This is a genomic window from Streptomyces sp. PL-25 (assembly GCF_058344915.1).
In genome coordinates this window covers 7,236,764-7,352,106 of the sequence record NZ_CP136997.1, presented here as the reverse complement: position 1 = coordinate 7,352,106, position 115,343 = coordinate 7,236,764, and the positions used below count along the sequence as shown (strand labels likewise).

The following is a 115,343-nucleotide window of genomic DNA, read 5'->3' as shown; positions in this document are numbered from 1 at the left end:
GCTCCGGCCGGGGCTCAGAGGTTGATCATGTGTCCGGCGATGCCCTCGACGGCTTCCTTCATCGCCTCCGACAGCGTCGGGTGGGCGAAGACGTTGCGGGCGACCTCGTCGGCGGTCAGGTCCCACATCTGGGCGAGCGTCAGCGCGGGCAGCAGTTCGGTCACTTCGGGACCGATCATGTGGGCGCCCAGGATCTCGTTGTGCCGGGCGTCCGCCACGATCTTGACGAAGCCGACGCCCTCGGCCATGCCGCGGGCCTTGCCGTTGGCGGAGAACGGGAACTGCGCGACCTTGACGTCGTGGCCCAGCTCGCGGGCCTGCGCCTCCGAGTAGCCGAACGAGGCGATCTGCGGCTGGCAGAAGGTCGCCCGCGGGATCATCGCGAAGTCGATCTCCTGCGTCTCGGCCCCGGCGATGGTCTCGGCCGCGACGACGCCCATGGCCTCGGCGGTGTGGGCCAGCATCAGCTTGCCGGTCACGTCGCCGATGGCGTAGACGCCCTGCACATTGGTGCGTCCGCGGGCGTCGACCGCGACGGCACCGCGCTCGGTGAGCTGCACCCCGGCCGCCTCCAGGCCGTAGCCCTCCACGCGCGGCGCGAAGCCGAACGCGGCGAGCATCCGGTCCGCCTCCAGCACGCGCGACTCGCCGCCGGCGGCCGGGCTGACCGTCACCCGTACGCCGGAGCCGGTGTCCTCCACCGAGTCCACCTTGGTGGAGAGCAGGACCTCGACGCCCAGCTTGCGGTAGTGCCGCAGCAGTTCCTTGGAGACATCGGCGTCCTCGGTGGGCACCATGCGGTCGAGGAACTCGACGATGGTCACCTCGACGCCGAAGTTGCGCAGCACATAGGCGAACTCGACGCCGATCGCGCCGGAGCCGCCGATGACGACGGAGCGCGGCAGCTCCTCGTCCAGGATCTGCTCCTCGTAGGTGACCACGTTGGCGCTCTTGCGCATCCCTGGCAGCATCCTGACCTGCGCGCCGGTGGCGATGATCAGGTTGTCGCAGCTGTACGAGGCCGTCGTGCCGTCGGCGCTCCTGACGTCCACCGACTTGGGACCGGTGAGCGTGCCCCACCCGTCGATCTCGGTGATCTTGTTCTTCTTCATCAGGTAGTGCACGCCCTTGGCGCTGGCCTCGGCCACGGAGCGGCTGCGCCGGTGGGTGACGCCGAAGTCCATGGTGGCGTCGCCGCTGATGCCGAAGGTCTTCTTCTCCTGCGTGAGGATGTGGGCGATCTCGGCGTTGCGCAGCAGCGCCTTCGACGGGATGCATCCCACGTTCAGGCAGACACCGCCCCAGTACTTCTCTTCGACGACCGCCACTGACTTGCCGAGCTGGGCTGCGCGGATGGCGGCGACGTATCCACCGGGGCCTGCGCCGAGGACGAGGACATCAAAGTGCGTCATGCGCGTCAGCCTAGTACCCCGCGGGGGCCGCCCGATCTCACGCCCGGCGAGGCCCGCGCCACATCGGCCGGAGGGGGCGCGGAGCACCGGGCGGGGCCGCGCGGGGGCGGTCAGGGGGACGGCGCCCCGCCCGGGACCGGGGCCTCGTCCGGGGCGCGGTCCTCCTCGCCGACGAGGGCGAGCACCCCGGCCACGATCAGTGCGACGCCGAGCAGTTGGGGCAACAGCCACCATCCGGCGCGTACGTGTTCCTCGTAGACCAGCACGCCGAGCAGGAAGCTCACGGTGGCGTCGCCGAGGGTCAGGGCGGGCTGGGAGGCGACCAGGGGGCCGCCCTGGAGGGCGTGTTGCAGCAGGAGCACGGCGGCCAGTCCGCACGCGCCGAAGGCGTAGGTCTGCCACGCGGTGAGGAATCCGCCGAGGCCGCTCTCCGCGAGGAGGTGGACGGACGTCTTCATCAGACCGGCCGTCAGCGCGAAGCAGACTGCCGTGGCCGTGCCGAGGCAGGCGGCGCGGAGCCCGCCGGGCGGTCTGCGGGTCCCCGCGGCGGCCAGGACGGCCACGGCGGCGGCGCAGGCCGCCAGGACGGGCAGCCAGCGGTCGATGGCCACATGGGTGCGGTTGCCCGCCGGGGCGGCGCACAGCAGCGCCACCGCGAGTCCGGCGACGACGACGGTCAGCTTCAGCAGCAGCACGCCGGACGGGCGGCGGCGGTGCGCGAGCGCGGCGAGGACCAGGGTGAGGGGCAGTTCCAGCACGAACAGCGGCTGCACCAGCGAGAGCGGGCCGGTCGCCAGCGCGAGGGCCTGGCACACCCCGGCGGCGACGACGGCGAGCACCCCGGCGAGCCAGACGGGCCGGTGCAGCAGGCCGAGCAGCAGGCGCGGTCCGGGTCCGGCCGACCGGGGCACGGTCAGCGCGGCCCGGCGCTGCAGGACGGTGGCGGTCGCGTTGCCGGCCGCGGCGAGCAGCGCGAAGAGCACGGGCAGGACGAGTCCCATGGGAGCATCCTTCGCGCATCCGCGGCCACGGGCATCCCGACAACGCGGCGATACGCCGATCGCCCCACCAATGTGGGCAATTGCGGCACCATCGGCCTTTTCCGCGACAAGACAGTTCCCGCTTTTTGGATTTGCCGTTTCTTTGCATGACCATATGGTTTCCGCGCTTCTCCGGACGGCGATGATCGCAGCAGCGTTCCACCTACGGGAAACATATGACTCGGAGGCTGCGGGGTGACGTCGGACATCGTGGACCAGGTCTCGGGACATCCACCACGGGCGGACCGGCCGGCACCCCCCTTCGACCCCGTCGCCCTTCTCACGCCTTTCACGCAGGGGCGCGCCACCGGCGGCCGCGCGTGGCGGATCACCCGCGACGACCTGTGGTGCCAGGCGGAACCGGTCGGCGGAGAGCTTCCCGGACAAGGCTGGAAAATCCATGTGTCGGCCACACCGGCCGGTGCCGCGGAAATCCTCCGGAAAGTCGCCGGAATCCTGATCCCGCTCGACATCGCTTTCAAGGTCGCGGCTTCCGCAGAACGGGTCCGCGAATTGGTTTCCCGGCAATACGACCGGGCTTCGGCGGGGAAATTCATCACCGTCTATCCGGACGGCGGGCGTGACCTCGCCGCGCTGGCGGCCGAGCTGCACGAGGCGACCGCCCGCCTGCCCGGTCCCCGGATCCTCTCGGACCGTCCCTTCCGTCCGGGCAGCCTGGTGCACTACCGGTACGGCGGGTTCCGCGCCGCTCCGGTCCTCGGTGACAACGGTGTCTACCGGCCGACCGTCGAGGATGCCGCCGGGCGGCGGGTGCCCGACGTCCGCGAGCCCTGGTACACGCCTCCCGCCGGGATCCCCGACCCCTTCGAGGAGGCCGCCGCGGCCGGCCGGACGCCGGACGCCGACCGGTCCGCGCGGCCGGCCGCTCCCCCGCAGGCGTCCGCCGCCCGCCCGGCGCGGCCCCCGTCCGTGGTGATCGGCGACCGGTTCGTCGTGCGGCGGGCGCTGCGGCACAGCACCAAGGGCGGTGTCTTCCGGGCGACCGACCGGCTCACGGGCGCCGAGGTCGTCGTCAAGCAGGGCCGGGCGCACATCGACGCGACCCCGCTCGGCACGGACGTACGCGATCTGCTGCGCAACGAGGGCGAGATGCTCGACCTGCTCGCGCCGCTCGGCCTGGCCCCGCGCAAGGTCGCCTTCCTGCCCGAGGACGGCCATGTGTTCCTGGTGGAGGAGTTCCTGGAGGGCGTCCCGCTGCGGCTGTGGAACCTGCGCGCCAGGAGCGGGGGCGCGGCGCCGCCGTGGGAGGCGGTGCTGGACCTGGCCCGGCGGCTGACGGACGTACTGGCCCGCGTCCACGCGCACGGCGTGGTGCTGCGCGATCTGACCCCTGACAACGTTTTCGTCGCGCCGGACGGCGCGCTGCGCCTCGTCGACCTGGAGCTGGCGACGCGCGCCGGTCACCCCGCGCCGGGCGGCGGCACCCGCGGCTACGGCGCCCCGGAGCAGCTGGACCCGCGCCCCGGCCGCCGCGCGCTGCCCGCCCCGGCGGCCGACCTGTACGCGCTGGGCGCCGTGCTCTTCCTGCTGGCGACGGGCACGGAACCCCTGCTGGCGCCCGATGCCCCGCCCGTGCGGTCCGCGCGGGTGCGGCTGGCGGGCCGTCTCGCCGCCGTCGCCCGGCACAGCGCGACCGCGCGCCGCCTGGCCCCGCTCGTCCTCGGGCTGCTGCACGAGGAGCCGGAGCGCCGCTGGTCCCTCCGGCGGGCGCGGGCCTTCCTCACCGACGGTCCGGCGGCGCACCCGGCCGGTCCCCGGCCCGTGCGCGCCCCGCGCGGACCGGCCGCCACCCCCGGCGCGGACGCGGAACGCCTGCTGCGCGACGGACTGCGCCATCTGCTGGACACCCTGCGCCCGGAGGACCGCGAACGGCTCTGGCCCGCCGAGGGGTTCGCCGCCACCACCGACCCCTGCAACGTCTACTACGGCTCCGCCGGGCTGCTGGGGGTGCTGGCCTCCGCCGCCCGGCCCCGTCCCGGGGACGAGCGGCTGCGCGCCGCCGTGCGCACGGTGGCCCACCGGACGCTGCGGCGCGCGGCGCGTGAGCCCCGGCTGCTGCCCGGACTGCACTTCGGGCGCTCCGGCACCGCCTGGGCCCTGCTGGACGCCGGGCTGCTGCTGGGCGACGGCGAGCTGGTGGCGGCGGCCCGGGAGACGGCGCTGCGCGTCCCGGTCACCGGGCCGGTCCCGGACGTGGTGCACGGAACGGCCGGTGCCGGGCTCGCCCAGGCGTACTTCCTGGCGCGCACGGGGGACGAGCGCTTCCGGGAGCGGATCGCGCGCTGCGCCGAGGGGATCCTCGCCGCCGCCGCGGACAGCCCTGCGGGGCCGCGCTGGACGGTGCCCTCCGAGGACGGCCCGGCCGCCCGGCCCGTGGTCCACCACGGGTTCGCGCACGGCACGGCGGGCATCGGCACGTTCCTGCTGGAGGCGGCGCGGGCCACCGGCGAGGGCCGGTACCTGGAGGCGGCGGTGCGGGCCGGGGACGCGCTGACGGCGGCCGCCGTCGAGGACCGCGGCGCGCTGCGCTGGACCGCCGGCCCGGACGGCACCGTGCCCCTGACCAACTGGTGCAGCGGTGCCTCCGGTGTCGGCGTCCTCCTGCTCCGGCTGTGGCAGGCCACCGGCGAGGACCGGTACCTGGAGGCGGCGCGGGGCGCCGCCGAGGCGGTGCACGCCGACCGCCGGCTGCTGCCGCCCTCCTCCTGCCACGGCGTCGCGGGCAACGCGGAACTGCTGCTCGACCTGGCGGACGCCACGGGCGAGGACCGGTACCGCGGGCGCGCGCACGACGCCGTCGAGGCCGTCCTGAGCCGTACGGCGCTGCGCGGCGGACTGCTCCTCCCGGCCGACGACACCCTGCGCGAGGTGAGCACCGGCCACCACACCGGTCTCGGCGGGGTCCTCGGCTTCCTGCTGCGGCTGCTGCACGGCGGGCCGCGCCTCTGGCTGCCGGATCCGTCCCGGGCAGCCCTTTCGACCGCGGTGCGCGCGCCAGGGCGCGGACCGTGTGACGCCCCGCCCCCGCCCGGGGAGACCGGGGCACTCACGAGAGGAGATCGCAGATGACCCACGACCTCGACGAGTTGCAGCGCCTGCCCCAGGAGATCGCCGCCGAGGAGGACACCCCGTGTATCCCGCGGGCCGCGGCCCAGGTGCCCACCTTCACGACGGTCTGCTGACCCGGTGCACCCCGCGGTACCGCCCGGTGGCCCGCACCCGCGATCGCGGGTGCGGGCCACCGCCGCCGTGTCCGTGCGCGGGCCGCCGTCCGCGCGGGCGGGGTCAGACCCCGGGCGCGGGCCGCACGGTGATCCCGGCGCGTTCCAGCAGCGCGGCCGTGACCCCGTCCCCGGGCACCAGTTCCCCGGTGAACGAACCGTCGTGGACCGTGCCCCGCCCGCACGAGGGGCTGCGCGGCATCAGCAGCGCCTCGCCGCAGCCGGTGTGCCGGGCGACCTCGAGGGCCCGGCGGGCACCGGCCACGAACTGCTCCGTGACGTCCTGCCCGGTGTCGTCCACGACCCGCGCCGTCCCGTCGAGCACGTCGTGCCCGTCGCCGCCCACCAGCTCCGCCGGGCGGCGCGGGGTGGCGAGCCCGCCCGCGACCTCCGGGCAGAAGGAGACGACCTCCCGCCCGGCCACCGCCTCGGCGAACGCGGCCGACGCCTTGTGCCGTCCGTCGAACCGGCAGGGCACCCCGCGCAGACACGCGCTGACCAGGATCGCTTCCATGCCGTCAGGGTAGCGGGCGCGCCGGGCGCCGCGGGCGGGCGGTGTCCGGGGCCGAAGGCCGGGCCGTCCGTCCGGATGTCTGGTGGAATAGTGGGAGTCGGGAGCCGGGCGCACCCGGTCCCCGGCGACCGGTCGCGGCCCGGACCCGAGCGGTCCGCGGCGGCCCGCAGGGTGGTGCCTATGTGCGATGACTCCGCTGCACGCGGTGCTCCGGACACGGAGCCGGAGCACTCCCGCGCCTCGGGCGAGGACCCCCGGGTGCTGCACGAGCTGGGCGTGTGCCTGACCGGGGCGGTGGCGGGGCTCGGCGCGTACGGCGGCGGGGTGTATCTGCTGGACGCGGCCGGTGAGGCACTGGAACTGGCCGTCTACACCGGTCTGCCGCCGCGGTTCGCGGGGCCCTGGCGCCGGATCCGGCTGGACGCGCCGGTCGGGGTGGCCGAGGCGGTGCGCGAGCGGAAGCTGGTGTGGGTGGACGGCGCGCAGGAGATGGCCCTGCGCTATCCGCGGACGGCGCTGATCATGCCGTACCCGCTGGCGTTCGCCTGCCGCCCGCTCCTCGTGGGCCGGGAGGCGCACGGCGGGCTGTTCGTGAACTGGGCGGGTTCGCGTCAGCGGCGGCTGAGCGCCGCCGAGCGCGAACGGCTGCTGGCCGCGTCCTCGGCACTCGCCCGGGTCGTCGCGCACGCCGGGTCCGCCGGAGCGCCGGTGCGGCCGGCGGCCGGACCCCTGGTCCTGCCGGGCACCGCGGATCCGGCGGGCCCGCTGCCGGAGGGGCCGGCGCTGGCGCGGCTGCCGGAGGGGGTGTGCGCGCTGGACGCCGACGGCCGGATCACGCTCGCCACGCCCGCGGCGGCGGCCCTGCTGGGCCTGCCGGCCGCGGAGCTGGTGGGCCGGGTGGTGTGGCGGGCGCTGCCGTGGCTGGACCATCCGGTGTACGAGGAGTGGTACCGGGCGGCGGCGATGAGCCGGCAGCCGTCCGCGTTCACGGTGCTGCGCCCTCCGGACCGGTGGCTGCGCTTCCAGCTGTATCCGGACGCCTCCGGCATCACGGCGCGGATCACGGAGGCCGGTCCGGAACCCCGGCCGCCCGAGCCCCGGCCGCCGCAGCCCTTCGAGCGGCTGCGGCCGCGGGCGCCGGACCGGCTGGCGGGCGTGTACCACGTGCTGCACCTGGTGGGGGCGCTGGCCGACGCCACCGGGGTGCGGGACGTGGTGCGGCTGGTCGCCGAGGAGATGCTGCCCGTCTTCGGCGCCGCCCGCGCGGTGCTGCTGGCGCTGGAGGGGGACGGGCGGCTGCGGGTGATCGGCGCGCACGGCTATCCGCCCGGCGCCCTGGACCGTATCGACCGCCCCGCGGCGGACGCGGAGACGCCCGGCACCCGGGCCCTGGCCACGGGGACGCCGCTCTTCCTGGAGACCCGCCGGGACATCGCCCGCCTCTATCCGCGGCACGCCTCGCTCGCTCCCGGCGCCGCCTGGGCGGTGCTGCCGCTGCTGACGCCGGAGAGCGAGGTCGGCGCGTGCGTCCTGTCGTACGACCGGCCGCGCCGGTTCGCGCCGGAGGAGCGCGCCACGCTCACCGCCCTGGCCGGGCTGATCGCGCGGGCGCTGGCGCGGGCCCGCCGGTACGACACCGCCAGCGGCCTGGCCCGCGATCTCCAGGACGCGCTGCTGCCCCGGCGGCTGCCGCGCATCCACGGTCTGGAGACCGCCGTGCGCTATCTGCCGGCGGCCGAGGGCATGACCGTCTGCGGCGACTTCTACGACCTGATCGCCCTCGGCCACCACCGGGCCGCCGCCGTCATCGGCGACATCCAGGGGCACAACGGCCCGGCCGCCGCGCTCATGGGCCAGATCCGCACCGCGGTCCGGGCGCACGCGGCGGGCGACGCCGATCCGCGCCGGGTCCTCGGCCTGACCAACCGGCTGCTGACCGCGCTCGACACCGAACTGCTCGCCAGCGCCGTGTTCCTCCGCCTCGATCCGCGCCGCCACCGCCTGGTCCTGGCACGCGCCGGGCATCCGCATCCGCTGCTGCGCCATCCGGACGGGCGGGTGGAGGCCCTGGACGCGCCGGGCGGGCTGCTGCTGGGCATCGACCCGGCGGCGGCCTATCCGCATCTGCGGCTGTGCCTGCCCGAGGGCGCGGTGCTCGCCCTGTACACCGACGGCCTCACGGACGTGCCCGGCTCCGACCCGGAGCGGGTGCTGTCCGGGCTCGCCGGCCGCCTGGCCGCCGCCGGGCGGCCCGGTACGCCGCTGGACGAGGTCGCCGAGACCTTGTTGCAGGGCCACCGCCAGGGCGCCGACGACACGACGCTGCTGCTGCTCAGGGCCACCGGCGTGCCGTCCGGGCCGCCGCAGCGGGGGTGACCGGGGCGGCGGCCGTCCCGAGCGGCGGGAGGCGGCGCGGGCTCAGCGCGCCGGGAGCCGCCGGGCGGCGTCGAGCACGCCCTCCAGGGCGAGTTCGAAGGCCTGGTCGGCGCGGTCGCCGCGGACCGCGGCCAGCGCCTCGGCCAGCCGCGGGGTGGCCGAGGCGTCGGTGATCTCCCACATGGCCTCCGGAGCGGCGAGGTCGAGCGCCGAGCCGAGCACGACGTTCTCCAGACCGGTGATGACGCGCATGACGTCGGCCGTGGCGAAACCCTCCTCCATCAGCAGGGCGGCGGCCCGTTCGTACTGTTCCAGGACGCGCGGGGCGCGCACGGGGTACGTCATCAGCAGCGGGATGGCGCGCGGGTGCGCGGCGAAGGCGGCGCGGTAGGAGCGGGCCCAGCCCGCCAGGGCGACGTCCCAGGGGCGCGCGTCCAGCGGCGCGGTGTCGATGGCCTCGCTGATCCGCTCCCGCACCAGTTCCACGATGCCGTCCCGGCCTTCCACGTGGTGGTACACCGAGCCGGTCTGCACCCCCAGCCGCCGCGCGATCTGCGGGACGCTGAACTCGCCCTGGGCGTCCAGGAGTCCGAGTGCCGTCGTGGTGATGCGTTCCCGGTCGAGCAGGGCCGTGCGCGGGCGCCCCATGTCGTGGTTCCTCCCTCGGGGGTCTTCCCATCCGTTCGAACGGAAGGTTACATTGCGGAAACCGAAAGCCTTTAGATTTACCGGCTCCGGAGATCCCGCACGCCTGCCCTCCCCTCCTCGCCGCCCGCCGCCAGAAGGGCTCACCGCCCATGCCCGTAACCACCCCAAGCCCCCGCCACAGCGATCCGGGCGCCGCCGCGCCCGGCGCGCCCACCCTGCGTCCCGGCACGCTGGGCACCAGCGACATCGCCTTCTTCGTGGTCTCCGCCGCCGCGCCGCTCACGGTCATGGCCGGGGTCGCGCCGCTCGCCATCCTGCTCGGCGGCGTCGGCGCCCCGGTCGGCTATTTGCTCGCCGGGCTCACCCTGGCCGTCTTCGCCGTCGGCTTCACCGCCATGAGCCGCCACGTCCGGGGCGCCGGCGCCTTCTACGCGTACATTACCCGCGGGCTCGGCAGGCGCGTCGGCATCGGGGCCGCGCTGCTCGCCCTGCTCGGCTACAACGGCATGGAGATCGGCGTCTACGGGCTGCTCGGCACCGCCACGCAGGACACCGTGCACGCCCTGTCCGGCGCCCATGTGCCCTGGCTGCCCGTCTCGCTGGCCGGGCTGCTGCTCATCGGCTACGGCGGCTACCGCTCCATCGACTTCGGCGCCAAGGTCCTCGGCGTCCTGCTCGCCGCCGAGACCGGTATCCTCGTGCTGCTCGCCGCCGGTGTCCTGCTCAAGGGCGGGGCGCACGGCCTGTCGGCGTCCTCCTTCGCCCCGTCCCATGTGCTGGTGCCCGGCATGGCGGCGGTGCTGGCCTTCGCGTTCGCCGCGTTCACCGGCTTCGAGTCGACCGTCATCTACCGCCGCGAGGCCCGCGACCCGGCGCGCACGGTGCCGCGCGCGACGTATCTCGCCGTCGGCTTCCTCGGCCTGTTCTACGCGTTCGTCGTGTGGATCGCGATCCAGGCCTTCGGCGACGCCGAGGTGGTGCGGGCCGCGGGCGACGACCCGGCCGGGCTGTTCTTCTCCGCGATCAGCACCTACGTGGGCGGCTGGGCCGCCGACACCATGCACGTCCTCATCGTCACCAGCGTCCTGGCGTCCCTGCTCGCCTTCCACAACGCGATCAACCGCTACGGCCTCGCCCTCGCCGAGGAGGGCGTGCTCCCCCGGGCGCTGGCCCGCGTCCACCCGCGCCACCGCTCCCCCTACGTCACCGGGATCGCCCAGACCGTGCTGGGCGCGGCCGTGGTGCTCGCCTTCGCCGCCGCCGGAGCGGACCCCTACCAGCAACTGCTGCTGTGGGTGAACACCCCCGGCATGCTGGGGCTGCTGGTGCTGCAACTGCTCGCTGCGCTGGCCGTGCCGCTGTACTTCCGGCGCGTCAGCCACCAGGAGGGCGTCCTGCGCACGGTGGTCGCACCCGTCACCGCCGCGGTGCTCCTGTCCGCCGCGATCGTGCTGGTCGTCACCCATCTCGACCTGTTCACCGGGGCGTCGGCGGCGGTGAACACCGCGCTGGTGGCGGTGGTCCCGCTCATCTTCCTCGCCGGCTTCCCGCTCGCCCGCTGGCTGCGCCGCCACCGGCCCGGCGTCTACGAGCGGTTCGCCGCCGAACCGGCCGACGGCACCGAAGCGGACGCCGCCCCCTGACCCCGGCCCCTCCGCCGCCCTCTGCCTCAACTCCGTTCCACCGCACCACCATTCCGCCGACCGAGGAGTCCTCCGCATGCCCACCGCCGACCTCGTCCTCACGGGTGCCCGGGTCCGCACCCTCGACCCCGGGCGTCCGTACGCCACCGCGGTCGCCGTCCGCGACGGCCTGATCGCCGCCGTCGGCGACGACACCGACGTACGCGACTGGCGGGGCGCCGCCACCGAGGTCCTCGACCTGGCGGGCGCGCATGTCGTCCCCGGCCTGGTGGACTGCCACAGCCACCCCGTGATGGGCCTGGAGATGACCACCGGCACCGATCTGTCGGCGGTCGGCGACCTCGGCGGACTGCGGGCGGCGCTCGCCCGCGCGGAGCGCGTGCAGGGCTGGGTCGTCGGCTTCGGCCTGGACCACAACGTGTTCGGCGGCAGGCCCGTGGACCGCGCCCTGATCGAGGACGTCCTGGACGGCGCGCCGGCCTTCCTGCGGCTCTACGACGCGCACTCGGCCCTGGCCAGCGGGGCGGCGCTGGAGGCGGCGGGCGTCACCGGCCCGCGCTCCTTCGCCCAGCGCGCCCACCTCGCGACGGACCCCGACGGACGCCTGACCGGGCATCTGGTCGAGCACGCCGCGATGGACCTGGTCACCGCGGTCATGCCCAGGCCGTCGAAGGCCGCGCGACGCGCCCGTCTGGTCGGACTGCTGTCCGCCATGGCGGCCACCGGACTCACCGGCGCCCATGTCATGGACCTCGGCGACCCCGACCTGGTCGGTGAGGTCGCCGAGGACACCGTGCTGCCGCTGCGGCTGCGCTTCGCGCCGTGGTGCATGCCGGGCGCCGGGCAGCGGGAGCTGGCGGAACTGGTCGCGCTCCAGGGGCGGGGCGGGCGGCACTGGGAGATCGCCGGGGTGAAGTTCTTCATGGACGGCACCGTCGAGGGCGGCACGGCCTGGCTGGAGCACCCCGACTGCCACGGGCAGGGCACCGAGGCGTTCTGGCCGGACCCGGCCGCCTACAGCGACGCCGTGCGCTTCCTGGACCGGGCCGGGGTGCGCACCGCGACACACACCATCGGGGACGCGGCGGTGCGGCATGTCCTGGACACCGTGGAGACGCTGGGCGCGGGTGCCCGCCTCCGCCACCGGGTCGAACACATAGAGTCGGTCCCGGACGGCACCCTCGCGCGCTTCGTCCGGCTCGGCGTGATCGCCTCCATGCAGCCGCCGCACACCGCGTACACCCGCGCCGACCGCTCCGACGAGTGGTCCCTGCGGCTGGGCGAGGCACGCGCGCTGCGGGCCTGGCGGCTGCGCGACCTGCGGGACGCGGGCGCGGTCGTCGCGCTCGGCTCGGACTGGCCCGTCGCCCACCACGACGTCCGCGCCGTCCTGGCCACCGCGCGGGCCCCCCGGGGAGCCGCCTCGGCGCGCGCCGGGCTCACCGGTCTCATGGCCCTGGAGGGCTGCACCACCCACGCGGCCGTCGCCGCCGGGGAGCAGGACCTCGCCGGGCGGATCCGCGCGGGGTTCCGGGCCGACCTGACCGCACTGGGCCTCGACCCCGTGGAGGCACCGGCCGACGAGGTCGCCGAGGCACCCGTGCGGCTCACGGTGACCGGCGGGCACATCGCGCACCGGGGGGTGTGATCCCGCTCCGGGGCCGTCGGCCGGCGGCCCCGGAGCGGGCGAGGGGTCGTCGGTCCCGCGTACCGACACGTACCACGGCCGCTTCGTACGACGCGTACCGGGCGAACAGGTGGTCGAGGAGGCCGTGTTCGAGACGGACGGCTCCGCGCCGCGCGGCACCGTGACGCCGCCGGCCACGCTCACCGACGCGGGCGGGGGCACCGCCGCGCCGCCCGCCGTCAGCGCGTGGTGTAGCCGCCGTTGAGGAAGAGCGTCTGGCCGTTGGCCCACCAGCCGTCGGTGAGCAGATGGCGCACCCACGGGACGATGTCCTCGATCTTCGTGAGCTCGCCGTTCATCGCCGACGACTTGTGGTAGGCGACGGAGTCGTCGTCCTCGGCCGGGTAGAAGAACGAGGTGTCCATGGGGCCCGGCGCGATGTTGTTGACCGAGATGTTCCGGCCGAACAGCTCCTTCGACAGGGCGCGTGTGAAGTGCTCCACGGGCGCCTTGCTCCCGGCGTAGCCCGCGTAGAGGCCGGTGTAGGCGGCCAGCAGGGAGGTGACGACGGTGATGATCTTGCCGCCGTCCTCGATCCGGCGGGCGGCCTCGCGCATCACGAGGAACGCGGCCTTGGAGTTGACCGCGAAGAGCCGGTCGTACTCCTCCTCCGTGATCTCGGTCATCGGCTTCTTCAGGACCGTCCCGGCGGTGTTGATGCTGAAGTCCAGCCGGCCGAACCGGTCCACGACCTGCTGGAAGACCCGCTCGACCTCGTCGCCCCGGGTCAGGTCGGCCTGGACCGCGAACGCCTCACCGGGGCCCGCCTCGATCCGGGCGACCACGTCCTCGGCCTTGGCCCGGGACGAGTCGCTGTTGTAGTGCACGGCCACCCGGGCGCCCTCGGCCCCCAGGGTCGTGCTGATCAGTCCGCCGAGGTTGCGCGACGCGCCGCCGACGAAGGCGACCTTGCCGTCGAGCGTCTTGTCCGGGGTGTCGACCATGATGTCCTCCTCGCGTGTACGAGCCGTGTGCCGGGCCGTGTGCCGGGCCGTGTGCCGGGCCGTGCGCCGGGCCGTGCGGGCAGCACGGCCCACGGCCCGGAGCGCGCGGCACACCGGGGCGCCGGGTACCGCGCCGCGCTCCACGATGAACGCCGGCGGCGCCGGAATCCCGCACGAGCCCACCGGCGCCGGAAGGATCCGCTCGGCCGGCGGGGGCGGCGGCCGCCGTCCGGGTGGTGCGGCGCGGCCGCCGACCGGCGCGGAGCCGGCCCGGGGCGGCCCCGCACGGCCGCACGGCCGTGGCCGCCGCCGCGTGCCGTGGGGGTACGCCGGTCCCGCGTGGTCGGAGTCGGCCGGTGGTGCGACGCTGGGGTGAGCCGGGCGGTGAGGCGCCCGGGGCAGGTGCCCGACGGCGGGCGCCTCAGGGCAGGCGCCCGAGAGCGGGTGCCCGAGGAGAGGCCGAGTCGACCGGGGAGCGCCGATGGGACGGGACGTCCCGGCGATGGTCTTCACCCGTGAGGACCGCCGCCGGTACCGGATCAAGATGCAGGACTGCCTCGACGCGTTCGCGCAGATGCTGCGCGCGTCGCGGTTCGAGTCCGAGCGTCCGCAGGTGGGGCTGGAGATCGAGCTGAACCTGGTCGACGACCGGGCCGAGCCCACGATGCGCAACGCCGACGTGCTGGAGGCCATCGCGGACCCCGCCTGGGCCACCGAGCTGGGCCGGTTCAACCTGGAGACCAACATCCCGCCCCGGACCCTGACGGCCGGCGGGCCCGACGCCTGGGAGTCCGAGATCCGCGGCGCGCTGAACCACGCGGACCGGCGCGCGCGGTCGGTCGGCGCCCGTCTGATCATGATCGGGATCCTGCCCACGCTGCGGCAGGAGGACGTGGGGCAGCAGGCGCTGTCGGAGAACCCGCGCTACCGGCTGCTCAACGACCAGGTCTTCGCCGCCCGGGGCGAGGATCTACACATCGAGGTGGACGGCGTCGACCGGCTGCGGACGTACGCGGACACGATCACGCCCGAGGCCGCCTGCACCAGCACCCAGTTCCACCTCCAGGTGTCACCGGAGGAGTTCGCCGGCTACTGGAACGCGGCGCAGGCGGTCGCCGGGGTCCAGGTGGCGCTGGCCGCCAACTCGCCGTTCCTGTTCGGCCGGGAGCTGTGGCACGAGACGCGGATCCCGCTGTTCGAGCAGGCCACCGACACCCGCCCGCAGGAGATCAAGGTGCAGGGGGTGCGGCCCCGGGTCTGGTTCGGGGAGCGGTGGATCAACAGCGTCTTCGACCTCTTCGAGGAGAATCTGCGCTACTTCCCCGCGCTGCTGCCGCTCTGCGACGAGCAGGACCCCGGCGAGACCCTGGACCGCGGCGACGTCCCCGAGCTCGCCGAACTGACCCTGCACAACGGCACCATCTACCGCTGGAACCGCCCGGTCTACGCCGTCTCCCAGGACAAGCCGCACCTGCGGGTGGAGAACCGGGTGCTGCCGGCCGGGCCGACCGTCGCCGACACCCTCGCCAACGGGGCCTTCTACTACGGGCTCACCCGGGCCCTGGTGGAGGAGGACCGGCCGGTGTGGTCGCGGATGTCCTTCTCGGCGGCCGAGGACAACCTCCACACGGCGGCGCGGCACGGCATCGAGAGCCGGCTGTACTGGCCGGGGACCGGCGAGGTGCCGGTGGCCGAACTGGTGCTGCGGCGGCTGCTGCCACTGGCCCACGAGGGCCTTGGGCGCTCCGGCATGGACGCGGCCTGGCGGGAACCCCTGCTCGGCGTCATCGAGCAGCGGTGTGTGACCGGGCGCAACGGCGCGGTCTGGCAGAAGGAGATGTTCCACCGGTTCGACACGGCCGGCGGCGCCGGACGCCACGAGTCCCTGCGCCGGATGACGCAGGTGTACACCGACTACATGCACCTCAACGCGCCGGTGCACACCTGGCCGGTGGACTGACGGCGTCTTACCCTCCGTCGTCCTCCCGGCTCGCCGCGTTGGCGCGGTCCACCTCGGCCATGTGCTCCTCGGCCCAGGTCCGTACGGCCGCGAGCACCTCTTCCAGCGACCGCCCCAGAGGCGTGAGGCGGTAGTGCACGGCGGGCGGCACCGAGGGCTCGACGCGGCGCGCCACCAGGCCGTCGCGCACCAGGCTCCGCAGGGTCACCGAGAGCATCTTCTGCGAGACGCCCGGCATCCGCCGCCGCAGCTCTCCGAAGCGCACCTCGCCCGGGGCGTGCTCCGCCAGGACCTTGACCGCCATCGACGTCCACTTGGTGCCGATCCGGTCGAGCAGTCCGCGGGTCGGGCAGTGCGGGTCGAACACGTCGCCGCGTCCGCGGGCGGGGCCGGGAGCGGCGGGGTCCGTGGCCCGGGAGGTCACCTGGAGCTCACCACCTGAGGGGAAAGTGCCGTCTTGGACCGCTCAGCCTAGTTGCCTAGCGTTGGCTTGTCACCATTGGTTACCAGCTATCCGAGGGAGCGCCCATGGGTGCCCTGTCCCCCACGACCGTCCCGCTGTCCACCCGTTCCGGGCCCGCCGAGGTCACGCTGCGCCGGGTCAGGGCGGGCGGTGTCGAGCTGAACGTGGCGCTGGCCGGGCGGGGCCCGGCCGTCCTGCTGCTGCACGGCTTCCCGCACACCTGGCGGCTGTGGACCGACGTCATCGGCGCGCTGGCCGGCCGCCACCGGGTGATCGCCCCCGACCTGCGCGGCTTCGGGGACAGCGCCCGGCCTGCGGACGGCTACGACGCGGGCACCCTGGCGGACGACGCGGAACAGCTGCTCACGGCGCTGGGGGTGACCTCAGCGGCGGTGGTGGGCATCGACGCCGGCACCCCGCCCGCCTTCCTGCTGGCGATGCGGCGGCCGGGACTCGTCCGCCGGCTGGTGGTGATGGAATCGCTGCTGGGCGGCCTGCCCGGGGCCGAGGAGTTCCTCGCCCAGGGGCCGCCGTGGTGGTTCGGCTTCCACGGCGAGCCGGGACTGGCGGAGTCCGTGCTCGCCGGGCACGAGCGGACGTATGTGGAGTGGTTCCTCGACCGGGGCACGCTCGGACGCGGGGTGCGGCCCGACGTCCGGGACGCGTTCGTCGCGGCGTACACCGGCAGGGAGGCGCTGCGCGGCGCGTTCGGCCCGTACCGGGCGGCGGCCGTGTCCGACCGGCAGCTCCGCGCGGCCGTGGCCGGGGCCCGGCTGACCGTTCCCGCGCTGGCGATCGGCGCCCATCCGGTGGGCCGCGCGCTGGAGCGCCAGCTGCGGCCGCACGCGGACCGCCTGACCGGGCACGTCCTCGCGGACTGCGGACACATCGTCCCGCTCGACCGCCCGGACGCGCTGCTGGAACTGCTGCTGCCGTTCCTCGCCGCCGGCCGCTGAGCGGGGCCCGCCCCGGCCGGCGTCCGGTGGCGGCCCGCCGTCTCAGCCGTCGCGGCCGGGCCGCGCGGTGACCGTCTTCTCGAACCAGTGGTGGGCGTACGGCTCGTCGTTGAAGGCGGGCACCTCCCGGAAGCCGTAGGAGCGGTAGAGCGAACGCGCGGCGCCCAGCGCCCTGTTGGTGTCCAGGCGGAGCAGGTCGCGGCCGTGCCGGGCGGCCCGTGCCTCCAGTTCGGCCAGGAAGCGGCGGCCGAGACCGAGCCTGCGGACGCCGGGCGACACCCACATGCGTCTGATCTACGCCGGAGCGCCGGGCGGCAGCTTCAGCCCGGCGCAGCCGACGGGTTCGCCGTGCAGCCGGGCGACCAGGAACAGGCCCAGCGGCGACCGGAGTTCACCCGCGTCGGGCAGCAGGCTGCGCGCGGGGCCGAAGCCGGTGTCGAAGCGTTCGCGCAGCTCCGCGAAGCAGGCCCGCAGGCAGTGTGCGGCGTCGGGGTGGTCCGGGTCGACCGGGTCCAGGGTGACGGTGGCCGCGGTCAGCAGCCGCTCGACCTCGGCCGTGGCCGCGGCCAGCCGGGCGCGCTGGTCCTCGTCGAGCGGTGCGAGCAGCGATCCGGCCGCCTCGCGCAGCGTCCGTACGTCCTGGCTGTGCTCGCCGATCTCCCAGAGCAGCCGGGCCTCGCCGACGGGCCGGCCCCTTCCCAGGTAGTGGTCGTGGAGCACGCCCACACGCTCGGTGACGGTGCGGTTGAAGCGCCGCACCCGGTCGATCTGTGCCGCATCCATTCTCTGACTCCAGCCAGGAAAGGGCGTCCGGGCGAGTGTCCGGCGCCCCGGGCGCGTGCGCCGGCCGGCGAGGACCGGGCCGTGCGCCGGTCGGCGGGGAGCGGGCCGCGCACCGGCGGCGGGCGCCCCCGGGAGGGCGCCCGCTCCCCTCACTCGCCCGGGGCGAGGGTGTCCGCGAGGACGGCGGCCGCGTCGGCGATCAGCCCCTCGTCCACGGCCGCGTCCGGCGCATCCCTCGACGTCAGCACCACCAGCACGAGGGGGGTGCCGCGGGTGGTCCAGGCGACGCCGATGTCGTTGGCGGACGCGTAGTCCCCGGTGCCGGTCTTGTCGCCGACGACCCAGTCCTTCGGCAGTCCGGCGCGGAAGCGCCTAGCGCTGGTGGTGTTGCCCTTGAGCCAGGTCAGGAGCTGTTCGCGGGCCGCGCCGGACAGCTCGTCGCCCACCGTGAGCCGCTCCAGGCTCGCGCCGAGCGCCTGCGGGGTGGTGCTGTCGCGCAGCTCGCCGGGGCCCGCGCTGTTCAGGTCGGGCTCCCAGCGGTCGAGCCGGCTCACCCGGTCACCGAGCGAACGGAAGAAGGCGGTGAGCCCGGCGGGGCCGCCCAGCTCGCGCAGCAGCAGGTTCCCGGCGCAGTTGTCGCTGTGCCGGATCGCCGCCGCGCACAGCTCGCCGACGGTCATGCCGCTGCCGACGTGCTGCTGGGTGACCGGTGAGTTGAGCAGGATGTCCCGGTCGGGGTAGCGGACGACCTTGTCCAGCGGCGCACTGCTCGCGTGGTCGCGCAGCACGGCACCGGCGGCGAACACCTTGAAGGTCGAGCACAGGGCGAACCGCTCCCCCGCCCGGTACGCGACGCTCTGCCCGGTGCGGGTGTTGCGGGCATGGACGCCGAGCCGGGCGGAGTAGCGCTCCTCCAGCGCGCGCAGCGCGTCCGTGGCCCGGCGGGGGCCGGACGCCGCCGCGGATCCGGCAGCGGGTGCCGCCGTCGCGCGGGCGGCCGTCACGGCGGGGGCGAGCCCGGCGGTGGAGAGGACGGCACCGGCCTTGAGCAGGCCGCGCCGCCGCAGAGGGCTGTTACTGGTCATGTGCGGAGATCTCCCGTCGTCCGTTCGCTGTCCGCGTCGGCGGCCCTCGGGCGGCCGACGCGGACAGCGAAGCAGCGGGAGCCCACTCATGTCCAAGAGTGAACATTGAAGGTCCCATGACTTATTGATATGAAAGCGGCATGGATCTGCTCGCGCACCTGGAGGCGTACGTCGCGACCGTCGATGAGGCGAGCTTCTCCCGGGCCGCCGACCGCCTCGGGATCGCCCAGCCCCTCCTCAGCCGCCGCATCAAGACGCTGGAGGAGCACTTCGGCGGGCTCCTCTTCGACCGTTCGCACCGGCAGGTGGCGACCACGGAGTTCGGTGTCCTGCTGCTGCCGTACGCCCAGGACGTGCTGGAGCGGACCGATCGGCTGCGGCGGGCCGCGCGGTCGGCCCGGCGCTCGGCGGTGCGCACCGTCGGGATGCCGGTGGACTGCGGGCCCGCCGCCCTGGCGCGCGTGATCCGCGCGGGCGCCGAGCACGGCGTGGCGCTCGGTGTGCGGGAACTGCCGCCGGAGCGGCGCGAGTCGGGCCTGGCCGACGGATCGCTGGTGTACGCGCTGGTGCGGGTGCCCCCGGAGAACGCGCCGCTGCGGGTGCCGCTGGGCCTGGCCAGCGCGCCCGCGCCGGACGCACCGGGCGGATCCGGAGCGCGGGACGGCGGCGGGCTCGGTGGGCTCGGTGGGCCGCCCCCGCCCCGGGCGGCGGGCGCCGTCCATCTGGAGGATCTGCGGCCCCGGCGGGGCCGCGGCGCGGCGCGGGGGCGGGCGCCGCTCGCGCTGCTCCTGCTCGCGGAGGACCAGGTGCCGTTCGCCGCGGACCGGCTCGGCCGCGCCATGGCGCGCGCCGGGCTGCCCGAGGGCCTGCTGCGCCCGGCCGGTCCGGTGGCGACCGCGCTCGCGGAGACCCTGGCCGGGCGGGTGCGGCTGCTGTGCACCGAACCGTTCGCCCGGCTGCACGGCGTCGCCTGGGCGCCGCTGCACGACACCTCGCTGCACCGGGGGTACGCCCCGCGCGCGAGCGAGCGGCAGCCGGCCGCCGCCCGGGTGCCCCACTGGCTGGTGACCGTGCTGGCGTCCGGGGCCGGTGCGGCGGCGCCCGGCGCGGCGGCGGCCCGGCCGGGCGGCGGGGACGAGGACGGGGACGCCGACGCGGTGGCGCGGCTGGCGGCACACGGATGAGCGCGGGTCCCCCGTACCACCGCCCCGCGCAGCTCGTCGGCGAGGGCGCGCTGCTCGATGTCGCGGAGGCCGTCGCGGCCGACTGGGCGGCGCTCGGCGTGCGCGGCTCCTTCCTCGCCCGGGACATCGACACCGGCGCGCAGCTCGGTTTCGACGCCGAGGTGCCCGTGCCGCTGGCCTCGGTCGTCAAGGTCCCGCTCGCCCTGGTGGTGCTGGACCGGATCGCGGCCGGCGAGCTCGACGCCGCGCTCCCGGTGACGGTCGACCCGGCCACCAGCAGTGTGGGTCCCACGGGGCTGGCGGCGTTCCGGCACCCCGCCACCGTGGCCGTCGGCGACCTGCTGCACCTGATGATGTCGGTCAGCGACAACGCCGGTGCGGACGCGCTCCTCGATCTGGTCCCGGTGGCGGACGTCGACGCCCGGCTGCGCGCCTGGGACTGCGGCGACCTGCGGGTGCGGCACCGGATGAACCTGATGTACGAGTGTGCCGCCGGAGCCGCGGGCAACGACTTCTCCCTCGCCCTGGAGCTGGCCGTCCGCGACGACCGCTCGGGCCGGTACACCCTGCGGACGCTGGACCCGGCGCACGCCAACGCGGGCACCGCCACGGCCCTCGTCGATCTGCTGGACCGCGTGTGGCGGGACGGGATCTCCCGGCCCCCGGCGACCGCGGAGCTGCGCCGGCTGATGGGGGCGCAGCTCTTCACCCAGCGGCTCGCGAGCGAGCTGCGCTCCGACGCGCTGCGGGTGAGCGGCAAGACCGGCACGTTCCTGCATCTGCGGCACGAGATCGGGGTGGTGGAGGCCGACTCCGGGCACCGGGTGGCCGTCGCCGCCCTCACCCGCTCCGACCGGCGGGCCGCGCTGGCCCCGGACATCGACCTCGCCATCGGGGCCGCGGCGCGCGACGCGTTCGAGGCGCTGCGGCGCTGACCAAAGATTCGCTTTGAGGTTCTCAAAGTACAAGTGTTAACGTTCCTGCCATGAAGACAGCAGCCGCGCACCGCGCCGACGCCGACCACGGCGTTCGCCGCGCCGTCACGGGCGTACCGCTCGTGGCGCGCCTGCACGTCGATCTCTGCCGCTGCCTGTCCGCGGCTTGTCGCGCCTGAGCGCGAACTCCCCGATGCAGCGGCGCCGTTGACACCCTCCCACGGTCGCTGCTTCCTGTATGTACGTCCCGCTCGTCCCGCCCCCGCGCGTTCCTACTGGAGTGTGTCCGTGTCCGCGAACACCGCTGATCCGCAGCCCTCGAAGTCAGGGTTCCGGATACCCGTCCCCTTCTGGGCCCAGGTCCTGATCGGCCTCGTCGTCGGTCTGGTCCTCGGCTTCGTCGCCCGCACCTACGACGTGTCCTGGCTCGCCACCACGCTCGACAAGGTGGGCGGCATCTTCATCCAGCTGCTGAAACTGGCCGTGGCACCGCTGGTCTTCTTCGCGATCATGGTGTCCATCACCAATCTGCGGAAGGTCAACAACGCGGCGCGCCTGGCCGGCCGCACCCTGCTCTGGTTCATGCTCACCTCGCTGATCGCGGTGGTGATCGGGCTGGTCATCGGCCTGGTCTCCAACCCGGGCTCCGGCTCGGACCTGACCGCGGCCGACGGCGCCAAGCCGGAGCACTCCGGCAGCTGGCTCGACTTCCTGACCGGGATCATCCCCACGGACGTCGTCACGCCCTTCACCGAGCTGAACGTCCTCCAGATCGTCTTCATGGCCGTGGTCGCCGGTATCGCGATCCTCAAGATCGGTTCCAAGGCGCAGCCGATCCTCACCCTGTCCGAGTCGATCCTCGAACTGCTCCAGAAGGCCCTGTGGTGGGTGATCCTGCTCGCCCCGATCGGCTCCGCCGGCCTGATCGGCCGCGCGATCGTCCAGTACGGCTGGGACCTGCTGGGCAACTACGCGACCTTCACCGTGGACATCTACGTCGGCTGCGCCCTGGTGCTGTTCGGCGTGTACCCGCTGCTGCTCGCCACCGTCGCCAAGCTGAACCCGCTGCAGTTCTTCAAGGGCGCCTGGCCGGCCATCCAGCTCGCGTTCGTCTCCCGCTCCTCGGTCGGCACCATGCCGGTCACCCAGCAGTCGGCGATCCGCCTCGGCGTCCCGAAGGACTACGCCTCCTTCGCCGTGCCGTTCGGCGCGACGACCAAGATGGACGGCTGCGCGGCGATCTACCCGGCCATCTCCGCGATCTTCGTGGCACAGATCTTCCACATCGACATCGGCATCAAGGAGTACCTGCTCATCGCCTTCGTCTCGGTGATCGGCTCGGCGGCCACCGCCGGTCTGACCGGAGCGACGGTCATGCTGACGCTCACCCTGTCCACCCTCGGACTGCCGATGGAGGGCGTGGGCCTGCTGCTGGCGATCGACCCGATCCTGGACATGATGCGCACCGCGACCAACGTCGCGGGCCAGGCCCTCGTCCCGGTCCTCGTCTCCGCCCGCGAGAAGATCCTCGACCACACGAAGTACGACAACGCCTCGGCCTCTCCGGTCGACGAGGTGGAGAGCGTCTACGACGACCCCCGGCAGGTGGCCCCCGCGGCGGGCTGACCCGCACCTCCCCCGCCCGGCTCCGGTCCGGGACACACCTCCACGTTCCGCCCCGCCGGGTCCGACCCGGCGGGGCGGAACGTTTTTCCCGCACGGTGCGCCGCACCATCCCCCCCCCGGGCCGCCCCGTACCTAGACCGCGCCCCCCGTCAGCGCGCGCAGGCAGCGGGTCGCGAGGGCGGTCGGGGAGGCGGGGCCCTCGGTGCCGGCGTCGGTGGCGGACCAGGTCTCCAGGGCGATCCGGATGGCGTCGGTGGCGGCGGCCGCCGCGAGGCGTACGTCGAGCGGGTCGGCGTCCGGGCCGGCGAGCCGGGCGAGGACCGGGACGAGGCGTTCCTCGGACTCCTGGTTCACCCGGTACCAGACGGCGCGCAGCGCGGGGTCGTCCGCCGCCGCGCGCAGCAGCCCGCGGGTGCGCAGCAGCGCCCGTACGGCGTCCTCGTCGGGGGTGGCGAGGGCCTGCCCGGCCGCGCGCTCCAGTGCCTCTCGGAGCGGGGTCCCCGGTTCGGCGGCGGCCAGCAGCGCCCGCCAGCGGTCGGCGCCGTCGGCGAGCAGCGGGCTCACCGCGTCCTGCTTGGAGCGGAAGTACCGGTAGAAGGTGCGCAGCGCGACGCCCGCCCGCCGGGCGATCTCCTCGGCCGTCGTGCCGTCGGGGCCCCGGGTGGCGAAGAGCTCGGCCGCCGCGTGGGCGATGTCGAGCTGTGTGGCGGCCTTGCGGCGCTCGGTCAGGGTGGCGGACGGCTTGGTGCTCACCCGCGGAATCCTACGCCTCGCAGGTGTCGTCCGGCACATCTGGACGATGTGGCAAACCGTGCCATCGAGGCGTACCGTGACGGCATAGAGAGCACCGGCGGCAAGAGGGCCGGTGCCGTAGGGCCCCGTGAGCCGTTCCGGGGCCGGGCTGGAGACACACATGAACCGCTATGAAGGCCGCCGCGCGCTGATCACCGGCGGTGGTTCGGGCATCGGGCAGGCCACCGTGCTGCGCCTGCTCGCGGAGGGCGGCACCATCGTGGCCGCCGACGTCAGCGAGCAGGGCCTGAAGGACACCGTCGCGAAGGCCGGCGCCCACGCGGACCGGCTGACCACGCTCGTCATGGACGTGGCCGACGAGGCGTCCGTACGCGAGGGAGCCGCCTCGGCCGTCGCCGCGCTCGGCGGTCTGGACGTCCTGGTCAACGCGGCCGGGATCCTGCGCTCCTCGCACACCGACCGGACGACGCTGGACGCCTTCACCCGGGTCCTGCGGGTCAACCTCGTCGGCACCTTCCTGGTGATCCGCGAGTGCGTGCCCGCGCTGCTGGCGGGCCGGGACGCCGCGGTCGTCAACTTCAGCTCGACGTCGGCGGTGTTCGCGCACCCGTACATGGCGGCGTACGCGGCGAGCAAGGGCGGCATCCAGTCCATGACACACGCGCTGGCCGCCGAGTACGCGGGGCGCGGCATCCGCTTCACCGCCGTGCAGCCGGGCTCCATCTCCTCCGGCATGACCGACGGCAGCGGCGCCAGCGGGCAGAGCGCGGGCCCCGGGCTGCCCGAGGACGCCGACATGAGCCTGTTCCTGAAGCTCTCCCCGGCGCTCGGCCGGGGCTTCGCCGGCCCCGAGACGGTGGCGTCCGTGGTCGCGATGCTCGCGAGCGAGGACGGCCGGTTCATCACCGGCACCGAGGTACGCGTCGACGGCGGCACCCACTTCTGACCGGCCGTCCGCGGGCCCGGACGGGCGTCCGCGCCCGCGGCCCCCGACTTCCAAGGAGCACATCATGAACGACCTCACCGGCAGGACCGTCCTCGTCACCGGCGGAGCGCGCGGCCTCGGGGCCGAGGCGGCGCGGCAGGCCGTCGCCGCCGGAGCCAACGTGGTGATCACGGACGTCTTGGAGGAGGAGGGCGAGGCCACCGCCGCCGGGCTCGGTCCCGCCGCCCGTTTCCGGCGGCACGACGTCACCTCGGAGCGGGAGTGGCAGGACGTCGCCGGCTTCGCCGTGGCGGAGTTCGGCGCGCTGCACGGGCTCGTCAACAACGCGGGCATCTCGACCGGCGCGCTGCTGGAGTCCGAGTCGGTCGAGCACTTCCGCAAGGTGCTCGACATCAACCTCACGGGTGTCTTCATCGGCATGCGGACCGTGATCCCCGCCATGAAGGAGGCCGGGGGCGGCTCGATCGTCAACATCTCCTCGGCGGCGGGTCTGATGGGACTCGCGCTGACGGCCGGCTACGGCGCCTCCAAGTGGGGTGTGCGCGGGCTGACGAAGATCGGCGCGGTGGAGCTGGGCACCGCCCGGATCCGGGTCAACTCGGTGCACCCGGGCATGACGTACACCCCGATGACCGCCTCGGTCGGCATCGAGCGGGGCGAGGGCCGGTACCCCAACACGCCGATGGGCCGGGTCGGTGAGCCGCACGAGATCGCGAGCGCCGTCGTCTACCTGCTGTCCGACGCGGCGTCGTACGTGACGGGCGCCGAACTGGCCGTGGACGGCGGCTGGACCACCGGTCCGACCGTGCGGTACGTCATGGGCGAGTGAGCCGGGCGGCTGCCCGCGGGCCGCTCGGGCGGCGGACTTGCCACACGTGCCGACACCCGGTGCGAGGGCGGTCCCGGGGACGCGTCGCCACCGTATGGTGAACCGTCACTTGTGTCCGCTCCGAGGGGAACTGATGGTGCGCCGTACAAGGATCGCCCGACTCACCGCCGCCTGGGCGTCGGCCCTGCTGCTCTGTGCCGGACTCTCCCCGGCGGCCTCCGCCGCCCCGGAGACGGCGGGCCCGGCCTCGGCCGCGGCCCGGCTCGACGCCTACTGGACGCCGGCCAGGACGGCGGCGGCCCTGTCCGCCTCCGCCGCGCAGGGCGCCGGTTCCGGACGGGCCGCCCCCACCGCGGTGGACGGACCGCGGCCCGGCGAGCACATCCCGTCCAGCCGGAGCTTCACCGGCATCCCGCAGGCGGGCACGTTCTTCTGGACCGACGCCACCGGCACCGGCCGCACGTGCAGCGGCTCCGTGGTGCACAGCCCCGGCCGCTCGCTCGTGCTCAGCGCCGGGCACTGCCTGAAGGGCTACTCGGGCGCCTCGCCGAAGCGGCATCTGGCCTTCGTCCCGCAGTTCCACGACGGGCTGAAGCCCTTCGGCGTCTTCCCGGTCCGCGACAACGGTGTCTACGTCCCCCGGCAGTACTACGACCTCGGCGCGCGGGCCGGGGCCGAGTACGACTTCGCCTTCGCCGTCACCGGACCCGACGAGGACGGGACCTCGCTGGAGGACGCGGTGGGGGCGGTGCGGCTGCTCACCGGCACCGGGTACGAGCACGCCCCGGTGCGGATGATCGGGTACCCGGCGGGGGCCGAGCGGCCGCTGGAGTGCTGGAGCCGTACGACGGCCTGGGTGAGCGACGATCCGGCCGAGCCCGGGACCTTCCCGCGCATCCCGTGCGACGCGTTCGTGGGCGGCACCAGCGGCGGGCCGATGCTGGTGCCGTGGTTCGGCGGCTGGGCGGTGGTCGGGGTGATCGGCGGCTACCACACCGGGGGGAACACCTCGCAGGTCTCCTACAGCGCCGTCTTCGGCTCGGCCACCCGGGCGCTCTACCGCGACGCGACGACCGGCGCCGTGCCCCCGCGGGCCCGGCTTCCTGAGCGGAGCGCGGGCGGGCACCGGCGAGCACACGCGTGCGGCGGGTCGGCGCCCCGCCGCGCGTCCGCTCCCGTGGTCAGGGCGCGGGTGCCGTGCTCACGCCTCGCGCGACGGCACCGGTCCCCCGCCGGCGGTGCGCCCGGTGGCGAACTCCTCGGCGAGCCGGCGACGGAGGACCTTGCCGCTGGGGCCGAGCGGCAGCGCGGTGACGAACTCGACGCGGCGCGGGTACTTGTAGGCGGCGATGCGCCGTCTGCTCCAGGCGATGATGTCCGCGGCCAGCCGGCCGTCCGGGGCGGTCCCCGGGCGCGGGACGACGACGGCGCACACCTCCTGGCCCAGCCGGTCGTCGGGCACCCCGACCACCGCGGACTGGGCCACCGCGGGATGGGCGGCGAGCAGGTCCTCCACCTCCCGTGGATAGACGTTGTAACCGCCGCGCACGATGGTGTCCTTGGTCCGGTCGACGACGGTCAGGCGGCCGTCGTCGTCCAGCACGCCGAGGTCGCCGGTGCGCAGCCAGCCGTCGACGACGGCGGCCCGGGTCGCCGCGAGGTCGTCGAGGTAGCCCGCCATGACGTTGTGGCCGCGCACCACGATCTCGCCGGTCTCGCCCGCCGCCAGCGCCTCGATCCGCTCCGCGGTGCCCGGCCGGGCGATCCGCACCTCGACGCCGCGGATGGGATGACCCACGGTGCCGGGCACCCGGGGGCGGCCGGGGAGGTTGTAGGCGACGCACGGGGACGCCTCGGTCAGCCCGTAGCCCTCGTGGACCGGGCAGCCGAAGACGGCCTCGAAATCCTCCAGGACCCTGGCGGGCAGCGCCGATCCGCCGCAGTAGGCCCGGTCCAGGGCGGGGCGCCGGCCGCCGTCGCGCACCGCCTGGAGCAGCGCCACGTACATCGTCGGCACCCCCATGAGGACGGTGCAGCGCTCGGCGGTCATCAGGTCGAGCGCCGCGTGCGCGCCGAAGCGGGGCATCAGCACGAGCCGCGCCCCGGCGCGCAGGCCCGTGCCCATGACGCAGACCTGCCCGAAGGTGTGGAAGAGCGGCAGGCACCCCAGCACCACGTCGTCGGGGCGCATCGCGAACGGCGCGAGCATCGTCGTGTCGATGTTCATCACCAGGTTGAGATGACTGATCATGACGCCCTTGGGGCGGCCCGTGGTGCCCGAGGTGTAGAGCACGACGGCGATGTCGTCCGGGGCGCGCGGCACGGCGGTGTCCAACGGCGGGCAGCGCGCGGCGAGTTCGTCGAGGGACGGGGACCGGCCGGGGGCCGCCACGGTGAGCAGCGGTACGCCCGCCGCCCGCGCCGCCGGTTCCCCCTCCGGCAGCAGGGGGCCCTCGCACAACAGCGCCCGCGCGCCCGAGTGCCGCAGGATGTAGGTGATCTCCGCCGTCCTCAGCAGGGCGTTGACCGGTACGACGGTGGCACCGAGGGCGAGCGCCCCGTAGTACGCCTTCGGGAAGCGGGCCGTGTTGGACAGCAGCAGCGCCAGGCGGTCGCCCGGTCCGATGCCCTGTCCGCGCAGCGCAGCGGCATGGCGCAGGGCGTCCTGCCACAGCGCGCCGTAGGTGAGGCGGGTGCCGTCGGCGACCAGTGCGACGGCACCGGGCCACTGCCGGGCCGATTCTCCGAGGACATGGGCCGCCGAGAGGGTCGCGCCGCCCGTCATCGCCGGCCGCCCGCCGCAGAGCGTGCCGGGCAGGCCGGGCACGAATTCTCCACTTTTCCGGTACGGCGGCCGCCGAATTCCGGATGGCCGGGAAAAGAATCTTCACATGCGGGGGCGGCTTCACATTCGGTCATCGGCACTCCGCTTCGAACGGTGTCAGGAGCGGGCAACGCGCGCTGTGCAAGTACCGCGGCGCATCCTACGATGGCCCGCGCCGGTTGGGAAGCGACAGGGAGTGGGCCCGGACATGTCGGACTACATCGATTTCTTCGCTCGCCTCGCCGAGAAAACAGCCGCGGGCAAAAGGGAGTTCCTCCAGCTCGGCCGGGTCGCCGGCCGATTCCCCGCCGCCACCACCGCGCACCATGGCGAAATCGCGGTCTGGTGCAGCAACGACTATCTGGGTATGGGGCAGCATCCGGAGGTTCTGGCCGCGATGAAGCGGGCCGTCGACGAATACGGAGCGGGGTCCGGCGGATCACGCAACATAGGCGGCACGAACCACTGTCACGTCGCTCTCGAAGAGGAACTCGCCGCGCTGCACGGAAAGGAGGACGCGGTGCTGTTCACCTCCGGCTATTCGGCGAACGAGGGGACGCTGTCCGTCCTCGCCGGGCGTATCGGCGACTGCGCCGTCTTCTCCGACCGGCTGAACCACGCGTCGATCATCGACGGACTGCGGCACAGCGGGGCGGAGAAGTTCATCTTCCGGCACAACGACCGTGCGCATCTGGAGGAGTTGCTGTCCTCGGTGGCCCCGGAGCGGCCGAAACTCGTCGTCACCGAGTCGGTGCACTCGATGCGCGGGGACATCGCCCCGCTGGCCGGCATCGCGGAGGCCGCCGAGCGGCACGGCGCGGTGACCTTCCTAGACGAGGTGCACGCGGTCGGCATGTACGGGCCCGAGGGCGCGGGGATGGCCGCACAGGAGGGCCTCGCCGCCTCCTTCACCCTGGTGATGGGCACGCTCGCCAAGGGGTTCGGCATGACCGGCGGCTATGTGGCCGGGCCCGCCGTGCTGCTGGACGCGGTCCGCGCGTACGCCCGTTCGTTCATCTTCACCACCGCGCTGCCCCCGGCGGTCGCGGCGGGCGCCCTGGCCGCCGTACGCCATCTGCGCGGCAGTACGCGGGAGCGGGAGCGGCTCGCCGTCAACGCCCGTCTGTTGCACACCCTGTTGCGCGAGCGGGACATCCCGTTCCTGTCGGACCGCACGCACATCGTCTCGGCCCTGGTGGGCGAGGAGCGGCTGTGCAAGCGGATGTCGGCCCTGCTGCTGGAGCGGTACGGCATCTATGTGCAGGCGGTCGACGCGCCGAGCGTCCCGGCCGGCGAGGAGATCCTGCGCATCGCGCCGTCCGCGGTGCACGAGCCGGACGAGGTAAGGGAGTTCGTGACCGCCCTGGACGCCGTCTGGTCCGAGCTGGACGCCCCGCGCGGGAGCACGCCGCGCGAGGTCGCCCGGCTGCCGTGAGCGGTCCGCCCGTCACCGGCCGCCCCGGCCGCCGGACCAGATGCGCCGCATCTCGGGCGACGCGGCGAGGACGTCCTCCAGGGGCCCGGCCGCCTCGACCCACCCGTCTTTGAGCACCACCACGCGGTCCGCCGCGCGCAGCAGCGCGGGCCGGTGCGTCACGGCGAGCACGGTCGCCCGCCGCTCCAGCAGCCGCTGCCACAGCAGGTGTTCGGTGTCCGGGTCGAGGGCGCTGGAGACGTCGTCGAGGATCAGGAGCTCGGGGCGGCGGGCCAGCATGCGGGCCACGGCGACCCGTTGCAGCTGGCCGCCGGAGAGCCTCAGCCCGCGCGGTCCCACGACGGTGTCCGGGCCCTCGCGCATCGCGGCCAGATCGGGGCCGAGGACGGCGGCGCGCACCGCGCCGGCCAGCACCGTGCCGTCGTCGTCGGCGGTGCCGAGCAGCACGTTCTCGCGGACCGATCCGCTGAACAGCCGGGGCGCCTGCGGGGTGTAGCCGCAGCGCGGGGCGACCAGGAACGCGGAGGGGTCGGCGACCGGTTCGCCGTTCCACAGCACGGTGCCGCGTTCGCACGGCAGGAGTCCGAGGACGGCCCGCAGCAGCGTGGTCTTCCCTGCGCCGACACCGCCGGTCACGACGGTCACACCGTGCCGCACGACGCTCAGGTCGACGTCGTGGACGCCGTGCCCGGTGCCCAAGTGGCGGGCGGTGAGCCCGCGCACGGTCAGCTCGCGCAGCGGCGGGTGCGGGTCCGGGTCCGGGTCCGGACCGGCCTTCCGGACGGGTGCGCCGGGCCCGGCCTCCCCGGGCGGGGCGTGCGGTGTCTCGCCGAGGAAGCCGGCGATCCTGCCGAGTGCCACGGTGACCCGTTGCAGCCGGACCGAGAGGATGCCGATGGACGCCAGGGCCTCCGCGAGGATCTGGAGGTAGAACATGAACAGCGCCAGGTCGCCCACGCTGAACGCCCCGTGGCCCGCGCGGCCGGAGGTGAGCAGCAGGACGACGCCGACGCCGACCGGTGCGGCGTTGGCGATCACCGTGCGCTGCACGCCCGCGAAGAGTTCCTCGCGCACCGCCGCTCGGGCCCGCGCGTCGTCGAGCCGTCCGATGTGCGCGCCCACATGCTCCTCGGCGGCGGCGGCCTGCACCGCGCGTACGTTGCCGACCGCTTCCCGCAGGGCTCCGGCGACCTGGGCGGAGGCGGTGCGGGTGGCCCGCCGGTAGCGCAGGAAACGGCCGTGGACGGCGCCCGTCACCGCCGTGATCAGGACGAGCAGGACGAGCAGGGCGCAGGTGACCACGGCGTCGATGCGCATCATGAGGGTGACCGAGGCGATCACGAACAGCCAGTGGGCGAGGTTGGTGGGGGCCCAGGCGACGAAGAACCCGGTCTCGTCCACGTCCTCGCCGACCGCCCGCAGCGTCTCCCCGGGCGCGGTGCCGGCGGCGGCTCCCGGCCGGCGCAGCGCGGAGCCCAGCAGTTCGCGGCGCAGCCGGGCCGTGGTGCCGTACTGCACGCGCGGCTCCAGCCGGTTGATCATCACCGCGAACTGGAGGCACAGGCGGGCCGTCTCGACGGCGGCCACCCAGGCGATCAGGAGCCACACCCCGTCGCCGCGGTCGAAGCCGTCGAACAGGCGCTGGAAGAGCAGGCCGACCGCCAGGGTACCGGCCCGCAGCAGCACCCACAGGCCGGTCAGGGTCCAGTAGGCGGCGGCCGAACCGCGCAGTGCGGCGGCGAGGCGGCGCAGCGTGGAGCGGGTGCCGCCGTGCGCGGGGGGTCCGGTGGCGTACTCGGGGGACGGCGGCGCGGTGGCGGTGGCGGCCGCGGTGTCGGATGCGGATGCGGTGTCGGGTGCGGATGCGGTGTCGGATGCGAATGCGGCAGATGCGTCGGGGGCATTCGAAGAGCCCTGGGCGACCGTGGTGTCGGGGGTGTCCATCGTGTCGTCGGCGTCCTCCGTGCCCTCGGATTCCTCGGTGTACGCGGCGTTCTCGGTGTCCCCGGCGTTCTCGGCGTTCTCGGCGTTCTCGGTGGCGCTCATCCGGCGCCCAGCAGTCCGTGGAAGCGGGAGGTCGGATCGGCGGCCAGGACGGTGCGGCGGCCGTCCTCGACGACGGTGCCCTCGTCCAGGACGAGGATGCGGTCGACATGGCCGAGCGCGTGCGGCCGGTGCTGGACCACCACGGCGGTGCGGCCGGTCAGCAGGCGTTCCAGGGCGGGCAGCAGCAGTGCCTCGGTGTGCGGGTCGAGGCGGGCGGTGGGCTCGTCCAGCAGCACCAGGGCCGGGTCGCGCAGAAACGCCCGCGCCAGGGACAGCAGTTGCTCCTCGCCCGCGGACATGCCGCGAGCACCGGTGCCGAGCACGGTGTCGAGTCCGTCGGGCAGGGCTCGCCACCAGTCGGTGAGTCCGGCCTCCCGGAGCGCGTCCCGCACCCGCCCGTCGTCGACGGCGGGGTCGAAGAAGGTCAGGTTGTCCCGGAGGCTGGCGTGGAAGACCTGCACCTCCTGGGTGACCAGCGCCACCCGGCGGCGCAGTACGACCGTGTCCAGGTTGCGCACGTCCGCGCCGCCGACGCGGGCGGCGCCCCGCTCGGGGTGGTGGAGCGCGAACAGCAGCCGCAGGACGCTGGACTTGCCGCTCCCGGTACGGCCGACGATCCCGAGCCGCTCACCGGGTTCCAGCCGGAAGGAGACCTCCCGCAGCACGGGTTCGCCCGGCTCGTAGGAGAAGGTCACCCGGTCGAGGGCGGCGGTGAGGGGGCCCGGCGGCAGCGCCGTGGCGGTGGTGTCCGCCGGGGGCCGCCGCGGCAGCAGGTCCCGCAGCCTGCGTACGCAGACGGCGGCCTCCTCCAGGTCCTGGAAGCGGGTGGTGATCGCGAGCAGCGGGCGGCGCAGCAGCATGGCGTAGGACAGCGCGGCGAAGGCGGTGCCGGTGGTGAGGCGGCCCGCGGAGTGCAGCCACACGCTGACGGCGAGGGCGAGGACGACGCTGGCCGTCGACAGGCCCTGCACCGTGGCGGGCCAGCGCACGGAGACGCGGGCCGCGTCGCGGGCCCGCCGGTACAGCTCGGCCTGCCGCCGTTCCAGGTCGGCCAGGGTGGCGTCGAAGGCGCCGTTGACGCGCAGGTCCTCGGCGGCGGCCAGGCGTTCCTCCAGGAAGCCGAGGAGTTCGGCGGAGGACTGGCGGCGGGCGGCGACGAACGGCATGGCCCGGCCGACCAGGCGGCGCAGCAGGACGAGGGTGCCGGCGGCGACGGGCGCGAAGACCAGGGCCAGGCGCCAGTCGAGCAGGAAGAGCGCGGCGAGGATGCCGCCCACCAGCAGGGCCTGCGCGGCGACTTCGAGGAGCAGCGCGGACATCACGGAGGCGAGGCGGGTGACGTCCGAGTCGATCCGGTCGACGAGTTCGCCGGGCGGGTGGCGCTGGTAGAAGCGTGCGGAGCGGCGCAGGCTGTGCGCGACGAGGTCGGCCCGGAGCCGGTTGGTGGCGCGCCAGGCGAGGCGGGAGGCCAGCGCGTCGGCGCCGATGGTCGCGCCGAGCAGGGCGACCGCGGCGGCCAGGTACCACAGGGAGACGGTGAACAGGGCCTGGGCGGGCCGCTGGGTGAGCGCGCTGTCGACGAAGCGGCGCAGCAGGTAGGGGGCGGCCAGTTGGAGGACGACGCCGAGCGGCACGAGCACCGCGAGCAGCAGGACGGCCGGGCGTTCGCCGCGCAGATAGCGGATCAGCAGGGACAGCTGCCGTAACGGACTGGCTGTCAAAGCGGTCCTCCCCCTTCGCCGGGCGGCGGAAGGCCCCAGGATAAAGTCCGGCCCGCGCATTGGGAATCACACGGGACGGTGGAATGCGAACCGTTGCTGCGGTTTCGGCGCGCTGCTAGACTCCACAGGTCTTCCGGGCCAATTGATCGCGATTGATCGCGTTCGTCAGCGGGGCGGGCCGACTGTTTTCGGTCACAATTCATTGGCCCTGTGTCTTTTCCGGGGGCGTCCGAGGTCCCATGGTGACGGCCGTCCGTGCCCGGGGCCGGCGCCGGTACGGAGCACCGCCTTGAACAATCGGGTTCGTTCGACGCGAGGGGGATTTCTCATGCCGAGTGACGCGCGGGACGCGGGCGGCGCGTCCGGGAACGTTCCGGGGCTCACCGGGAAAGTGGTGGTCACGGGTGCGGCCGGTTTCATCGGTGCACATCTTGTGGAGGATCTCCGGCGCCGTGGTGCGCATGTCGTGGGTATTGATCGAAAAGCCTCCTGGGCCGGGCGTGAAATTCCGTCGACCGCGACGGCGGGTGCGCTGCGCGCGGTCCACGCCGATCTCGCCTTCGCCGATCTCTCGTCCTGTCTGGAAAACGCCTCGGTGGTCTTCCACTTAGCCGCCTTACCGGGTGTGCGGCCGTCCTGGACGCAATTCCCGGAGTACTTGCACTGCAATGTCCTGGCCACCCAGCGCCTCATGGACGCGTGCGTGCGCGCCGGGGTGCCGCGGGTGGTCATGGCGTCCTCGTCGAGCGTGTACGGCGGTGCCGAGGGCCGGATGAGCGAGGACGACCTGCCGCGCCCGCTGTCCCCCTACGGGGTCACCAAGCTGGCCGCCGAGCGGCTGGCGCTCGCCTTCGCCGCGCGCCGGGACACCGCGCTCACCGTCAGCGCGCTGCGCTTCTTCACCGTGTACGGCCCCGGGCAGCGGCCCGACATGTTCATCTCCCGGGTGATCGGCGCCGCCCTGGAGGGCCGGCCCGTGGAGGTGTACGGCGACGGCACCCAGGTGCGCGACTTCGTGTACGTCCTCGACATCGTGCGCGCGCTGGTCCTCGCGGCGGTCTGCCCGGACCGGTGCAGCACCGTGCTGAACGTGGGCACGGGCAGTGCCTCCTCGGTCAACGAGGTCCTCGCGCTCACCGGTGAACTGACCGGGGCGCGGCCCGATGTGCGCTACGGCGCGGCCCGGATCGGGGACGTGCGGTGCACCACAGCGGACGTCGGCCGGGCCGAGCGGCTGCTCGGGTTCACCGCGCGCACCCCGCTGCGGACGGGGCTGGCCACCCAGGTCGAGTGGGCCCGGCACGCGCTCGCTGCGCCGCCGCCCGCGCCGGCCGCCGGGACGTCCGGCGCGGGCGGCCGGACCGGGATGACACCCACCGACCGGTCATAGCCGGCATGTGCGGCTTCGTGGGATTCAGCGACCCGGGCGGCGGACAGGACGCGTCCGTGGCCACGGCCCGGCGGATGCTGGCCGCCGTCGCGCACCGCGGCCCGGACGGGTCGAGCTGGTGCCACCACCGGGGGGTGACCTTCGCGCACTGCGCGCTGACCTTCGTCGACCCCGGGCGGGCCCGCCAGCCCCTGCGCTCGGCCGGCGGATCGACGGTGCTGGTCCTCAACGGGGAGATCTACAACCACGCGGAGCTGCGCCGTGAACTGCGGGCGGACGGGGTCCGGTTGCGCACCGGGAGCGACACCGAGGTCCTGGTCGAGCTGTACGAGCGGTACGGCACGGCCGTACTGGAGCGGCTGCGCGGCATGTACGCGTTCGCGCTGCACGACGCGCGGACGTCGACGACCGTGCTGGCCCGCGACCCGATGGGCAAGAAGCCGCTGTACTACACCCGGGTGCCGGGCGGAGTGGCCTTCGCCTCCGAACTGACCGCGCTGCTGCGCCATCCGGACGCCCCGCGCACCCCGGACCCGGCAGCCCTGGCCGGGTACCTCACCTTCCAGGCGTTCTGCGCGCCCGGCTCGGCGGTGACCGGCGTGCACAAGGTCCGCCCCGGTCATTATGTGACGGTCAGTCACAATGAGGTCACGGAGGCGGAGTTCTGGCGGCCGTGTCTCGGTGCGGGGCAGCGGGTGCCGGTGCGGCAGGCCGCCGACCGGTTCGAGGAGCTGTTCCGGGCGGCCGTGGCCCGCCGGGTCACCAGTACCGAACGGCGCCTGGGCGTGCTGCTCAGCGGCGGCCTGGACTCCAGCGCGGTGGCGGCGGTGGCCCAGCAGCTCTCCCCCGGCCGCCCGGTGCCGACGTTCAGCGCGGGCTTCGCCGACCGGGACTTCGACGAGAGCGGCCACGCCCGCACGGTCGCCCGCCATCTGGGCACCGAGCACCACACGGTCCGCGTCACCGGCCGCGACCTGGCCGACGTGGTGGAGTCCGAGTACGCGGCGGCCGACGAGCCGCTGGCCGATCCCTCGCTGCTGCCGACCCGTATCGTCTGCCGGGCCGCCCGGCAGCAGGTGCGCGGGGTGCTCACCGGCGACGGCGCGGACGAACTCCTGCTCGGCTACCGCTACTTCCAGGCCGAGCGGGCCATCGAGGTGCTGCTGCGGCTGATGCCGGCGCACCGGCTCCAGGCCCTGCTGGGCGCGCTCGTACGGGTGCTGCCCGCCCGGACGGGCAACCTCCCGGCCACGGCGGCGCTGCGGCTGCTGGCCCGGGGTCTGCGTGCGGCGCCCGAGCACCGCTTCTACCTGTCCACGGCCCCCTTCGGGCCGGGCGAGTCGGCCACGCTGCTCACACCGGACGCCCGCGCCGCCGCCCTGGCCGGGCCCGATCCGTTCGCCGAGATCTCCCGGCTGCTCCAGGGGCAGGACGGCCTCAGCGGTGTGCAGCGCAGCCAGCTCGCCGTCTTCGCGCACTTCCTGCGGGACACCATCCTCACCAAGACCGACCGCGGCGGCATGCGCAGCGCCCTGGAGGTGCGCGCGCCCTTCCTCGACCAGGATCTGGTCGAGTACGGCAACTCCCTGCCGACCGCGCTGAAACTGCGCCGCCTGACCGGCAAGTACCTGCTGCGCCGGGTGGCGTCCCAGTGGCTGCCCGGGACCATCGTGCACCGCACCAAACTCGGCTTCCGCGCCCCGCTGGCGGCCCTGCTGCGCGAGGAACTGCGCCCGCTGCTGCTGGACACCCTCGCGCCGGCCGCGCTGCGCTGCGACGGCCTGTTCGACGCGGAGGCCGTACGCGTCCTGACCGACGACCATCTGAGCGGCCGGCGCGACACCTCGCGCAAGCTGTGGGCCCTGCTGGTCTACCAGCTCTGGTACCGCGGCCGGGCCGCCGCCCCGCCCGCACCCCTCGCTCTCACCGAGGAGACCCACCGTGCACCGTGACCGCCCGATCATCCAGGTGCTCTCCCCCCGGACCTGGGGGGAGTTCGGCAACTACCTCGCCGCCACCCGCTTCTCCCGGGCGCTGCGCACCGCCGTCGAGGCGGAGACCGTCCTGCTGGAGGCGGAGCCGATCCTGCCCTGGCTCGGCGAGGCCGGCGCGGAGATCCGCACCATCTCGCTGACCAGCCCCGACGCCGCGACCCGCACCGAGCGCTACATGGGCCTCATGGGGCGCCTCCAGGAGCGGTTCCCGGCCGGGTTCGAGGCCGCTCCCACACCCGCGCAGCGCACGGCGCTCGCCCCGCTCACCGCGCATCTGGCGCGGACCGCGCCGGACGTCGTGGTCGGCACCAAGGGCTTCGTGGCGAGGCTGTGCGTGGCCGCCGTACGGCTGTCCGGGGTGCGCACCCGGGTGGTCAGCCATGTCACCAACCCGGGGCTGCTCCAACTGCCCCTGCATCGCAGCCCGTACCCGGATCTCACCCTGGTCGGGTTCGACTGGGCCCGCGACCGGCTGCTGGCCGACTGCGGCGGCGATCCCGCCCGGGTGCGGGTCATCGGCCCGCTGGTCGCCCAGCACGACCTGCGCGACTTCATGACCGCGGGGTCCGCCCGGGAGGCGGACGGGCCGGAGGAGCCCTGGGGCGGCGACGACGATCCGGACCGGCCCCGGCTGATCGTCTTCTGCAACCGGGGCGGCGACACCTATCTCGACCTGGTGCGGCACATCGCGGACACCCACCCGGACACCGACCTCGTCTTCGTCGGCTACGACGACCCCGGCCTCGCCCACCGGGCCGCCGCCGGGGCGGCCCGGCTCGCGCACTGGCGCTTCCACAGCAGGCTGACCCAGACCCAGTACTTCGACTACATCGACCGCGCCGCCCGCTCCCCGCACGGCCTGCTCATCTCCAAGGCGGGCCCCAACACCACCCTGGAGGCGGCCTACTTCGGCATCCCGGTGCTCATGCTGGAGTCGGGTCTGCCGATGGAACGGTGGGTGCCGGGGCTGATCCACGAGCACGGCCTGGGCCGCGCCTGTGCCGGACCCGAGGAGCTGCTGGGCACCGTCGACGACTGGCTCGCCCGGCCCGCCGCCATCGAGGCGCACAAGAAGGCGGCCGTCTCCTTCGCGGAGTCCGTCCTCGACCAGGACGCGGTGACCGCCCGGATCGGGGATGCGGTGCGGCCCCTGCTGGAGGCGCGGTGAAACCCCTGCTCAAACTGGTGTCCGGACCCGACGGGGTGCGCGCCGAGGGCGACAAGGAGGTGCGGCTCGGGCATGTGCTGGACGGCGACCCACTGGCCGACGGGCCGCCGCCCGAAGGTGTCTTCGCCGCCTGGAGCTGGGACGGCGAGCGCCTGCGCGCCCGCAACGACCGGTTCGGCGTCCATCCGCTGTACTACCGCGCCGGCGCCGACTCCCTGGCCCTGTCGCCCGACCCGCTCGCCCTGCTCGTCCCCGGGGAGCCCGCCGCGCTGGACCACGACGCCCTGGCCGTCTTCGTCCGACTCGGCTTCTTCCTGGGCGAGGACACGCCGTTCGCCGCCGTCCGGGCACTGCCGCCCGCCGCCACCCTGACCTGGTCGGACGGCGGGCTGCGCGTCCGGTCCGCGGCGCCCCCGCCGCCCGGTCCCGCCGCCATGACCCGTGACGAGGCCGTGGACGGGTTCGTCGACCTCTTCCGCGCCGCCGTGGCCCGGCGGCTGCCCGAGGAGCCCTACGACCTCCCGCTGAGCGGCGGCCGGGACTCCCGGCACATCCTGCTCGAACTGTGCCGGCAGGGCGCGCCTCCCCGGCTCTGCGTCAGCGGCGCCAAGTTCCCGCCCGACCCGGGCGCCGACGCCCGGGTGGCCGGCGAACTCGCCGCCCGGCTCGGTCTGCCGCACCGCACCCTGCCCCGGCCCCGCTCCCAGTTCCGCGCCGAGCTCACCGCGAACCCGGGCCAGGGCATGGGCACCCTCGACGGCGCCTGGACACTGCCGCTGCTGGCCTTTCTGCGCCGCCGCGGCGGCCTGTCCTACGACGGGCTCGGCGGCGGCGAGCTGGCGCAGAACCCGAGCATCGCGCTGATCCGGGAGAACCCCTACGATCCGGCCGCGCTGCCGGAACTCGCGGAGCGGCTGCTGGCGGCGGGCCGCACCGGCGCCCATGTCGAGCACCTGCTGGGACCGCGCACCGCCCGGCTGTGGAGCAGGGCGCGCGCCCGCGACCGACTGGCCGCGGAACTCGCCCGGCACGCCCCGGCCGCCTTCCCGCTGGGCTCCTTCTTCTTCCACAACCGCACCCGGCGCTCCATCGCCCTGGCCCCCTTCGCGCTCGGCGGCGACCGGCTCCTGATCCACACCCCCTACCTCGACCACGCGCTGGTGGACCATCTGTCCTCGGTGCCCCACCCGCTCCAGCTCGACGGCACGCTGCACGACCGGGCGCTGCTGCGCGCCTTCCCGGAGCACGCCGCGCTCGGCTTCGCCTCCGCGGTGCCGCAGCGGCACGGGCCGTCCCTGGTGGCGCACCGGCTGGCGTACCTCGTGCGGCTGCTGGGCCACACGGTGTGGGCCGAGCCGGGCTGGCGGCGCGGCGGGGACCGGGTCCTGCCGCGGCTGCTGGCCGCCGGGCGCGGGCCCGGCGCGCCCAGACGGGTCAGCCGACTCCAGCCGCTGGCCCTGTACCTGCTCCAGCTGGAGTCCCTGGCGTCCGGGCACGCGCCCGGGGCCTCCTGAACCTCCGCACACCCTGCTCACCCCTGCGCACCCCTGCTCACCCTGCGCTTCCCGCCGTTCCTGCACCGCGCTCGCCGAGCGGACGCGCCGGTGATCCACACCGGCCGGTCCGGCACGACCCCCGAAGGAGGGGACACCATGCGGAAGACACTGCCCGTCATCAGCACCGGTCCGACAGCGGGGTCGGGCAGCTGTTCGACCGCCGCCACGGCACCGGCGGCCCGTCCCGGACTGCCCCGCTGGCGCCGTCGCGGTCTGCGCATCGCCCTGGTCCGCCACCACGACCTGTGCCTGAACACCCGTCAGATCACCCAGATCCAGAAGCGGGCCGGGGTGCTGCCGCACCTCGGGCTCGGCTACATCCACACCGCGCTGAAGACGGCCGGCTTCCACAACGTCATCCAGGTCGACACCCCGGCCCTCGGGCTGGACGCCGAGGGACTGCGCCGGCTGCTCGCCGACTTCGCACCCGACCTGGTCGGCGTCAGCACCACCACGCCCGGACTGCCCGGCGCCGTCGAGGCGTGCCAGGTGGCCAAGAGCACCGGCGCCAAAGTGATCCTCGGCGGCCCGCACACCGAGGTCTACGCGCGCGAGAACCTGCACCACGACTGCATCGACTACGTCGGTGTCGGCGAGGGCATCACGATCATGCCCGAGCTGGCCGAGGCGCTGGAGCAGGGCGACAGGCCCGACGGCATCCGCGGTCTGGTGAGCCGCGAGAGCGACGGCGGCGCGGCGCCCATGGTGAACCTGGAGGAGGTCGGCTGGCCGGAGCGCGGCGGACTGCCCATGGACCGCTACTACTCGATCATGGCGCCCCGGCCGTTCGCCACGATGATCTCCAGCCGCGGCTGCCCCTTCAAATGCAGCTTCTGCTTCAAGCAGGCCGTCGACAAGAAGTCGATGTACCGCAGCCCCGAGGACGTGGTCGGGGAGATGACCGAGCTGAAGAAGCGCTGGGGGGTGAAGGAGATCATGTTCTACGACGACGTGTTCACCCTGCACCGCGGCCGGGTCCGGGAGATCTGCGCGCTCATCGGCGAACAGGGCCTGAAGGTGCGCTGGGAGGCGCCCACCCGCGTGGACCTGGTGCCCGAGCCGCTGCTCAAGGCGATGGCCGGGGCGGGGTGCGTGAGGCTGCGGTTCGGCATCGAGCACGGCGACCCGGAGATCCTGCGGCGGATGCGCAAGGAGAGCGACATCGCCAAGATCGAGAAGGCCGTCACCTCGGCGCACGAGGCCGGGATCAAGGGGTTCGGCTACTTCATCGTGGGCTGGCTCGACGAGAGCCGGGAGCAGTTCCGCCGCACCATCGACCTGGCCTGCCGGATCCCGCTGGACTACGCGAGCTTCTACACGGCGACCCCGCTGCCCGGGACCCCGCTGCACACCGAGTCGGTGGCCGCGGGCCGGATCCCGAAGGACTACTGGGACAAGTTCGTGCGGGGCGAGTTCGACAGCCGGATCGGCTATCTGGTGCCCGACGCCCAGCACCGGGCCCAGGCCGCCTACCGGGCGTTCTTCCTGCGCCGCACCATGGTGAAGCCGCTGCTGGGCCACATGGCCGCGACCGGCCAGTGGCGCAACACCCTGGACGGCCTGCGCAGCCTGGCCCGGTCGACCTCCAACACCGACCGTGACTTCTGACGCGCCGGGCCCGGACACCCGCCCCCGTCCGGGCCCGCCACCCCGCCTCAACGCACCGCTGCCCGCCCGCTCCCCGGCCCGCCGCGCCGAACCCTGGTGGCTGCGCCATCCGCGCCGCGCCATGGCCCGCGGCTTCCGTCCGCCGCCGTCCTGGGCCGTGCCGGTCCGGCACGTCCTGCCGGACGACGACGGCGGCCGGGACGAGCAGTGCGGCCAGGAGGGTCGCGACATCCGGGAGGACCGGGACGGACCGGAGGGGCCCGGCGGGCGGGACGGGCGGGACGGGTCCGGTGCGCCGGACGGGTCTGGTACGCCGGACGGGGCCGGGCGCGCCGTCGCGGCCACGGACGAAGTACGGGCCGCGGCCGCCGCGTTGGGCCGCGAGGTGCTGCCCGCGCTGGCGCTGGTCGCGCCGACGTACGTGGCACGGGGGACGCTCGCCGAGCAGGAGGAGCGGCTCGACGCCCTGCTCGACCAGCTCGCGAAGGCCGGTGCGGCGCACCCCGAGGCCCCGTTCGCGCTCTTCGTGGGCATGCAGTGGTCCTGCGCCGAGGAGGAGCGCGAGGCGCTGCGGCGGCTGCGGGCGCTGGTGGGCCGGGCCCGGGACCGGCTGCCCCGGCTGCCGGTGTGCGGCCTCTCGCTGCCCGGACCGGGCAAGCCGCGTACGCTCAACGCCGCGATCGAGGTGGCCGAGGCGCTCGGCTGCGTCGGCGTGGGCTGGGTCGACGACGACGTGACGCTCGCCGAGGGCTGTCTGGCCCGGCTGGTGCGCGACTTCCTGGCGGCCGGCTGCCGGGGCGCGATGGGCGCCACGAAGGTGCCGCACACCAAGGAGTTCGCCACCTCAAGGCTGCTGGCCCGTGCCAAGGCCGTCGCGGCGCCCGCGACCGCCTACCCGCACGGCTGCTGCATCCTGGTCGCCACCGACGTGGTGTCCGGCGGTCTGCCGGGCCGCTATGTCTCCGACGACGGCTACGTCTGCTTCCGCCTGCTCGACCCGGACCTGCCCGATCCGCTGGCCCGGCTGCGGCTGGTGCCGGACGCCCGCTGCCACTACTTCGTCGCCGGACCGGCGGGCGAGACCCGCCGCCGGATCCGCCGGCTGCTGCTCAACCACCTCGTGGACCTCGCCGACTGGCCGCTGCCGGTGGCCCGGTACTACTTCCGGCACGTCCTGTTCTCCGGACTGTGGCCGCTGACCGCCTTCGACGGTTCCCGCGGGCTGCGGCACGGCGTGCGGAAGGCGGCCATCAAGTGGCTGTACTTCGCGTGGTTCGCGGGCGTGGGCGCCGAACTGTACCTGCGCGGGCTGGCCGGCCGGCCGCTGCGCCGCATCGAGTGGGCCCCGTACTCGGCGGTCCGCACCCCCTCCCCCGCTGACCAGGAGCGCCGATGAAGGTACTGTCCCTGCACTCCGCCGGTCATGACACCGGCGTCGGCTACTTCGAGGACGGCCGGCTCGCGTTCGCCGTCGAGACCGAACGGCTCACCCGGGTCAAGCACGACCACCGCAGCGACATCGCCCTGCGCCATGTGCTGTCCCAGCCGGGTGTGGACGCGGACGGGATCGCACTGGTCGCGGTGAGCACACCGGTGCGCAGCGCGCTGCTGAAGATCCCCGACCTGGACGAGGCGATGCGGCGCATCGGCGCGGGGGCGCCGCACCACCGCACGGTGTGCGATCTGCTGGGGCGGCGGGTGGAGTGCGTGGTCGTCACCCACGAGGTGTCGCACGCCGCGCTGGCCGCGCACTACGCCGGGCACGAGGACGGCACCCTGGTCCTGGTCAACGAGGGCCGCGGCCAGCTGACCCGCAGCTCCCTGTTCCGGGTGGACGGCACCCGACTGACCTGGGTCGCCAAGGATCCGCTGCCCTGGTACGGCAACGGCTTCGGCTGGACGGCCATCGGCCATCTGCTGGGCTTCGGCAAGAGCCCGAGCGTGGCCGGCAAGGTGATGGCGCTGGGCGGCTACGGCAGTCCCGATCCGGCCGTGCGCGAGCAGTTGGCGGCCGTCGACCCGCGCGTGATGCACGATCTGGGCCTGGCCGAGGAGGTACGGGCCCGGCTCGCGCTGCGGCCCGAGTTCGCCCCGGAGTTCGAGACGGCCGCCCATGTGGTGGCCACCTTCCAGGAGTTGTTCACCGAGGCCGTGCACGCGGTCCTGGACCGGTACGCCACCCGTACCGCGACCGGCGTCGGCCCGCTGGCGCTGGGCGGTGGCTGCGCCCTGAACATCGTCGCCAACTCGGCGCTGCGCACCTCCTTCGGGCGGGACCTCGCCATCCCGCCCGCCTGCGGCGACGCGGGCCATCTGGCGGGGGCCGGGGTGTACGCGCTCACCTATGTGCTCGGGCAGCGGCCGGACCCGATCGGCGTCTACGGCAACGGCACCGGCGAGGCCCGCTCCGATGTCCTGGACGCGCTGGGCGCCGCGGGTCTGACGCCCCGGGAGTACGACGCCGGGGCCGTGGTGCGGGTGCTGGCGGAGGGCGGTGTGGTGGCGTACACGCAGGGCGCCGCCGAACTGGGGCCGCGCGCGCTCGGACACCGCTCCCTGCTGGGCAGTCCGGCCGTGCCCGGGATGCGCAAGCGGATGAGCGAGGAGCTGAAGCGGCGGGAGTGGTACCGGCCGCTGGGCGCGGTGATGCGCGAGGAGCGCTTCGCCGAGCTGTTCCCGGACGCCCACCCCTCGCCGTACATGCTGTTCGAGTATCCGCTGCCGGAGGGGACCGCGCCCGAGGCCCGGCATGTCAACGGCACCTGCCGCGTCCAGACCCTGGGGCCGGGCGAGCGGCGGCTGCACGGGCTGCTCGCCGCCTTCGAGGCCGCCACCGGGGTACCCGCGCTGATCAACACGTCACTGAACGGGCCCGGCCGGGCCATCGCGCACACGGCGGCGCAGGTGCTGGAGGACTTCGCGGACAGCGGCGTCGATCTGTATGTCTTCGACGAGGTGATGGCCCACCGGGACGGATCCCGGTAGGCCATCGCCGCGCCGCGCACCGCCGTCAGGGCGCCGTGTGCAGGGGGAGCAGCCGGTCCAGGACGTCGGTGGTGTACAGCTCGGTCACCGCCTCCAGACCGAGGGCGGCCGGCTGTTCCCGCACCGCGTCCAGGGCGTCGGCCCGCAACTGCCCGAGCAGCGCGGCGACTTCGGCGGCGGGGACGGCGCCGGTGCGCATCAGGTGTCCGAGGTTCCCGGCCCGTTCGCCGTTGCGGTCGTAGTCGGTGAGGTCGTCGGCGATGGTGATGATCGTGCCGAACGCCTCGGCGAAGCGGCGGGCGGGGCCCACCGACCCGGTCGCCCGGCCGCAGATCGCGGCCAGCGACCCGTAGCAGCCGAGGAAGGACGCCCCGTAGGTACTGGCACCGGCCCGCCAGCCGTCGAGGTCGCGGGCGCGGTGGCTCTTGACGCGGATCTGGCCGGTGCACACGGTGGTGAAGTCGTGCTCCAGGAGGTCGGTGACGGACCGGGGGTCCTCGGCGAGGGCGCACATCTCCCGCACCGCCGTCAGATGCAGGTGCAGGCACAGGCAGGCGAGTTCGACGCGGTTCAGTCCGGTGTCGTCGTCCATGAGGTCGTCGAGCAGCTTCATGGCGACGATGTCCGACACGAGGGCGCGGGCGACCCGGGCGCGCAGCGCCGGGTCGCCGATCCACTCGGTCAGGAAGTGCGGCACCCGCAGATAGAGCCGCAACGCGGCGGTGTGGGCGACGAGTCCGGGCGATCCGCCGTTGCGGGCGACGAAGTCCGTCACATGGTCGCGGTTGGCGGACTCGGTGGCGAGCATGGCGGTGGTGTACGTGTCCGGCAGGGCCAGGGTCACCGGGTGCCTCCCGCCATCTCGGTGAGGGTGGTGCGCCAGTCGAGGTGTTCCAGCGCCCCGGCGAAGCCCACGTAGTCGGCGCCCGCCTCCAGATAGGCGTCGACCTGTTCGCGGCGGCGGACGTTGCCGCTGACGAAGAGGATCTGGCCGGGGTCGAGCCGGTCGCGGAAGCGGCGTACCACCTCGCCCGGCACCCGTGCGTGGCGCGAGTACAGGTAGACCAGGTGGAAGCCGAAGCTGCGGGTGACCGCGATGTGCCGGTCGATCTGCTCGGTGCCAGCGGTGGCGACCGGCACGGTGCCGAGCAGGTCGCCGGTCCTGCGGTCCTCGCCGAAGGTGAGGGCGACGGTGAGCAGCAGTTCGGGCCAGTCGGCGCGCTCCGCCCGGCCGGGCAGGGCGGCGACGGTCTCCAGGCAGCTCTTCCAGACGTAGTAGTCGTCGCGGGAGCCGAGCAGAGCCGGGAGCAGCACGGCGTCGGCGCCGCGGGCCAGCGGGAAGCCGAGGCCCTTGCGCGGCGGGAAGTGCAGCAGCACCGGAAGGGAGCTGGCCTCCTTGATCGCCGCGATGTAGGGGTCCATACGGGTCTCGAAGGACTCGTAGTCGGTGCTGGCCAGGATGAGGGCGGGAAAGCCCAGGTCGTCGAGGACCTTGGCCTTCTCCACGGCCTCCTCCTGGGGCACCTTGAACGGGTCGATGATGTGCACCGGTCCGCGGGCGTGACCGCGCAGCCGGGTGAGGACGTCCCCCGGGCCGAGCAGTGGTGGCGCCGTGCGGACGGTGTCGTGCGGGACCGGATGCGGTGTGGTGTTCACCGGCCTTACCCCCTTGTCGTCCGGTCGTGGGTCCGGTCGCCGGGTGCGCCCGGCGCCGTCACGCGCGGGGCGCGTGGTCCGGCCGCCGCGGGGCCGGCGGGGCGACGGCGGCACCGGCTCTGGCCAGTGCGGCGACGACGGACGCGGTGGTGTAGAGCGCGTTGTTGTCCAGGACCAGGGAGCCGAGGGCGGCCTTGCCGCGGCGGCCGCGCTCCCAGCGCTCGCGTGCGTCGGGGTCGCGTTCGGTGGGGCCGGGGACCCGGCACCAGGCGGAGGGCCGCCAACTGCCGTCCGCTCTCTGGCTCGCCGTCAGGTACTCCACCGCCCGGTGTCCGGCCTCCGCCGTCGCGGCCCCGGCCCCGGCGGTGACGGCGCGCAGCGCGAAGGCGGTGGCGAAGGCGGAGCCCCGGGGTTCCTGCGCGGTGCGCACGGCGCCGTCCGGGCCGATGCGCCGCGCGGCCCAGCGGGCGGCGTGGCGTGCGTAGGGGCTGGGCGGCCGGGGCCGGCCGGCGGTGAGCGCCTCGGCGGCCAGGGCCGTGGGGTACTCGCGGTCGGGCCACCAGTAGGCGGGCCAGGCGCCGTCGGGGCGCTGGATGCGGCGGAGCCGGTCCAGGAGCCGTTCGCGCACCGGCAGTCCGCGCAGTCCGGCGGCCGCGGCGGTCACACAGGGGTGGCTCGCGTACCAGGCGTCCCAGCGGGGCGCCACGCGTTCCAGGAAGGGCTGGGCGATCTCGGGCAGATAGCTGGAGACGCCGTCGTCGGGCTGGCGGTGGGCGGCCACGAAGCGGTACCCCTCAGCGGCGCGGGGGTCGTCGTCCTCGCCGAGCGCCTCGGCCAGGCGCAGGACCCAGGAGGTGATGTCGGCGTCGCCGGGCACCTTCGGGCAGTAGCCCCAGCCGTCCGAGGGGCCGCGGGAGCCGCGCAGCAGCCGCCACGCCCCGGCCGCCGCCTCGCGTGCGGGTCCTTCGGGCAATTCCGCCAGTGAGGCGCCGACGAAGGCGGTGGCCCAGAATTGTCCGGGGCCGCGGACTTCGTAGTCGTTCCACCAGCCGTTCTCGTCGCGGGCCGACCGGAGGAATTCGGTGGCCGCCGACAGGGCCTGCCGCACCGGTTCATCGAGAGGTAATCGCTGAGCGCCGTTCACGTACTCTCCTTTCCGCGGAGAGGCGACGAGCCGGGCCACCGAGCCGGCGCGCGCTCATGCGGCGGCGGCCGGAGGATTTCCCGATCCTACACGCGTTCGTTTGGTCGAGGTAGGGCCGGATTTTCCCGGGCGGAAACGCACCGGCGGTGCCGGGCCGGGAGCGTACCGGCCCGGCACCGCCGAGGTGAACACCGCGCGCGGGGTCTTCACACGAATTGCATGTGGGCGCGCCTGCGCAGTCGTACGGACATCACCGTGCCGCTCGCCACCGCGAGCAGCGCCGCCACGACGAGGGCGTGCACGGTTCCGGAGGTGAGGGAGCCGTCGGCCGCGCCGTCCACGGCGTAGGTGATGATCTCCCGGGTGGACCAGAAGGGCAGCGCCTTCGCTGAGCTGTTGGCCGGGTCGATCACCATCTGGGCGCCGATGACGCAGATCAGCAGCAGGGTCCCTTCCAGGTCCCGGGGCACGGCCAGGCCGAGCAGCAGTCCGAGCGGGACCGCGACCATGGTGGTCAGGGCCAGTTCGGCGGCCACGGCCTGCGGGTGCGCCACGTGCTGGTCGGTGGTCACGACGACGGCGTACAGCGCGGAGACGAGCAGTCCGGCGACGGTCAGCGCGAGGGTGCGGCCCAGGAAGAGGTGGCGGGGCCGGAAGCCGGACAGGGCGAGGCGGGGGGCGAGCTGACGGCCGGTCACCGCCGAGAACAGGGCGGCGGTGCTGACGGCGAAGCCGACGCCGAGGCTGGCGAACCGGATGGCCTGCCCGGCCTGGTCGTGCCGGCCGAGGTAGAACACCAGCGGCACCAGCAGGAGCAGCCCCAGGACGCCGCGGCGGCGCAGCAGTTCGCGCAGCGTCATCTCGGCCATGCGCAGGGTGCGGATCACCGGCGGGCCCCCCGGGTCGCGGGGGTGAGGTCCAGGACGTGGTCGACCTGGTCGAGCTGGTGGAGCAGGTGGGTGACGACGACGACCGCCCGGCCCTCCTCGCGCCAGCGCCACACGTTCTGCCAGAAGTCGACGTAGGAGCCGCGGTCGAAGCCCTGGTAGGGCTCGTCGAGCAGCAGGACCTCGGGGTCGGCGAGCGCGGACAGGACGACGTTGAGTTTCTGCCGGGTGCCGCCGGAGAGGTCCTTGGCGAGGGTGGTGCGGGCCACCGGCCAGTCCAGCCGGGCGGCGAGTTCGCGGCCGCGCCGGTCGGCGTCGGGGCGGCTCATCGCGGCGCCCGCGCCGAAGAGGGTGAAGTGCTCGCGCGGTGTGAGGAAGTCCATGACACCGGCGTCCTGCGGGCAGTAGCCGAGCCGTCCCGCGACGGTGACCCGTCCCTTGTCCGGACGGACGAGTCCGGCGCAGATCTTCAGCAGCGTGGACTTGCCCGCCCCGTTGCTGCCGACGACCGCCGCGACCTCGCCGGCCCGGACCGCCAGATCGACGCCGTCCAGGACGCTGCGGCGGCCGTAGCGCTTCACGATGCCGCGCGCGTGCAGCAGGACGTCGCGTCCGGCGTCGCCGGACGCGCCCTCCAACCGCTGTGCGGCGCTCGGTGCGTACTCCATGGATGTCACCCTCCTGCCGTCGCCCGCGGCGCGTGGCGCGGAACTCGGGCCTGTGTGCTGGTGGTTGCGGGGCCCGCGGCCGGCCGGGACCGGGCCGCCGGATGCCGGACGGCCAGTGTGCCGCACCCGGCCCCACCGGCCCGCCGCAGGGGGCGCCGGAACCGGGCGAACAGGTCCGCCGCCGCGGCCTCCGCCGTACCCACGCGCCACTTCTTCGTCCCCCGTATCGCGTGCCCCGGGTAAAAATCATCCGGGCCTTTTTCGGTCGTTCTCTTGATCCGTTCCCTGCATTTCCGTCGGCCGTCCCATGGAATTCGGCCAGGGGTCCGCCGGGTGTTCCGGCGGCTGTCCGGCGAATTCACCGGACGCACACAACCGCACCACGGCTATTTCGGCCAGAGCACCTCCCGCCGGAGTGCGCGGGACACCCGCTCTTGTGATCAGTCGGCGGCGCTGGTTAGCGTACGCCCGTCGCCCCGGCGAAATCCGCCGTATTCCCCGCGTGGTGCGGCGGTCGTGAAATCCACTCCTTCTCGCCCGGCGGGACGTGGGTCCGGCGAAGGGACGGGTATGCCTGGGGGCATCGAGGACGGCCGCCTGTGGTGGCAGCGTGCGGTGGCCCGCGGATTCGATCCCGTGCCCGCGCCCGACGGGCCGGTGGCGCTGGTGCGCGGCGGCCGGGTGCTGCCCGGTCCCGAGGCGCCGGCCGCGCTGCCCGCCGGCGGGCTCGGGGTGCTGCTGCCCACCTATGTCGCCCGCTGCGGCCCGGCCGAACAGCGCACGGCGCTGCGGCACTTGCTGACCGCGCTCGCCGAAGTCCGCGCGGCCCGCCCGGAGCTGCCGCTGACGCTCTGGCTCGGGATGCAGTACGGCCCGGGAGAACTGGCCGAGGCGGTGCGCCGGTTGCGCGCGCTGACCGGCCCCGGGGCCGGGGACGAGACCGGGGCCGTGCGGGCGGGCGCGGCCGCACCCGCCCCGCCGGACGTGGTCGGCTTCGCGCTGCCCGGTCCCGGGAAGATCCGCACCGTCAACGCGGCGCTGCGGCTGGCCCGGCCGCTGGGGCACACGGGCTGGCTGTGGACCGACGACGACGTACGGCTGGCGCCGGGGTGTCTGGTCCGGCTCGTCGACCGCTTCCTGGAGCGCGGCGCCACCGGCGCCGTCGGCGCGCACCTGTCCGCCCTGCCGCGCGCCTCGGCCGCCGCCCTCACCATGGACCGCGTCTCCCGGGTGACGGCGCCGCCCGCACCGTATCCGGCGGCGGCCTGCATGCTCGTGGCCGCCGGCGTCCTGGCCGGGGGCATCCCGGCCCGCCGGCTCGCGGACGACGGCCATGTGCTCTTCGCCCTCCTGGACCCGGCCGCGCCCGATCCGTGGCACGACCTGGAGGTGCTGCCCGAGGCGCGGGGCTCCTTCTACCGGGTGGGCCGCGCCCACGACACGCTGCGGCGGCTGCGCCGCTCCCTGTACAGCCATGTGACCTGCACGGCCGACCACCCGTGGCCCGCCGCCCGCGTCTACCTCACCGAGGTCCTCTTCCACGGCCTGTGGCCGCTGGCGCCCTGGGACGGCTCCGGCGGACGGGTGCGGGGCGCGAAGCGGTGGGCCGCCAAGGCGGTGCAGGCGGCCTGGTTCTGCTCGGTCGCCGCGAGCCTGGCCGTCCGCGGCGCCCTGGGCCGCCCGCTGCGGCACGTGCCGTGGGGCGACGACGGCGACTTCCGCAGCCCGGCGGCCGAGGGGCGGCCCGGGGCCGTACCGGCGGCCGGGCACTGACACAGGACGGCCGCGCGGCGCGGCCCGGGAAGGAGACTGCGGTGCGGGCAACGGCACAGGGGGATCCGGCGGTGACCGTCATCCTGCCGCACTACGACTGCGCGGCCTATCTGGGCGCCGCCGTCGCCTCGGTCCTCGGCCAGGACCGGCCCGATCTGCGGCTGGTCGTGGTCGACGACTGCACGCCCGGCGAGAGCTGGACCGAGGCGCTGCGCCCGTACACCGGCGACCCCCGCCTCCACGTCCTGCGCGCCTCCCGCAACGTCGGGCATCTGCGCCTGAAGAACGAGGTGCTGCGCCGGGTGGACACCCCCTACGTGGCCTTCCAGGACGCCGACGACATCAGCATGCCGGACCGGCTGCGCCACCAACTGGCCCTGCTGGAACGGGACCGGGCCGATCTGGTCGGCTGCGCCTACGAGTACATCGACGCCGAGGGGCACGGCTCGGGGCGGCGCCGGATGCCCCGCAACGGCAACCTGTGGCTGCGGCTGGGCCGCTCGACCGTCCTGCTGCACCCCTCCAGCGTGGTGCGCCGCGAGGTGCTCGAACGGCTCGGCGGCTTCGACGGCACCGTGCGGCTGGGCGCCGACACCGACTTCCATCTCCGGGCGGCCCGGCTGTTCCGGCTGCGCAGCGTGCGCCGTGTCCTGTACCGCTACCGGATCTGGCCCGACTCCCTGACCCAGGCGCCGGACACCGGGTTCGGCTCCGCGCGGCGCCGGGCCTACACCGAGGCCATGAACGCGCAGGAGGCCCGCCGCCGCGCCGCCCGCACCCGCGAGGAACTGCTGCCGCTGCTGGTCGCCCCGCCCAACGACGTCGAGTTCACCCTGCACCCGGTGGCACCGGCCGGATGAGCACGCGGACGAGCACCGTGAGCGCGGCGGACTTCACCGTGGTCGTGGCGGCGCCCGAGGGCGACGCCGAGCCCGCCCTGCGGTCCGTGGCCCGGCAGTCGCCGCCGCCCGCCGCGGTCGTCCTGGTCACCGGGGGCGGCCCGGAGCCGGGAAAGGGCGAGGTGCGCCCGGTCCGCGCGGCCCCCGGTGCGGCGGGCGACGCCTGTACGGCGGCGGCCCGCGCGGCGCGCACACCGTACGTGGCGTTCCTCCAGGGCCGGGACGAGGTGCTGCCGGGCTGGCTGGAGCAGTTGGCGCGGGCGGCGGCCGAGGACGCGGCCCTGATCGAGTGCGGTGTGCTGCGGCTGCGGGAGAGCGGTCTGATCGACGGCATCACGCTGCCGCCGGAGGTGCCCGGCCGGGCCGACGTCGCCTACGCGGTGCGCCGCGACCTGCTCGGCGAGCCGGACGGACCGGTGCGCGGCGGCGGCCGGTACGCCAGGGTCACCGTGCCCCGGCTGCTGGTGCGCCGCCGCACCGGCGAGGGCGCGGCCACCGGCGCGGCGGCCCGTGCCGCGCGCGCCGACGTCCTGCGCGCCGCCTCCCTGGGCTCGCGCGCCGTCGAAGGGGACAGCGAGCCGCCCCGGCCGGGCCGCCGCCCCGAACTGGTCTCGGTCGTGCTCCCGGTGCGCGACGGCGCGCTCACGCTGCCCGCCCAACTGGACGCCCTCGGCCGCCAGACGTACCAGGGGCCCTGGGAGGTCCTCGTCGTCGACAACGGCTCGGCGGACGGCACCCGCGAGGTGGCCCGCGCCGCGCGTGCGGTGCTGCCCGCGCTGCGGATCGTGGACGCCCGCGACCGGGCGGGCGAGAGCTACGCCCGCAACCGCGGGACCGCCGAGGCGCGCGGCGATCTGATCGCCTTCTGCGACGCCGACGACGTGGCCGCCGAGGGCTGGCTCGCGGCGCTGGCCGCGGCGGCGCCGGACGCCGCGCTGATCGGCGGCAGCCTGGACACCGCCCTGCTCAGCCCCGCCCACGCCGACGAGCAGCCGCTGCCGATGACCGCGCAGACCGACTTCCTGCCCTTCGCGCGCGGCGCCAACTGCGCGGCGTGGAAAGAGGTGCTGGACGCCGTCGGCGGCTGGGACGAGAACTATGTGGGCGGCGGCGAGGACATGGACCTGTCGTGGCGGGTCCGGTTGTCCCACCACCGGCTCGGCTACGCCCCCGACGCCCGGATGCACTACCGGCTGCGCGCCGAACTGTCCTCCCTGGCCCGGCAGAAGTGGAACTACGGCCGCTCCGGCGCACGTCTGTACGACGCCTACCGGCACGCCGGGTTCCGGCGCCGCGACGGCGCCACGGTCCTGATGAACTGGTCCTGGCTGCTGCTGCACTCCCCCGACCTCGCCCGCTCCCCCGCCCTGCGCCGCCGCTGGGTCCGCTACGGCGCCCGGCTCGCCGGCTTCCTGGCGGGCAGTGTGGAGCAGGGGGTCGCCTATCTGTGAGCGCGGGGGCGGGCCCGGCTGCTCAGGTGCCGGGGGCGCCCTGCCGGGCCGTGTCGATCAGGGCGCGCAGACAGGCCATGAACTGGCGGTGCGTGCCGCCGTCGTCCTCGCTCTGGAGGATGGTCGCGAAGTACTGGCTGAGGGCGGCGCCCACGGCGGCGCCGACGACCGCGTTCATCGGGTGGTCGGCGGGCAGCCCGGTGGCGGCGGTCAGCGCGGGGCCCGTGATGCGTACGGCCTCGGTGATCTGGCTGCTGCCGTGCGCCCGGAGCGCCGGGTTGGCCTCGTACATCGCGGTGAGCAGCGTGACGAGTTCCGGGTCCAGGGCGTCGGCCTCGCCCAGCAGCCAGGTGTCGACGACGTCGAGGAACCCGGAGTCGGGCCGGTCCTTGAAGACGGTGGTGAGCCGGGCCGCGACCTCGTCGGGCACGGACAGGGCGATGTCGTGCTTGGAGGGGAAGTACAGGGAGACCGTCCGGGGTGCGACGTCGGCCGCCTCGGCGATGTCGGCGATGGTCGTGCCGTCGTAGCCCTGCTCGGCGAACAGGCGCATGCCCGAGCGCCTGATGGCCTCCCGCCGTCTCGCCTTGCTGCGCTCCCGGTGGGACGCCCTCGTCTCGCCGCTCATGGCCGTAGCGTAGTCGCAGCGGCGGCGCGGGCGGCCGGGCGCCGGGCGCCACCGGTGCGGTCCGGCGGGCGGGACCCGCGCGGCGCGGCGGCCGGCGGTGCCGCCCGCCGCCGCGCCGCACGGCGCTCCCGCCCGCTACTCCTCCGGAGCGATCCGGGCACCGGAGTCGCGATCGGTCACGAGGATCGCCTCCATGGGGCAGGACTCGGCCGCGTCGACCAGTTCCGGCGCGGGCGCGGTGATCTCCGCCTCCGGGCGCGAGGCGCCGTCGCGGATCCGGAAGCGCCCGGGTGCGACGCCCGCGCAGATGCCGGTGGCCATGCACGCCTTCTCGTCGACCCGCACCCGCCATGCCTCCTCGTCCGGTCCCGGGGCCGGTGCCGGTGCGCCGCGCTCCCGCAGGCCGTCCCGGGCGGTCATGACGGGTCCCAGGTCACGAGCATCTTCTGCAGGCCCTTCACCCCGGCGCCCGTCTTCCACACGAAGTCCTCGCCGGTGCCGGCCGGGCGCAGGCCGGGCAGCCGTCCCAGCAGGGTGCGCAGGGCCACCTGTAGCTCCATACGCGCCAGTTGGGCGCCCAGGCAGTGGTGGGGGCCGTGGCCGAAGCCGACGTGCGACGCCTCCTGGCGGGTGAGGTCGAGCCGCTCGGGACAGCTGTAGACGGCGGTGTCGCGGTTGGCGGACGCGTTGGAGGCGACGACCGGTTCGCCCGCGCGCACCACGCCGCCGCTCAGCTCGACGTCCTCCAGGGCGTAGCGGGCGACACCGCCGCTGCCCAGGGGCACGAACCGCATCAGCTCCTCCACGGCCTGCGGCACGAGGTTCAGGTCGGCGCGGAGCCGGGCCAGCTCGGCGGGGTGCTCGAACAGCGTGTACACGAAGTTGGGGATCTGGCTGGCGGTGGTCTCGTGCCCGGCGACCAGGACGCTGACGCCCATGGCGACCAGCTCCTCCTCGGAGAGCCGGTCCTGCTCGTCCCGCGCCGCCACCATCACGCCGAGCAGGTCGTCGCTGGGCTCCTTGCGCCGCTCGGCGACCAGCGCGGCCATGTAGTCGGACAGCTCGTCGGCGTAGCGCTCGACCTCTTCGGGGGTGAAGCGCGTGGTCGACAGCAGGGCGTCCGACCAGAGGCGGAACCGGGTGCGGTCCTCGACGGGCACGCCGAGCAGTTCGCAGATGACCGTGACGGGCAGCGGGAGCGCGAAGTCGGCCACCAGGTCGGCGGGCGCGCCGCGTCCGGTCATCGCGTCGACGAGCCCGTCGGAGATCGTCTGGGCCCGTGCCCGCAGCGCCTCGACGCGGCGCGCGGTGAACGCCTTGGCGACCACCCGCCGCAGCCGGGTGTGCTCGGGCGGGTCGAACGCCAGGATGTTGCCGGGCAGACCGCGGTGGTAGCGCGTCCTGGGCTCGTCCCGGGCCGTCGCCTCGGCCCGGCTGAACCGGGCGTCGCCCAGGACGGTCTTCACGTCCTCGTACCGGGTCACCAGCCAGGCGGGCTCGCCGTGGGCCAGGCGCACCGGGCACAGCGGCTCGCTCTCGCGCAGTTCCTCGAAGCGCGGCTCGATGAGCAGTTCGTCGGTCTCCTGGAAGGGGAACGGGTGAGGATCGCTGATGGCCATGAGGTGCCGCCTCTCGTGGGGGAAACCATCTGCAAGGGCTCTCCGCACGGGCGCGGGGGCGGTGGTCCCGCCCGTTGTACGCGTCCTGTCGTGCCTGGTCGTACGCGGTCCGGGCGGGGCGCCCTGTCCGCCCCGCGGCCGCCCGGAGCATCACATTTCGTCCTTGTTCGACCGTAGGCAATCGTGCAGACGGATGCAATATTGCTTTCGGACGCATCTTGGTTGGCCGTATCCGGACCGGTGGGCCGCCGCGGTGTCCGGAGACCGACGGCGGCGGGCGCGCCTTCGGCACGTAGGGTGTGCGGATCCGATCGAACGAGAACAGGCGGCCGGGCGGCCCGTCCGCGGCGTGTCCCGAGGACCGTCGCGGGCGCCGGGGAAGCGGGAGCGACGTGACCGAGACCGAGACCAGGGCCGAGACCGCCACCGCGCCGGCCCCCCTGCTCCTGGACGACGGCCGGCCCGCCGCCGCTGCCTGGTCCCTCGACCCGGCCCTGCTGCACCTCAACCACGGCTCCTTCGGCGCGGTCCCGCTCGTCGCGCAGGAGCGGCAGAGCGCGCTGCGGGCCGAGATGGAGCGGGCGCCCGTCGTGTGGTTCCCGCGCCTGCCCGGACGGATCGCCGCCGCCCGGGGCGCGATCGCCGGCCATCTGCGCACCGACGCCGCGGACCTCGCGCTGGTGCCGAACGCCAGCGCGGGCGCCAGCGTCGTCTACGCGGCCCTGGCCGAGCGCCCCGGCGGGGACGTCGTCGTCACCGACCACGGCTACGGCGCCGTCACCATGGGCGCCGAACGCCTCGCCCGCCGCTGGGGCCGCCGGGTGCGCACCGCCCGGGTGCCGCTGGCCGCCGGTGCCGACCAGGCGTACGAGGCGGTCACGGCCGAGGCCGACGACGGGGTCGCGCTCGTGGTGCTGGACCAGATCACCTCCGCGACGGCGCGCGGGATGCCGGTGGAGCGGATCGGGGCGGAGCTGGCCCGGCGGGGCGTGACGCTGCTCGTGGACGGCGCGCACGCGCCCGGCCTGCTCGCCGCCCCGCTGGACGGGCTGGTCTGCGACGCCTGGGTCGGCAACCTCCACAAGTGGGGCTGCGCGCCCCGCGGTACGGCGGCGCTGGTCGCCCGCGGTCCGCTGCGCGACCGCCTCCACCCGCTGATCGACTCCTGGGCCGCGCACGAGCCGTTCCCGGACCGCTTCGACCAGCAGGGCACCCTGGACGCCACCGGACCGCTCGCCGCGCCCGTCGCGCTGGACTTCGTCGAGCACACCTGGGGCTGGGCGGCGGCCCGCCGCTACATGGACGAACTGGCGGAGTACGGCGCCCGGGTGATCGGCGCCGCGTTCGCCGGATCCGCGGCCGGGGTGCCGAGCGCCGACGTCGGCATGCCCGTGCCCGGCATGCGCCTGGTCAGGCTGCCCGAGCCGCTGGGCACCAGCCGGCTCGCGGCGGACGCGCTGCGCGACCGGGCCCCCGCCGAACTGGGCGCGGAGACGGCCTTCACCAGCTTCGACGGCATCGGATACCTGCGGGTGTCGGCGCACGTCTACAACACACCGGCCGACTACGACCGCTTCGCCGAGTCCTGTGTGCCGGTGGTGTGCGCATGGGCGCGGCGGGCCCCGGCACGGAGCTGACCGGCCCTGCCGCACGGGCCGCCCGGCGCCGGACGCGGGGCGCGCCTGGTCACAGGGACGGGCGGCCCCGGCGGAAAAAGATCGATCCGGGGCGCCGGCCGTGCAACCCGGGCCGCGCGCGGCCCGTCTTCCCGGTCGATCGCGAAGCGGCGGCCGTGGGGGCCGTCCGCCGGTCCGCACGGACCGCCAGGTCGGGCGATCGGTTCAGGGGGATCCCGTCATGCGTTTCCGTTCCTTCAGGTTCCCGGGCAGCTCCGCGGGCGTACGCGGCGCGGCGGCCGTCACCGCGCTCCTGGCGGCGGGCACGCTGCTGGCCGGTGCGGGCCAGGCCGCCGCGGTCAGGGGCGGCGGTCCGGCCAAGGCCGCGGACCAGCCGTACACCATGCTCATCGAGCTGAACGGACAGCAGTTCTGCGGCGGCACCCTGGTGGCACCGACCAAGGTGCTCACCGCCGGGCACTGCGTCCAGGACGCCGGGAAGCTCTCCGCGCTGCGCGTGATCGGCGGCCGGACGCAGGTGAACGGCACCGACGGCACCGTACGGCGGGTGAAGTCCGCGCGGATGGACGCGCACTACACCTCCCCCGGCCTCGCCCACGACGCGGCCGTGCTCACGCTGGACCGGGCGATGCCCTACCGGCCGATCCCGGTGGCCGGGCCGCGCGACGCCGCGCTGGTCGCCTCCGGCAGGAAGGCGCTCGTGCTGGGCTGGGGGCGCACCGGCCCCGGCGTCTCGGCGACCCGGCTGAAGCAGACGCAGCTGGTCCTCTCCCCGCTCACCGGCTGCCGCCCCTACACCGACGAGGACACCGACCCCGGGGCGATGCTGTGCGGGACGCCCCGGCGCGGCACCGCCGACAGCGTGTGTCCGGGCGACTCCGGCGGTCCGCTGGTCAGCGGCGGCAAGGTGGTGGGCATCGTGTCGGCGGGCAACAAGTACTGCGACGGCCAGTACCCGGTGTCGGTCTTCGTCCGCACCGACTCGGTCGCGGCCGGGCTCGGACTGAAGACCGCCTGACCCAGGACGTCCCGAGCCGGGTGGTCCCCTCGCCCCCCTTCGAGGGGTCCGCCCCCCCAACTCCCTTACGCGCTCTGGCGTTTCACCGCGCGCAGGGGCACGCTTGCGCGCGGTGTGCCGCAGGGGCACTCCGGTGACGAAGGCGGGGCGAATGAGACCGATCAGCCGTAGGGGCTTCGTGGGGTTCGGCGCGACCGTGGCGGCGGGCGTGGCGCTCGGCGCCGGCCAGCGCCCGGCGTACGCGGCCGGGCGGGCGGCGACCGGCACCGTCAAGGACGTACGGCACGTGGTGATCCTCATGCAGGAGAACCGCAGCTTCGACCACTACTTCGGGCGGCTGAAAGGGGTGCGCGGCTTCGACGACCGCAGCGGAGTGCCGCTGCCCGGCGACCGCTCGGTCTTCGAGCAGCCAGGCGGCACCGGCCGCCAGTACCCGTGGAAGCTCAGCGCCACCCCCGCGGCGGGCGGCAAGGACGGGGAGACGCTGGCCCAGTGCAGCGGCGACCTGCCGCACTCGTGGACCTCGCAGCACGCGGCGTGGAACAAGGGCCGCATGGACAACTGGGTGGCGGGCGTGGGCAATGTGCGCTCGCTCGGCTATCTGGACCGCACCGACATCCCCTTCCACTACGCGCTCGCCGACGCGTACACGGTCTGCGACGCCTACTTCAGCTCCGCCCTCAGCGCCACCGGCCCCAACCGCACCTACCTGTGGAGCGGCAAGGTCGACGCCGCCAGCTACGACGGCGGCGACGAGACGGGGCTGACCTGGCAGAACTACGCCGAGGCGCTCCAGGCGGCCGGGGTGAGCTGGAAGGTCTACCAAAACGCGCAGGACAACTACGGCGACAACGGCTGCGCCTACTTCAAGAAGTTCACCGACGCCCCGGCCACCGATCCGCTGCATGTGCGGGGCATGTCGTCCGTGCCACGGGTCACCGGCTCCACCCCGGACGACATCGCCGCCGCCATCAAGGCCGACGTGCTCGCCGGCACCTTGCCGCAGGTCTCGTGGGTGGTGCCCAACCAGGCGTTCTCCGAGCACCCGTACTCCACGCCGGGCGACGGGGCGCACTTCGTCCACCTCGTCCACCAGGCGCTGGCCGCCGATCCTGATGTCTTCGACTCCACCGTGCTGTTCCTCAACTACGACGAGAACGACGGCTTCTTCGACCATGTGCCGCCGCCGTCGCCGCCCGCCGGGACCCCCGGTGAGTTCCTGAACGGGGTGCCCTACGGGCTCGGCTTCCGGGTGCCGATGATCGTCGTCTCGCCCTGGACCCGGGGCGGCTGGGTGTCGTCGGAGGTCTTCGACCACACCTCGGTGCTGCGGTTCCTGGAGACCTGGACGGCCGCGCTCGGCACGCCCGCCAAGTGCCCGAACATCAGCGACTGGCGGCGCACCGTCTGCGGGGACCTGACCGGCGTCTTCGACTTCGCCCACCCGGTCACCGGGCCGGTCTCGCTGCCCGCCACGAGCGTCATCGGCTACGCCACCTGCGGCCCGCTGCCCAACCCGGTGCCGACCACCAACGCCCGGCCCGCGCAGGAGCCCGGCACCCGCCCGGCCCGCGCGCTGCCGTACCAGCCCAACGGGTACCTGGACCGGTTCGAGTATCTGGCGAACGGCCAGATCTACGCCTGGTGCGTCATGGCCAACCAGGGCGCGCCCGCCACCCGGGCGGCGCACTTCTCCCTCCAGCCGGTGGCCTACCGGGAGTCCACACCCTGGCAGTACACGGTCGGCGCGGGCGGCACCGCCTCCGACTTCTTCAACATCGGGCCCGCCTACGGCGACGGGAAGTACGACATCGTCATGCTGGGCCCCAACCGCTTCCAGCGGCGCTTCCGGGGCAACGCGATGACGGCGGGCCGGCAGGCCGAGGTCCGCACGCGGTACGCGGTCGAGCCCGGCACCGGCAAGCTCGCCATCTGGTTCGCGATGACCAACTCCGGTTCCGCGCCGGTGACGTTCACCATCACCTCCGACCACTACCGCGGCGACGGCCCCTGGCGCTACCGGGTCGCCGCCGGGGCCACCGCGGAGGACTTCTTCAACGCGGTGGCGTTCCAGAACGGCTGGTACGACTTCACGGTCACCGTCGACTCCGACGCGGCGTGGTCGCGGCGCTTCACCGGTCATCTGGAGACGGGCGCCCCGAGCGTCAGCGGGTGACGCGGGAGTGCGGTCCGTCCCCGGGGACGGACCGCACCGCCGGCCACGGCGCGGGCCGTCTCAGCCGCAGCGGCCCGTGGGCCCGGCCCGGGTCACCACGTCGGTCCTCCCGGTCGTCGAGTCCAGCCAGATCACCTGACTGCCACCCGGGGCGGAGGCCCCGGTCTGCGCGCCCCGGTTGCAGGACACCCGTCCCAGCCGGGTGCCGGGCGCGCCCGGGGTGCCGTTCGCGGCGAACTGGTAGAGCTTGGGGGTGGATTCGTTGCGGATCACGGTGTCGGGAAGGTAGGTGCCGACGACCGCGGCGTCCTCGGAGACCGCCAGGTCGTAGGCGTTCAGGGCGTCCGGGCCGCTGCCCGGACTGAGGTCGGCCACGTCGGAGCCGTCGAGGGCGGCACGGCGCAGCGTCGTCGCGTTCGCGTCCAGGCCTTCGTCGAGCAGCCAGAAGACATGGGTGCCGTTGAGGGCCGTGGGGCCGAGGGACGTGGAGCCGTCGTACCGCTGGACCGCCCGGTCCTCGCCGGTCGCCACGTCCGCTACGCGGGTGGTCCAGGCGTAGGTGGCGGCCAGTCCCACCCGGCTCATGTCCTGGTAGGCGACCTTGCCGTGGCTCACCGAGGACCCGTGCGCGCGGTGGTAGGTGCCGCCGCCGACGGCGTGTTCGTCCTGCGGGTCCTTGAGGCTGAGGTAGACGATGCCGCTGCGGCCGCCGTAGGTGTAGTAGTCGAAGGCCACCACGTCGCCGTCGACGCCCGTGGCGCCGCCCACGCTGCGGCCGTGCCACAGGGTGCGGACCGGGCCGCCGGAGAGCGAGCGGGCGAGGATGTCGACGCCGCCGGGTCCGTGCGCCTGCCACACCACCGTCCTGCCGTCGGTGGCGGGCCTGGTGTGGTAGCGGCCGTCGTTGGGGCTCATCAGCCTGGGCTGCCCCTTGCCGTCGGCGCGGCCCGCCCACACCGAGTACGGTTCCGAGCCGTCCTCGTTGGACCTGGACGCCGCCCACCAGCCGCCGCCCGCGCCCAGCTCGGTGCCGGACGTGTTGATCCCGCCGAGCAGCACCTGGCTGTCGTTGCCGAGGGCGAGTTCCCAGCCGGGCACGATGCCGTGGGCGATGAAGGCGCCCTTGAGCTTCTTCAGTCGCGCCGCGCCGGTGCCGAGGTCCTTGGCGGCGGCGAGCACGGCCGCGCGTCCCTCGGTGAACCCGTCGAGCGGGGTGAGGTATCGGGTGAGCGCCCGGTAGACGATCCGGTCGGTGGCGGCGGCGCCCAGCTCCCTGCGGGCGTCCCACAGGGCGCCGCCGAAGATGGTCGAGTTGAGGTGGACGCCGCCGTTGTCGTTGAGGAAGTCCACGCCGACGAACGAGCCGGTGGTGGTGCGGCCGTCGTCGAGGTCGCGGGTCGCGCACGCGCGGGGGCCCTTGGTCCGGCAGAGCCGTTCGCCCAGGAGCCCGGAGTCCGGGTCGTCGGCGGGGATGCCGTACACGGACGCCTCGATGGTGTTGCCGAAGTAGTCGGCGATGGCCTCGTTCAGCGCGCCGGACTGGCCCGCGTACATGAGGTTCGCGGTGTGCGCGATCACGCCGTGGGTCATCTCGTGCCCGACGACGTCCAGGGCGGCGGAGAACGGCAGGTACTCCTCGTCACCGCCGCCGTAGACCATCTTCTGGCCGTCCCAGAAGGCGTTGGCGTACGGCGTTCCGTAGGAACCGGTCACCCCCACCAGGGAGTTGACGGTCATGCCGTGGCCGTCGAGGCTGTCGCGGCCGTGCTCGGCGCGGAAGTAGTCGTAGACCCGGCCGGCGGCCCAGTGCGCGTCCACGGCGCCCGAGGCGGTGGCGTCGGCGCCGAACGCGGGCACCGGGGAGCTGAACTCCCTGATGCCGTCGGGCCAGGTGCCGCTCGTGTCGGCGACTTCCCTGCCGCGGGCGTCCCAGGTGGACAGGACGCCGTAGTGGTAGTCGTCCTGGGGGATGCGGGTGCTGTCGCGCAGCACATAGGTGCCCTCGGTCTCGTCGTGCTCGATGTCGAGGGGGACCTCGGTCCCGTCGAGCCGGACGCCGGTGCCCTTCTCGGCGGCGGCGAGCGGCCGGGCGGCCGGGGTGCGCGGCACCGGACGGGCAGCCGCGCGGGCGGCCGGGCGGGCGGCGCCGAAGGTCTGGACGCCGCTGTACTGGAGGACGGGGTAGCCGGCGCGGGCGTCGATGTAGACCTCGCGCACCACGGGCGCGCCGTCCGCCGGACCGGTGCCGCGCACGGTGATGTGCCGGGTCAGGACGCCGGGGCCGGCGGGCAGGACGACCAGGCCGTGGTCGGTGCCGTGCAGCAGGTCCGCCGGGTCGGTGCCGGGCGCCGCTGCGGGCCGTCCGGCGAAGTGGTGGTCGTCGAGGTCGCCGAGGACCGCGTCCACGGCCCGCTCCACGGCGAGCGCGGAGCCGATGCCGTCGGTGGTGCCGGTGGTCAGCCCCGTGAAGTACTTCCCCGAGGTGCCGGTGACGGTGCGGCGGCCGTCGTGGTTCTCCATCCGGACGACGTACTCGCCGCCCAGGACGGGGACGCCCCGGTGGCGCTGCCGCAGCCGGACGGTCTCCTCGCCGTGGGCGCCGACCGTCCCGCCGGGCACCAGGTCGTGCCGGGCGTCGGGGATCCGGTAGCGGTCCCGCCGCTGGTCCAGGTAGGCGCGGGCGGCGTCCGCCGCGCTGTCCTCGGCAGGTGCCGGCTCGCGGATGCCGCTCACCAGGGCGGGTGTCGCCGTGGCCCGTCCGGCGGTTTCTGCCGGGCCCGGCGGTCCGGCGGCTCCGGTCGCCGCCGCGGCGGCCGGGGCCAGCGAGACGACGAGTGCGGCGGCACCGAGCAGTGCCGCCGCACTCGTCCACGGGCCGCCGGGCCGTGTTCTTCCTCCGGCTGCGCGGCCGGTTCTTCTCCCAGGGTGACGCACGGTCTCCCCAACCCCCCTCGTCGGCGGTGCCGTCGGCCGAGCGCCGTCCGGCAAGGCGCCATCGAAGCGGCCGGAGGGGCGCGGCATCAACGGGCGGCGTCCGGCGGCGGCGACTTCCGGACGGGGCCGCCGGGTCCGGCCGGGGCTCGGGGGCGGGCCCGGTGAGCTGCTGCTGCGCGGGTGCGGGCGGGGAGCTGTCCGGCGGGGCCGGTGCCCCGGCTTTCGACCGGTTCTCGGCGCACCGGGTCAGCTGTGGCTGACGGTGAGTCCGTAGAAGGCGACCCGGGCGCCCTTCGTGGTGCTGTCGGAGGAGGACTGGTTGTAGGAACCGGCCTTGAAGTACTGCTTGTACTGCTGGAACGAGGACGGGACGGCGTAGTGCGTGGTGCTGTCGTTCACGGTCAGGTCGATGGTGTCGCCGCCGGTGACGGCGATGGTGTAGCGCCAGGTCTTGCCGGTGGGGACGTGTCCGACCGGGTGGAGGGTCTGGCCGCCCGAGGGGGAGTCCTCGGTGCCGAGGACGATGTCGCCGCCCGCCCGGTAGTACAGCTCCACCAGCGGCTTGGTGGAACTGCCGCCGCTGCCGAGGTGGATCTGTCCCACGCACACGTTGGACGTCACGGAGACCACGCGCAGGGTGGCGCTCAGCCGGTGGGTGCCGCGCAGCGGCCAGTCGGCGGCGCCGCCGCCCCGGTTCATCTCGCGCAGTTCGGAGCGGGCGTAGTGGGAGTTGGGCGTGGTGACGCCCTTCTCGGAGGCCCAGAACGTCATCGCGCCGTCGCGGGTGTCGGTGTAGAAGTACGCGTCCTGGTAGCCGTCGCGCCCCTTCAGGCGCGCGGAGGAGATGGTGGTCGGGGAGCCGGGTGAGCCGACCGGCTCCTGGAGCTGCCAGGTGGACAGGTCGAAGTTGCCGCCGGGCGCGACCTTGGGATCGGCGGCGTCCGCACCGCCCGTGCCGAGGACGGACAGGACGGCGGTGAGCGCCGCGACGGTCGTGGCGGCGATGGTCCGGGAACGCTGGGATGACGTCATGGGGGTTCCTGCCGGGTGGGGGGAGACGGGGAGTCATGGTCGTGGAGTTCAGCGGGCTGAACGTTGACCGTGTACGTGGACTTCCGGTGCTCCGGGAACCTAAGGGCCCGCGCCCGGCCCGTCAAGGCGTGCGGCACGAAGGCCCCCCGGCGCCCGGACGCCCGGTCCCGCGTTCCGTGCGCTGTGCGCGCCGCGCGGAAGGCACTTGGTACAGGCCAAAGTGCGCCGGGGCGGACACCGGGGCTCCGGCGCCGCCCCACCCCTTCCGACCTCGCGTCACCGGGCCGGTACGGTGCGTATTCAATCCGTGAGGGGTGCACGCACATATCCCCCACGAGTCCTTCACCGATCATGCACCTTCGGCCAGCGGGCGTTCCGGGCGCCCGGCCGGGGGCAGACGTGGCGCCCGCCGCGTGCCTAGCCTCCCGGGCCATGCGATCACCTCTGATGCGCCGCTTCGGCCTCGCCACGGTCCTCGGTCTCGCCCTCGCCGTCTTCGGCCTCGCCCCCAGCGCGAGCGCCGATCCCGCGCCGGCCTCCCTGACGTTCGCCACCGACACCGCCTCCACCACGCCCGGTGGCACGGTCCAGTTGTCCATGACGCTGACCAACAACAAGACGTACGACGTCCTCTTCGTCCATCAGACGATCGACCCCACCTGGCTGACCACCCAGCGCCCGGACCTCAAGTACAGCTTCACCGGGTGCAGCCTCGCCACGGCCACCGGCAGCACGCCCTGTTCCGGCACCGGACCGGCCGACCTGGGCGGCAACTACGGCGCCACCGTCCCGCCGGGTCAGAGCCGCACCGTCACCCTCACCCTCCAGGTCGCCGCGGACTCGGGCTGCAACGGCGACATCGGCTTCTACTCGTACTACTACGCCGAGTTCAGCGACAGCACCAACAGCAGCGGCGGGCCCGTCTACACGCCCGAGACACGGGTGAACTGCGCCTGACGCCCCGCCGCGGGGACCGGATTTCGGCCCGGGGCGAAGCGGGCGCCGCGACCCGGATGCGCGGCGCGCGGACCGGCGGGCCTGACCCGGCCGCCGGTCCGGGCGCCGCCCGCCACCTGGGACCCGGCCGGTCCGGGCGCCGCGCGTCCGGACCGGCCGCGGCGCCCGCGGCGGCCGCGCGCGGACCGCGGCCCGACCGGCGAGTCCCTGCCGATTTTCCGTCAGGACCCGGCACACGGCTCCATCAGGCACACAAACCCTTCACCATATGACGCGACGGATGCGTCGACGGCCGGTGTCCGAGGGGGGCACCGGCGTCACGCGAGGGGCCGCGCCCGCTCCACAAGAGCCGCGCCGCCCCTGCCGGGGGGAGAGGACCTCACCGCATGAAGCGGACCATACGCACGACCGCGCTCACGGTCGGCGCGCTCGTCGCCGCGCTGGGACTGCCCGCAGGGGCCGCCCACGCCGACGGCACCGCGCCCCGCGTCGACCTGCGGACCCTGATCGTGAGCGACGGCGGCCCGTCCACCGGCGCGATAGCCGCCGAACTCGACGCGGCCGGCACGCCGTACACGGAGATCGACCTGACCCAGGCCGGGAGACCCGTGATCGACGCGGCCTTCCTCGCGGACACGGTGGACGGCCGGCCGCGGGCCAGATTCCAGGCCGTCGTCCTGCCCGACGACAACCCGTTCCCGGCGAACTCGCCCGAGATGGCCGCGCTCGCCGCCTACGAGAAGACCTACGGCGTCCCGCAGGTCGACGCCTACACCTACGCCCGCCCCCAGGCCGGGCTCCAGCTGCCGACCGCCGGCGGCTACTCCGGCAGTGTCGACGGGGTCGAGGCCCAGGTGACGGCCGCAGGCAAGGCGGGGCCCTTCGGCTATCTGTCCGGAGCCGTGCCCTTCGAGGACAACTCCCCCACCGTTGCCGAGAGTTACGCCTATCTCTCCCAGCCCGCGGCCGGCGCCGACTTCACGCCGTACGTGGACGCCCCGATCCCCGGGCAGTCGGGGCGGCGCGGCTCGCTGGTGGGCGAGTACCGCCACGACGGGCGGCGCGAACTGGTGGTGACCTTCGTCTACAACCAGTACCAGCAGCAGTTCCGGCTGCTGGCCCGCGGCATCGTGGAGTGGATGACCGGCGGTGTGCACCTGGGCGCCTCGCGCAACTACTTCGCCGTGCACGTCGACGACGTCTTCGCCGCCGACGACCGCTGGGACACCCAGCTCAACTGCACGCCCGGCGATGTCGACTGCCCCATCGGCCAGGGCACGCCCGACCCGATCCGCATGACCCCGGCGGACGTCGACTACGCCACCTCCTGGGAGCAGAGCCACGGCTTCACCTTCGACCTGGTCTACAACGCGGTGGGCAGCGACGACGAGCGCGCCGACCACAACGGCGCCGACCCGCTGGCCGACAGGCTGATCGCCGACCGCGACCGCTTCCGCTGGGTCAACCACACCTACACGCACGCCTTCCTCGGCTGCAAACAGGATGTCTCGGTGGTCCCCTGGACGTGCGAGACCGACCAGGACGGCGCCACCGAGTGGGTCAGCCGGCAGGACATCTCCGACGAGATCTCCGTCAACCGGGCCTGGGGGCAGAAAGCCGGGCTGCCGCTGGACAACACGGAGCTGGTCACCGGCGAGCACTCGGGCCTGCGGGTGCTGCCGCAGCAGCCCGACGACAATCCCGGCCTGGCGCCCGCCCTCGCCGACAACGGCGTCACCTGGCTCGCCTCGGACAACTCTCGTGACCCCGAGCAGCGCCGGGTCGGCACCGCCACCACCGTCTCGCGCTACCCGATGAACGTCTTCTACAACGCGGGCCGGGCCGGCGAACAGGTCGACGAGTACAACTGGCTCTACACCAGCCGCGCCCAGGGCGGCAGCGGCATCTGCGAGGACAACCCGGCCACCACCACCTGCCTGCCGGCCCCGCTGGACACCGCCACCGGCTACGCGGACCACATCGTGCCGCTGGAGACCCGCATCGCCCTCGGCCACGTCCTCGCCAACGACCCCAGGCCGCACTTCGTCCACCAGTCCAACCTCGCCGAGGAACGCATCGCCTACCCGGTCCTGGACGGCGTGCTCGACGGCTACCGCGCGCTGTTCGCCGACGACACCCCGCTGGTGAACCTGCGGATGGCGGACATCGGCGCCGAGATGCAGCGCCGCAGCGCCTGGCAGTCGGCCCTGCGCGCCGGACAGGTCACCGCGTACCGGATCGGCGACACGGTCACCGTGTCCGCCCCCGACGGGGTCGACGTGACCGCCACCCTGCCCGCCGGAACCACCCTGGCCGGAGAGGACTTCGGCACCGCCTACGCGGGCGCCCGCTCCGGCTGGACCGCCTCGGCGGGGCAGCCGCTCGCCTACTCCCTGCCCGCCTCGGCCCCGGCCGCCCCCGCGTCCCCGGCCGCACCCGGCACCACCGTGACCGGACCGGTCACCGCACCCGCCCCGCACGCCCGGATCCCCGCGGGCGTGACAGCCAGGAGCGCGCCCACCACAGCGCACTGAACGGCGCACCGAAACGGTCCCGGCCGCGACCCAGCGGCCGGGACCGGCACTGCCACCCCACACCTCGGCCGTGGAGCACACCTCGATGCACGTTCACCACGGCGCACGCGACTCCGCCCCCGCGCGCGTCACCCTGCTCACCGAAGGCACCTACCCGCACAGTCACGGCGGTGTCAGCGTCTGGTGCGACCAGCTCGTCACCGGCATGCCCGATCTGGCCTTCGACGTCCTCGCCGTGACCGGCACCGGCCGCGAGCCGCTGGTGTGGGAACTGCCCCCGCACGTCGGCAGCGTGCTGTCGGTCCCGATGTGGGGCAGCCCGCCCGGCGGACGGCCGCCCCGCGGCCGTGCGCGGCGGCAACTCACCGCCGACTACGAGCGGTTCCTCACCGCACTGCTCGACCCGGGCGCCGAGGACGGCTTCGCGCCCGCGCTGCACGCCCTGGCACGGGCCGCCGCCGCGGGCACCCTCGGCCCGTTCCTGCGCGGCGACCGCGCGGTCTCCGTGCTGAGCGCCGTGTGGAACCGGCCCGGACTGGCGGTCCGGGAGGCCCGGCCCACCCTGCACGACGCGCTGACCGCCACCGGGCTGCTCGAACACGCGCTGCGTCCGCTGGCCGCGCCGCCGCCGCACACCGGGGTCGCGCACGCGGTCAGCGGCGGGGTGGCCGTCCTGCCGGGCCTCGCCGCGCTCGAACAGCACGGTGTGCCGCTGCTGCTGACCGAGCACGGCGTCTATCTGCGCGAACGTTTCCTCGGCTACCGCACGGCGCCCTACCGCTGGCCGGTCAAGGCGGTCGTCCTCGGCTTCTTCCGGCTGCTGGCCGAGGAGACCTACCGCAGGGCCGCGCTGATCACCCCGGGCAACCGCTACAACCGGCTGTGGGAGGAGGAGGGCGGCGCCGACCCGGAGGCGATCCGCACGGTCTACAACGGCGTCGACCCGGCCGCCTTCCCGCCGGCCGGACCCGAGCCGGAGGTGCCCACGCTCAGCTGGGCGGGCCGCGTCGACCCGATCAAGGACCTGGAGACCCTCATCCGCGCCTTCGCCCTGGTCCGGGCCGAACTGCCCGAGGCCAGACTGCGGTTGTTCGGCGGCACACCGCGCGGCGGCGAGGCGTACCGGGAGCGCTGCGAGGCGCTGGCCGCCGAACTCGGCCAGGGCGACGCCGTCCGGTTCGAGGGGCGCGTGGACGACATCAAGGACGCCTACGCCGCCGGGAACGTGGTGATGCTCTCCAGCATCAGCGAGGGCTTCCCGTTCACCCTGATCGAGGCCATGTCGTGCGGCCGGGCGACCGTCTCCACCGATGTGGGCGGCGTACGGGAGGCGGTGGGCGACGCCGGTCTGGTCGTACCGCCGCGCGACCCGGCCGCGATGGCCGCCGCCGCGCTGCGGCTGCTGGGCGATGCCGGGCGCCGCGCGGCGATGGGCGAGGCGGCCCGGCTGCGGGTGATCGAGCAGTTCACCCTGCGCCGCACCATCGAGACGTTCCGCTCCATCTACCTGGAGCTGTCGGCCTCCTCCGGGACGGCGACGGCGACAACAACGGCAGCGGCGGCGCGGGAGCGGACCGGATCACGGTGCGGCGCCGTTGCGGGCGCGCACCCGCTGCCCACCCGCTCCCCCCGCCGCGGGCGCCGGGAGCGTGGCCCTGTGAGCGGCCCCATGGCGCTGGAACCCGGCGGCGCCGAACAGGACACGCTGGCCCTGCGCCTGGCCGGGACCAGCAGGGTCCGCGCCCGGCGCGGCGACGACCGCACCCTCGCCCAGCGGCTGCCCCGGCTCGCGCCGGACGAGAGCGCGGTCAGCGCCCTCGCCGCCGACCTGTCCGACCGCGTGGGCCCCGCGGTCCACCCCTACGAGGTGGCCGCGCTGCTGGAGGCCGAAGGGCTGTCCGCCGACGTCATCCGGGACCGCTACGGCCATCCGGACCTGTTCTCGCTGGCCGCCGCGCTCTACGAACGGGTCCCCCGCAGCTTCCCCGAACCCGCCCCGGCGCCCGACCCCTGGCGCCCCGACCATGTGCGCTGCCTGCTGCGCGGTGTCCTGTTCGCGCTGCCCGGCCTGGCCTATCTCCTCACCGCGCCCCTGTGGTCCTCCGGCGGTTCCACCTCCCCGCTGGTGGTGGCGGGTGTCGTCTCCTGGGCCTGGGGCCAGGCACTGGGACACCGCGCCCATCTGCGGATGACCGCGGGCCGCCGGGAGGCCGGACGCACCCTGCTCGCCGGGGCCCCGCCGGGCGCGCTGCTGGCCACGGCCGCCGCCGCTCTCGCGGCCGGCGGCAAGGCGGTGCTCTGGGTGGCGGCGGCGCAGTCGGCGTACCTGGCGGCGGCGGGCGTCCTGCTGGTGCTCGCCCGCGAGCGGTGGCTGCTGGCCGCGCTCTCCCCGCTGATCGCCGGGGCGGCACTGCTGCCGTGGTGGGAGCCGGGCCCTGCGGTGCGGGCGGGGCTGGTGCTGCTGGCGCTGCTGGCCACGCTCGCCGCGACCGCCCGCGCCCTGCACGAGGTCTGCTCGGCGCCCGCCGGGACCGGCGGAACGCGCCCCCGCCCGGTGACCTCCCTGCCGTACGGCCTGTTCGGTCTGTCGGCGGCGGTCCTGGTACTGCTGGAGGGGCGGCTGCACCCGTACGCCGTGATCGTGCTGACCGTGAGCATGGGCCCGGCGGAGTGGCTGCTGTACCGCTACCGCGGCTGGTCGGTCGCGGCGCTGCGCCGGGCCACCACACCCGCCGGCTTCCTGCTGCGCTCGGCCGGGGTGCTCGGCTGCTGCCTGCTGGCCTATCTGCTGCCGCTGCTGCCCGCGGCGCCGCTGACCGGTGCCCCGCCCGCCGAACTGCTGCCGCTGGCCGCCGCGTTGTGGACGGCGCTGCTGCTCCAGGCGTTCGGTGCGGCCTGGCCGGCGGCCGCCGTCTGCCTGCCGGCCGCGGGCGGCGCCGGCGCGGTCACCGTGCTGCGGCTGCCGCCCGGGGCCGAGGCGCTCCCGCTGTGCTGCGGCGGCGCCGCACTGTGTCTCGCCGTGTGCGCGCTGTGTCTGCTGGGCCGTCCGGCCCCGCATCTGTGACCGGCCCGTACCGCGTCACCGCCCATCGCCCCAGCGGACGCGCCGCCGAGCGCCCGCCCCGAACCGCCCGACCTCCTGGAAAGGACACCGCGTTGACATCCGCACCGCTCGCCGCAGTCACCGGGGCCGAAGGCTTCATCGGCTCGCACCTGACCGAGGCGCTGGTCGCCTCGGGGCACCGGGTCAGGGCCATGGCCCAGTACAACTCCTTCTCCTCCTACGGCTGGCTGGAGACCCTGCCCGCCGACGTCCTCGACCAGGTCGACGTCGTCCTCGGCGACGTCCGCGACCCCGGCTCGGTGCGCGCCCTGCTCGACGGGGCCGACTGCGCCTACCACCTGGCCGCCCTCATCGCGATCCCCTACTCCTACCGGGCACCGCACAGTTATGTGGAGACCAATGTCACCGGCACCCTCAACGTGCTGGAGGCCGTGCGCGCCCTGGGCACCCCGAGGCTGGTGCACACCTCGACCAGCGAGACGTACGGCACCGCGCTCACGGTGCCCATCACCGAGGACCACCCCATCAACACCCAGTCGCCGTACGCGGCCTCGAAGGCGGGAGGCGACCGTCTCGCCGACAGCTACCACGCGAGCTTCGGCACCCCCGTGGTGACGCTGCGGCCGTTCAACACCTACGGCCCGCGCCAGTCGATGCGCGCGGTGATCCCCACCGTCATCGGACAGGTGGCGGCCGGAGCGCGCACCATCACCCTCGGCGATCTGCGCCCCACCCGCGACTTCACCTACGCGGCGGACACCGCGCGGGCGTTCCTCTCGGTCGGCACGGCACCGGCCGAACGGGTCGTGGGGCGCACCTTCAACGCCGGTACGGGCGGGGAGATCTCGGTCGGCGACCTCGTCGCGCTGATCGGCAAGGTGATGGACACCGCGCTCGACGTGCGCGCGGAGCCGGCCCGGCTGCGGCCCGCGGGCTCGGAGGTGATGCGGCTGGTCGCGGACGCGTCCCGGCTGGCCGGGGCGACCGGCTGGCGGCCCGCGCACACCCTGGAGGAAGGACTCGCCCGCACCGTGGAGTTCTTCCGCGAACCGGCCAACCTGGCCCGCTACAAGACCGGCATCTACAACATCTGACCGCCCGGCACATCCAGCACGTCCACGGAAGGAGAGGCTCCATGCATGCAGTGATCCTGGCGGGAGGCAAGGGCGTCCGGCTGCGGCCGTACACCACCGCGCTGCCCAAGCCGCTCGTGCCCATCGGCGACCAGCACGCCATCCTGGAGATCGTACTGCGCCAGCTCTCCACGGCCGGCTTCACCGGCTGCACCATCGCCATCGGCCACCTCGGCGAGATCATCCGCGCCTATGTCGGCGACGGCTCCCGCTGGGGCCTGGACGTCGACTACTCCGCCGAGGAGAGTCCCCTGGGCACCATGGGGCCGCTCCTCACCATCCGCGACCGCCTGCCGGAGAGCTTCCTCGTCATGAACGGCGACGTGCTCACCGACCTCGACTACGCCGACGTGCTGCGCCGCCACCGCGACTCGGGGGCGCCGCTGACCATCGCCACGTACGCCCGCAAGGTGCACATCGACTTCGGGGTGCTGACCACCGACGCCAGCAAGGTCGTCGCCTTCACCGAGAAGCCCAGCCTGGACTACAGCGTCTCCATGGGCGTCTACGGCCTGTCCCGGTCCACGCTCGGCGCCTACACGCCCGGCCTGCCGCTCGGCTTCGACGAACTCGTCCTCGACCTGCTGGCCGACGGACACCCGCCGCACGCCTACCAGTTCGACGGGTACTGGCTGGACATCGGCCGGCCCGACGACTACGACCGGGCCAACGCCGAGTTCACCACCCGCAAGCCGCTCCTGCTCAAGGGGGTCTGAGCCTCCTATGCGCATCCTCGTCCTGGGCCACACCGGCTATCTGGGACGCCATGTGTCCGGGCACCTGCGCGAGCTGCCGCGCGCACGGGTGCTCGGCGCCGGGCGCTCCCCCGCCGCCGGCGTGGACATCGACCTCTCCCGGCACACTCCGGACCGGGTGGCCGAGGCCGTCTCGGCGGCGGCGCCGGACGCCGTCGTCAACTGCGCGGGGGCGACCGGCGGCGACCCGGTCACCCTGGCCGAGGTCAACGCCCGCGGCCCGGCCGTGCTGGCCGCCGCGGTACGCGCGGCGGCACCGGCGGCCCGCCTGGTGCACCTCGGTTCGGCCGCCGAGTACGGCCCCGGCCGGCCGGGCCGGCGCACCACCGAGTCGGCGGCCACCCGGCCGCTCGGCCCGTACGGCGCCACCAAGCTCGCCGGCACGGTCGCGCTGACCTCCGCCGGACTCGACGCGGTGGTCCTGCGGGTGGGCAACCCGGTGGGTCCCGGCGCGCCGGCCACCGGGCTGCCCGGCCGGGTGACCGCGCTGCTGCGCGCCGCCGGGCAGGGCACCGGCACGGTCCTGCCGCTGGGCGACCTGTCGGCGTACCGCGACTTCGTCGACGTACGCGATGTCGCGCGGGCCGTCGCGCTCGCCCTCACCGCGCCCGGTCCGCTGCCGCCGGTGCTCAACATCGGCGGCGGCGAGGCCGTACCGGTGCGCACGCTGGTGCGGAAACTGGCGGACGCGGCCGGATTCCGCGGCCGGATCGAGGAGGACGCGGCCGGGTCGTCCCGCTCGGCGCGGGTGTCGTGGCAGTGTTCGGACATCACCGCCGCCGCCCGCGCCCTGGGCTGGCGGCCCGTCCACCCGCTCGACGCGTCGGTGGCCGCGCTGTGGGCCGCCGGTGTCCCCGCGCGGCCCGGCCCGGAAGGTGAGCGCGTCCCGTGAAGCTGCTGATCCCGCTCTATGTGCATCCGGCCGAGGACCCGGGCGCCTGGCACCGCCTCATCACGGCGGCGGCCCGCACCTACGCGGTCGTGCTCAACCCGGCCGACGGCCCGGGGAGCGGCCCCGACCCGGCGTTCGCCGCGGTGGCCGACGCGCTGCGCCGGGCCGGGGCCCGCCTGCTCGGCTACGCCGACACCGACTACGGCACGCGCGATCCGGCCGCGGTCGTGGACGACGTGCGCCGGCACCGCGACTGGTACGGGGCCGACGGCTGCTTCCTGGACCGGGTGACCGCGGCGCCCGCCGGACTGCCGGACTGCCGGCGCCTCGTGCGGTCGGTGCGCAGGCTCGGCACCGGCACGGTGGTGCTCAACCCGGGCGTGCATCCGGCGCCCGGCTACGCCCGGCTCGCGGATCTGACGGTCACCTTCGAGGGCCACTGGTCGGCGTACGTCTCGGCGTTCAGCCGTCCGGCCTGGGCGGCGCGGCTGCCGCCCGGCCCGCTGTGCCACCTGGTGTACGGCGTGCCCGAGGCGCTGGTGCCGCTCGCGGTGCGCACCGCACGCGAGCGCGGGGCGGCCGTGTGCGGGCCGGTGACCGGTGAGCCGCCCAACCCCTGGAGCGGTCTGACCCCGGCGCTGGCCGGGACGGACCGATGAGTCCGACCCGGAGAAGGCGATGAGAAGGACGACGAGGACGCTGCTGGCGTGCGCGGGCGCGCTGGCCGCGCTGGCGGTGCCGGGACTGACCGGCTGCTCGGCCCCGGACGGGAACGCCGGCGGGGCCCGGCCCTCCGGCCGGCCGCACCCCGCGCGCTGGCGGCCGGGGCCCGGCCTCGCCTGGCAGTGGCAGCTCGACGGGCGGGTGGACCCCTCGGTCGACGTGCCGGTCTACGACATCGACGGCTTCGAGAACACCGCGGCCGACGTCGCCCGGCTGCACCGGGCCGGACGCAAGGTGATCTGCTACGTCGACGTGGGCTCCTGGGAGAACTTCCGGCCCGACGAGAAGAGCTTCCCGCGGTCGGTGCTGGGCGCCGCCAACGGCTGGCAGGGCGAACGCTGGCTGGACGTGCGGCGGCTGTCCGTGCTGCGGCCGATCATGGAACGACGCTTCGACATGTGCCGCGACAAGGGCTTCGACGCGGTGGAACCGGACCTGGTGGACGCCTACTCCGACCACAGCGGCTTCCCGCTCACCGCCGCCGACCAGCTCCGCTACAACCGGATGATCGCCACCCTCGCGCACGCGCGCGGGATGTCGGTGGGGCTGAAGAACGATCTGCCACAGATCCCGCAGCTGGTCGGCGACTTCGACTTCGCGGTCAACGAGGAGTGCGCGCAGTACGGCGAGTGCGCGCGGCTCTCCCCGTTCGTCGCGGCGGGCAAGGCCGTCTTCCACGTCGAGTACAAGGAGCCGGTGGAGAAGTTCTGCGCGCAGTCCCGGAGGCTGCGGCTCTCGTCGATGCGGAAGAAGCTGGAGCTGGGGGTGTGGCGGCAGCCGTGCTGACCGGCGGCCCGGCGGGCGGCGGACGCGGGGCCGGCCGGTCCCCGCATCCGCCGCCGGCCCGTCCGCCGTCCGCCGTCAGGAGTCAGGCGTTCGCCGCCAGGCGTCAGGCGACCCGCACCGGCAGGCTGCGCGGCCCGCGGATCAGCATCCCCTCGCGCCAGGTGACGGCCGCCGGGTGGATGTCCAGGGCCAGGCCGGGGCAGCGGTCCAGCAGGGTGCGGAAGGCGATACGGGCCTCCAGCCGGGCCAGCGGTGCGCCCAGGCAGTGGTGGACGCCGTGGCCGAAGGCGACATGGCCGCGGGCGTCCCGGGAGATGTCGAAGCGGTCGGGCTCCGGGAAGCGCCGGGGATCCCGGTCGGCGTCGGCGAGTGCCACGAGGACCAGTTCCCCGCCGCCGGGGATCTCGGTGCCGCCGATGGTCACCGGTGCGGTGGTGAAGCGGTAGGTGGGGGTCTCCACCGGGCCGTCGTAGCGCAGCATCTCCTCGATCGCGGCGTCGAGCCGGGTGGGGTCGGCGCGCAGCGCGGCCAGTTGCCCGGGGTGGGTGAGCAGGGCGAGGACGCCGTTGGAGATGAGGTTCACGGTCGTCTCGTGGCCGGCGACGAGCAGCAGCCAGGCCATGCCGACCAGTTCCTCGTGGGCGAGGACGTCGCCGTTGTCGTCCGCGCCGTGGATCAGGGCGCTCATGAGGTCGTCGCCGGGGCGCCGCCGCTTGCCGTCCACCAGGTCCTCGATGTACCGGGCCATCGCCTCGGTGGCCGTCCTGCGGCGGTCGAGGCCGGTGGCGCCGATCGCGTCGTTCGACCAGGCGCGGAACGCCTCGCGGTCCAGGTCCGGGACGCCGAGCAGGTCGCAGATGACGGTGATGGGCAGCGGGAAGGACAGTGCCTCGACGAGGTCGACGCGTCCGCCGGGCGCGGCCAGCATCGCGTCGAGCAGTCCGTCGGCCGTCCGCTGGATCCGCGGGGCGAGTCCGGCCACCCGGCGCGGGGTGAACTCGCGGGCGACCAGGCGCCGCAGCCGGGTGTGGTCCGGGGGGTCCATGCCGAGCATGTGGGGGCCGGAGGAGGCCGATCTGAGGGGCAGTACGGGGGAGGCGTTGGCCCAGTTCTTGGAGAGCCGGGGGTCGGCGAGCGCGGCCCGCCCGGCTTCGTACCCGACGACGAGCCAGGCCTCGGCGCCCCCTTCGGGCATCCGTATCCGGTGCACCGGTCCGCGTTCCCGTAACCGGGCGTAGACCGGATAGGGGTCGCGGGTGAACGACTCGCCGAGTGCGGCGAGGTCGACGGTCTCCAAGGGGCCCACCTCCGTGACGCGGTGCGGGAACTGTATCCCCGTCCGTCCCGGTCCCCGCCTGTCCCGGCGACCGGCGCCCGCCCCGGTGCCCGGACCGGCCCCGGCCCGAAGCCTTCGGGCCCGGACCGGGTGAGGCGGCGTCCGGGCCGGGCCCGGGGCTCAGGTCCGCGGAGGGTGCGGCGGGGGCGGTGCGTGGCCGCCGTCCGGTGCCGTGTCCCGGGCCGGGGCGCGTCCCGGGTCCGCCGCGGCGGGGCCGGAGCCGGGAGCGACGGACGCGGGCGCGACGGCGGCCGGGGCGGCGGGACGGGGCGCGGCGGGAGGTGTCTTCGGTGCGGCGAGGGCGGTCCGTACCGGGCGCGAGCGGATCAGCGAGGCCGCGGCGGCGGCCAGGGACATCGCGATGGCCAGCGAGAAGACCACCACGAGCCCGTCGTGGAAGGGCTGCGAGATCAGGTGCGGGAAGAACTCCCGTCCGGTGAGGTGCCCGACGGCGGACGGCGACAGCTGGCCGAGGATGGACGGGCCGAGCAGGTGCTCGATCGGGTTGTAGCCGAGGAACGCGGCGAACAGCACCCCGACCGGTGGCAGCCCGGCCACGGTGCGGGCGGCCGCGTCCGGTACGCCCTGCGCGGTGAGCCCGGAGGTCAGGGTGTGCGGCAGGGTCCCGGAGAGACCGGCCACCATCAGCGAGAAGAACACGCCCATGGACAGCACCATGCCGGCGTTCTGGAAGGTGGCCCGCATCCCGGAGGCCGCGCCGCGGGCGTCGGCCGGCACGCTCGACATGATGATCGACGTGTTCGGCGCGGCGAACAGCCCGCCGCCGAGCCCGTTGAGCAGTATCAGCACGGCGAACGTCCAGTAGTCGAAGTCGCTGGGCAGGACGAGCAGTCCGGCGAACGACACCGCCATCACCACGAACCCGGACGCGGCGAACAGCCGGGCCCCGAACCGGTCCGACAGCGCCCCGGAGACGGGCCCGGCGAGCAGGAACCCGATGGTCAGCGGGAGCATGTAGATGCCCGCCCACAGCGGGGTGTCGACGTAGTCGTAGCCGTGCAGCGGCAGCCAGATGCCCTGGAGCCAGATGATCAGCATGAACTGGAGTCCGCCGCGGGCGACGGCGCCGAGCAGGGTGGCCGCGTTGCCCCCGGCGAAGGCCGCGTTGCGGAACAGCGCCAGCGGGAACATCGGTTCGGCGACCCTGGTCTCGATCACGCAGAACGCGGCGAGCATCGCCAGGCCGCCGAGGAGTCCGGCCAGCACCCAGGGGTTGGTCCAGCCCATGGTGTGGCCGCCGTAGGGCTGGATGCCGTAGGTGATGCCCGCGAGCAGCGCGGTCAGTCCGACGGCGAAGGTGATGTTGCCCCACCAGTCCATCCGGCCGGGGCGGCGCACCCCGGTCTCGCGCAGCGACCGGTACGCCCAGACGGTGCCGATCAGTCCGATGGGCACGTTGACCCAGAACACCGAGCGCCAGTTCCAGGTGACGAGCAGTCCGCCGAGGACCAGTCCGAGGAACGAACCGGCGATGCCCGCCACCATGTTGACGCCGAGCGCCATGCCGCGCTGCCGGGCCGGGAAGGCGTCGGTGAGGATGGCCGCGGAGTTGGCCATCAGCATGGACCCGCCGACGGCCTGCACGATGCGCCAGCCGATCAGCCACAGCGCGCCGCTGCCGCCGTGGAAGGGGTCGAGGGAGAGCACCACCGAGGTGAGCGTGAAGACGAGGAAGCCCGCGTTGTAGATGCGGACGCGGCCCATCATGTCGCCGAGCCGGCCCAGGGCGACCACCAGCACGGCGGTCACCAGCATGTAGCCCATCAGCATCCACAGCAGATAGCTGACGTTGGCGGGTTCGAGCGGGTCGAGGCGGATGCCGGTGAAGATGCCCGGCAGCGAGATGAGCACGATGGAGCTGTTGATGGTGGCGAGCAGCATGCCCACCGTGGTGTTGGTCAGGGCCACCCACTTGTAGCGGGGGTGGTCGGCGTCGATCCGTGTGCCGCGGGCCTTGCGCGCCGGGGCGGCGGCCGGGCGGGCGGCGGGCGGGCCGGGGGGCCCGCCGGTGCCGTCGTCGTGCCCCGGGCCGTCCGTGCGGCCGGTGTCCTCGGTGGTCATCGCAGGCTCCCGGTGGTGTGGGGTCCGGGCAGCGGGCGCGGCGGCACGGCGTCGTCGCCGAGCATCCGCCGCACCAGCGGCAGGGCGGTGCGTATCGCTGTTCCCAACGCCTGTCGGTCCTCCTCGGGCAGAGTGGTCAGGAGTTCGGCCAGCCGGGTGTCGCGTGCCTCGCGGCGGGCGGCGAGCACGTCCCGGCCCGCCTCGGTGACGCCGACCAGGGTGGCCCGTCCGTCGTCGGGGTCGCCGACGCGCAGCACGAGGCCCTGGGCCTCCAGCCGCTGGACCAGCTGGGTCATGGACGGCTGGCTGACGCCCTCGGCCACGGCCAGCGCGGTCAGCCGGGCCGGGCCCTCGCGTTCGAGGCGCGCCAGGGTGGCGGCGGCGGTGAAGCTCAGCTCCCGCCGGTCCGCCAGGGCCCGCACGACCGCCGAGGCCAGATCGGCCAGTTCCCGTGCGGTGTCCCGCGGGGAGCGGGCGCGCTGTGACTGGTCCATTACTTCTTCGTATCACGCGCTTATATAGGTGCCCTATCAAATCTCTGTAAGAAAATATTGGGAACAGGGGGCGGTCGAAGCCCGCGGCTTCCCGGGGTGCGCCGGACCGCGCCGGGGCACACCCGGGAGCACGCCGGGGCGCCCCGGGGGCACGCGGCTGTCAGCGGCCGGGGCGGGACGGTGTCGGCGGCCGGTGCGCGGTGGCCGTCAGGCGGCCGGGGTCGCAGCGGTACAGCGTCTCCGGGGCCGCCGCCGCGCCGCCGGGTGCGGCCGCCGCGCCCCCGGCGGTGGCCGCGGAGGTCCGGGCGGGGCGCCCGGCGCCGTAGGCGGAGGCCGGGACCACGGAGCAGTCCGACCTGACCCGGGCCGTGATCCGCTCGGCGGTGCTCGGCGCCCCGTCCCCGCCGAACAGCGGGGCGAGCCCGCGTCCGCCGCCCACCAGCACGTACCGCAGCCGGCCGGTGTCCACCAGGTTCCGGAACCCCGCCTCGGTGGGGAACGGCACCCGGCCGCTGAAGCCGCCCAGCGGCAGCACCCTGGCCCCGGCGCCGAGGATGTACGGCGAGGCGCCGTTCCAGCTGGTGGTCGCGAAGACGTACGCGGCCCGGCCCTGACGGGCACGCGTGTAGGCGAGCAGCCTGCGCTGGTCGCCGCTCAACTGATCCTCGCCGCTGAGGATGCCGAGCGGTCCGCCGCCCCCGGCCGCCCTTCCGGTGCGCTGTCCGGTCCGTGCCGCCCGGACGGACCGGGCGGCCTCCGCTCCCGCGCCGCTCGCGGGCGCCCCCTGGGCGGGAGCGACGGCGGGTCGCGGACCGTGCTGCCCCGAACCGCCGGCCGGGCCGACCGCCCCCATGGCGGAACTCGCGGAGGCGGGGTCGAAGACCTGTGCCGTCCAGACGGCCGGCGCGGTCAGCACCGCCGCGACGGACGCGACACCGCCGGCGAGCGCGATCCGCCCGGCGAAGCGGCCCCGGCCGGGCCGGGCGGCGAGCAGCAGCATCGCCGCGGCGAGGCCGAGGACGGCGACGGCGGGCGCCGGCCAGGCCAGGAAGGAGGAGTATCCCGAGGCGAGGTACGCGCTCCACGCGGCCGTCGCCGCCACCGCGCCGGGCAGCACCAGGGCGCGCCGCCCGCCGCCGCGGTGGGCCCGCCGCAGCAGGGCGGCCCCGCCGCCGGTGAGGGCCGCCAGCGGTGCCGCGATCACTCCCATGTAGTAGGTGTGGCCGCCGATGCTGCCCGCGCTGAAGACCAGGAAGAAGGTGACGAGCCAGGTGCCCCACAGGACGAAACCGGCGCGGAGCGGGTCGGTGCGGGGCCGGCCGCGGCGCCACAGCACCCCGCAGACCAGGGCGAGGGCGGCGAAGGGGTAGAGCCAGCCGGTCTGGACGGCGATGGCCGGGTCGAACATCTTCAGCCAGCCCTTGCGGTCGCTGCCCCAGGCACCGGCGGCGGGGCCGCCCGGTCCGGCGGCGGGGCCGCTGACTCCGGCGGCGGGAGCGGCGGTCCGCTCCCCCGCCGTGCGCGCCTCCGCACCCGGTGCCGGTGCCGGTGCGGCGGCCGTACCGGCGCCCGCGCCCCGGGTCGTGCCCGGCGCCGCATGCCGCTCGCCGTGGCCGCCCCCGCCCTGGGTGGCGCTGACGCTGCCGGTCGCGGCGGCGCTGACACCGAGCGAGGAGAAACGGTTCAGGAAGTTGTATCCGACCACCATGCCGAACGCGGAGTTGTCCGTCGTGCCGTCCACATAGGGGCGGTCGGCAGCAGGGGTGAGGGCGACGGCCAGCATCCACGACGCCGACACGGCGGTCATGACGAGCCCGGACAGGGCGAGGTGGGCGAGCCGCCTGCGCAGCACGACCGGTGTTGAGAGCACATAGGTCGCGGCGAGCGCGGGCAGGACCGCCCATGCCTCCAGCATCTTGGCCTGGAAGGCGAGGCCGACCCACACACCGGCCCACAGCAGCGGACGGACCCGGCCGCCGAGCGCCGCACGCCGGGTGGCCTCGGCCGCCAGCAGCAGGCACAGGGTGAAGGCCGCGTCCTCGACGGCGGTGCGGAAGACGCCGACGGCCGCGGGGGTCAGCAGGAACGCCGCGCAGGCGGTCAGCGCCGCGCCCGCACCGGCCCAGCCCCGCACCAGACGGTGCAGCACCAGCACGCTCGCCACCCCCTCGACCGCCTGGGGAAGCGCCAGTGTCCAGGGGTGGAATCCGAGGATCCGGGCGCAGAGCGCCTGCGGCCACAGAAATCCGGGCGCCTTGTCGAGGGTGATGGAATTCGCCGGGTCGAAGGACCCGTAGAAGAACGCCTTCCAGCTCTCCGACATACTGCGGGCGGCGTTCGCGTAGAACGTGTGATATTGGCTGTGGCCGATTCCCCAGGTGTAGAGCACGGCTGCCGCCACGGCGATGAGCAGCAGCGCCGGGCGCTCGTACCGGGGCCGGCCGGCCGTCCCGTCCCGCAAGGCCGGGCGGTCGGCGCGCGGGGCGCCGGACTGGTCGATAACTGTCGTAGCCATACGCGGCAGTGTTCGGCACGACGGGTGCGCGGACCTTCGGGGCAGGCCGCTTCTAGGAATTTCTCATCCGCACCGGAAATTCCTTTGACCCGTGGCGCATTTCTTTCTCAGACACGTACTCGCCCCTGATTGCCTCTTTACCTTCTCCGTACGTCTGAGCGAATACGTAGCTCCGTCCGGGTGCCCGGGGCGCTTTCCTGGCCGGGACCGGTTCATGCGGCGCGGGAGCGATTCCCCTCGTTCGAGTGCAAGCACCCGGCTTTCCCGGGCGGGCCGCTCCGCGCCGCCGGATAGTGAAGCCGCCGCCCGGCCCGGAGCCGCGCGGCCCGCTGAGCACATCGACGAAGTGAGGGCTTCATGCGTACTCCTGAGGCGAACGACCGGATCCAGCTCGTCTTCTCCCTGTTCGACGCCGACGGGAACGGCTTCCTGGAACCGGACGACTTCGAGCTGATGGGCACCCGGGTGGTCGCGGCGGTCCCCGGTGCCGGTGACGCCGCCAAGGGCGCGCTGCTCGGTTCGCTGCGCCGGTACTGGACGACGCTGGTCACGGAGCTGGACGCCAACGGCGACGGCCGGATCAGTCCGGAGGAGTTCACCGCCTGTGTGCTGAACCCGGAGCGGTTCGCCGAGACGGTCGACGAGTTCGCGCGGGCGCTGTCCTCGGTGGGCGACCTGACCGGTGAGGGCTTCGTCGCCCGCCCCGACTTCATCGCCCTGATGGAGGCCATCGGCTTCCGGCAGCCGAACATCGAGGCCCTGTTCGACGCGCTCGGCCCGGCGCAGGGCGACCGGGTCGCCGTGGACGCCTGGGCGGAGGCGATCCGGGACTACTACCGCCCGGAGAAGTCCGGCATCGCGGGTGACCTGCTGACCGGGGAGGCCGCCGGGTGATCCGGCCCGACGCGGGCTGACCCGGCCCGCCCCGACCGGCGAAGGACCCTGGAGACCCTAGCCCGGCTTCCGCGTGGCCCGGTACAGCTCGGCCGAGGTGGAGACCAGTTCGCGCTGCTCTTCCTCGGACCCGACCATCGGCTGGGACCCGCTCAGCGGCACCTGCGCGCTCTCCGGGAGGAACTTGACGGTCACCAGTCCGATGACACCGGCGAGCATCAGGTAATAGGCGGGCATCAGGTCGTCGCCGGTGGCACCGACCAGCGCTGCGGTGACCAGCGGGGTGGTGCCGCCGAACGCGGCGACGGCGAAGTTGAAGCCGATGCCCATGGCGGCGTAGCGGACGGCGGTGGGGAACAGCGCGGGCAGGGTGGCGGCGCTGGGCGCGGCGAAGCAGGCCAGCAGCGTGGACAGGATCAGCACGCCCGCGATCGGCGGCCAGGTGCCGTGCATCTTGAGCAGCAGGAAGGAAGGGATGGCGAGGACGATCATCGCGGCCGCGGCCACCCCGTAGACCGGCCGCCTGCCGACATGGTCGCTGAGGCGGCCGATGAAGGTGATGAGCAGCACGATCCACACCATGCCCAGCAGCACCAGCAGGTCGGCGGAGCTGCTGGAGCGGTGCAGGGTCTCCGTCTGATAGGTGGGCAGGTAGCCGGTCACCATGTAGTTGGTGACGTTGTAGAGCAGCACGATGCCCATGCAGATGAGCAGCGCCGCCCAGTGCTTCTTGACGATGGTCCGGAACTCACTGCCCGCGGACTGCTGGGCGAGGCTCTTCTCGTGCTCGTCGAGCTGCTGCTGGAAGGCGGGCGACTCCTCCAGCTTGAGCCGCATGTAGAGGCCGATGCCGCCGAGCGGACCGGCGATCAGGAACGGGATCCGCCAGCCCCAGGAGAGCATCTGCGGGTCGGTGAGCAGGAAGTTCAGCACGGTGACCAGGGCGGAGCCCAGCGCGTACCCGACGAAAGTGCCGAAGTCGAGCCAGCTGGAGAGGAAGCCGCGGCGCCGGTCGGGCGAGTACTCGGCCACGAAGGTGGTGGCGCCTCCGTACTCGCCGCCGGTGGAGAAGCCCTGCACCATCCGGGCGAGGAGCAGCAGTACCGGGGCGGCGATGCCGATCGTGCCGTAACTGGGGATCAGCCCGATGGCGAACGTGCCGGCCGCCATCATGATCATGGTGGTGGCGAGCACCTTCTGCCGTCCGAGGCGGTCGCCGAGCGGGCCGAAGAAGAGGCCGCCGAGCGGACGCACCACGAAGGCGGCGGCGAAGGTCGCGAACGAGGAGATCACCTGGGCGCCCGGTGAGGCGCCGGGGAAGAAGACCTTGCCGATGGTGGCGGCGAGATAGCTGTAGACGCCGAAGTCGAACCACTCCATGCAGTTGCCGAGGGCGGAGGCGCCGACCGCGCGCCTGAGCAGCGGCGGTTCGACGACCTGGACGTCCTCCTTGCGCAGCGCGCGCCTGCTCCGCCGCAGTCTGCGGGTCAGTTCCTCGCGGACCTGCCGGGGCATGTTCGCGACGGTCTCCCGCAGTCGCTCCCCGCCGGAGGAGCCGGTCTGTCCGTCAGGTGTCACATCCACCACCACGCCACCTTGCCTGTTCGCCCGGCCGTCGTCGCCTGTCGTCCGCCGCCGGTCGTCCGCCGTCCGCCGCCGGTCGTCCGCCGTCCGTCGCCGCGGGTCCGCGTCCGCCGCCGCCCGCCTCGGCTCGTCTTCTCCGGTTTCCATCGGTATTTCCGTCTTTGTCGTGCAGGGACATTGTGCTGAAGATCGGCAACCTGTGCCCGGCGGGACGGCTGCCCCGTCCCGCGCTCTTCACTCGTCACTCCACCCGTCGGGGCGTTCTACGCTCCGCCCGGCCACACGTCGCACAGGTGTTCGCCGAGTGTTCCCCGCGCCGTCACCGGCCGGAGCCGTCCCTGCTCCGCCCCGCGGGTTCTCATCGGTCCCGACAGGCGGCCGGCACACTCGTGCGGGCCCCATGCCAGGGGAGTAGGGAGAACGCCATGAGCCACCAGCGCGCCCGGTACACCGCGCGAGCACGCGTCCTGCTCGGCGCCGGAGCGGTGTTCGCCGTCGTCGCGTCGGGCGGACTGTGGGGAACGGCCGAGGCCGCCGCGCCCGGCCCGGCGGTCACCGGCCGGCCGGCCGCGCCCGCGCCGGTCTGGACGAGCACGACGCTCGCGCCGGGCGTGCAGGTGCGCGGCGCGACCATCGAGAACACCGCCGCGAGACCGCTGTGGACGGTCACCGTGCAGGCGCCGGCCACCAGCCGCCTGAGCGGTGCCGCGACCTGGGCGCCGCTGGGTTCGCGGTCCTGGGCCGACGCGACCGCCGAGCGGCTGCGGGCGGGCGGCTTCGTGCCCCGCGTGGAGACGGTGCGCTGGCCCGCGTACGCCGACACCCCGCACGGCGTCATGGGCCTGCGGGTCCGGATCGGCTCCTACGCCACCGAGGCCGCCGCGCGCGCCGACGCCCAGGAGGTGACGGCGGCCGGGTTCCGCACCGCCGTCGACTGGACCGGCTACGACGCCGACCAGCCGGCCGACCGGCAGAACGTGCACGTCGCCGTGGTCGACCCGCGCACGTTCACCGGTACGGTCCAGGGCACCCACGACGGCGCCGTGGCCCGGCGCGCGACCACCTCGTCGGTCGCCGCGAAGCTGGGTTCGCTGGTGGGTGTCAACGCGGGCTTCTTCGTCACCTCCGACGCCGACGGCGTGCAGGGGACGCAGTCGGGGCTCAGCGCGGACGACGGCGAGCTCCAGTCGATGGCGGCCGGTTCCCGGGCGGCGCTGATCATCGAGGACGGGGGCCGCCGGGCCCGGGTGGCGGACCTGACGTCGGCCGTCACCGTCCACGCGGGCACGCGCAGCCACGCGGCCCAGGGCATCAACCGGACGCCCGGACTCGTCCGCGACTGCGGGCGCCCGGGAGCGGCGCCCAGCGAACGCCCCTGGCAGGACGTCACCTGCCGCTCCACCGACGAACTGGTCGTGTTCACGGACGAGTTCGGGGCGCCGCTGCCCACCGGCCCCGGTACGCAGGCCGTCCTGGACGCCCGGGGCCGGGTCGTGTCGGCCGGGGCCCGCGGCGGCACGGTCCCGGCGCGCGGAAGGGTCGTGCAGGGCATCGGTCCGGCCGGTGACTGGCTGGCCGCCCACGCCCGTCCCGGGCACCGGATCGGCGTCGAGGAGGTCGTGCGCGACACGGCGGGCCGCCGGGTACGGCTCGGTCGCGGCGACAGCGTCGTCAGCGCCGCCCCCACCCTCGTCGCCCACGGCCGGATCCACATCGACGCGGCGGCCGAGGGGGTCGTCGACCCCCGGGACCTGTCGTTCGGCTACGCCTGGTCGAACGTCCGCCAGCCGCGCACCATGGCGGGGGTCGACGCGCGGGGACGGCTGATCCTGGCCACGGTGGACGGCCGCAGGACCGGCGGCAGCGAGGGCTTCACCCTCCAGGAGGCCGCCGCCTTCATGCGCTCGCTCGGAGCCGTGGACGCGCTCAACCTCGACGGCGGCGGCTCCACCGCCATGGCCGTCGGCGGTGTCCTGGTCAACAACCCCTCGGACGCCACGGGCGAACGCGCGGTCGGCGGCACCGTCCAGGTGCTGCCGGGCCGGACCCGGCCGTGACCCGGGCCGGGGCGGAGACCTCCGGCGCGGGCCGGGCCGCCCCGGCGCGTCCCGACGGGTGCGGGCGGCCGGTCACTCTCCCCGCGGGGTGAGCGACACGGGGGACACGGGCGGCACGGATGCCCCGGACATCACGGGCGCACCGGGCGTCTCGGTGAGAGCGGGTGCGGTGGCGCGGCGGTGCCTGCCGACGAAGTAGTAGAGCACCGCCGGGACGACCAGGCCCACGATCCAGGAGATGTCGGCGCCGCCCAGCGGGTCCACGAGGGGGCCGGTGTAGAAGCTCGTGGACAGGAACGGGAACTGCGCGGCCAGGGCGATGCCGTAGACGACCAGCGCTCCCAGCCGCCAGCCGCCGTAGCGGCCGTCCGGGTCGGAGAGGGCCGGCAGGTCGTAGCGCTCCTTGGAGATCAGGTAGTAGTCGACCAGGTTGATCGCCGACCACGGGGTGAAGAACGTCAGCAGGAAGAGCAGGAAGTCGGCGAAGGAGTCCAGGAAGGAGTTGCGCCCGGCGAGCGCGACGGCCGTGCCCGCGACCATGACGGCGGCGATGTAGGCGGTGCGTCCGCGCTGCGACAGGGCCCGCTGGCCGCGGAAGCCGCTCACCCCGGTCACGATCGACATGAAGCCGCCGTAGGTGTTGAGCACGTTGACGGTCAGTTTGCCGAGCGCGACGACGAAGTAGAGGAAGGACGCGACCAGGCCGGCGCCGCCCAGGCCCACGACATAGCCGACCTGGTCGTCGAGGAAGGCGGGCCCCGCGGTCGCCGCCACCAGGACGCCGAAGGCCATCGACCACTGGGCGCCGAGCACCGTGCCGCCGAGCGTCCAGCCGAAGGTCGCGCGGGCGGAGGTGGTCCGCGGCAGATAGCGCGAGTAGTCGGCCACGTACGGTCCGAAGGCCAGCTGCCAGGACGCCGACAGGGACATCGCCAGCAGGAACATCGGCAGCGAGAAGTGGTGTTGGTGGGCGACGACGTCCCCGAGGTCGATCCGGTCCAGCAGTCTGCCGCCCAGATACAGGAAGCTGAGCGCGCACACCACGCTGGCGACCCGGCCCAGGGCATGCACGACGCGGTAGCCGACGGTCGCCACCACCGCGGTGACCAGCGCGAACAGCAGGATGCCGGGCACCGGTCCGAGGTGGGTCAGCTTGCCGACGGCCTGCCCGGCGAGCACCGATCCGCTGGCGAAGAAGCCGATGTACATCACCACGACCAGGACCAGCGGGACGACCGCGCCGCGCACCCCGAACTGGGCCCGTGAAGAGATCATCTGGGGCAGTCCGAGCCGGGGTCCCTGCGCGGAGTGCAGGGCCATGACCGCGCCGCCGAGCAGATTTCCGGCCAGCAGGCCGGCCAGCGACCAGACCACGTCGCCGCCGAGGACCACGGCCAGGGCACCGGTGACCACCGTGGTGATCTGGAGGTTGGCCCCGAGCCAGAGCGTGAACTGTGAGAACGCCGTGCCGTGGCGCTCCTCGTCGGGGACGACGTCGATGGAACGCCGTTCCACCACTGTCTGGGCCATGATTGCTCCGTCCTGGTGGACACGCTGGACGATCTCGCCAGGCCCGGTGCCCGAGGAGCGCGGACCGGCTGCATATGGCTATGCAGACTATGCACTGATGAATGGAATGCCAATAGTCCGCAGCTTGATCGATCAGACCGCGCAATGATCGATCAGATGCCGGGCGGCCGGTCGGCCGTCCCGCGGACCGACCGGTCAGCCGTCGTCCGCCGCCCGGCGCGGGTCAGTCGCCGCCGCAGGAGGAGCGCACCTTCAGCTCGGGGAGCAGTTCGATCCGGTGGACGGGCAGGGCGTCGCCGTGCCGCAGCCGGCGCAGCAGCAGGTCGACCGCGGCGGCGCCGACGGCGCGCTTGGGCGGGGCCACCGCGGTCAGCGGCGGGGCCCCGAGTGCGGCGAAGACGTCGTCGTAGCTGATCAGTGCCAGGTCCTCCGGCACGGACAGGCCGCGTGCGCGCAGCAGCGCCGGGAGCTGGATGGCGTCCTGGTCGTTGTGTACGAGCGCGGCCCGTACGCCCCGGTCGGCGGCCTCGGCGAGGCTCCGGGACACCAGCTCGGGGGCGGTGGCGGGGTCGTCGATGTCGATCACCGGCTGCGGTGTCAGCTCCAGCAGTTCGCACGCCTCGGCGTAGCCGCTGCGCACCTGCAGGGCGGTCCAGGTGTCGCGGCGGGCCGCGAGGGCGACCGTCAGATGGTCGAGCGCGGCCAGGTGGCGCAGGGCGAGCAGGACGCCGTGGTGGTGGTCGGAGCTGACCGAGTCCAGTTCGGCGGCGGGTGTGCCGGCGGCGGCGCGGCGCTCCACCAGCACGGCGGGCACGGGCAGCTCGTGCAGCCAGTGCCGGTCCTCGGACTCGGTCCTGGACATCCAGTTGGGGGTCAGCATGAGTCCTTCGGCGCCCGACCTGAGGAGCTGTTCCGCCTGCGCGCGGTCGGCCCCCGGGTCGTAGGACGAGATACCGAGCACCAGGTGGGCCCCGGCGTCGGCCGCGGCGGCGCGGGCCCCGGCGATCACCTCGTCGAAGTACTGGCTGACGGTGTGACTGACCGTGGGCACGATCAGTCCCAGGGTGCGGGCGTCGGCCGGGGTGCCGGAGCGCTCGTCGGGCACCGAGACCGAGCCGTGCGCGCGGCGCAGCCGCCCCGCCTCGGCGAGTGCCGCGACATCGCGGCGCACGGTGACGGCCGGCAGGTCGAGACGGGCCGCGAGGTCCGTCACCCGGACCGTGCCGAGCTTGCGCACGATCTCGAGGATCCGCGTCCGGCGCTCGTCCGCCGCGATCGACATGACGGTCCCTTTCTCAGCTGGTCTGACTCCTCGTGGAGGCTATCATTCGATACCCGATTGATCTAGTGCTCAACTCTCGGTCACTCAAGCTCGATCATCGCCAAAATTGATCGATATTCGATCGCCTTGTTTATTTGTATTGACTCGATCGGGTGGCGCTCCTAGCTTCTGGGCCCCCACCAGCAGCCCGGAGGAGCATCCTTCATGAGCCTCAGAACCCTCGGGACAGGTCTTGTCGCGGTCGCCCTGGCCGCGGCCGGCGCCCTCGCCCCGTCCCCCGCCCCGGCGGCCGCCCTCTCCCCCGCCCTCGCCGGCACCACCGTCCACCTGGACTGCTCGCGGTCCACCGACGGTACCGGCTCGCTCGACTCCCCGTACAACTCCCTGGCCTCGGTCGCCGCCCTGACGTTCCGGCCCGGGGACACCCTGGCCCTGGCCGCGGGCACGACCTGCCACGGCACACTGACCCCGCACGGCAGCGGCACCGCGGCCGCGCCCGTCACCATCGCGCCCTACGGCAGCGGTGCCGCCCCGGTCGTCGACGCGGGCGGCGCCGAGAACGCGCTGCACCTGCGGGACCAGGACCACTGGCGCATCGGAGCGATCAGGCTGACCGATCCGGCGAGCACCCTCGCCCAGCGGCAGGGCCTGCTCATCGAGTCCACGGACGGCCGTACGCACTCCGGGTTCGACGTCGACGGGCTGATCGTCGACGGCGTGGCGGGCGAGACGAACAAGGCGACGCACGCCACGGCGTTCTCCCAGTCCGCCTGCATCCGCACCGGCGTGTCCGGCGCCGGCTCCCTGCTGGCGGGGGTCCACATCCACCGCACCCGGGTCGGAAACTGCGGCGGCGGAGGCATCAAGGTCCGCGTCGGCGCGGCCAACACCCTCCTGGGCCACGACGTCCTCGTCGACCACAACACCGTCAGCGCGGTGGGCGGCGACGGCATCATCGTCTCCTACGCCGAGTCGCCGCTGATCGAGTACAACACCGCGGCCGCCCTGGGCACCGGCACCTATCCGTGGACCGGCGGCAACTTCGCCGGGATCTGGGTGCTCGGCGACCACGACGCCGTGATCCAGAAGAACGCCGTCTACGGCAGCGTCATGTCGGCCTACGACAGCGAGGCGTTCGACTGCGACTGGGGCAACACCGGGCACTGCACGGTGCAGTACAACTTCAGCCGCGACAACGCGGGCGGCCTCTTCCTGGACTGCGACGGCTGCGGGACCAGCGGCGGCGCCACCGAGGTGGTGCGCTACAACGTCTCCGAGAACGACTGCCGCATGGTGGGCGCCTCGGGCGGCCGGTCGGCGCTGCTCTTCCACAACAACGTCGTCTACTGCCCGGACCGCGGGCTCGACATCAGCGTGCCCGCCAACAGCCTGCTGGAGAACAACATCTGGGTGGGCCGCGCGGACTCCCGGCTGCCCACCGGGGCCGGGGTCTCCTGGCAGTGGAACGTCTTCGAGGGCGTGCCGCGCCCCACGGCCAACGGCATCGTGGGCGACCCGGGCTTCGTCGCCCCCGGCACCGGCGGCGACACCCTGGAATCCGCTGCGGGCTACCGGCTCACGGCCGCCTCGCCCGCGCTGCGCAACGGCGGGGTCGTCGCCGACAACGGCGGCCGCGACTACTGGGGCACGCCGGTGTCCGCCACGGCCAAGCCCAACCGCGGCGCCTACGAGGGCCCCGGGCTGTAGCCGCCGGGCGCGGACGGTGTCACGGTGACACCGTCCGCGTGGAGCAGCGCCGCGGTGCCGCCCCCGTCGGGCCAGTGGACGACCAGCCGGTGGCCCCCGGGGGCGGCGGTGACGGTGGTCCGCGCGGCGGGCGGCGCGGCGGTGTCCGTGCCGCTCAGCCGCAGCAGCGAGACGAACAGGCACTCCTCGCCCGTCACGGTGCCGGTGAGCACCGGTACCGCCCCGCACGGCCCGAAGGCGGTACCGGCGGGCAGGGCGTGCGCCGCCGCGCCGCCGAAGCCGTGCAGGGCGACGGCCTCGGACACCAGCACCCGTGCTGCGGCCGGGTCCGGAGCGGCCTCCGGTCCGCAACCGGGTGCGGGCACGGTGGCGCGGGCCCGCACCCGGCCGTCGCCGGCCGCCGTCTCCACCGCCTCCCCGGCCACGGCCCAGCCGGTGTGCCGTACGGCGGTCCCGGCGGCGGCACCGCGGACCAGGTGCGCGTGCACCTCCAGGGCGCCGTCGGCGAGGACGAGGGAGGTGACGGCGGTGCCGGGCAGTTCGGCGCCCCGGATCCGGGGCCGGTGGGCGGAGGCGGCCCAGCCCGGCCCGGCGCCGAGCGGGCGGATCGGGCCGCGCTCGCTCGCCTCGTCGCCGTCGAGCAGCGCGAAGTGGTTGTCGGCCGTCCCCTCGAAGACCGGCCCGGTGGCGGTGGAGTGCGCCAGGCGGGAGTACAGCGGGTCGTCCGCCAGCACCTCGTCGGCGGGCTGGTCGTCGCTGCCGTGGTTGTGCACCCGGACCAGTCCGTCCGCCGCGGTGGACTGGATCAGCCGGCCCGGCGCGGGCAGCCCCAGCACGGTGTCGGCCCGTTCGGCGGGCGCGGGCTCCTCCGGATCGGTCCACACCGGGTGGTCAGCGGGCAGCAGCAGGCCGAGGAAGCCCTTGCTCGCCCAGTACGGCGAGGCCGGGCCCGAGTACGACTGCACCAGCGACGGGCAGGGGCCGTACCAGCCGAGCGTGAGCAGGCCGTGCTCATCCACGGCGCCCCGGTCGAGGAAGTGGCGCAGCGCGCCGGAGGCGAGGCGCCGGGTGGTCCCCGGCGTCAGCGGGGGTGTGGCCGGTCAGGGCGCCCGGTCCACAGCGCGGCGGCCGAGGCGAAGCGGTAGATCAGCGAGCGGCCCTGGTGCAGCGGGGCCCCGTCGCCGCCGAAGGTGTGCGCGAAGCTCCGCAGATGGGCCTCCAGGCGGGCGCCGTGGCGGGCCAGGAGCTGCTCGTCGCCCGCCAGGTGGGCGTGCAGGGCGGGGTAGAGGTGGAAGGCCCAGCCGTTGTAGTGGTCGACGGCGCGCGGGCGGCCGTCGGTGTACCAGCCGTCGCCCAGGTACCACCGCTCCATCCGGGCCAGTCCCCGCGTGACGGCTTCCTCGGCGGCCTCGGTGTGGTGGCCGGTCCCGGCGAGGAAGCCGCCGACGGTGACCTGGAAGAGCCACCAGTTGTTGTCTACGGGGGTGTGGCGCAGCGCGCCGGCGAGCCAGTCGGCGGCGCGGGTGCGGACCGCGGCGGGCAGGCGGTCCCACAGCCAGGGTCGGGTCAGACGCAGCGCGAGCGCGACCGAGGCGGCCTCGACCATGGCCTGGCCCCGGTCGGTGACGGCGGGCCAGGCCACCGGGTCGCGGCCGGTCAGCTCCGTCTCGGTGGTGGGTGACAGGGTGCCCGCGGCCAGCCCTTCGGCGTACCGGTCGAGCAGGCCCAGCGGGTCGTGCCCGGCGGCGCCCGTGACGCGCAGGGCGGCCAGCAGGAACGTACGGGCGTACCCCTCCAGGCCGTCCGAGCGTGGTCCCGACCGGCTCGGGCGCGGCCCCGGCAGGGAGATCAGCGCGTGTTCCGGTCCGGCGTGCGGTGCCACCGCGGCGAGCAGTCCGTCCGCCGCCGCCTCCCAGTGGGCGCGGGTCCAGCCGGTGTACGGGCTGCGGACGCGGTCCTCGGGCGGGAAGGGGGGCAGCGGCATGGCGGGGGCTCCTGGCTCGGGGGTGCCGAATCTAGGAGCCGGGCGATCGATCGTCAATGCGATCGATCGAATGATCTGTCTATGGCGGCGGGTTGCCACGAAATCCGCAGAGTGCGCCCGCTCGGACGCCCCCGCCAATTGATCAGATTCGATCGTTCGATCGAAAGGTATTGACTTCGATCGGAAGTGTTCCCAAGATGTGCCTACCCGGGCCCGACGGCCACGGAGTCCGGCAGGCGTCGTCGTCACCGGATCCGCACCGGGCACCTTCCACCCGTCTCGTTCCCCAGGAGCCGAGCCATGTCCGCTGCCCCCGCCCGCAGTCGCAGAGTCCGCCGAGCCGCCGCCGCGCTCACCGCCGCCACCCTGTCCGCCACCCTCCTGGCCGCCTGCGGCTCGGGCGACGACGACGGCCCGGCCGCGGGAGCGGGCAAGCCCGTCGACATCACGTTCTGGGGCTGGGCCAAGGGCACCAAGCAGGTGGTGGACGCCTTCAACTCCTCGCACAAGGACGTCCACGTCAGCTACGAGGAGATCCCCTCCGGTTCGGCCGGCGGCTACGCGAAGCTGTCCAACGCGGTCAAGGCGGGCAACGCGCCCGACGTCTTCAACGTCGAGTACCCGCAGCTGCCCGACTTCGTCAGCCAGGGCGCCGTACAGGACATCAGCGAGTACGTCGACGCCGGCCTCAAGGGCAAGTACCTGCCGCAGGCGGTGCAGCTGACCACGCTCGGCGGTGCCACGTACGCGCTGCCGCTGGACGCCGCGCCGCAGGTCTTCTACTACCGCAAGGACCTGTTCGCCAAGGCCGGCATCAAGCCCCCCGCCACCTGGGACGAGTTCCGCACGGCCGCCGAGAAGCTGAAGCAGGCCGAGCCGGACAGCCGGATCGCCACCTTCTTCCCCGACGACCCGACCACCTTCGAGGCGATGGCGTGGCAGGCCGGGGCGCCCTGGTTCGGCACCTCGGGCGACTCCTGGCAGGTGAGCGTGGACGGGCCCGGCACCCAGAAGGTCGCCGCCTACTGGCAGAAGATGATCGACGACGACCTGGTGCGGGTGGAGCCCTCCTTCAGCCAGCAGTGGACGGCCTCGCTCCAGAAGGGGCAGACCGCCGGCTACCTGGGCGCCTCCTGGGGCGGCGGCGTGCTGAAGGGCACCCTGCCCAAGGACCAGTCCGGCAAGTGGGCCGTCGCCCCGCTGCCCTCCTGGAACGGCGCCCCGGCCAGCGGCATGCTCGGCGGCAGCACCTTCGCCGTCTCCAAGGACAGCAAGAAGGCGAAGGCCGCCGTGGAGTTCGCCACCTGGGCCACCACGACCGCCCAGGGCATCCAGGCCCGTATCTCCTCCGGCGACTCCTCGGCCTACCCCGCCGACCCCGAGCTGGTCCCGGTCGCCGCCAAGGCCTTCGCCACCGACTTCTACGGCGGCCAGGACATCTACGCCCTCTACAAGAGCGGCGCGCAGTCCATCGGGCGGAAGTGGACCTGGGGACCGGCGATGGGCGTCACCAACAACTCCCTCAAGGACTCCTTCGGCAAGCTCTCCAGCCGTTCCGGCACCATCGCCCAGGCGCTGGCCACCGCGCAGAAGGACACCCTCTCCGAGATGAAGAACCGCGGTCTGAAGGTCGCCACGCGATGACGCCCGCCTCCCCCACGGCGGCCCGCGCGCTGCCCGCCGCGTCCCCGCGCGCCGCCGCCCCCCGGCCGCGGCGGCGGCGGTTCGCGGCGCCCGCCGTGCTGCTCGCGCCGTTCTTCCTGCTCTTCACCGCCGTCACGCTGGTGCCGATCGGCTACGCCGTCCATCTGAGCCTGTACGCCGAGCACCGCTCCGGCCTCGGCTTCGGCGGCGGCGAGACCGTCTTCACCGGCCTCGGCAACTACACCCGGGCCCTGGGCGACGCCGCCTTCCGGGCCGGGTTCTCGAACCTCCTGCAGTACTGCCTGCTGTACATCCCGCTAATGATGGCGCTGGCCCTCGCGCTGGCCCTGCTGCTGGACTCCGCGCTGGTCAGGGCCCGCCGCTTCTTCCAGCTCGCGCTGTTCCTGCCGCACGCGGTGCCCGGCACCATCGCCGCGCTGGTGTGGGTGTACCTGTACACCCCCGGCATCAGCCCGGTGATCGACGCGCTGAACTCCTTCGGCGGACAGACCGATCTGCTCGGGCACCCGCTGCCCGCCGTCGTCAACATGGCGGTGTGGGAGTGGACCGGCTACAACATGGTGATCTTCTTCGCCGCGCTCCAGGCCATTCCGCGCGAGGTCCTGGAGGCCGCCGTCGTCGACGGCGCCGGGCCGCTGCGCACCGCCCTCAGCATCAAGGTCCCGCTCATCCGCTCCTCGCTCACGGTGGTGGGCCTGTTCACCGTCATCGGCTCGCTCCAGCTGTTCACCGAGCCGGTGATCCTGCACGGCACCACCCCGAGCGTCGTCTCCACCTGGTCCCCCAACATGTACGCCTACACCGCGGCGTTCGAACGGCACGACTACGGCCTGGCCGCCGCGTCCTCCGTCCTGCTGGCGCTGGCCGCCGCCGCGCTCTCCTTCGTCGTCACCCGCGCCACCCGCGGCCGGGGCCGGCGGACCCGGTCCCAGCACGCCACGGAGGCCGCCGCATGACCACCGCCACCGCAGAGCCCGGCGCCCCGCGCGACCGCGGCCGCCCCTGGTCGCTGTCCAAGGCGGCCGTCAACGGCGCCCTGGTGCTGGCCACCGCCTACACGCTGCTGCCGCTGGTCTGGCTGCTGACCGCCGCCGCCAAGAACACCGGCGACCTGCTCGGCGGCCGCAGCCTCTCCCCCGCCACCTGGCACCTGGGCGCCAACCTGCACGCCCTCGCCACCACCGGCGACGGCATCTACTTCCGCTGGTACCTCAACTCCCTGCTGTACGCCGGGATCGGCGCCCTGCTGTGCGCCCTGGTGTGCGTCTGCGCGGGCTACGCCTTCCACGTCTACAGCTTCCCCGGCAAGGAACAGCTCTTCGGTCTCGTCCTGCTCGGCGTGCTGGTGCCGACCACCGCGCTCGCGCTGCCCATGTACCTGCTGGCGAGCGAACTCGGGGTCGTCAACACCTTCTGGGCCGTCTTCGTGCCCAGCCTGGTCAATCCGTTCGGGGTCTATCTGGCGCGGGTGTTCTGCGCCGGATACGTGCCCGGCGAGGTCCTGGAGGCCGCCCGCATGGACGGCGCCGGGGAACTGCGGACCTTCTGGTCGGTGGGCCTGCGCATGGTGATGCCCGGCTTCGTCACCGTCTTCCTGTTCCAGTTCACCGCCATCTGGAACAATTTCTTCCTCCCCCTGGTGATGCTCTCCGACAACCGGCTCTTCCCCGTCAGCCTCGGCCTGTACAGCTGGAACACGCAGACCCACGCCTTCCCCGAGTACTACCCGCTGGTCGTCACCGGCTCCCTGCTCGGCATCGTCCCGCTGGTCATCGCCTTCATCGCCCTCCAGCGCCACTGGAAGGCCGGCCTCACCGCAGGAAGCGTCAAATGACGTCCGCCCCTGCCGCACACGCACCGGAGAACCGAGTGTCCAACCCCCCTACCGCACCCGCCGCGCAGCCGCACACCGCCACCCCCGGGCAGCGGCGCCCGCGCACCCTGCTGGCCATGCACGGCGACCTGGCCGCACGGCTGATCGACCCCGGCACGCTGGAGCGGTTCACCTCCCTCGCCGACCTCGACCCCACGCTGGTCGTCGACGACTTCGACGAGCCGCGCGCCGCCGCCGCGCTGCGCGAGAGCGAGGTCATCGTCAGCAGCTGGGGCTGCCCGCCGCTGGACGAGTCCGTCCTGGAGCGGGCGCCCCGTCTGCGGGCCGTCATCCACGCCGCCGGATCGGTCAAGCACCACATCACCGACGCCTGCTGGCGGCGCGGCATCCAGGTCACCTCGGCGGCCTGGGCCAACGCCCTGCCCGTCGCGGAGTACACGGTCGCCGTGGTGCTGCTCGCCAACAAGCAACTGCTGCGCATGCGCGACGACTACCGCGCCCGGCGCGGCCCCCACGACTGGCTGGCCGCCTACGGCGGCGCGGGCAACTACCGGCGCACGGTCGGTGTCGTCGGCGCCTCCCGCATCGGGCGCCGGGTCCTGGAGCTGCTGCGCCCCCACGACCTCGACCTGCTGCTGCACGACCCCTACGTCGGCGCCGAGGAGGCGGCCGCGCTGGGCGCCCGCTCCATCGAGCTGGACGCGCTGTGCGCGGCGAGCGACGTGGTCACGGTGCACGCGCCCGAACTGCCCGGCACCCGGCACCTCATCGACCGCCGCAGGCTCGCCCTGTTCCGCGACGACGCGACCCTGGTGAACACCTCCCGCGGCTCCCTCGTCGACCAGGACGCGCTCGTCGACGAGCTGCGCACCGGCCGGCTCAACGCGGTCCTGGACGTCACGGTCCCCGAGGTGCTGCCCGCCGACTCCCCGCTGTACGACCTGCCCAACGTCCTGCTCACCCCACATGTCGCGGGCTCCCTCGGCGGCGAACTGCACCGCATGGCGGCGGCCGCCGCCGACGAACTGGCCCGCTACGCCGCCGGGTTGCCCTTCGCCCACCCGGTCCTGCACGAGGACACCACCCGCTCGGCCTGACCCGCGAGGGCGTCCGGGGCACCCCGCCGGAGCACGCGGACCGGACCCGCCACGGTCCGGTCCGCGCCCGCTCTTGACGAGTACACGTACAACGCCGAAGAATGAGCCGCGCTCTGACAACGTTGTCCGTGTTTTCGGTGGAGGAGTTGACGCCCATGAGATGGACCCGGCGAACACGCGCTGCGGGAACGGCCGTCGCGGCCGTCGCGCTCCTCGGCGCCGCGCTCACCGCGCCCGCCGCGCAGGCCGCCGCACGCGACACCGGCCGGCTCACCGACCTGGTCAACCCGTTCATCGGCACCGAGAACGAGGGCAACACCTACCCCGGTGCGGCCGTGCCCTTCGGCATGGTGCAGTTCTCGCCGGACACCGGGCACAACACCGGCTACGACCACTCCCAGAACCACATCCGGGGCTTCTCCCTGGTGCACCTGTCCGGGGTGGGCTGCGGACTCGGCGGCGACCTGCCCGTACTGCCGACCACCGGCGACGTCACCGAGACCGACAACGCCAGGTACGAGGCGGAGTTCAGCCACGACACCGAGCAGGCGAGCCCGGGATACTACAAGGTCGGCCTGAAGAACGGCATCGGCGCCGAACTCACCGCGACCGCGCGCACCGGCGTCCAGCGCTACACCTTCCCCGCCACCGACAAGGCCAACGTCCTGCTCGACGCGGGCCAGTCGCTGCACCGCGTGATCTCCACCCAGGTGGAGGTGCTCGACAACCGCACCGTGCGCACCGCCCTCACCGGCAGCGGCTTCTGCCAGGACACCGAGCCGTACACGGTGTACACGATCACCCGCTTCGACCGGCCCTTCACCTCCTTCGGCACCTGGGACGGCTCCTCCGTCACGGCGGGCTCGCGCAGCGGGCACGGCGGCGCCTACGTCCGCTTCGACACGACGAAGGACCGTACCGTGGAGGCGACGACGGCCCTGTCGTACGTCGACGCACGCGGCGCCGCCCTCAACCTGCGCACCGAGGGCGGCCGTACCTTCGACCGGGTGCGCGAGGCCGCGCGGCGGTCCTGGGAGGACCGGCTCGACGACGTCCGGGTCAAGGGCGGCGGCGACACGCTCCGCCGCACCTTCTACTCGTCCCTGTACCGGTCCTTCCTCGCGCCGAACATCGGCAGCGACGTCGACGGCCGGTACACCGGCTGGGACCAGCGCGTCCACCGCGCCAAGGGCTTCACGTACTACCAGAACTGGTCGCTGTGGGACACCTACCGCACCCAGTCGCAGCTGCTGTCACTGCTCGCGCCGCGCGAGGCGCGCGACATGGCGGTCTCCGTCATCCACATCGACGAGGAGAGCGGCTGGCTGCCCAAGTGGGGCTACGGCACGGTCGAGACGAACATCATGACCGGCGACCCGGTCACCCCCTTCCTCACCAACGCCTATCAGCAGGGCCTGCTCAAGGGCCGTGAGGGGTACGAGGAACGGGCCTACCGCGCCCTGAGGAAGAACGCCGACGGCGTACCGCCCGCGGACTCCCCCGCCGTGGGCCGCGAGGCCAACAAGGAGTACCTGGCGAAGGGGTTCGCGCCCTACATCAAGGGCCGTCCGCACGCCAAGCCCGGCGACTCGGACTACGACCACGGTCCGTCCGCGACGCTGGAGTACGCCCTGTCGGACGCCATGCTCGCCGAGATGGCCCGCTGCCTCGGTCATGAAGCGGACGCCGCGCGCTACTCCGCACGGGCGCAGAACTACCGCGCGGTCTTCGATTCCTCGACCGGCTTCTTCCGCGCCCGCGACGCCTCCGGCGCCTTCACCGGACCGGCCGACCCGGCGCGGAGCGAGGGCTTCCACGAGGGCACGGCCTGGCAGTACCAGTGGCTGGTGCCGCAGGACCTGCCCGGCATGATCGCCCTGATCGGCGGCGAGCAGGCGGCCAACGCCCGGCTCGACTCCTTCTTCGCCTACGACCAGTTGGTGCGGGACCCGGCGAAGACCGCCCGCGAGGTGTGGGTCAACGGGCCGTACGACTACTACAACGCGGACAAGTACAACCCGCAGAACGAGCCCGACCTCATCGCCCCGTACACCTATCTGTCGACCGGCCAGCCGTGGAAGACCACCGACGTGGTGCACGCGGCCCTGACCCTGTTCACGGACACCCCGACCGGGATGACCGGCAACGACGACCTGGGCACCATGTCCGCCTGGAACGTGCTCTCGTCGATCGGTGTCTTCCCGGTGCAGCCCGGCTACGCCACCTGGGGCCTGTCCACCCCGGTCTTCGAGCGCGTCGACCTGACGCTGGACCGGCGCTACTACCCGCGCGGCGCCCTCACCGTCACCGCGCCGGGCACCTCGGAGGCGAGCCACTACATCCAGTCGGCGCGCGTCGACGGCTCGGCCTACGGCCGTACGTATCTGACGACCGGCGATCTGCGGCACACCCGGTCGCTGTCGTTCACCGTGGGAGCGCGGCCGTCCACCTGGGGCACGGGCGCGCAGGCGGGGCCGCCCCCGCTGAACCGGCCCTCCTCCTGAGCCCGCCCGGCCGGTGTCCCCGCCCGCTCCGGCGCGGCGGGGACACCGACCGGGCGGCCCGCGCCCGATAATGGCGGGCGCTGCGGGGCCCGTTGTGGCAGGGTGACCGACCGGCCGCCCCGCCGGGGGCGACGGAACACCAGGAGCGCCCGTGGTCCCCCCTCGTCTCGTCCCCCTGCTCGCCCAGTTCGACTTCGCGTACACGCGGCTGCGCCACCGGCTGGCCGGGCCGGTCATGGACAGCGGCGACGGGACGGACACCCGGGTCGAACCGCTCACCGACGAGGAGTACTTCTGGGAGCCGGTGCCGCGGTGCTGGTCGGTGCGGCGGCGGACGGACGGGCCGGGCGCGCGGGCGACGCTGCTGGCCGGCGCGGGCGACTGGGGGCGGGACGCCGCCGCGTACCCGCATCCCTGGCCGCCGCCGTTCACCACGCTCGCCTGGCGGCTGAGCCACCTCGGCGAGATGCTGGCGCTGCGCGCCGACCACACGGCGGGCTCGCACCGGCTGACCCGCGACGACCACCCGGTCCCGGGCAGTGCCGCCGAAGCGCTCACGGCCCTGGAGGCGGGCGCCTCGGCCTGGCGGCGGGCCCTGCTCGGCGTGGACGACACGGCCCTGGACACCGTCGGGTACTGCACCTATCCGCACGGCGGCGACGCGGAGGAGCCGTTCGCCGACATCGTGTGGTGGGTCAACCAGGAACTGCTGCACCACGGCGCCGAGATCGCCCTGCTGCGCGACCTGCACCGCGACCGGCGGCGCTGAACCGCGGGCGGCCCGGGGCCCCGTGCCCCGGGCCCGCGGTCACTTGCTGACGGCGAAGCGCATCAGGGCGTGCTCGTCGCCCTGCTTGATCTTGCCCGTCACATTGATCACTTCGAGCTTCCAGGAGCCGCCCACGCGCAGCGCCTTGGCCACGGCGCAGCCGTTGTCCTGGGTGAGCAGGCTCGGCCAGATGTCGGCGACCTGCTGGGAGGTGCCGCCGGTCGCGTCGTACACCTTGAAGCTGATGTTGCGCGCCTTCTGGAAGGAGCTGCCCTTCTTGAAGGCGGCGGCCACGAACACGATCGAGGTGATCTGCTGCGGGATCCGGGCGAACTCGACCGTCACCGTCTCGTCGTCGCCGTCACCGCGGCCGGTCTGGTTGTCCCCGCTGTGCACGAGCGAGCCGTTGCCCATCGGGTCCAGCGAGTCCAGGCCCGCCAGACGCACCGGGTCGCCGCCCTGCATCGCGACGGCAATCAGGTCGAGGTCGGTGCCGGCCTTGCGGCGCAGCATGCCCATCACGCCGCCGCTGGCGCCCGCGGTGGGGTCCCACGACACTCCGATGGACAGGTGCGTGACCCCGTCCAGGTCCGCCGGGCCGTCTTCCTTCGTCAGCGTAATCATCCGTTGATCATCCTCTGGTCATGCGAATCGCGGTACCCAAAGTGTGCCTGGAGGTTCCGGCGCGCTCGACGGCGGGTCCGCCCCGCCCCGGTTCCTCCCGGATGATGCGGATGGTTCCCCGGCGGCGGGCCCGGTTCCCCCGGGCCGCCGGGAAAATACGGTGCCCCGGTACGCCGCCCCGTGTCAGGCTCCGCCGGTGAACCGTGCCCAGATCTCCCGGCTCGCCCACGCCGGCCATCCGATCGCCGCCCCGCTCGACGACGAGTCCGTACGCCTGCTGCTGGACGGCCTGCTGCCCCGCGAGGAGGCCCGGGTGCTCGACCTCGGCTGCGGGGGCGCCGAGTGGCTGCTTCGCGCCCTGGCCATGCGCCCGCTGCTGCGCGCCGAGGGGGTCGACGTCGCCGCGGAGGCGCTGGACCGCGCCCGCGACGCCGCGCACGCCCGGGGGGTGCGGGACCGGCTGCTCCTGCACCGGGCGGACGCGGCCGCCTTCACCTGCGAGCGCCCGTTCGACGCGGTGCTCAGCGTGGGCGCGACGCATGCCTTCGGCGGACTGCGCGCCACCCTGGCGGCGGCCGGCCGGCACCTGGCCCCGGGCGGGCGCCTGCTGATCGGCGACGGCTTCTGGGAGAACACGCCCTCCGCCGAGGCGGTCGAGATGCTCGGGGACCTCGGCGACCTCCCCGCCGTCCTGGACACCGTCGCCGCCGAGGGCTGGACACCGGTCGGCGGGCACATCAGCTCGCGCCGCGAACTGGACGCCTACGAATGGGCGTGGACCGGCTCGCTGGCCTCCTGGGCGCTGGACCGCCCCGGCGACCCGGACAGCGCCCAGGCGCTCGCGACGGCCGCCGAGCACCGCGAGGGCTGGCTGCACGGCTACCGGGCCAGCTTCGGATTCGTCTGCCTGGTGCTGCGCCCGTCCTCCGGCTGAGGAAGCCGGAGGACCGGCGCGGGCGCCGCGCGCCCGTCAGCCGCGTCGCGCGCAGTGCAGGAAGAGGTGTTCCTCGGGCGGCGCGTCCGGGCCCTCGGGGGCGTACGAGGCCGAGGACTCGGCCAGTACGTCGAAGCCGGCCCCCTCCACCACGGCCCGCAGGCCGGCCCTCGGGTAGCCGGACACCCGGATCGTGCGGCCCAGGAACGGGATCGGGACGCCGTCCGCGTCGGCCTCGACCATCGCCAGGGCGAACAGGCCCCCGGGCGCGAGCAGTTCGCGGATCCAGGTCAGGGCGAGGGGGATCTCCGCGCGGGGCAGCATGAGCAGTGAGAAGAAGGCCGCGGCCGCGTCGAACCGGCCCAGGTCGAGCGGACCGCCGGGGCGCAGGTCGGCGAGGTCGGCCCGGTGGAAGCGCGCCCCGGGCACCCGCTCACGGGCCAGCTCCACCATGGTGGCCGACAGGTCGACGCCGACGACCTCGAGGCCCGCCCCGGCCAGCCGCCGCGCGGTCGGCACTCCGGTGCCGCAGCCCACGTCCAGGACCCGGGCCCCGGCGGGCAGCGCGGCGATCAGCCGGTCGGTGGCCGCGAGCTGCCCCTCCTTGTGCGGGAACGCCTCGTCGTAGCGGTCGCCGATGGCGTCGAACGCCTCGGCCTGCCCGGTGCGGTCACGCGGCTCGACGCCGTGGCCCGCCTCCGCGGCGGAACTGTCCGTGCGGCTCATCCGATGTCTCCCCCTCGTACCTCGAAGTGCGCCCGGCCGTCCGCCGTCCGGTGCGCACCCGGTGACGTTACCGTCCGGACGGGCCCGTGGCACCGACGACGGCGCCGCGCACGGTACTTGGGACGGCGGGGCGGCGGCCGGAGCGCGCAACGGCGCGGACCGGGGCCGGGGCCTCGGTCCGCGCCGTCGCGCTCGCTCGGGGAGTGCGCCGCCGGGGCGTCAGCGCACGCTGTTCACCTTGCTCAGCGCCTTGGCCAGGCCGTTGGCCCACAACTGGTTGACGCGGGCGCGCTCGTTGGCGTTCGGGTAGCGGTTGGTGCAGGACGGGCCGGGGCCGCCGCCCGACATCAGCTCGCTGCACGGGCCGCTGTAGTGGTCGGGCAGGCCGAGCACGTGCCCGGTCTCGTGCGCGACGACGCGGACCGAGTCGTACTGCTGGTTCTGCGAGTAGTCCAGGAAGATGTAGCCGCGGCCGTGGCCGTCGGTGGAGGCGTAGGACCCGTTCTGCGGGTCGTTGCCCTCGTAGTACGAGAAGTCGGCGCTGCCCGAGGAGGCGGCCAGCTTGACGTTGCTCACGGAGCCGTTCCAGATGGAGGCCGCGCTCGATATCTGCGAGCGGAAGCTCGGCGCCTGGGCGGCGCTGTAGTAGACGGTGACCGACTTCAGGTTGGGGTGCGCGGCCTGCTTCTCGGCGACCGACTTCATGACCGCGTCGAAGAACGCCTGGGGGTCGGCGGTGTGCGCGGCGGTGCCCGTGTACCGGGCGACGGTGGCGGGACCGGAGGTGTCCGGCGCGGCGGCGGCCGGCCCGGCGGTGCCCAGCGCGGCGGAGGCCAGGCCGAGTCCGAGCGCGAGGGCCACGAGTCTGCGGACGGACTTCGTGGACGCGGCGCCGGTGCGGGAGGACGACATGTGGGGGCTCCTACTCGTTCGGTGTGGGGTGTGAACGGTCGGTTGCGGATGAGTCTCGGGCAGGCCAACGCCTCCGGCATGATGGCAACTTGGGATAGCACGGGGCTATCGGGGGCCGACTCGTACGGTTCCGTCGCCATTTGCTCGTCTGGTGCGGCGCCGCCGCCCCGCCCTACGCTCCCCCTCATGGAGCTCGAGGTGAGGCATCTGCGCGTGCTCTGCGCCATCGCCGACACCGGCAGCCTGCACCGGGCCGCCCGTGAACTGGGCATGGCGCAGCCCTCGTTGAGCACCCAGTTGCGCCGGATCGAGCAGACCCTCGGTGGTCAGCTCTTCGTCCGCACGCGCACCGGCTGCCGGCCCACCCCGCTGGGGCGCGCCGTGCTGAGCCGGGCCCGGCCCCTGGTGAGCGAGCTGGCCGCGCTGGTCACCGAGACCCGGGCGGCCGCGGCCCGTGCCGGCGGCCCCCAGTTGCGCATCGGCGCCACGGCCAGCCGCGCCATCCCGGGCTGGCTGCGCCGGCTGCGGGCACGCACCCCGCGCACCGAGCCGACGCTCCAGATGGACGTCTCCGCCAACTCCCTGCTGCGCATGGTGGCCGCGGGCCGGCTCGACATGGCGTTCGTGCACGAGGTGGAGGGCAGTCCGCTGCGGGTGCCGTCCGGGCTGTGCCTGCGGGTGCTGGTGGAGCGGGAACCGCAGTTCGTGTGCCTCGCCGTCGACCATCCGGCGGCGGCGCGGCACGAGGTGCGGCTGCGCGATCTGGCGGCGGACCGGTGGATGGTGGACTCCACGGTCGACGGGGAGTGGGACGCGCTGTGCCGGGTGCTGCGCGCGGCGGGGCTGCGGCCCGACATGCTGCACGGCGACTACCTCACCGCGTACTCGCTGGCCGCCACCGGCGAGGTGGTGACGGTCAGCCAGCCCACGGCGCGGCCGCGTTCCGACCTCGCCGTCCGGCCCCTCCTCGGCGACCCGATCGGGGTGCGGCTGCTGCTCGCGGCGCGCAGCGAGGACGAACTCGACCGGGGTTACGCGGAGTTGGAGGAGGCGTACTGGGAGGCGGCGCGCCAGGCACCGGCGTACCGGGAGTGGCTGGGCCGTGCGGGCGCGCCCGGCACGGCGGGCGGCGGGGCGGCGGGCGTCACGGGCACCGCCGACGCCGCCGCGGGCACCGGCGCCGTGGACGCCGCCGGTGCCCGCGTACCGCTGTCCTCACCGGCCGCGCTGCCGCGCCCCGACGGGCGCGGCGGGCGACGGGTGCCCGCCGGATGAGAGCGGCGGCGTGGCCCCGTCCGGGCGACGCGGGTCAGGCGTCCGGGGCCTGTCCGGCGGGCAGTGCCTCGCGCATCGCCCGCGCGGTGGCGGCCGGGTCGTAGCCCTCCGGCACGCCCGCGACCAGGATGATGTCGCCCTCGACATGGCGGGAGCGCAGCGGCGCGATCTCCCGGTAGGCGGGCGAGTCCCACCAGGCCCGTGCCTCGGTGATGCCGGGGAAGCCGATGACCACGACATGGCCGGGCCAGGCGCCCTCCTTCACCTCGTGCGCGGTGGCGTGCACCAGGAAGCGGCCCCCGTACGGCGCGAAGGTGGCGGTGATGCGCTCGATGTACTCGGCGGTCTCGGGGTGCGGCGCGGCGTCGCGCAGATGGGCTATGGCGTAGGCGGTCATGACGTCCTCCGGTCGGTCGCGCCGGTCTCACTGCGTACGCCGGTGATCGTGGCACCGGGTGTGCGGCGGCGTCGATGACCTGGCAGGTAACCGACCCGTGAAATCACGCGAGGGGGACGGCGCGTCAGCCGGCCGCGTGCGCCGGGCGGGCCTCGCGGCCGCCGGGGTGGCGGTGGCGCCAGACCCAGAAGACCGCGCAGGAGACGACGGCCCAGGCGGCGAGGACCAGGAACGGGAAGGCGTGCTGGTGCCCGGCGAAGTAGACGGCCGTGTGCTGGGCGTTCACCGAGGCGCCGGGCGGCAGCCAGCGGCCGATCTCGCCGAGCGGGGACGGCAGCAGCGGCCAGGAGACGGCGCCGCCGGAGGAGGGGTTGCCGAGCAGCACCATCAGTCCCCAGGTCGGCAGCATGGCCCAGCGTCCGAACAGGGTGTTGAACATCGAGAAGACCATCCCGGAGGCGAACATCGTGAACGCCAGGATCAGCCAGGACTCGACGAACGGCAGGTCGAGGGCGCCGAGCAGCCAGTCCACCACGGCGGCGATCACGAAGCCGCCGAGCAGCGCGTAGGCGACGGTGAAGGCGATGCGCTCGGCCGGGTTGAGCGCCCGCGCGTGGACGCTGAGCTGGATGGCGCCGACGAAGCCGATGATCACCGCGGCGAGGGAGATGTAGAAGATCGCGAGACCGCGCGGGTCGCCGTGCTGGAGCGGTTTGAGGTCGCGGACGGTGACCTGGACGCCGGTGGCCCGCCCCACCTGCTGTGCGGCCTCCTCCAGCACCTGGGCGACCGTGGCGCCCGAGGCGCCGGACACGTCGAGCAGGACGGTGCGCCGGTCGGGCGGGACGTCGAGCACGGCGAAGACCCGCTGGTCGTCCACGGCGGTCCGGGCCTCGGCGGCGGTGGCGTACGGGTGCAGCTTCAGGGAGGCGGACAGCGCCTTCTCCATGCCGGTGACGAAGCGGCGGCTCTCCGGCGTGTCGTGGTGGCCGACGACCGCGGTGGGGATGGTGTGCGGGGTGGGGTCGGCCATGGCGTAGGTGTAGGAGCCGGCGAAGAGCCCGGCCGCCGCGGCGAGGATCAGCGTCAGGACGGTCGCGGGCAGGAACGGGGACTTCCGGAACGCGGCCCAGCGCTCGGCGGGGGTGGGGGGCCGGCCGTGCCCACCGTGCGGCAATTCGGACATGACGCCCACGCTAGGTCATCCTGCGGTGACTCCTCTCGTCGAGTCCCGTCGAGTCCCGTCGAGTCCCGTCGAGCGCGACCGGTCCGGCGCGGCGCGGCCCCGGCGCGGGGCGCCCCACGGGCCGCAGCCGCGGGCCGCACCCGGACCGCGCGGAAGGCCGGAGGATCCGCGCCCGCAGGCGCCCCCCGGCACACTTTTTACGGCCTCCCGCGGCCCCATACCGGACAAAAGCGCGCGATTTGGCGGGATGCCGGACCCTGCCCGACCATGGGCCTGCCCGGCGATCCCGGGTGCCGCCCGGCGATCCCGGGCACTGTCCGACGAGAGGCGCACCACCCCATGCACGTCCCCGGGACCGTCCCGCAGCCGGCCACGGCCGCGCGGGAGACCCCCGCGGCCCCCGCTCCCGCCGGGACCACTCCCACGGGCGAAGGGGCTCCCGCCCCCGGCAGGCACGCCCGCCGCTTCGGTCTGCCGGTCGCCACCGCCCTGGTCATGGGCAACATCATCGGCGGCGGCATCTTCCTGCTCCCGGCGTCCGTCGCCCCGTACGGCACGGTCAGCCTGGTCGCCTTCGGCGTCCTGACCGCCGGGGCCGTGGCCCTCGCGCTGGTCTTCGGCCGGCTCGCCCAGCGCGATCCGCGCACCGGCGGGCCCTACGTCTACGCCCGTGAGGCCTTCGGCGACTTCGCGGGCTTCCTCGCGGCCTGGGCGTACTGGATCACCACCTGGGTGTCGAACGCCGCGCTCGCCGTCGCCGCGGTCGGCTATCTGGACGTACTGATCCCGGTGAACGGCCACCGCTGGACCGCGTGCCTGGCCGCGCTCACCCTCCAGTGGCTGCCCGCGCTCGCCAACTTCGCGGGCACCCGCTACGTGGGGGCGGTGCAGGTGGTCTCGACGGTGCTGAAGTTGGTTCCGCTGCTGCTGGTCGCGATCGGCGGGCTGTTCTTCTTCGACCCGCGCAACCTCGGCCCCTTCCACGCCGGCGGCGGCAGCGCGGTCGGCGCGGTCTCCGCCTCCGCCGCGCTGCTGCTCTTCTCCTACCTGGGCGTGGAGTCGGCCGCGGTCAGCGCGGGCGAGGTCAGGAACCCCCGGCGCAACGTCGGCCGGGCCACCGTCATCGGCACCACCGGAGCGGCCCTCGTCTATCTGCTGGGCACGCTGTCCGTCTTCGGCACGGTCGCGCACAGCCGTCTGGTGGAGTCCGGCGCCCCCTTCTCGGACGCCGTGAACGCCATGTTCGGCGGTTCCTGGGGCGGCTGGGCCGTGGCGCTGGCCGCCCTGGTGTCGATGACCGGCTGCCTCAACGGCTGGACCCTGCTGAGCGCCCAGACGCCGTACGCCGCCGCCCGGGACGGGCTGTTCCCGGCGGCCTTCGCGCGGCGCCGACGCGGGGTGCCGACCTTCGGGGTCGGCGTCACCGTGGTCCTCGCCTCGCTGCTCACCGTCTACAACTACGCCTCCGGCTCGGCCGGGGTCTTCCGGGTCCTCGTCCTCGTCACCACGTTCACCGCGACCGTGCCCTATCTGCTGGCCACGGCCGCGCAGATCTTCCACCTGGTCTCCGGGCACCGCGACCGGGTGGACCGGGGCCGTCTGGTGCGGGACGGCGTGGTCGCCTCGGTGGCCGCCGCCTTCTCGCTGTGGCTCGTCGCGGGCGCGGGCTACGCCGCCGTGTACCAGGGGGTGCTGTTCCTGTTCGCGGGTGTCCTCGTGTACGCGGTGATGGCGGCCCGCCGCTCCCGGGCGGCCTGAGCCGGACCCGCCCGGCCCGGCCGGGACACGCGGCGCGTCGGGGGTCCGGCGCCACCAGCGCGTACCGGCGGGCCGCGCTGGTTATGTTGAGGGCGAGCGGTACGTCCCGGCGGCTGCGCCGGTCCCGAGCACCGGAAGGTGGCACGATGCCCAGCACGTCCTCCCCGCACCCCGACACGTCCGCCCTCGCCGACCTCTACCGCGACCTGCACGCCCATCCCGAACTCGCCTTCTGCGAGCACCGCACCGCGCAGATCGCCGCCGGCCGGCTGCGCGGCGCCGGGTACGAGACCGCCACCGGGATCGGCGGCACGGGCGTCGTCGGTGTGCTGCGCAACGGCGAGGGGCCCGTCGTGGCCCTGCGCGCCGACATGGACGCCCTGCCCGTGGAGGAGCGCACGGGCCTGCCCTACGCCAGCTCCGCGCGGGCCACCGACGGGGACGGCAACGCGGTGCCCCTGATGCACGCCTGCGGCCACGACGTGCACGTCAGCTGTCTGCTGGGCGCCGCGGCGGCGCTCGCCGCGGACCGCGCCTCCTGGCGGGGCACGCTGCTGCTGGTGCTCCAGCCCGCGGAGGAGGTCGGCCGGGGCGCGCAGGCGATGATCGACGACGGGCTGTTCGAGCGGTTCGCCCGGCCGCGGGTCGTCCTCGGCCAGCACGTGGCGCCGCTGCCCGCCGGGTACGTGGGGCTGCACGCCGGGCCCGCGTTCGCCGCGTCCGACTCGCTGCGCGTCGTGCTGCACGGCAGCGGCGGCCACGGGTCCCGGCCCGAGGCGTGTGTCGACCCGGTCGTCATGGCCGCGGCGACGGTGCTGCGGCTCCAGGGCATCGTCGCCAGGGAGATCGCGGGGACCTCCACCGCGGTGGTCACCGTGGGCGCCCTGCACGCCGGGAACAAGCCCAACGTCATCGCGGACCGCGCCGAGCTGCTGCTGAGCGTGCGCACCTTCGAACCCGCGGTGCGCACCGCGGTCCTGGCGGCCGTGGAGCGGATCGTCCGGGCCGAGGCCGCCGCCTCGGGCGCGCCGCGCGATCCGGAGATCTCGTGCACCGAGTCGTTCCCGGCGGTCGTCAACGACCCCGAGGCGTCCGCGCTGACCCGGCGGGCGCTCGCGGGGGCGCTGGGCGAGACGCGGGTGGTCGATCCGGGGCCGGCCACCGGCAGCGAGGACATCGGTGTGCTGGCCGCGGCCGCCGGGGCGCCCTGCGTCTACTGGCTGCTGGGCGGCGCCGACCCGGCGGCCTTCGCCGCGGCCCGCACCTTCGATGAACTGGCCCGGATCGCCCACGACCTGCCGTCCAACCACTCGCCGCTCTTCGCGCCGGTCGTCGAACCGACCCTGCGCACGGGCGTCACCACGCTGACCGCCGCCGCCCGCGCCTGGCTGGCCGGCGGCGGGGACGCCGGGGACCGCTGAGGTAGGGCCGCCGGCTCAGGCCAGATAGCCGTCCGGGCGGACGGCGAAGGTGTCGCCCAAAGACGCCCCGTAGGCCGCATGGGCGTGGCCGTCCACGTCGGTCACGTACGCGCCGCCCTGCCCGGGGCCGGGCCGCTCTTCGGGGCGCAGTACGGCGTAGGTGTGCGGCTCCCCCACCGGGGCGTCGGCGCCGAAGACGAGGCGGGTGGGGTGCGGGCCCCGGAACAGGTCGAAGAGCCGCACCCGGGCGCCGGTCGCGTCCAGGACCGGGGCGTCGGGCGCCCGGTCGCCGGTGACCAGGTGGCCGGTGGCGCCGGGGGCGCGGTAGGTGATGTCGAGGCCGTAGTTCTCCTCGCCGCGCCGGTAGGCGTCCTCGCGGCCCTCGGTGTAGCGCTTCAGCAGCGCGGTGGTGGCGCCGAGGACGCGCGCCGCGACGGCGCGCCGCTCGCGCTCGTAGCCGTCGAGGTCGTGTCCGGCGGCCAGTCGCCAGCCGAGGTTGTAGGCGTCCTGGACACCGGTGTTCATGCCCTGGCCGCCGGTCGGCGGGTGGACGTGCGCGGCGTCGCCGGCCAGGAAGACCCGGCCGGAGCGGTAGCGGTCGGCGAGGCGCACATTGGGCCGCCACACCGTCGACCAGCCGTGTCCGGTGAGGCGCACGCCCGCCGAGAACCGGTCCAGCGCCGCCTGCATGGTGGTGAGCGAGGCGTCGTCGCCCGTGCCGAGCCGGGTGACGAACTGGAACATGCCGGTGCCCGGCAGCGGCGACAGGCCGACGCCCTCCGCCGGGTCGTCGCCCGCGGCGAACCAGTGGCCGAAGGCCGGGTCGAGGTCCGGGGCGCGCACATCGCCGATCAGCATGCGGAACGTCTCGTCGGTGGTGCCGGGGAAGGCCACGCCGATCGCCTTGCGCACGAAGCTGGCGCCGCCGTCGGCGCCGACCAGGTGGTCCGTCCGGTCGCTCTCGCCGGTGGAGAGCCGGGCGGTCACCCCGTCGGCGTCCTGCTCCAGGCCCACCAGCGCGGTGCCCGACTCGACCCGCACACCGAACTCGGCGAGCCGGGCGCGCAGGATGCCCTCCAGCTGGGACTGGCCGAGGACCCAGGGGTTGGGGTACGGCACGTCGGGGCGCGGCTCGCGCGGTTCGAACATCCGGCGTTCGCCCACGGTACGGCCGTCGAGGTGGACGCGGGTCGGGGCGGGCGGCGCGCCCTCCTTCAGGACGGCCTCCAGTACGCCGAGGTCGTCGAGGACCTCCAGGGTGCGGGGCTGGATGCCGTCGCCGCGCGATCCGGCGAAGAACTCCCGGGCCTTGTCGACGATCCGCACCTCCACTCCGCGCCGCGCCAGATCGATGCCGAGGGTCAGTCCGGTGGGTCCGGCGCCGACGATGAGAACCCGCATACTGAATCTCCATTCACTGAATTCAAATTCACTCTGAGGGCTGCTAGCGTGCCCTGTCAAGGTCACGAGGAGAGTGGCGTGAAACGTTCGGTACAGGCGGCCGAGACCAGAGAGGCGCTGATCGCGGCGGCCAAGCGGCTGTTCACCACGCGCGGGTACCTGAACACCAAGATCACCGACATCACGGCCGAGGCCGGGCGCTCGGCGGGCTCCTTCTACAACCACTTCGCGGGCAAGCAGGAGCTGCTGGAGGCCCTGCTCGCGGAGGTCTCGGCGGCCGGCGAACGCACCGCGGACACCGCGGAGCACAAGGCGGACTTCACCGACCCGGACGCGATCCGCTTCCATGTCGCCGCCTATGTGCGGGTGTACCGGGAGCACGCCGCCACCCTGCTCGCACTGCACCAGGCGTCCCTGGTCAGCGAGGAACTGGCCGCGACCCTGCGGCACTGGCGGCGCGCCCAGCTCGACGACCTGCGCGGCCACCTCCGCCACGTCTCCGACCTCCCGGCCTCCCCCGAGGCCACCCTCACCCTGCTGGCCGCGACGTTCGACAGCGTCACCCAGCCGTGGTCCGACCTCCCCGAGGACGAGGCCGTGGAGGCCGTCACCCGGTTCGCCTACCGGGCGCTCAACGGCCGGGACGTGCCCGCCCCGCGGGAGTCCTGAGGGCGCACGGCGAGGGGGCGCCGCCCGCCGTTCCCGGCCGGTCGGCGCCCCCTCGTCCGCGCGGACGCGTGGCGGGTCAGCCCACCTCGATCAGCAGGTCGCCGCCCTCCACCTGCTGGATGCGGTTGATGGCGAGCCGGCGCACCCGGCCGGCGCGCGGGGCCGTGATCGCGGCCTCCATCTTCATCGCCTCGATGGTGGCCACCATCGCCCCGGCCGCCACCTCCTCGCCCTCGGCGACCGCCAGTGTGACCACCCCGGCGAACGGCGCCGCGACATGGCCCGGATCGCCGCGGTCCGCCTTCTCCGTCACCGGGACGTCGGAGGCGGCGGCGGTGTCGCGCACCTGGACCGGGCGGAGCTGGCCGTTGAGCGAGGACATCACCGTGCGCATACCGCGCTCGTCCGCCTCGCCGACCGCCTGGAGCTCGATCAGCAGCCGGACGCCCGGTTCGAGATCGACGGCGTACTCCGTGGCGGGGCGCAGCCCGTAGAAGAAGTCCTTGCTGTCCAGCACGCTGGTGTCGCCGTAGGTCTGGCGGTGCTGTTCGAAGTCGCGCGTCGGGCCGGGGAACAGGAGCCGGTTGAGGGTGGCACGCCGGTTCTTGTCCAGGCCCTCGCGGTCCTCGGCGCTCAGCTCGGCGACGGTCCTGGCCTCGGCGCGGCCCTGGAGCGCCTTGGTGCGGAAGGGTTCGGGCCAGCCGCCGGGCGGGGTGCCCAGCTCGCCGCGGAGGAAGCCGATGACGGAGTCGGGGATGTCGAACCGGTCCGGGGTCCGCTCGAAGTCCGCCGGGTCGACCCCGGCGCCCACCAGGTGCAGGGCGAGGTCGCCGACCACCTTGGAGGACGGTGTGACCTTGACGAGGCGGCCCAGGATGCGGTCGGCGGCCGCGTACATCGCCTCGATGTCCTCGAAGCGGTCGCCGAGGCCGAGGGCGACCGCCTGGGTGCGCAGGTTGGAGAGCTGGCCGCCGGGGATCTCGTGGTGGTAGACGCGCCCGGTCGGCGCGGCGAGGCCCGCCTCGAAGGGCGCGTAGATCCTGCGGACGCCCTCCCAGTACGGCTCCAGGTCGCCGACGGCCTTCAGGTCCAGGCCGGTGGGCCGCTCGGAGTGGTCGGTGGCGGCCACGAGCGCCGTCAGCGACGGCTGGGAGGTGGTGCCGGCCATGGAGGCGACCGCGCCGTCCACCGCGTCGACGCCCGCCTGCGCCGCGGCCAGGTAGGTGGCGAGCTGGCCGCCCGCGGTGTCGTGGGTGTGCAGATGGACCGGGAGGCCGAACTCGCGGCGCAGGGCCGTGACCAGGGTGGCCGCGGCGGGGGCCCGCAGCAGTCCGGCCATGTCCTTGACGGCCAGGACGTGCGCGCCCGCCTCGACGATCTGCTCGGCCAGCCGCAGGTAGTAGTCCAGGGTGTAGAGGCGCTCGGCGGGGTCGGACAGGTCGGCCGTGTAGCACAGGGCGACCTCGGCGACGGCCGTCCCGGTCTCCCGCACGGCGTCGATGGCCGGGCGCATCTGGCCGACGTCGTTGAGCGCGTCGAAGATGCGGAAGATGTCGATGCCGGTGGCCGCCGCCTCCTGGACGAAGGCGTCGGTGACCTCGGTCGGGTACGGGGTGTACCCCACGGTGTTGCGGCCGCGCAGCAGCATCTGGAGGCAGATGTTGGGCACCGCCTCGCGCAGCGCGGCCAGCCGTTCCCAGGGGTCCTCGGCGAGGAAGCGCAGCGCGACGTCGTAGGTGGCGCCGCCCCAGCACTCCAGGGAGAGCAGTCCGGGCAGGGTATGAGCCACGGCGGGCGCGGCGGCCAGCAGGTCCTTGGTGCGCACCCGGGTGGCCAGCAGGGACTGGTGGGCGTCGCGGAAGGTGGTGTCGGTGACGCCGAGTCCGGGCGACTCGCGCAGCCGGCGGGCGAAGCCCTCGGGGCCGAGTTCGACCAGCCGCTGCCGGGAGCCGGCCGGCGGCTCGCCGGCGGGCAGCGGCGGCAGCTTGGTGACCGGGTCGACGGTCTCGGGCCGCTCGCCGTGCGGCTTGTTGACCGTCACGTCCGCGAGATAGGTGAGCAGTTTGGTGCCGCGGTCGGCGGAGGAGCGGGCGGTGAGCAGGTGCGGGCGCTGCTCGATGAACGAGGTGGTGACCCGCCCGGCCTGGAAGTCCGGGTCGTCCAGGACGGCCTGGAGGAAGGGGATGTTGGTGGCGACCCCGCGGATGCGGAACTCGGCCACCGCGCGCCGGGCCCGGCCGATCGCGGCCTTGAAGTCCCGTCCCCGGCAGGTCAGTTTGACCAGCATGGAGTCGAAGTGGGCGCTGATCTCCGTCCCGGCGTGCGTGGTCCCGCCGTCCAGCCGGATGCCGGAGCCGCCCGGGGAGCGGTAGGCGCTGATCCGCCCGGTGTCGGGCCGGAAGCCGTTGGCCGGGTCCTCGGTGGTGATGCGGCACTGCAGGGCCGCGCCCCGCAGGCGCACGGTGTCCTGGGAGAGACCGAGGTCGGCCAGGGTCTCCCCGGCGGCGATGCGCAGCTGGGCCTGGACCAGGTCGACGTCCGTGACCTCCTCGGTCACCGTGTGCTCGACCTGGATGCGCGGGTTCATCTCGATGAAGACATGGCGGCCCTCGCGGTCGAGGAGGAACTCCACGGTGCCCGCGTTGCGGTAGCCGATCTCGCGGGCGAAGCGCACCGCGTCGGCGCAGATCCGCTCCCGCAGCTCCGGGTCCAGGTTCGGCGCGGGGGCCAGCTCGATGACCTTCTGGTGGCGGCGCTGCACCGAGCAGTCGCGCTCGAAGAGGTGGATGACCTCGCCGGTGGAGTCGGCGAGGATCTGCACCTCGATGTGGCGCGGTTCGACGACGGCCTTCTCCAGGAAGACGGTCGGGTCGCCGAAGGCGGAGGCGGCCTCGCGGGAGGCGGCCTCGATGGACTCGCGCAGCGTCGCCGGGCTCTCGACCCGGCGCATCCCGCGCCCGCCGCCGCCCGCGACGGCCTTGACGAACACCGGGAACCCGACGTCCTCGGCGGCGCGGACGAGTTCGTCGATGTCCGTGGAGGGGGCGCAGGAGCCGAGCACCGGCACCCCGGCCGCCCGCGCGGCGGCCACCGCGCGGGCCTTGTTCCCGGTGAGTTCGAGGGTGTCGGCGTCCGGTCCGACGAAGGCGATTCCCGCCCGCTCGCAGGCGCGCGCCAGTTCCGGGTTCTCGGACAGGAACCCGTAGCCCGGGTAGACGGCGTCGGCACCGGCCCGGCGCGCCGCCGCGACGATCTCCTCCACGGAGAGGTAGGCCCGCACCGGGTGCCCCGGCTCGCCGATCTCGTAGGCCTCGTCCGCCTTCAGCCGGTGCAGGGAGTTGCGGTCCTCGTGCGGGAAGACGGCGACGGTGCGCGCCCCCAGTTCATATCCGGCGCGGAACGCGCGAATGGCGATCTCGCCGCGGTTGGCGACCAGTACCTTGCGGAACATCCTGGATCCCTTCGGCCTGCCGGTGACGAGGACCATGGTGTCGGTCACCTCCGCGCCGTGCCATATGAACCGGGCCACTCGTCGTGATCTGTCGCGCCGATACGTCCGACGGGCCGTCAGAAGGCCCCCGCCGCTGCCGTTGTGTCGCGCGTTGCCCGCGGAATTGTCCTTGATCGGTAACAGCGGGATCCTCGGGGGCCCTCCGGCCGTCATCCAGGGTGCAGGGCAACACGGCGACGGCGAGAAGCGGAGCGGGACATGGTGCGGCACGGTGGCGGACGGGGTTGGCACGGGCGGGTGCTGGCGGCGGCTCTCGGGGTGACCGCGGTGGCCGCCGCGACCTCGGTGTGGACCGCGCAGGCCGACCCGACGGGCGGTCACTCCTCCCCACGCGGACGCCTCGGCGAACCCGGCGGCGGGCGAGCAGGGCAAGGCCGCGAAGGTGGCGGTGACCATAGCGCACGCCTCGGACAAGGGTGACCGGGGCGTGAACATCACCATCGACGACGGCCCCGACCCGCACTGGACGCCCAAGGTGCTGGAGGTGCTGCGGGAGTACGACGTCAAGGCCACCTTCTGCATGGTCGGCACGCAGGCCAAGGCCTACCCCGACATGGTCAAGGCGGTGGTGGCCGCCGGGCACCGGCTGTGCGACCACACGGTGTCCCACGACACCTCCATGGACCACAAGCCGGAGTCCTACCAGTCGCAGCAGATCCTCGACGCCGAGAAGATGATCACGGACGCTTCCGGGGGCGTCCGGCCGATGTACTACCGGGCGCCGGGCGGCGCGTTCACCCCCTACAGCCGCCAGCTGGCCGCGGGCCGGGGGATGCGGCCGCTGGGCTGGAACGTGGACACCAAGGACTTCGAGCGCCCCGGCACCGCGGCCATCGTCGCCACCGTCAAGCAGGAGCTGCACAACGGGCCGACCGTCCTCTTCACGACGCGGGCGGGGACCGCTCCCAGACCGTGGCCGCGCTGCGCGAGGTCCTGCCCTGGCTGAAGCAGCAGGGCTACTCCTTCGGCTTCCCGGTGCGCTGACCCCGCCCCGGCCGTCTCAGCTCCCCGGCCCCCCGGGGACCGGTCCGTCCGCCCCGCCGCCCCGGCCACCGGCCAGGGCGGCGACCGTCACC

Annotated in this window: 86 protein-coding genes and 3 pseudogenes (1 of these 89 cut by a window edge); 49 read left to right on the top strand and 40 right to left on the bottom strand. The window is 74.4% G+C overall.

Going from position 1 to position 115,343, the window contains the following annotated elements; translation table 11 throughout:
- Positions 1 to 14: 14 nt before the first annotated feature.
- Both lpdA and R4Z62_RS32405 read right to left on the bottom strand, forming a co-directional pair.
- Positions 15 to 1,412 (bottom strand): dihydrolipoyl dehydrogenase, encoded by a 1,398-nt coding sequence (gene lpdA / locus R4Z62_RS32410; protein ID WP_064536944.1) that lies wholly within the window; start codon positions 1,410 to 1,412, stop codon positions 15 to 17.
- A 110-nt stretch (positions 1,413 to 1,522) separates the two neighbouring features.
- Entirely contained in the window at positions 1,523 to 2,413 is an 891-nt protein-coding gene (locus R4Z62_RS32405; RefSeq protein ID WP_491521664.1) for a DMT family transporter, read from the bottom strand.
- 234 nt (positions 2,414 to 2,647) lie between these two features.
- On the opposite strand from R4Z62_RS32405, the gene lanL reads away from it, so the two are divergent.
- Positions 2,648 to 5,542: a class IV lanthionine synthetase LanL gene (lanL, locus tag R4Z62_RS32400; protein WP_491521663.1), complete on the top strand. Its 2,895-nt coding sequence runs from the start codon at positions 2,648 to 2,650 to the stop codon at positions 5,540 to 5,542.
- 216 nt (positions 5,543 to 5,758) lie between these two features.
- On the opposite strand, the gene R4Z62_RS32395 is transcribed toward lanL, so the two are convergent.
- A complete protein-coding gene (locus R4Z62_RS32395; RefSeq protein ID WP_064536942.1) occupies positions 5,759 to 6,208 on the bottom strand; it encodes a 2-thiouracil desulfurase family protein in 450 nt (149 codons plus the stop codon).
- Between the two features lie 180 nt (positions 6,209 to 6,388).
- On the opposite strand from R4Z62_RS32395, the gene R4Z62_RS32390 reads away from it, so the two are divergent.
- Positions 6,389 to 8,584 (top strand): PP2C family protein-serine/threonine phosphatase, encoded by a 2,196-nt coding sequence (locus R4Z62_RS32390; RefSeq protein ID WP_491521662.1) that lies wholly within the window; start codon positions 6,389 to 6,391, stop codon positions 8,582 to 8,584.
- 42 nt (positions 8,585 to 8,626) lie between these two features.
- On the opposite strand, the gene R4Z62_RS32385 is transcribed toward R4Z62_RS32390, so the two are convergent.
- Positions 8,627 to 9,232 carry a TetR/AcrR family transcriptional regulator C-terminal domain-containing protein gene (locus tag R4Z62_RS32385; protein ID WP_491521661.1) on the bottom strand — a complete coding sequence of 202 codons (606 nt, stop codon included), beginning with the start codon at positions 9,230 to 9,232 and terminating at the stop codon, positions 8,627 to 8,629.
- A 149-nt stretch (positions 9,233 to 9,381) separates the two neighbouring features.
- On the opposite strand from R4Z62_RS32385, the gene R4Z62_RS32380 reads away from it, so the two are divergent.
- Together R4Z62_RS32380 and R4Z62_RS32375 are read left to right on the top strand one after the other, a co-directional pair.
- Positions 9,382 to 10,875: an APC family permease gene (locus tag R4Z62_RS32380; protein ID WP_491521660.1), complete on the top strand. Its 1,494-nt coding sequence runs from the start codon at positions 9,382 to 9,384 to the stop codon at positions 10,873 to 10,875.
- 76 nt (positions 10,876 to 10,951) lie between these two features.
- Positions 10,952 to 12,523 (top strand): amidohydrolase, encoded by a 1,572-nt coding sequence (locus tag R4Z62_RS32375; protein WP_491521659.1) that lies wholly within the window; start codon positions 10,952 to 10,954, stop codon positions 12,521 to 12,523.
- Between the two features lie 218 nt (positions 12,524 to 12,741).
- On the opposite strand, the gene R4Z62_RS32370 is transcribed toward R4Z62_RS32375, so the two are convergent.
- Positions 12,742 to 13,506, bottom strand: coding sequence for an SDR family oxidoreductase (locus R4Z62_RS32370; protein ID WP_064536937.1), 765 nt, complete (start codon positions 13,504 to 13,506; stop codon positions 12,742 to 12,744).
- Between the two features lie 481 nt (positions 13,507 to 13,987).
- On the opposite strand from R4Z62_RS32370, the gene R4Z62_RS32365 reads away from it, so the two are divergent.
- The gene (locus R4Z62_RS32365; protein WP_382851985.1) at positions 13,988 to 15,466 is read left to right on the top strand and encodes a glutamate-cysteine ligase family protein; all 1,479 of its coding nucleotides are present in this window, start codon (positions 13,988 to 13,990) and stop codon (positions 15,464 to 15,466) included.
- Between the two features lie 7 nt (positions 15,467 to 15,473).
- Here the strand turns inward: R4Z62_RS32365 and R4Z62_RS32360 are convergent, their stop codons facing one another.
- Positions 15,474 to 15,890 carry a winged helix-turn-helix transcriptional regulator gene (locus R4Z62_RS32360; protein ID WP_064536935.1) on the bottom strand — a complete coding sequence of 139 codons (417 nt, stop codon included), beginning with the start codon at positions 15,888 to 15,890 and terminating at the stop codon, positions 15,474 to 15,476.
- A gap of 104 nt (positions 15,891 to 15,994) precedes the next feature.
- On the opposite strand from R4Z62_RS32360, the gene R4Z62_RS32355 reads away from it, so the two are divergent.
- The gene (locus R4Z62_RS32355; RefSeq protein ID WP_382851987.1) at positions 15,995 to 16,885 is read left to right on the top strand and encodes an alpha/beta fold hydrolase; all 891 of its coding nucleotides are present in this window, start codon (positions 15,995 to 15,997) and stop codon (positions 16,883 to 16,885) included.
- A 42-nt stretch (positions 16,886 to 16,927) separates the two neighbouring features.
- Here R4Z62_RS32355 and R4Z62_RS32350 read toward each other — a convergent pair.
- Both R4Z62_RS32350 and bla read right to left on the bottom strand, forming a co-directional pair.
- Positions 16,928 to 17,668 (bottom strand): annotated as a pseudogene (locus R4Z62_RS32350) (GNAT family N-acetyltransferase).
- 149 nt (positions 17,669 to 17,817) lie between these two features.
- Entirely contained in the window at positions 17,818 to 18,753 is a 936-nt protein-coding gene (bla, locus tag R4Z62_RS32345; protein WP_491521658.1) for a class A beta-lactamase, read from the bottom strand.
- Positions 18,754 to 18,893: 140 nt separating this feature from the next.
- Between bla and R4Z62_RS32340 the strand changes: the two genes are divergently transcribed.
- From R4Z62_RS32340 to R4Z62_RS32325, 4 genes are all read left to right on the top strand, one after another.
- Positions 18,894 to 19,937, top strand: coding sequence for a LysR family transcriptional regulator (locus tag R4Z62_RS32340; protein ID WP_491521657.1), 1,044 nt, complete (start codon positions 18,894 to 18,896; stop codon positions 19,935 to 19,937).
- Positions 19,934 to 20,872 carry a serine hydrolase gene (locus tag R4Z62_RS32335; RefSeq protein ID WP_491521656.1) on the top strand — a complete coding sequence of 313 codons (939 nt, stop codon included), beginning with the start codon at positions 19,934 to 19,936 and terminating at the stop codon, positions 20,870 to 20,872. The genes R4Z62_RS32340 and R4Z62_RS32335 overlap by 4 nt, the downstream gene beginning before the upstream one ends.
- A gap of 50 nt (positions 20,873 to 20,922) precedes the next feature.
- On the top strand, positions 20,923 to 21,051 hold the full coding sequence (locus R4Z62_RS32330; RefSeq protein WP_257784422.1) for a hypothetical protein: 129 nt from the start codon (positions 20,923 to 20,925) through the stop codon (positions 21,049 to 21,051).
- A gap of 109 nt (positions 21,052 to 21,160) precedes the next feature.
- Positions 21,161 to 22,498: a dicarboxylate/amino acid:cation symporter gene (locus tag R4Z62_RS32325; RefSeq protein WP_064536930.1), complete on the top strand. Its 1,338-nt coding sequence runs from the start codon at positions 21,161 to 21,163 to the stop codon at positions 22,496 to 22,498.
- 132 nt (positions 22,499 to 22,630) lie between these two features.
- Here R4Z62_RS32325 and R4Z62_RS32320 read toward each other — a convergent pair whose 3' ends face one another.
- Positions 22,631 to 23,251: a TetR/AcrR family transcriptional regulator gene (locus tag R4Z62_RS32320; protein WP_491521655.1), complete on the bottom strand. Its 621-nt coding sequence runs from the start codon at positions 23,249 to 23,251 to the stop codon at positions 22,631 to 22,633.
- Positions 23,252 to 23,411: 160 nt separating this feature from the next.
- Between R4Z62_RS32320 and R4Z62_RS32315 the strand changes: the two genes are divergently transcribed.
- Entirely contained in the window at positions 23,412 to 24,197 is a 786-nt protein-coding gene (locus R4Z62_RS32315; RefSeq protein ID WP_491521654.1) for an SDR family NAD(P)-dependent oxidoreductase, read from the top strand.
- A 64-nt stretch (positions 24,198 to 24,261) separates the two neighbouring features.
- Positions 24,262 to 25,026 (top strand): glucose 1-dehydrogenase, encoded by a 765-nt coding sequence (locus R4Z62_RS32310; protein WP_064536925.1) that lies wholly within the window; start codon positions 24,262 to 24,264, stop codon positions 25,024 to 25,026.
- 270 nt (positions 25,027 to 25,296) lie between these two features.
- Here R4Z62_RS32310 and R4Z62_RS32305 read toward each other — a convergent pair whose 3' ends face one another.
- The 3 genes from R4Z62_RS32305 to R4Z62_RS32295 form a co-directional block, all read right to left on the bottom strand.
- On the bottom strand, positions 25,297 to 25,488 hold the full coding sequence (locus R4Z62_RS32305; protein ID WP_491521653.1) for a hypothetical protein: 192 nt from the start codon (positions 25,486 to 25,488) through the stop codon (positions 25,297 to 25,299).
- A gap of 186 nt (positions 25,489 to 25,674) precedes the next feature.
- Complete coding sequence (locus R4Z62_RS32300) at positions 25,675 to 25,950, bottom strand: hypothetical protein (protein ID WP_491521652.1); 276 nt, start codon at positions 25,948 to 25,950, stop codon at positions 25,675 to 25,677.
- Positions 25,951 to 26,227: 277 nt separating this feature from the next.
- Positions 26,228 to 27,811, bottom strand: coding sequence for a long-chain-fatty-acid--CoA ligase (locus tag R4Z62_RS32295; RefSeq protein ID WP_491521956.1), 1,584 nt, complete (start codon positions 27,809 to 27,811; stop codon positions 26,228 to 26,230).
- Positions 27,812 to 28,058: 247 nt separating this feature from the next.
- Here R4Z62_RS32295 and hemA point away from each other — a divergent pair, with 247 nt between their 5' ends.
- Positions 28,059 to 29,285: a 5-aminolevulinate synthase gene (hemA, locus tag R4Z62_RS32290; RefSeq protein ID WP_491521651.1), complete on the top strand. Its 1,227-nt coding sequence runs from the start codon at positions 28,059 to 28,061 to the stop codon at positions 29,283 to 29,285.
- 12 nt (positions 29,286 to 29,297) lie between these two features.
- Here hemA and R4Z62_RS32285 read toward each other — a convergent pair whose 3' ends face one another.
- Both R4Z62_RS32285 and R4Z62_RS32280 read right to left on the bottom strand, forming a co-directional pair.
- Positions 29,298 to 31,331, bottom strand: coding sequence for an ATP-binding cassette domain-containing protein (locus tag R4Z62_RS32285; RefSeq protein ID WP_491521650.1), 2,034 nt, complete (start codon positions 31,329 to 31,331; stop codon positions 29,298 to 29,300).
- Positions 31,328 to 33,052, bottom strand: a complete 1,725-nt coding sequence (locus tag R4Z62_RS32280) for an ABC transporter ATP-binding protein (protein ID WP_491521649.1) — start codon at positions 33,050 to 33,052, stop codon at positions 31,328 to 31,330. Before R4Z62_RS32280 ends, R4Z62_RS32285 begins: the two co-directional genes overlap by 4 nt.
- 328 nt (positions 33,053 to 33,380) lie before the next feature.
- Between R4Z62_RS32280 and R4Z62_RS32275 the strand changes: the two genes are divergently transcribed.
- The 7 genes from R4Z62_RS32275 (at position 33,381) to R4Z62_RS32245 (ending at position 43,753) form a co-directional block, all read left to right on the top strand.
- Positions 33,381 to 34,442 (top strand): NAD-dependent epimerase/dehydratase family protein, encoded by a 1,062-nt coding sequence (locus R4Z62_RS32275; RefSeq protein WP_355483376.1) that lies wholly within the window; start codon positions 33,381 to 33,383, stop codon positions 34,440 to 34,442.
- Between the two features lie 17 nt (positions 34,443 to 34,459).
- Positions 34,460 to 36,394 (top strand): asparagine synthase (glutamine-hydrolyzing), encoded by a 1,935-nt coding sequence (asnB, locus tag R4Z62_RS32270; protein WP_491521648.1) that lies wholly within the window; start codon positions 34,460 to 34,462, stop codon positions 36,392 to 36,394.
- Positions 36,384 to 37,604: a glycosyltransferase family protein gene (locus tag R4Z62_RS32265; RefSeq protein WP_382851916.1), complete on the top strand. Its 1,221-nt coding sequence runs from the start codon at positions 36,384 to 36,386 to the stop codon at positions 37,602 to 37,604. Before asnB ends, R4Z62_RS32265 begins: the two co-directional genes overlap by 11 nt.
- Positions 37,601 to 39,118 carry an asparagine synthetase B family protein gene (locus tag R4Z62_RS32260; protein ID WP_491521647.1) on the top strand — a complete coding sequence of 506 codons (1,518 nt, stop codon included), beginning with the start codon at positions 37,601 to 37,603 and terminating at the stop codon, positions 39,116 to 39,118. Before R4Z62_RS32265 ends, R4Z62_RS32260 begins: the two co-directional genes overlap by 4 nt.
- 138 nt (positions 39,119 to 39,256) lie before the next feature.
- Positions 39,257 to 40,768, top strand: a complete 1,512-nt coding sequence (locus R4Z62_RS32255) for a B12-binding domain-containing radical SAM protein (RefSeq protein ID WP_064536919.1) — start codon at positions 39,257 to 39,259, stop codon at positions 40,766 to 40,768.
- Entirely contained in the window at positions 40,758 to 42,164 is a 1,407-nt protein-coding gene (locus R4Z62_RS32250; protein WP_491521646.1) for a hypothetical protein, read from the top strand. Before R4Z62_RS32255 ends, R4Z62_RS32250 begins: the two co-directional genes overlap by 11 nt.
- A complete protein-coding gene (locus tag R4Z62_RS32245) occupies positions 42,161 to 43,753 on the top strand; it encodes a carbamoyltransferase C-terminal domain-containing protein (RefSeq protein ID WP_064536918.1) in 1,593 nt (530 codons plus the stop codon). The genes R4Z62_RS32250 and R4Z62_RS32245 overlap by 4 nt, the downstream gene beginning before the upstream one ends.
- Positions 43,754 to 43,778: 25 nt before the next feature.
- On the opposite strand, the gene R4Z62_RS32240 is transcribed toward R4Z62_RS32245, so the two are convergent.
- The 5 genes from R4Z62_RS32240 to R4Z62_RS32220 form a co-directional block, all read right to left on the bottom strand.
- The gene (locus tag R4Z62_RS32240; protein WP_355483384.1) at positions 43,779 to 44,597 is read right to left on the bottom strand and encodes a Moenomycin biosynthesis protein MoeN5; all 819 of its coding nucleotides are present in this window, start codon (positions 44,595 to 44,597) and stop codon (positions 43,779 to 43,781) included.
- Complete coding sequence (locus R4Z62_RS32235) at positions 44,594 to 45,409, bottom strand: geranylgeranylglyceryl/heptaprenylglyceryl phosphate synthase (protein WP_491521645.1); 816 nt, start codon at positions 45,407 to 45,409, stop codon at positions 44,594 to 44,596. The genes R4Z62_RS32240 and R4Z62_RS32235 overlap by 4 nt, the downstream gene beginning before the upstream one ends.
- A gap of 58 nt (positions 45,410 to 45,467) precedes the next feature.
- Positions 45,468 to 46,517 carry a hypothetical protein gene (locus R4Z62_RS32230; protein WP_064536917.1) on the bottom strand — a complete coding sequence of 350 codons (1,050 nt, stop codon included), beginning with the start codon at positions 46,515 to 46,517 and terminating at the stop codon, positions 45,468 to 45,470.
- A 242-nt stretch (positions 46,518 to 46,759) separates the two neighbouring features.
- A complete protein-coding gene (locus R4Z62_RS32225; protein WP_491521644.1) occupies positions 46,760 to 47,440 on the bottom strand; it encodes a hypothetical protein in 681 nt (226 codons plus the stop codon).
- The gene (locus tag R4Z62_RS32220; protein WP_491521643.1) at positions 47,437 to 48,108 is read right to left on the bottom strand and encodes an ABC transporter ATP-binding protein; all 672 of its coding nucleotides are present in this window, start codon (positions 48,106 to 48,108) and stop codon (positions 47,437 to 47,439) included. Before R4Z62_RS32220 ends, R4Z62_RS32225 begins: the two co-directional genes overlap by 4 nt.
- 570 nt (positions 48,109 to 48,678) lie before the next feature.
- On the opposite strand from R4Z62_RS32220, the gene R4Z62_RS32215 reads away from it, so the two are divergent.
- The 3 genes from R4Z62_RS32215 to R4Z62_RS32205 are packed head-to-tail and all read left to right on the top strand — an operon-like array spanning position 48,679 to position 52,231.
- On the top strand, positions 48,679 to 49,881 hold the full coding sequence (locus R4Z62_RS32215) for a glycosyltransferase family A protein (RefSeq protein ID WP_491521642.1): 1,203 nt from the start codon (positions 48,679 to 48,681) through the stop codon (positions 49,879 to 49,881).
- A 41-nt stretch (positions 49,882 to 49,922) separates the two neighbouring features.
- Positions 49,923 to 50,741 carry a glycosyltransferase family 2 protein gene (locus R4Z62_RS32210; RefSeq protein WP_064536913.1) on the top strand — a complete coding sequence of 273 codons (819 nt, stop codon included), beginning with the start codon at positions 49,923 to 49,925 and terminating at the stop codon, positions 50,739 to 50,741.
- Entirely contained in the window at positions 50,738 to 52,231 is a 1,494-nt protein-coding gene (locus tag R4Z62_RS32205; RefSeq protein ID WP_491521641.1) for a glycosyltransferase family 2 protein, read from the top strand. The genes R4Z62_RS32210 and R4Z62_RS32205 overlap by 4 nt, the downstream gene beginning before the upstream one ends.
- Positions 52,232 to 52,253: 22 nt before the next feature.
- Here R4Z62_RS32205 and R4Z62_RS32200 read toward each other — a convergent pair whose 3' ends face one another.
- The 3 genes from R4Z62_RS32200 to R4Z62_RS32190 form a co-directional block, all read right to left on the bottom strand.
- Positions 52,254 to 52,859 (bottom strand): TetR/AcrR family transcriptional regulator, encoded by a 606-nt coding sequence (locus R4Z62_RS32200; RefSeq protein WP_237305494.1) that lies wholly within the window; start codon positions 52,857 to 52,859, stop codon positions 52,254 to 52,256.
- A gap of 135 nt (positions 52,860 to 52,994) precedes the next feature.
- Positions 52,995 to 53,279, bottom strand: coding sequence for a ferredoxin (locus tag R4Z62_RS32195; RefSeq protein ID WP_382848946.1), 285 nt, complete (start codon positions 53,277 to 53,279; stop codon positions 52,995 to 52,997).
- Positions 53,276 to 54,478 (bottom strand): cytochrome P450, encoded by a 1,203-nt coding sequence (locus R4Z62_RS32190; RefSeq protein WP_491521640.1) that lies wholly within the window; start codon positions 54,476 to 54,478, stop codon positions 53,276 to 53,278. The genes R4Z62_RS32195 and R4Z62_RS32190 overlap by 4 nt, the downstream gene beginning before the upstream one ends.
- Before the next feature lie 392 nt (positions 54,479 to 54,870).
- Between R4Z62_RS32190 and R4Z62_RS32185 the strand changes: the two genes are divergently transcribed.
- The 3 genes from R4Z62_RS32185 to R4Z62_RS32175 all read left to right on the top strand — a co-directional run bounded on the left by R4Z62_RS32185 (position 54,871) and on the right by R4Z62_RS32175 (position 59,309).
- Complete coding sequence (locus tag R4Z62_RS32185) at positions 54,871 to 56,115, top strand: aminotransferase class V-fold PLP-dependent enzyme (RefSeq protein ID WP_491521639.1); 1,245 nt, start codon at positions 54,871 to 54,873, stop codon at positions 56,113 to 56,115.
- 220 nt (positions 56,116 to 56,335) lie between these two features.
- Positions 56,336 to 57,133 (top strand): S1 family peptidase, encoded by a 798-nt coding sequence (locus R4Z62_RS32180; protein WP_382848938.1) that lies wholly within the window; start codon positions 56,336 to 56,338, stop codon positions 57,131 to 57,133.
- A 151-nt stretch (positions 57,134 to 57,284) separates the two neighbouring features.
- On the top strand, positions 57,285 to 59,309 hold the full coding sequence (locus R4Z62_RS32175; protein ID WP_491521638.1) for a phosphocholine-specific phospholipase C: 2,025 nt from the start codon (positions 57,285 to 57,287) through the stop codon (positions 59,307 to 59,309).
- 60 nt (positions 59,310 to 59,369) lie between these two features.
- On the opposite strand, the gene R4Z62_RS32170 is transcribed toward R4Z62_RS32175, so the two are convergent.
- The gene (locus R4Z62_RS32170; RefSeq protein ID WP_491521637.1) at positions 59,370 to 62,042 is read right to left on the bottom strand and encodes a M4 family metallopeptidase; all 2,673 of its coding nucleotides are present in this window, start codon (positions 62,040 to 62,042) and stop codon (positions 59,370 to 59,372) included.
- A gap of 447 nt (positions 62,043 to 62,489) precedes the next feature.
- Positions 62,490 to 63,275, bottom strand: coding sequence for a polysaccharide lyase family 7 protein (locus tag R4Z62_RS32165; RefSeq protein ID WP_491521636.1), 786 nt, complete (start codon positions 63,273 to 63,275; stop codon positions 62,490 to 62,492).
- A 432-nt stretch (positions 63,276 to 63,707) separates the two neighbouring features.
- Between R4Z62_RS32165 and R4Z62_RS32160 the strand changes: the two genes are divergently transcribed.
- From R4Z62_RS32160 to R4Z62_RS32125, 8 genes are all read left to right on the top strand, one after another.
- On the top strand, positions 63,708 to 64,232 hold the full coding sequence (locus R4Z62_RS32160; RefSeq protein ID WP_491521635.1) for a hypothetical protein: 525 nt from the start codon (positions 63,708 to 63,710) through the stop codon (positions 64,230 to 64,232).
- A 386-nt stretch (positions 64,233 to 64,618) separates the two neighbouring features.
- Positions 64,619 to 66,766, top strand: a complete 2,148-nt coding sequence (locus R4Z62_RS32155; RefSeq protein ID WP_491521634.1) for a hypothetical protein — start codon at positions 64,619 to 64,621, stop codon at positions 66,764 to 66,766.
- Between the two features lie 85 nt (positions 66,767 to 66,851).
- Positions 66,852 to 69,830 (top strand): GT4 family glycosyltransferase PelF, encoded by a 2,979-nt coding sequence (gene pelF / locus R4Z62_RS32150; RefSeq protein WP_491521633.1) that lies wholly within the window; start codon positions 66,852 to 66,854, stop codon positions 69,828 to 69,830.
- Positions 69,831 to 69,922: 92 nt separating this feature from the next.
- Positions 69,923 to 70,924: an SDR family NAD(P)-dependent oxidoreductase gene (locus R4Z62_RS32145; RefSeq protein WP_491521632.1), complete on the top strand. Its 1,002-nt coding sequence runs from the start codon at positions 69,923 to 69,925 to the stop codon at positions 70,922 to 70,924.
- A 41-nt stretch (positions 70,925 to 70,965) separates the two neighbouring features.
- Positions 70,966 to 71,679, top strand: a complete 714-nt coding sequence (locus R4Z62_RS32140; protein ID WP_026252860.1) for a nucleotidyltransferase family protein — start codon at positions 70,966 to 70,968, stop codon at positions 71,677 to 71,679.
- A 7-nt stretch (positions 71,680 to 71,686) separates the two neighbouring features.
- Positions 71,687 to 72,610, top strand: a complete 924-nt coding sequence (locus tag R4Z62_RS32135) for an NAD-dependent epimerase/dehydratase family protein (protein WP_469498123.1) — start codon at positions 71,687 to 71,689, stop codon at positions 72,608 to 72,610.
- The gene (locus R4Z62_RS32130) at positions 72,607 to 73,269 is read left to right on the top strand and encodes a spherulation-specific family 4 protein (protein ID WP_491521631.1); all 663 of its coding nucleotides are present in this window, start codon (positions 72,607 to 72,609) and stop codon (positions 73,267 to 73,269) included. Before R4Z62_RS32135 ends, R4Z62_RS32130 begins: the two co-directional genes overlap by 4 nt.
- 19 nt (positions 73,270 to 73,288) lie before the next feature.
- Positions 73,289 to 74,119: an endo alpha-1,4 polygalactosaminidase gene (locus R4Z62_RS32125; protein ID WP_491521630.1), complete on the top strand. Its 831-nt coding sequence runs from the start codon at positions 73,289 to 73,291 to the stop codon at positions 74,117 to 74,119.
- 103 nt (positions 74,120 to 74,222) lie between these two features.
- Here the strand turns inward: R4Z62_RS32125 and R4Z62_RS32120 are convergent, their stop codons facing one another.
- The 4 genes from R4Z62_RS32120 to R4Z62_RS32105 all read right to left on the bottom strand — a co-directional run bounded on the left by R4Z62_RS32120 (position 74,223) and on the right by R4Z62_RS32105 (position 80,546).
- Entirely contained in the window at positions 74,223 to 75,416 is a 1,194-nt protein-coding gene (locus R4Z62_RS32120) for a cytochrome P450 family protein (RefSeq protein ID WP_491521629.1), read from the bottom strand.
- Positions 75,417 to 75,575: 159 nt separating this feature from the next.
- On the bottom strand, positions 75,576 to 77,537 hold the full coding sequence (locus R4Z62_RS32115) for an MFS transporter (RefSeq protein WP_491521628.1): 1,962 nt from the start codon (positions 77,535 to 77,537) through the stop codon (positions 75,576 to 75,578).
- Complete coding sequence (locus tag R4Z62_RS32110; protein WP_064536896.1) at positions 77,534 to 78,031, bottom strand: MarR family winged helix-turn-helix transcriptional regulator; 498 nt, start codon at positions 78,029 to 78,031, stop codon at positions 77,534 to 77,536. The genes R4Z62_RS32115 and R4Z62_RS32110 overlap by 4 nt, the downstream gene beginning before the upstream one ends.
- Before the next feature lie 160 nt (positions 78,032 to 78,191).
- A complete protein-coding gene (locus R4Z62_RS32105) occupies positions 78,192 to 80,546 on the bottom strand; it encodes a glycosyltransferase family 39 protein (RefSeq protein ID WP_491521627.1) in 2,355 nt (784 codons plus the stop codon).
- A gap of 357 nt (positions 80,547 to 80,903) precedes the next feature.
- Between R4Z62_RS32105 and R4Z62_RS32100 the strand changes: the two genes are divergently transcribed.
- Complete coding sequence (locus R4Z62_RS32100; protein WP_064536894.1) at positions 80,904 to 81,440, top strand: EF-hand domain-containing protein; 537 nt, start codon at positions 80,904 to 80,906, stop codon at positions 81,438 to 81,440.
- A 57-nt stretch (positions 81,441 to 81,497) separates the two neighbouring features.
- Here the strand turns inward: R4Z62_RS32100 and R4Z62_RS32095 are convergent, their stop codons facing one another.
- Complete coding sequence (locus R4Z62_RS32095) at positions 81,498 to 83,027, bottom strand: MFS transporter (RefSeq protein ID WP_064537812.1); 1,530 nt, start codon at positions 83,025 to 83,027, stop codon at positions 81,498 to 81,500.
- 422 nt (positions 83,028 to 83,449) lie between these two features.
- Here R4Z62_RS32095 and R4Z62_RS32090 point away from each other — a divergent pair, with 422 nt between their 5' ends.
- Positions 83,450 to 85,081: a phosphodiester glycosidase family protein gene (locus tag R4Z62_RS32090; protein ID WP_491521626.1), complete on the top strand. Its 1,632-nt coding sequence runs from the start codon at positions 83,450 to 83,452 to the stop codon at positions 85,079 to 85,081.
- A gap of 72 nt (positions 85,082 to 85,153) precedes the next feature.
- Here R4Z62_RS32090 and R4Z62_RS32085 read toward each other — a convergent pair whose 3' ends face one another.
- On the bottom strand, positions 85,154 to 86,611 hold the full coding sequence (locus tag R4Z62_RS32085; protein ID WP_491521625.1) for a purine-cytosine permease family protein: 1,458 nt from the start codon (positions 86,609 to 86,611) through the stop codon (positions 85,154 to 85,156).
- Between the two features lie 223 nt (positions 86,612 to 86,834).
- The gene (locus R4Z62_RS32080) at positions 86,835 to 87,893 is read right to left on the bottom strand and encodes a substrate-binding domain-containing protein (protein WP_355484673.1); all 1,059 of its coding nucleotides are present in this window, start codon (positions 87,891 to 87,893) and stop codon (positions 86,835 to 86,837) included.
- Positions 87,894 to 88,097: 204 nt separating this feature from the next.
- Between R4Z62_RS32080 and R4Z62_RS32075 the strand changes: the two genes are divergently transcribed.
- A complete protein-coding gene (locus R4Z62_RS32075; protein ID WP_491521624.1) occupies positions 88,098 to 89,600 on the top strand; it encodes a right-handed parallel beta-helix repeat-containing protein in 1,503 nt (500 codons plus the stop codon).
- Here the strand turns inward: R4Z62_RS32075 and R4Z62_RS32070 are convergent.
- Positions 89,579 to 91,584 (bottom strand): annotated as a pseudogene (locus R4Z62_RS32070) (DUF2264 domain-containing protein). The gene R4Z62_RS32075 and the pseudogene R4Z62_RS32070 sit on opposite strands and share 22 nt — an antisense overlap.
- Positions 91,585 to 91,884: 300 nt before the next feature.
- Between R4Z62_RS32070 and R4Z62_RS32065 the strand changes: the two are divergent.
- From R4Z62_RS32065 to R4Z62_RS32040, 6 genes are all read left to right on the top strand, one after another.
- Positions 91,885 to 93,228, top strand: coding sequence for an ABC transporter substrate-binding protein (locus R4Z62_RS32065; protein ID WP_064536888.1), 1,344 nt, complete (start codon positions 91,885 to 91,887; stop codon positions 93,226 to 93,228).
- Positions 93,225 to 94,205: a carbohydrate ABC transporter permease gene (locus R4Z62_RS32060; protein ID WP_237305493.1), complete on the top strand. Its 981-nt coding sequence runs from the start codon at positions 93,225 to 93,227 to the stop codon at positions 94,203 to 94,205. The genes R4Z62_RS32065 and R4Z62_RS32060 overlap by 4 nt, the downstream gene beginning before the upstream one ends.
- Complete coding sequence (locus R4Z62_RS32055) at positions 94,202 to 95,083, top strand: carbohydrate ABC transporter permease (protein WP_064536887.1); 882 nt, start codon at positions 94,202 to 94,204, stop codon at positions 95,081 to 95,083. The genes R4Z62_RS32060 and R4Z62_RS32055 overlap by 4 nt, the downstream gene beginning before the upstream one ends.
- Positions 95,084 to 95,199: 116 nt before the next feature.
- Positions 95,200 to 96,180: a hydroxyacid dehydrogenase gene (locus R4Z62_RS32050; protein ID WP_491521955.1), complete on the top strand. Its 981-nt coding sequence runs from the start codon at positions 95,200 to 95,202 to the stop codon at positions 96,178 to 96,180.
- A 155-nt stretch (positions 96,181 to 96,335) separates the two neighbouring features.
- Positions 96,336 to 98,684: a GH92 family glycosyl hydrolase gene (locus tag R4Z62_RS32045; RefSeq protein WP_491521623.1), complete on the top strand. Its 2,349-nt coding sequence runs from the start codon at positions 96,336 to 96,338 to the stop codon at positions 98,682 to 98,684.
- 151 nt (positions 98,685 to 98,835) lie between these two features.
- On the top strand, positions 98,836 to 99,453 hold the full coding sequence (locus R4Z62_RS32040) for a DinB family protein (protein WP_064536885.1): 618 nt from the start codon (positions 98,836 to 98,838) through the stop codon (positions 99,451 to 99,453).
- 39 nt (positions 99,454 to 99,492) lie between these two features.
- On the opposite strand, the gene R4Z62_RS32035 is transcribed toward R4Z62_RS32040, so the two are convergent.
- Positions 99,493 to 100,077, bottom strand: coding sequence for a TerD family protein (locus tag R4Z62_RS32035; protein WP_018569872.1), 585 nt, complete (start codon positions 100,075 to 100,077; stop codon positions 99,493 to 99,495).
- A 196-nt stretch (positions 100,078 to 100,273) separates the two neighbouring features.
- Between R4Z62_RS32035 and R4Z62_RS32030 the strand changes: the two genes are divergently transcribed.
- Positions 100,274 to 101,011, top strand: coding sequence for an SAM-dependent methyltransferase (locus tag R4Z62_RS32030; protein WP_491521622.1), 738 nt, complete (start codon positions 100,274 to 100,276; stop codon positions 101,009 to 101,011).
- A gap of 36 nt (positions 101,012 to 101,047) precedes the next feature.
- Here R4Z62_RS32030 and R4Z62_RS32025 read toward each other — a convergent pair whose 3' ends face one another.
- Together R4Z62_RS32025 and snpA are read right to left on the bottom strand one after the other, a co-directional pair.
- Positions 101,048 to 101,737 carry a class I SAM-dependent DNA methyltransferase gene (locus R4Z62_RS32025; RefSeq protein WP_491521621.1) on the bottom strand — a complete coding sequence of 230 codons (690 nt, stop codon included), beginning with the start codon at positions 101,735 to 101,737 and terminating at the stop codon, positions 101,048 to 101,050.
- Positions 101,738 to 101,956: 219 nt separating this feature from the next.
- A complete protein-coding gene (gene snpA, locus R4Z62_RS32020; RefSeq protein ID WP_064536882.1) occupies positions 101,957 to 102,649 on the bottom strand; it encodes a snapalysin in 693 nt (230 codons plus the stop codon).
- Between the two features lie 186 nt (positions 102,650 to 102,835).
- Here snpA and R4Z62_RS32015 point away from each other — a divergent pair, with 186 nt between their 5' ends.
- A complete protein-coding gene (locus R4Z62_RS32015) occupies positions 102,836 to 103,924 on the top strand; it encodes a LysR family transcriptional regulator (protein WP_355485365.1) in 1,089 nt (362 codons plus the stop codon).
- 34 nt (positions 103,925 to 103,958) lie between these two features.
- Here the strand turns inward: R4Z62_RS32015 and R4Z62_RS32010 are convergent, their stop codons facing one another.
- On the bottom strand, positions 103,959 to 104,321 hold the full coding sequence (locus R4Z62_RS32010; protein ID WP_064536880.1) for a DUF1330 domain-containing protein: 363 nt from the start codon (positions 104,319 to 104,321) through the stop codon (positions 103,959 to 103,961).
- Positions 104,322 to 104,445: 124 nt separating this feature from the next.
- Positions 104,446 to 105,507 (bottom strand): ABC transporter permease, encoded by a 1,062-nt coding sequence (locus tag R4Z62_RS32005; protein ID WP_355485363.1) that lies wholly within the window; start codon positions 105,505 to 105,507, stop codon positions 104,446 to 104,448.
- 339 nt (positions 105,508 to 105,846) lie between these two features.
- Here R4Z62_RS32005 and R4Z62_RS32000 point away from each other — a divergent pair, with 339 nt between their 5' ends.
- Complete coding sequence (locus R4Z62_RS32000; protein WP_491521620.1) at positions 105,847 to 107,265, top strand: amino acid permease; 1,419 nt, start codon at positions 105,847 to 105,849, stop codon at positions 107,263 to 107,265.
- A gap of 146 nt (positions 107,266 to 107,411) precedes the next feature.
- Positions 107,412 to 108,686: an amidohydrolase gene (locus R4Z62_RS31995; RefSeq protein ID WP_491521619.1), complete on the top strand. Its 1,275-nt coding sequence runs from the start codon at positions 107,412 to 107,414 to the stop codon at positions 108,684 to 108,686.
- A gap of 15 nt (positions 108,687 to 108,701) precedes the next feature.
- Here R4Z62_RS31995 and R4Z62_RS31990 read toward each other — a convergent pair whose 3' ends face one another.
- Positions 108,702 to 110,087 (bottom strand): FAD-dependent monooxygenase, encoded by a 1,386-nt coding sequence (locus R4Z62_RS31990; protein ID WP_491521618.1) that lies wholly within the window; start codon positions 110,085 to 110,087, stop codon positions 108,702 to 108,704.
- 78 nt (positions 110,088 to 110,165) lie between these two features.
- On the opposite strand from R4Z62_RS31990, the gene R4Z62_RS31985 reads away from it, so the two are divergent.
- Entirely contained in the window at positions 110,166 to 110,756 is a 591-nt protein-coding gene (locus tag R4Z62_RS31985; RefSeq protein ID WP_491521617.1) for a TetR/AcrR family transcriptional regulator, read from the top strand.
- A gap of 76 nt (positions 110,757 to 110,832) precedes the next feature.
- Here R4Z62_RS31985 and R4Z62_RS31980 read toward each other — a convergent pair whose 3' ends face one another.
- A complete protein-coding gene (locus tag R4Z62_RS31980; protein WP_355485367.1) occupies positions 110,833 to 114,207 on the bottom strand; it encodes a pyruvate carboxylase in 3,375 nt (1,124 codons plus the stop codon).
- 258 nt (positions 114,208 to 114,465) lie between these two features.
- Between R4Z62_RS31980 and R4Z62_RS31975 the strand changes: the two are divergent.
- A pseudogene (locus R4Z62_RS31975) lies at positions 114,466 to 115,251 on the top strand (polysaccharide deacetylase family protein).
- A 16-nt stretch (positions 115,252 to 115,267) separates the two neighbouring features.
- Here the strand turns inward: R4Z62_RS31975 and R4Z62_RS31970 are convergent.
- A protein-coding gene (locus tag R4Z62_RS31970; RefSeq protein ID WP_079159300.1) for a hypothetical protein crosses the window boundary here: on the bottom strand, positions 115,268 to 115,343 show its final stretch. It continues 332 nt past the right edge of the window; 76 of the gene's 408 nt are visible here — the last part of the coding sequence; its start codon lies off the right edge, out of view — the gene reads right to left on this strand; it ends in the stop codon at positions 115,268 to 115,270.

Coding starts and splice junctions, on each gene's coding strand:
- lpdA (WP_064536944.1), bottom strand. CDS start 1,412: ATGACGCACTTTGATGTCCTCGTCCTCGGCGCAGGCCCCGGTGGATAC.
- R4Z62_RS32405 (WP_491521664.1), bottom strand. CDS start 2,413: ATGGGACTCGTCCTGCCCGTGCTCTTCGCGCTGCTCGCCGCGGCCGGC.
- R4Z62_RS32395 (WP_064536942.1), bottom strand. CDS start 6,208: ATGGAAGCGATCCTGGTCAGCGCGTGTCTGCGCGGGGTGCCCTGCCGG.
- R4Z62_RS32390 (WP_491521662.1), top strand. CDS start 6,389: ATGTGCGATGACTCCGCTGCACGCGGTGCTCCGGACACGGAGCCGGAG.
- R4Z62_RS32385 (WP_491521661.1), bottom strand. CDS start 9,232: ATGGGGCGCCCGCGCACGGCCCTGCTCGACCGGGAACGCATCACCACG.
- R4Z62_RS32380 (WP_491521660.1), top strand. CDS start 9,382: ATGCCCGTAACCACCCCAAGCCCCCGCCACAGCGATCCGGGCGCCGCC.
- R4Z62_RS32375 (WP_491521659.1), top strand. CDS start 10,952: ATGCCCACCGCCGACCTCGTCCTCACGGGTGCCCGGGTCCGCACCCTC.
- R4Z62_RS32370 (WP_064536937.1), bottom strand. CDS start 13,506: ATGGTCGACACCCCGGACAAGACGCTCGACGGCAAGGTCGCCTTCGTC.
- R4Z62_RS32365 (WP_382851985.1), top strand. CDS start 13,988: ATGGGACGGGACGTCCCGGCGATGGTCTTCACCCGTGAGGACCGCCGC.
- R4Z62_RS32355 (WP_382851987.1), top strand. CDS start 15,995: ATGGGTGCCCTGTCCCCCACGACCGTCCCGCTGTCCACCCGTTCCGGG.
- bla (WP_491521658.1), bottom strand. CDS start 18,753: ATGACCAGTAACAGCCCTCTGCGGCGGCGCGGCCTGCTCAAGGCCGGT.
- R4Z62_RS32340 (WP_491521657.1), top strand. CDS start 18,894: ATGGATCTGCTCGCGCACCTGGAGGCGTACGTCGCGACCGTCGATGAG.
- R4Z62_RS32335 (WP_491521656.1), top strand. CDS start 19,934: ATGAGCGCGGGTCCCCCGTACCACCGCCCCGCGCAGCTCGTCGGCGAG.
- R4Z62_RS32330 (WP_257784422.1), top strand. CDS start 20,923: ATGAAGACAGCAGCCGCGCACCGCGCCGACGCCGACCACGGCGTTCGC.
- R4Z62_RS32315 (WP_491521654.1), top strand. CDS start 23,412: ATGAACCGCTATGAAGGCCGCCGCGCGCTGATCACCGGCGGTGGTTCG.
- R4Z62_RS32310 (WP_064536925.1), top strand. CDS start 24,262: ATGAACGACCTCACCGGCAGGACCGTCCTCGTCACCGGCGGAGCGCGC.
- R4Z62_RS32295 (WP_491521956.1), bottom strand. CDS start 27,811: ATGACGGGCGGCGCGACCCTCTCGGCGGCCCATGTCCTCGGAGAATCG.
- hemA (WP_491521651.1), top strand. CDS start 28,059: ATGTCGGACTACATCGATTTCTTCGCTCGCCTCGCCGAGAAAACAGCC.
- R4Z62_RS32285 (WP_491521650.1), bottom strand. CDS start 31,331: ATGAGCGCCACCGAGAACGCCGAGAACGCCGAGAACGCCGGGGACACC.
- R4Z62_RS32275 (WP_355483376.1), top strand. CDS start 33,381: ATGCCGAGTGACGCGCGGGACGCGGGCGGCGCGTCCGGGAACGTTCCG.
- R4Z62_RS32255 (WP_064536919.1), top strand. CDS start 39,257: ATGCGGAAGACACTGCCCGTCATCAGCACCGGTCCGACAGCGGGGTCG.
- R4Z62_RS32245 (WP_064536918.1), top strand. CDS start 42,161: ATGAAGGTACTGTCCCTGCACTCCGCCGGTCATGACACCGGCGTCGGC.
- R4Z62_RS32220 (WP_491521643.1), bottom strand. CDS start 48,108: ATGGAGTACGCACCGAGCGCCGCACAGCGGTTGGAGGGCGCGTCCGGC.
- R4Z62_RS32215 (WP_491521642.1), top strand. CDS start 48,679: ATGCCTGGGGGCATCGAGGACGGCCGCCTGTGGTGGCAGCGTGCGGTG.
- R4Z62_RS32205 (WP_491521641.1), top strand. CDS start 50,738: ATGAGCACGCGGACGAGCACCGTGAGCGCGGCGGACTTCACCGTGGTC.
- R4Z62_RS32200 (WP_237305494.1), bottom strand. CDS start 52,859: ATGAGCGGCGAGACGAGGGCGTCCCACCGGGAGCGCAGCAAGGCGAGA.
- R4Z62_RS32195 (WP_382848946.1), bottom strand. CDS start 53,279: ATGACCGCCCGGGACGGCCTGCGGGAGCGCGGCGCACCGGCACCGGCC.
- R4Z62_RS32190 (WP_491521640.1), bottom strand. CDS start 54,478: ATGGCCATCAGCGATCCTCACCCGTTCCCCTTCCAGGAGACCGACGAA.
- R4Z62_RS32180 (WP_382848938.1), top strand. CDS start 56,336: ATGCGTTTCCGTTCCTTCAGGTTCCCGGGCAGCTCCGCGGGCGTACGC.
- R4Z62_RS32175 (WP_491521638.1), top strand. CDS start 57,285: ATGAGACCGATCAGCCGTAGGGGCTTCGTGGGGTTCGGCGCGACCGTG.
- R4Z62_RS32165 (WP_491521636.1), bottom strand. CDS start 63,275: ATGACGTCATCCCAGCGTTCCCGGACCATCGCCGCCACGACCGTCGCG.
- R4Z62_RS32160 (WP_491521635.1), top strand. CDS start 63,708: ATGCGATCACCTCTGATGCGCCGCTTCGGCCTCGCCACGGTCCTCGGT.
- R4Z62_RS32155 (WP_491521634.1), top strand. CDS start 64,619: ATGAAGCGGACCATACGCACGACCGCGCTCACGGTCGGCGCGCTCGTC.
- pelF (WP_491521633.1), top strand. CDS start 66,852: ATGCACGTTCACCACGGCGCACGCGACTCCGCCCCCGCGCGCGTCACC.
- R4Z62_RS32140 (WP_026252860.1), top strand. CDS start 70,966: ATGCATGCAGTGATCCTGGCGGGAGGCAAGGGCGTCCGGCTGCGGCCG.
- R4Z62_RS32135 (WP_469498123.1), top strand. CDS start 71,687: ATGCGCATCCTCGTCCTGGGCCACACCGGCTATCTGGGACGCCATGTG.
- R4Z62_RS32125 (WP_491521630.1), top strand. CDS start 73,289: ATGAGAAGGACGACGAGGACGCTGCTGGCGTGCGCGGGCGCGCTGGCC.
- R4Z62_RS32115 (WP_491521628.1), bottom strand. CDS start 77,537: ATGACCACCGAGGACACCGGCCGCACGGACGGCCCGGGGCACGACGAC.
- R4Z62_RS32110 (WP_064536896.1), bottom strand. CDS start 78,031: ATGGACCAGTCACAGCGCGCCCGCTCCCCGCGGGACACCGCACGGGAA.
- R4Z62_RS32105 (WP_491521627.1), bottom strand. CDS start 80,546: ATGGCTACGACAGTTATCGACCAGTCCGGCGCCCCGCGCGCCGACCGC.
- R4Z62_RS32100 (WP_064536894.1), top strand. CDS start 80,904: ATGCGTACTCCTGAGGCGAACGACCGGATCCAGCTCGTCTTCTCCCTG.
- R4Z62_RS32090 (WP_491521626.1), top strand. CDS start 83,450: ATGAGCCACCAGCGCGCCCGGTACACCGCGCGAGCACGCGTCCTGCTC.
- R4Z62_RS32085 (WP_491521625.1), bottom strand. CDS start 86,611: ATGGCCCAGACAGTGGTGGAACGGCGTTCCATCGACGTCGTCCCCGAC.
- R4Z62_RS32080 (WP_355484673.1), bottom strand. CDS start 87,893: ATGTCGATCGCGGCGGACGAGCGCCGGACGCGGATCCTCGAGATCGTG.
- R4Z62_RS32075 (WP_491521624.1), top strand. CDS start 88,098: ATGAGCCTCAGAACCCTCGGGACAGGTCTTGTCGCGGTCGCCCTGGCC.
- R4Z62_RS32065 (WP_064536888.1), top strand. CDS start 91,885: ATGTCCGCTGCCCCCGCCCGCAGTCGCAGAGTCCGCCGAGCCGCCGCC.
- R4Z62_RS32060 (WP_237305493.1), top strand. CDS start 93,225: ATGACGCCCGCCTCCCCCACGGCGGCCCGCGCGCTGCCCGCCGCGTCC.
- R4Z62_RS32055 (WP_064536887.1), top strand. CDS start 94,202: ATGACCACCGCCACCGCAGAGCCCGGCGCCCCGCGCGACCGCGGCCGC.
- R4Z62_RS32050 (WP_491521955.1), top strand. CDS start 95,200: ATGCACGGCGACCTGGCCGCACGGCTGATCGACCCCGGCACGCTGGAG.
- R4Z62_RS32045 (WP_491521623.1), top strand. CDS start 96,336: ATGAGATGGACCCGGCGAACACGCGCTGCGGGAACGGCCGTCGCGGCC.
- R4Z62_RS32035 (WP_018569872.1), bottom strand. CDS start 100,077: ATGATTACGCTGACGAAGGAAGACGGCCCGGCGGACCTGGACGGGGTC.
- R4Z62_RS32025 (WP_491521621.1), bottom strand. CDS start 101,737: ATGAGCCGCACGGACAGTTCCGCCGCGGAGGCGGGCCACGGCGTCGAG.
- snpA (WP_064536882.1), bottom strand. CDS start 102,649: ATGTCGTCCTCCCGCACCGGCGCCGCGTCCACGAAGTCCGTCCGCAGA.
- R4Z62_RS32015 (WP_355485365.1), top strand. CDS start 102,836: ATGGAGCTCGAGGTGAGGCATCTGCGCGTGCTCTGCGCCATCGCCGAC.
- R4Z62_RS32010 (WP_064536880.1), bottom strand. CDS start 104,321: ATGACCGCCTACGCCATAGCCCATCTGCGCGACGCCGCGCCGCACCCC.
- R4Z62_RS32005 (WP_355485363.1), bottom strand. CDS start 105,507: ATGTCCGAATTGCCGCACGGTGGGCACGGCCGGCCCCCCACCCCCGCC.
- R4Z62_RS32000 (WP_491521620.1), top strand. CDS start 105,847: ATGCACGTCCCCGGGACCGTCCCGCAGCCGGCCACGGCCGCGCGGGAG.
- R4Z62_RS31995 (WP_491521619.1), top strand. CDS start 107,412: ATGCCCAGCACGTCCTCCCCGCACCCCGACACGTCCGCCCTCGCCGAC.
- R4Z62_RS31990 (WP_491521618.1), bottom strand. CDS start 110,087: ATGCGGGTTCTCATCGTCGGCGCCGGACCCACCGGACTGACCCTCGGC.
- R4Z62_RS31980 (WP_355485367.1), bottom strand. CDS start 114,207: ATGTTCCGCAAGGTACTGGTCGCCAACCGCGGCGAGATCGCCATTCGC.